Here is a 109,130-nt window from a genome sequence, read left to right on the forward strand (position 1 = left end):
ACCTCACGCAGACCCTCCGGCGCGGCCTGCGACACATCCAGCTCCGGCCCGGCCTCATCAACGGCTGCCTTGCCGGAACCAGCCTGACCATCACCACACCGACCCCGACCTGAAAACCTCAGTAACTAGATTCGTTTCTGTCGAACTTCAGGGGTCGGCCGCCGTGGGAGCCGCGCTGTGGCGGTTGGCGATCCGGTCAGCCGGCGACCGCACCGAGCGTCGCGCCGGTGACGGCAAGGGCGGCGATCCTTCGAGTACGGCAGGACATGCGGGCCGAACGGGCCGTATACGAGCGGTGACGGGTTCACGGCGGTTCATGCCCCGCAATCAACGAAGGGCGGTGTTGCAGGTACGTATGCGGGGCCTGAGGCATGCGCCCTGGGGCGCGGGTACGACTGCGGTTTTCGATATGCCCACGATATGCGGCGGCTCGTAGCCTCGAACCATGCGAGTGCTGATCGCCGAGGACGAGCCGTATATGGCGGAGGCCATCCGTGATGGGCTGCGCCTCGAAGCGATCGCGGCGGACATCGCGGGCGACGGCGACACCGCTATGGAGCTGCTGAGCGTCAACGCGTACGACATCGCCGTCCTGGATCGGGACATCCCCGGACCCAGCGGGGACGAGGTTGCCAAGAGCATCGTGGCCTCCGGCAGCGGGATGCCGATCCTGATGCTCACCGCCGCCGATCGGCTCGACGACAAGGCCAGCGGGTTCGGACTCGGCGCCGACGACTATCTGACGAAGCCGTTCGACCTGCGGGAGCTCGTGCTCAGGCTCAGGGCGCTCGACCGGCGGCGGGCGCACCACAGGCCGCCGGTACGGGAGATCGCAGGCCTTCGGCTTGATCCGTTCCGTCGCGAGGTCTACCGCGACGGCCTGCATGTCGCGCTGACCAGGAAACAGTTCGCGGTGCTCGAAGTCCTCGCCGCCGCCGAGGGTGGGATCGTCAGCGCCGAGGAGCTGTTGGAACGGGCGTGGGATGAGAACGCCGACCCATTCACCAATGCCGTACGCATCACGGTCTCGGCGCTGCGCAAGCGGCTCGGCGAGCCCTGGTTGATCACCACGGTGCCCGGTGCCGGGTACCGCATCGACACCCAGCCAGGAGGAGGCGACTGTGGATAGGCAGCCCGGGTTCAGCGTCCGGATCAAGCTCACACTCAGCTATGCGGGCTTCCTCATGGTGGCGGGCACTCTGCTGCTCGCGGCGGTCTGGATGTTCCTCCTGGCGTACGTCCCCGATCGTGCGATGCTCACGAACCAGGACCCCGACTCCCTCAACGGTGTCTTCCCGATCCGATCCCGGCTCCTGCACGAATTCGCCCCCAAGGCGGCATCGGTCATGGCGTTCCTGCTGATCTTCGGCCTCGTCGGAGGTTGGCTGCTCGCCGGCCGGATGCTCGCCCCCCTGACCCGCATCACGGACGCCACCCGCCTGGCCACGAAGGGCTCGCTGTCCCACCGGATCAGGCTGCCGGGACGCAAGGACGAGTTCCGTGAACTTGCCGACGCCTTCGACACGATGCTCGGCCAGCTCGAGGCGCACCTCGACGAGCAGCGGAGATTCGCGGCCAACGCCTCCCACGAGCTGCGTACGCCGCTGGCCATCTCCCAGGCGCTCCTCGACGTGGCACGCAACGATCCGACGCAGGATCTCAGCGAGCTACTCGACCGGCTGCACACCGTCAACGCCCGGGCCATCGACCTCACAGAGGCGCTCCTCGTGCTCAGCCGGGCCGAACAGCGGTCCTTCACTCGGAAGCCGGTCGATCTGTCGCTGCTCGTGGACGAGGCAGCCGAGACACTGCTCCCGCTCGCCGAGAAGCGCGGTGTCGCCCTGGAGACCTCCGGTGACATCGCCACGGGCTTCGGCTCGCCGGCGCTGCTGCTGCAGCTGACGACGAACCTCGTACACAACGCGATCGTCCACAACCTGCCCGAGAAGGGCTCCGTGGAGGTCGCGACCAGCGTGGGCCCCGAGAGCGTGCTGCTCACGGTCGAGAACACCGGCGAGAAGCTCTCCCCGCAGGTGGTCGCGACGCTCACCGAACCGTTCCAGCGCGCCACCGAGCGCACGCACAGCGATCACTCGGGGGTCGGCCTCGGGCTCGCCATCGTCAAGCGGATCACCGAGGTGCACGACGGCACCCTCACCATCACCCCGCGCCAGGACGGCGGGCTCCGCATCGCCGTCGAACTGCCCGCAGCATCGGCACATTTCAGCGACAGGACGTCTGATCAGTGAGTCAAGCAGTGCGAGAAGTCACCGACGCATCCCAGCAGCGCGGCGCGGGCCATGAGGACAACGGTCCGCATCCGCGGATCCGCAGGGCTGTCCGCACTCTCGCCGGTCCGGGCCCATGGAAGCGCGGCATCCTGCTCGCGACGCTTGCGGTCTTCTTTGGCCTCCTCATGGCGCTGCACTCCAAGATCACGGACTTCGGTGGCCTCGGCTCACTGGTGGAGACCTTCCTGCCATGGTGCGGCGTGTTCGTCCCGGTGCTGCTCGCCGCCGCGCTGTGGCGACGGTCCGCCACGGCCGTGGTGGCGCTGCTCCTTCCGGTCGTGGTGTGGGTGAGCCTCTTCGGCGGGGTGCTCACCGACAAGTCCCAGGCGGGCGCCGACCTCACCGTGGTCAGTCACAACGTCGGCGCCGATAACCCCGACCCGGCCGGGACCGCACGCGCCCTCGCCGCGTCCGGTGCGGAACTGCTGGCGCTCGAGGAACTGACCGACCAGGCCCGCGACACGTACGAGAAGGAGCTCGCGAAGACGTACCCGCACCACGCGGTCGAGGGCACGGTCGGACTGTGGAGCAAGCTGCCACTGTCGGACATCCGGGCGGTCGACGTGCTGCGCGGCAATGTCGGACCGCTGGCGCGACAGCGACGGCCCGAGGACGTGCCCGTCGACCCGCCCCGTGCGCTGCGCGCCACGGTGGCCACGGACCAAGGGCCGCTCGCGGTGTACGTGGTGCACCTTGGGTCGGTGCGTGTGACCCCCAGGGGCGGCTTCTGGACGGACTCACGGGACGACGGCGTGGCGAAGCTCACCAAGGCCGTCGCCGCTGAGCGCAGCGAGCGGATGGTGGTGCTCGGCGACATGAACGGCACCTCGGACGACCGCACGTTCGCCGGCCTTACCTCGCAGCTGCGCTCGGCCCAGGAGGAGGCCGGTGACGGCTTCGGCTTCAGCTGGCCGGCGTCGTTCCCCATGGCGCGGATCGACCAGATCCTGGTCAGGGGTGTGGAGCCGAAGAGCTCCTGGGTGCTTCCGGAGACCGGCAGCGATCATCTTCCGGTGGCGGCCGGGATCAGCTGGTGAACTCACCCGCGGGCGCCGCCTGGCTACCACCTGCATCGTTTGTGGCCGCCGGGGGAGGGGAAGCTGCTGCTGTTCCCCGTCTGTGGTGTCACGCCTCGGGGAGGCCCTCGCCCCGGTCGGCTGACCTGTGGGCCGGCGGGCTGACCGGAGCGTTGGTCAGTTTGCGGGCGGGATGTACTGGCCCAACCTGCGGCATGTCGTGACCGGGGCCCACGGGGGCGGCAACCCTGCGCACACTGTGTATATGGGTGTTGTGACCGTCAGTGCGGAGCGTGAGGATCTGCTGGCAGCGGCCGTCGTCAAGGCCGTCCAGGGGACGAACGCGTACGCGGGGAGCGTCTTCCTCCGTTCTGGGGATCGCCGCTCGCTCGTGCTCGCCGCGACCTGCGGGGTGCCTCCGTCCCTGCTGGGCGGCTGGCGTCTGATCCCGGTGAACAGCCCCATCCCGGTTGCCGCGGCCTACCGCTGCGGGCGCACGATCCACCTGGCTGATGCCGACGAGACGGCGCGTAGGTATCCCCAGCTCGCGGTGGCCTTGCCGCACGCCTTCGGCTCCTGCTCGGTGCCGGTCAGGGCAGGCGGGGAGACCTTCGGGGCATTGGCGGTCGTCTGGGCCGCGCTGCCTGGCTGTGAAGGGCTGCCCAAGACGCAGCGTCGCCATCTGCGGACCGTCGCCAACCGGCTCGGTGCTGCCCTGGGCGCCCTCCACTGCCGTACCGGCGATCCCGTCGACTGCGGCCCACAGACGGTTCCTGCCCAGATCCCGGCTCCCTGCGCACCGGCTGTGCGGGTGGGGTTGTTCGACTGGGATCTCCTGACCGGCGCCTTTACCGGGGACGACGAGCTCTGTGCGATCGTCGGTGTGGACCCCTGCACCTTCGACGGACGGGCGGACACCTTCGCTGGCCGGCTCCATCCCGGCGACCTTGCCGCCTTCCGCGCCGCGGCCCGCGCGGCCGCCAGCGAGGGCAGGATCACGGCACGGCGTCTGCGCGTGCGAGAGGCCCAGGGCGGCGCGCACAGCGGCGAGAGGTATCGCACGGTCGAGCTATGGGGCCGCATGCCGGAAACCGGCGACGAGCAGGCGGGCACCCACCTGGTTGGCGCGGTTCTCGACGCACAGATCGGCGGTGCGGCTGTCGCTGCGGTCGAGCGACTGCGGGACGGGCTGTTCTCCCTTGGCCCGGACGGCCGGGTCACCTACGCGAACACCAGCCTGGAGCGACTGCTGGGCGTACGGCGCGAGGCGCTGCTCGGGCGGTGCCTGTGGGACGTGCTGCCGTGGCTGTCCGATCCCGATGTCGAGTACCGGCACCGGTCCGTGGTGATCTCGCAGATGCCGGCCTCTTTCATAGCCTGCCGGCCCCCGGACCAGTGGCTGTCCATCTCCCTCCACCCGGATGCCGGCGGCGTGACCGGCACAGCCGCGCCGGTGGCACGGCCCGCCTCACCCGAGCCGGCGCCCGCCACGCCGACCACCAAGGGACCTGGCGGCGGCGCACCGGCGCGTCTGGGCGTGATGTACCACGTCCTGCAGCTCGGCAGCGCGCTGACCGAAGCGGTCACCGCGCGTGAGGTGTGCGACGTCGTCGCCGACCAGCTCCTACCGGCCTTCGGGGGCCAGCAGCTGGCGATCTACGTGGTCAGTGAGGGAACCATGCACCTGCTCTTCCACACCGGCCACCACGAGGACTTCCTGGACTGGCTGGAAGGCACGCCGCTGCACGCCCACCTACCCGCCACGGAGGTCCTCACCTCCGGCGTTCCTCTGTTCATCAGTTCGCAGCAGGACCTGTCGAAGGACTACCCGGGCATCCCCGTGGGAGAGGTGAGTTCCTGGGGATATCTGCCGCTGATCGCCTCCAACCACCCCGTCGGCACCTGCGTGCTGGGCTTCGACGAGACCCACCCGTTCACCACCAAGGACCGCAGCGTCCTGACCGCGCTCGCCGGCCTGATCGCCCAGGCCCTGGAACGGGCACGGCTGTACGACGCGGAGTTCGCCCTGGCCCGCGGCCTGCAGCAGGCGCTACTGCCGCACCGACTACCGGAACTCCCCGACCTGCACACCACCGTCCGCTACCTGCCCGGCACCAGCGGCATGGACATCGGCGGCGACTGGTACGACGTCATCCCTACCAGCAACGGAGTATCCCTGGTGATCGGGGACGTCGAAGGACACAGCATCGCCGCGGCGGCCACCATGGCCCAACTGCGCAGCGCTGTCCGGGCCTTCACAACGGTAGGTCACACACCCGGCGACATCTTGGCGGGCACCAACCGCACACTCATCGACCTCGACCCGGGGCAGCTCGCCAGCTGCTGCTACATCCGCCTCGAGCACGGCCACCGCCTGCAGGCCGCCCGCGCCGGCCACCCCCCGCCCCTGCTGCGCCGCCCCGACGGAACGACCGACGTGCTGGACCTGGAGGGCGGTCCCCTCCTCGGGGTGGACCACACCAGCGCCTACCCGCAAACCGTCATCGACTTCCCACCGGGCTCCATCCTCGCCCTCTACACCGACGGCCTGGTCGAGGAACGCGGCACTGATATCGATGTGGGGATCGACCGGCTGCGGACATGCCTGGCCCACACCCCTGCGACCTCCCTGGACGAACTTGCCGACCGGCTGCTCCACCACGCCACGCGTTCCCCCTATCGCGCCGACGACATCGCCCTACTCCTCACCGAATACAGCCCCAAGCTTGCTTGACAGTCGAATCAAGGTCATCTGTGTTGGTGAGGCCACCGCGAGTAGCTTGCGATGGCGACGTCTGGGCGATGCCGGTGGCGCTGGCCATCGACGTCACGCCATGCTGCTTTCCACATTGTGCTTGTACCGGCGGTGGAGTCGCCGGCATCTACCGAGTCAGGCCATGGCCGGTTCGATCATGACGTGAGTGTGCCGAAGAGGTTTGGGATCAACGCCGCGTTGGGGTGGCTCAAAGGTACGGTCAGCACCGGCTTGTCGACGCCCTTCTGGTAGATGCAGATCATGCCGTTCCTCAGCTGCGGAGCGTTGATCGACTCCCAGGGCAGGGAGAGTCGCGGCTTGGCACACGCGATGCCGTTCGGGCTGACCTTCACGCTGCCGCCGACGGTGATGGTCTGACCACGGCGAACCTGGGCGACCAGTTCGGTGAGCAACCGGGGCTCCAGGTACTGTCTGGCCAGGTTCATCAGGAACGTCCACTCCTCGGGCTGGTCGGCTCGGCGGCCCGCCCTGGAGAAGTGCACGGCGACCTTCGGCCCGCCGTGGTACGGGTACCGCCCCACCTGGAAGTCCCACTTGTTCTCGTAGAACGTGGGGAACATGAAGCGTTTCTCGGCGATCTGGGTCGCCGAATAGCTGATCCACTCCACCTGGTCGAGCGCGATCGATTTCTTGCCGTAGGTGATCACCTGGGGGTCGGCGTGGAGGCTTGTCCAGCCGATTTTGGTGTCGAGGACCGGTGTCCGGCCGGGCTGCGCCACCCGTGCGGAGGGCGTCGGGCCCTGCGGCGGTGTCGGCGCGTCGTACGGGTTCCGCGGGCCAGGGGCCACCGCGTCGGGTTGTGGGGCCGGCGCCCGTCGCGGTGGTGGCGCGGGCCTGTCTTGCCGCGGGTCGGGCGGCCGGGTGGTCGCACCGGCGGCCTGCGGTGCCGGGCGAGTCGGGGTGCCGGGCGCGTCGGCGCTGCTGACGTATGCGGTCAGCCATGTCGGTGTGTGGGCGCGCGGGTAGGCGGCCAGGTCGTCGCGGTAGTTCTCGGGGGCCAGTAGATCGTCGTCGGGGATGGGCTGGTCGCCGTAGTCGTAGTCCGTGGCGACCTGGGCGTTCGTTCCGGCGCTGTGGCTGACGGTGAGCAGCAGGCGCCACCACGGCCCGGCCGGCATTCGCGCGGCGAGGTGCCGCTGCCGGCGGACCAGCAGGGCTATCTGCTCGGGTACCCGCGCTTCGGTGCTGCGTTTCCCGGACCAAAATCGCAGCTGGGCGACCTCGCTGGAGACCGTGAAGGAGAAGACCGCCGCAAGGCGGTCCCACCCTGGTGGGCCGAGCTGGGCCAACTGCTGTGCTATCGGCCCGATCAGCCCGGATGCCCTGGACGCGACGGCCTCCTCGGCGGGGGCGTCTATGGTGAAGGAGCTGATGCCCGCGGAGCCTTCCGAGGCGGAGTCCAGCCGCAGGGCTTCGTCCCTGAGGTCGGTCATGAACCGTTCCTCGGCGGTCCTGCGGCGAACGTACGCCTCTTCGGCGGTGAACATCTCCTCCGCCTGCTGTGGGGGGATCGAGCTCGATATCTCCTTGACCCGTCCGACGTCGCTCACCAGGAACACCGAGCGGCCCACCGGCATGTTCAGGAAGGCCATCGGGTCGCTCTCGTCGACGTCGACCGGCGCGTACACGCTCCAGCCCGCTTCGAAGCGATCCGCTGCCAGTCCCTGAGTGGGGTAGTCCAGGTGGCGTGCCCGGATCCGCTCAACGGCCAGCGAGATCGCCTGCGCTGCGGGCATCCGCCCGCCCTCGGGTGCCGAGACGTGGTCGAGAGGGTGCCCGGCCTGGCCGCTGGGGTGTGTGCCGGCCGAGGTCCGGCCCCGGTAATGCTGCGTGAGGTCGAACCACAGGCACACCTCCTCGGCGGTCTCGGCATCGACGTCGGCCGTGATCACCGACCAAGAGCCGCCGGCGTCCCGCCCGTAGAGCGTGACCGCATCGCCGTCGCCCCGGCCCGCTATCACGTAGTCCGTTTCATGAAGATCGCCGAGCTCGGCGGCCTCGGCGAGCGTCGGCGCCGAGCTGCTGACCCGCTCGCCGTACGGTTCGCCGCTCACGTCGATGGCGGTCGACACGTAACCCTCCTCGAGGGGAGGGGCGTAGGCGAAGGGGTCGCCGACGTGAGGGTCGCGGTCCCAGGCCGGCTCCGGCCGGCACAGGGCATCGTGCTGGCGGCGTATCTCCACGACGACGGCGGCGGGGGCATCGGCGACGAGGACCGACCAGGTGCCGGTGGCGTCTTTCCCATAGAGGGTGATGTCGTCCTGGCCATGGCGAACCGACACGTAGTTCGTCCGATATTCGTCGCCGAATTCTGCGGCTTCACCGAGAGCGGGCGCCTTGGAGACGGTACGTTCCGCGAGCCGCTCGCCACCGGCGTCGGTGGCTGCCATCACGTGGCCGGTCATCAGTCCTGCTCCTGTCGCTACCGAGGATGGGGGTGCAGGTCACCGCCACACTAATGGCTGACGATGTCACCGTGCCGTAGTGGGGGAGCGCCAGTTGCGTCGGTGTAAAACCGTTCCCACGGGACGAGTTGGCCGTAACGCCGTACCAGGACGCAGCCAGCGAATGCAGGCGCCTGGTCACCGCGAGAGACTAAAAATGTGGGAATATTTGGGTGTACGTCGCGTTCCGCGACACGGGCATCTCTGCGGGGCAAGCTGAAACTGATGTAAGCGAGGCGGCACGGGACCTGCTGGCTGCAGTGGACCGCCTACACCGCTTCTATGATTCGGTCACTTGCTGGCAGGTCATGAAAGAGTCGGCAAGCGCGCTCGCCGAACTCGCTGAGGCCCCGGCCGCCATGCAGCGTGAGCAAACGTGGACGGCCAGCGTTGGCGACATTGAGGTATGGCTCTATCCCAGGGTGGACCGATCGGCCAAGCACGCACCGCGTCCCCGTATGGCGTTCAGTAGGACCGCGCCGCAACCGTCGATGGGACGACGCGGATCCGAGCGGGTGCCGTCACCCGTTCTTCCATGCCGCCGCGTCCCGGCTCGCGGGACGGGCACCTGACTAGACTTGCAGTAGCAAGCGCTTCGAGGTGATGCGCCTGCGCTGCGGGCGCCCTGTCGACTGGGCGGCATCATCGAGGCCGCGCCAGCGGGGACGCGCTTCTCTGGCGTGGGGGTGTGGTTGCTGGTGGGTGGCCAAGCCGGTGCGAGGTGGTGACACGTTCCCCCTCTGGCGCGGCAGCCGCGGGGGAAGAGAAGGAAGAGGCTGGTGCGCTGGCGTGACTGCCTCAAGGGGTCAGCTCGTTCACTCCGGGGCGGGTTCTGCGATGGCCTGGTCCTCGTCCGTGGGCGGAGGTGGTGGGGCCCGGAATGTGCGGTCCTCGAGCACGTCGAGGACGAGCACGAGCACCATCATCAGGACCGGGATCAGCAGGGCTGTCAAGACCACGGTTGCCTCCCGAGGGAGAAGCGAACTGTGCGGCCAGAACGCCACAAAGTGCCCATGCGGTGACAGTGGCCACCGCGCCGGTCAGTTACAGGAAATGCCGGTCCCAGTCGATGCCCGGCTCGTCCCCGATGCCGAACCATTCGGCCGCCGTGTTGCCGGCGAGAACACCCAGCGTTCCGAGAACGGTGGACAGCCTCAGCGGGATCCGCCGTTTCCACGGTGGGCCCGATCTCACCATCAGGCCCAGGGCGGGGGCCAGGAGCAGGGCCCACAGCCAGTCCATGACCAGCCAGAACGCCGAAGGCCAGTGAACAACCGCCATAGCTGTCTCCTTGCGTCGACAACCTGACCGGCCCAGTGTTACGCCCAACGGGAGTACGACGCATACCCAAGCGGCGAGCAGCCGCGGCAGCCGGGGCCGTCCCGCTGCATGGAATCAACGCAGCGGCCGCTCATCCCGGCCGGCTGGGGGAGGGCGGCCCGGGGTGGGGCCGGGTTCGAGTCAGGCGCCGCGGCGGCGGGCGGCCTCGGGGCGGGGCGCTGTGGGCCGTGTGCGGGCTTGAGGGGGAGACGTCGTCTCGGCGGGCCCCTGGCGGGGCGCGCTCGGCCTGAGGCCGACTGCCTTATGGCGCTGAAACGGCTGGCCGGGTGCCCATCGCGAGTCCCGGCCGGGACTGAGCCGCTTTACAGGTAACCGCCATTCATAGGGCAGATCCCATGAAAGGCCGGATATGTCATGTGTGGCGATGGGAGGCCAAAGGGGGTGCTCTGCGGCCCTTTTCGTCCAGGTGGCCGTGTCCGCGCCGCTCCCGCCGGGAGTCATGCTGCAGGTGGGGACCGGGATTCACCGCCTGGATGGCGGCAGGGTGCGGTGGCCGGGGGTCGTGGACCCGGCCGCCGGGGCCGGCGTCTCGCACCCTGTCCACGTCGCTGTCGCCGCCGATTACCTCACCGTGCGGCGCCCAAAAATCTGTGTTGGCTGGAGTAGACATTGGGCTGTGGTGTGGTTATTGTTTCTCTCGTAGCCCAGAGGGACCAGAGGGCCTGGCAGAGACGAACTGCCGGTCAGCAGTATCCGCAGTACAGCTAGTTGCAGTGTGCAGGACGGTGCGGTGGTGGAGTTCCGAAGCCAGAGCGGTTGCAGGACGGCGACGGGACTGACGCCGGACCGGGTGGCCCGCGGTGATCAGGGGCCACCACAAGCGGTACCTGTAAGTGCAGTTCGCAGTACCCAGCAGTGAAGTCAGTGAGCAGTACCCCGGTGAAGGCGTCGGCTGCGGGCGCGCGCGCCGGGAGGTTCGGCAGAGGGGTTCCAAGCCGGAGCAGATGCAGGACGGGCGACGGGGCCGGCTGCCGGACAGTGGCGCTGTGGTAGGTCACTGAGCAGTTCGCATCACCAGCAGTACGCCGGAGAGCAGTACCCGCAGTAGGTAAGTGATTGATTCCCGAGGGAAGAACGGAGGAGCCGAGCGCCATCAGGATCGCCCGGGCGGACATCGTGAGCCCGGGTACCGCAGGACATCGATAGTGAGGTGGTCTCCGGTCACGCATCCGCGATCCCCGCACCCCCGGCAGCATTCCGGTCGGGTGGGCGGAAACAGAAGGCCGGCTCAGTACCAGGGCCGGCAGATGGTGTAGCAGTTCCTTCGGGGCCCTGGTGCCATACGGCACCAGGGCCCCCCGAGCGCTTTCGCAGAGAGGTGCAATGACAGCAGACGACTCGTTCAGTCGGCTCGACGACGACGACTACCCCGCCTACACGATGGGCCGGGCCGCCGAGATACTCGGCACCACCCAGGGCTTCCTCCGCGCCATCGGCGAAGCCCGCCTGATCACCCCGCTGCGTTCCGAGGGCGGCCATCGCCGCTACTCCCGCTACCAGCTGCGCATCGCCGCCCGCGCCCGGGAACTTGTCGACCAGGGGATGCCCATCGAGGCCGCCTGCCGCATCGTCATCCTCGAAGACCAGCTCGCAGAGGCGCAGCGCATCAACGCCGAGTACCGCCGCGCCGCATCCCGGCAGGCGTCCGACAGCTGACGCGCAAATAGATTCGTTCCAGGTCATCAAGGCCTTGATGTCTTCGATGTGCCCGCCCCAGGGTGCCTGGCGAAGCCGCCCTGGGCGGCCGACCCCGCAGTCCGGGGCGACGTGCCGGGCCGCGCATTCTTCCGCCGACTTCAGAATGTGAGTGCATGATCGCCGAAGAGACGCAGCCGCCGGCACACGGGCGGGAGTCCCAGCTTCGCCCCGGCACCACGCCAGAAGCCCTCCACCCCCCGGCGGTTGATGCGCCTGTTGGCGCAACCGGCCGGCTGACTGCAGGGCAGAGCGCCGCGGGTCTGGAAGCCGGGGTGGAGCGCGCGGCGGCTGCGCTGAAGCCGAGGATGCGCGGCTGGCTGCACGCCGGCGTGTTCCCCCTGGCGCTGGTCGGCGGCATCGTCCTGGTCGCCGTTTCGCGTTCGGCTGCGGCGGTGGCGGCTTGCTCGGTGTACGCGCTGTCGGCCTGCCTGCTGTTCGGTACCAGCGCGGTCTACCACCGCGGAACCTGGGGTCCGCGTGGGGAGGCGGTCCTGCGCCGGCTGGACCACGCGAACATCTTCCTGATCATCGCCGGCACGTACACCCCGTTGGCGGTACTGCTGCTGCCCGCAGCCCAGCAGCTGGTGCTGCTGGCCGTGGTGTGGGCAGGCGCCTTGGCCGGTATCGCCTTCCGCATGCTGTGGATCGGGGCTCCCCGGTGGCTCTACACCCCGTGCTACCTCGTGCTGGGCTGGGTGGCCGTCTTCTACCTGCCCGACTTCGCGCGCACCGGCGGCACCGCGGTGGTCGTGCTCGTCATCGCCGGGGGCCTGCTCTACACCGCGGGCGCCGTCGTGTACGGACTCAAGCGCCCTGACCCTTCACCGGCCTGGTTCGGCTTCCACGAGGTCTTCCACGCCCTTACCATCGCCGCCTTCGCCGCGCACTACACGGCCATCGTCCTGGCAGTCACATGACTGCCTCGGCGAGGCCCAGCCTCAATCCGAGTGGCGAACGGCAACCATCTTCCTTAACTTCGCGCTCCCGGCAGGCCAGTATCTATGACCGCGAGGCGAGGATTTAACGCGTGGCGCGGGGAGAGTTTTACCCGCAATGAACAGAGTGAAGTTATTCAGCGTACGCGGGCCGATACGGCATGCTACTGTCGAGCTCAGTTGCAGTCGCGGTTCCCAAAACTTCAAGCACCTCCGTGAGTATTTTCAGCCACTGGAGGCGTTTTTATATACCGGTCATTTTCCGGGCGGGGCGTCATCGCGGCGACACGGTGTCCGTACAGTGCGGATGCTGGTGTACTGCCCCAAAGGAGATTTGGCATGGCGTCTGGCACCGTGAAGTGGTTCAACGCGGCAAAGGGTTTCGGCTTCATCGAGCAGGACAGTGGCGGCGCTGACGTGTTCGCCCACTTCTCGAACATCGCCGCCCAGGGCATTGGCGAGCTGCGCGAAGGCCAGAAGGTCACCTACGACATCGCGCAGAGCCCAAAGGGCCCGACGGCCGAGAACATCGTTCCCGCCTGACGCTGGCGCCCGTTTTGTAGCTGATGCCCGAATCCCTCGGGGTGCGGGCACCAGTTGCGGGCATGTCCCACGGTGGTGTCACCTGTGGGACAACCCCTGCCCGCCGATGCGGACCTCTTCGGAGCTGCACCCGTCGACGTACTGGATTCACGCCCACGTGAAGTCACCATTTCATCGCCTGCACCCCGCACTGGGGCTACCGCAGGCCAGATGCGCTTTCGCATTCCATTGAGGCCCGTTCTTGTGATTCCCCGCGCTGCTCTCCCGCTGCGGGAATTCCTTGATACGTGCCGTATCAAGGAAGGTTCTGAATGAACCCCACGCGTACGAACGACCGCTCCTCCCGCACCCGCCGCCGCACCGGCGGCCCCGCTTTCGGTTCCGCCGCTGGTTCGGTTCGGGGCAGCCGCTTCGGTCCGTCCGCCCCGAGCCGTTCCGGGGGTCCGAGCCGCTCGGGCGGCTACGGCCGCCGGCCCGCAGCCGTCCAGGGCGAGTTCGCCCTGCCGAAAACGATCACTCCCGCACTGCTCGCCGTCGAGGCGTTCGCCGACCTCGACATGCCCCGGGAGCTGCTGGCCGCGCTCACCGCGCAGGGTGTGGCGGTGCCGTTCCCGATCCAGGGCGCGACCCTGCCGAACACCCTCGCGGGCCGCGACGTCCTGGGCCGCGGCCGGACCGGCTCGGGCAAGACCCTCGCCTTCGGCCTGGCCCTACTGGCCCGAACCGCCGGACAGCGCGCCGACCCCCGCCAGCCGCTGGCCCTGATTCTGGTCCCCACCCGGGAACTCGCTCAGCAGGTGACCGATGCCCTCACCCCCTACGCCAGAGCGGTGAAGCTGCGCCTGGCCACCGTCGTCGGCGGGATGCCGATCGGCAAGCAGGCGGGCGCGCTGCGGGGTGGCACCGAAGTCGTCGTGGCCACCCCCGGACGGCTCAAGGACCTCATCGACCGCGGCGACTGCCGGCTGAACCAGGTCGCGATCACCGTCCTCGACGAGGCCGACCAGATGGCCGACATGGGCTTCATGCCGCAGGTCACCGCACTCCTGGACCAGGTACGCCCCGAGGGCCAGCGCATGCTGTTCTCCGCGACCTTGGACCGCAACGTCGACCTCCTGGTCCGCCGCTACCTCACCGACCCCGTCGTCCACTCCGTCGACCCGTCCGCCGGCGCGGTCACCACGATGGAACACCACGTCTTGCACGTGCACGGCACCGACAAGCACCGGATGACGACGGAGATCGCGGCGCGCGAGGGCCGGGTGATCATGTTCCTGGACACCAAGCACGCCGTGGACCGGCTCACCCAGGACCTCCTCAACAGCGGAGTACGGGCGGCCGCCCTGCACGGCGGGAAGTCACAGCCGCAGCGCACCCGCACCCTCGCCCAGTTCAAGACCGGGCACGTCACCGTGCTGGTCGCCACGAACGTCGCGGCCCGCGGCATCCACGTCGACAACCTCGACCTCGTCGTCAACGTGGACCCGCCCACCGACCACAAGGACTACCTCCACCGCGGCGGCCGTACGGCCCGCGCGGGCGAGTCCGGCAGCGTCGTCACCATGGTCACCCCCAACCAGCGCCGCGACATGACCCGCCTCATGGCCGCCGCCGGCATCGTGCCCCAGACCACCCAGGTCCGCTCCGGCGATGAAGCCCTCAACCGTATCACCGGCGCCCAGACCCCCTCCGGCATCCCCGTCATCATCACCGCGCCGGGGGCGGCGCCCGAGCGACGCAAGCGCAGTGCGGCCTCCCGCGGTCGACGCAGTCCCGCTTCGGGTGCCCGCCGCGTGAGCGTGCGGCAGTCCGCCTTTGACGCGGCGGCCTGAGCACCACGTGATCAGGAAACTGACCCATCTCTGCAGGAGGCACCTTTTGACGCTGGTCCAGATGCAGCCCTGCTCGGCGAGTGCCACCCTCGTGCACAAGACGGTGGCCGACGCCATGGACACCGCCGGACCGCAGGTCTGTGACGACATGACCGTCGAGGTGGCCCTGTCCGTCATGGCCAGTGCCCGCGTCGGGCACCTGCTCATCTGCGACGGCGACGGCCTGGGCACCGGACTGGTCACCCAGGCCCAGCTCACCGCCGTTCGTGACAGCTCCGCCTACACCGACCGGGTCCATCTGCGCGACATCCTCGGCGACCGCGGGCCGTTCACCTCGCCCGTGACCACGATGGCCGAAGCCGAGCACGCCACACGCTTCCGCCGACTCGATGCCCTGCCCGTCGTCGACGAACAAGGCAGCGCTCTCGGCGTCCTCGCCCTTGCCCGCTGAACCGCCTCCCCCGCGGCAGAACCGTCCCCTCTTCTCCCTGTGAGGCATCATGCGCTGTGTCATCGCCCTGCGCCGACGGCTGGGCCCGGTGCCGCAGCAGGGTGAAGCAGGGCCAGCCGTGCGGGATCGTCCCACGACATGAGGCCATCAGCAAGGATCGAGCGGGCGTGGCCAGGCCGGGGCTCTTGTTGTGACCCGTCCTGGATCGAAGCCCTCAGCTAGGCGAGGGCTTGCGGAGCCGGTCTGTCGGCAGGTGCCGGGTGGACGGGAAACTGGCGAGCGCGATGCCGGCGGTGGCGAGGACGGCGGCTTTGAGGCTGCCGAGCTGTGCCTCGGCGTACTCGGCCACGAGGGCGTCGGTCTCGGGCTTGGCCAGGCCCGTGCGCTCTGCCGCGGCTCGTACCTGGTTGGTGCCGACGAAGCTGACGCCCGCCTCGATGGTGATGCCGACCTGTTGACGTGCTGCGCTGGAGATCTGCGGGTTGTCTTCGATCCGGGTTGTGAACACGTGCACGAGTGCTCCGATGAGAAGCGAGCCGATGAGGGCGGTTCCCAGGGAGGATCCCAGGTTTTGAGCGGTGTACTGGAGACCGCCGACCTCGCTGCGTTCCGACTCGCCGACGCTGGATTGGACGACGTTGCCGAGCTGGGAGGCGAGCAGGCCCATACCCGTGCCTAGCAAGGCCATCGCCCAGGCGAACGAAAGATCGTTGAGGGACGGAGTGATGACGGCCAGCAGCCAGAGAATCGCCGCGATGAGAATCAGCAGGGCCGTACGGACCACTGTGCGGGGCGAAGCGAACCGGCCGAGCAGGGGGCCGCTCACGGAGACCACGAGCATGCTGATCGACACAGGTAGTAGCCGCAGCCCGGTCTCGAAGGCACTGAGGCCCTGCACGATCTGGAGGTACAAAGGGATGACGAAGAACAGGCCCAGCAGGATGAGGTTCTGACTGAGCAACGCGGCAAGGCCGGCCCGCAGAGTGGGCACGCCGAACAGCGAGAAGCGTACGAGGGGCTCATGCTCTTGAGCCTCCTGCCGTCGCTCCCACAACCGGAAGAACCACAGCACGACGGCGCCTGCAGCGATGACAAAGAAGGTGAGGGAGAAGCCGAAGACGGTCACGGGGGAGTTGCGGGGCCGCAGCCAGCCCCAGTTGCTGCTTTGCAGGACACCCAGTACCACCAGGGCCAGGCCGACGGCGGACAGCACGGCCCCGACCTTGTCGAGATGCGGTCTGGAGCCGCGGTGGGGTTGATCCTCGATCCATCGCATGCCCAAGAGGATGGCCCCCACCAGCACGACCTCGGCAGCGAAGACCAGACGCCAGGTCAGGTAGGTGGTGACCCAACCACCGACCAAAGGCCCGACTGCGATGCCGGCTCCGGCCAGGCCCCCGACGACCCCGTAGGCGACGGCCCGGTCCCGGCCCTGGTAGGTTCCGGCCACGAGGGCGGCAAGCGCGGGGAGGACCAGCGCCGCGCCGAGTCCTTCGATCACGGACCAGCCGACGGTGAGCACCCACAGGACCGGGGCCACAGCGGTGAGGGCGGAGCCCGTGGCGTACACGATCAGTCCGATGCCGAACACCTTGCGGCGTCCGAGCATGTCCCCGACCTTCCCACCTGTGATCATGAGGGCTGCCATGACCAGGGTGTAGAGGGTGATGACGGCCTGAATCGAGGTGACTTCGGTGTTGAAGTCCTCTACCAACTGGCTGATCGAGACGTTCATGACCGAGGTGTCGAGCACCATCAGGAACTGGGCGGTACCGAGGATGATCAGAGCCCGCCATCGCCTCACCGCTTGCACCTCCAGAGCTTCCGGTGTGCGTCACGGCTCGTGTGCGCGACCCCTCAGGTCACCATAAGGCAGGCATACCCTTACTTTCGGTACATCCGTTGCCGAAAACGGGCTGCATCGATGGGACCGCGACCGCCCTTCAACGGTGGAGTCTGTACCTGCGCGACCTGTGTCGCTCAGTGCACGATCTTCTCCTTGGCGCGTTGGAACTCTTCGTCTGTGAGGTCGCCCTTATCCCCTGGCCCGGCCTGAACGGCGTCGAGCTACCCGACCCTTGTGCGGCCGGGGCTTGATACTGGTGCCCTCGTACTTCGGAGGTCCGGCGCTGATGTACCGGCCCGAGTGATCGCCGGCCATGTGACTGCGCCGTGAGCGAGACGAACCGGCGTCCTGGGCAACGGCCCGGACCGTTGGCGGCACCGCAGGCAAGGCCTACAGTCAGGCCGTCACCGACTACAACACCGCCTACCCGCCGCTTGGCACCACACCGACCATCCCCGCAGCCGACGGATGCGCCGCCGCTGGCCAGTCCACCGAGCCAGCGGCACCATCACCTACACCGCCACCTCGCGCTACACCGACACCGTCGGACTGCTGTCCACCGTTCACTGCCAGGCCGACGGCAACCTGCCCGCCGAGGACATTGACTACGGCTACACCGGGCAAGGCAACCTCGACGACATCGGCGGCTTCACCACCACGCCAACACCCTCGCCTACCTCGACACTGCCGTCCACGACCCCTTCGGTCGTGTCCAGCAGGCTAACTACGGGCCCTTGGCTGCACCACCGCAGCAGTCCAGACCACCACGACGACGCCCATCAAGACCACCACCGTCGGTGGTCCTGCTCCCTATTGGCAGACCTACACCTACGACGTCCTCGGCGACCGCACCGGTGCCGTCAATCACGACACCACCGGCAACGCCCTCGCCGACACCACCCAGACCACGGCACACCCCGGTAAGGACGGAACCGTCGCCGCGACGCTGCCCAAGCATGCTGGCGTCACCACGACCAGCAATCCCGCCACCGGTACCGCCACCCAGACCCCCAGCTACCTCGACACCGGGTACACACCCAACAAGAACGCCGGCAACACCATCAGCCGGAAGGCCAGCGTCACCGGCCCCCTCGTCACCGGCTTCACCCTCACCGGCGGCGGCACCAAATGCATCGACGACACCGGCGGCGCCACCACCCCCGGAACCAAAGTCCAGATCGACACCTGCAGCAGCACCTCCACGGCCCAGAAATGGACCATCGGAACCGACAGCACCGTCAAGATCCTCGGCCTGCGTCTGGACACCAACGCCAACTCCACCGCCGCCGGCGCGCTGATCGTTATCGACACCTGCAACACCGATGCGACCCAGAAGTGAAGGTCACCACCAACGGCACCCTGGTCGGCAACGCCGAGAACACCATGTGCCTGACCGACCCGTCGGCCAGCGCCACCAACGGCACCCAGCTCGCCCTCGCCACCTGCGGCAGCACCGGCCAGACCTGGCATGCTCACCCAGCAGGACCTGAACTTTGCAGATGTGGCCGCCCAACGCCAGATCGCAGTCGTCGCCCACAACCAGCTCGGGACCCCGCTGTACGCAGCCGGCATGGAGCGCACAGCGCTGGACTCACCTTCATCCGGGTGAACCGTGCGGGACCCCGATGAGTCCTTGACACGTGCGAGACTGCATTGTGGGCCCCCCTTCGAACTGGTCCGCGCGGTCACGTTGACCTGGCTGTTCTCCGGTCAAAAAGCGACTGCGCCGTAGGGGCACCCGCCCGCGTCCCGGGCCGGCTGCGCAAGGGAGTCAAGTTGCGGAGGCCCCCGTGCTTAGGTGCCGGACGGTGCGGAGGTACTGCCGCGTTCGATGAGCTGGGGGAGCGGCAGAGTCACATCGCGGGCCACGCCGCCGTCGAGGAGGGCGGTCAGTTCCTCGGCCGCGGTCCGGCCGAAGGCCACCGCGTCGCGGGACAGCGCGGTCAGCCATGGCTGGACCAGGCGGCACACAGCCGAGTCCTCCCAGGAGACGATGGAGACGTCGTCGGGCACGTCGCGGCCCAGGCCGACAGCCGCCCCCCAGCCCGCTGCCGCCATCACGTCGTTGTCATAGATGATCGCCGTAGGCGGATCGGGCTCCTGCAGCATCCGGCGTGTGGCGGCGGCGCCCTCGGCGTCGGAGTAATCCGTCACCACGGACCGTGCCGCATCCAGCCCTTGGCGTGCCGCCTCCTTCGTGAGCGAGTCGATGCGGCGAGCGGTGTGAGCCAGGGTCGGAAGCCCCGCGACATGGGCGATGCGCCGGTGGCCAAGGGCGTGCAGACGGCCGACCACGGCGGCCATGGCCTGCGCGTCCTCGACCCGCACCTGTGACAGACGGCGGTGCGCACCGGGGTCGGACTCGGGAAGGGCGCCGATCACCACGCCGGGGAGGCCGAGTTCATCGAGCAGGGCTGGGCGCGGATCGTCAGTGCGCGGGTCGACGACCAGTACCCCGTCGACGCGGTGCTCGGCCCACCAGCGACGGTAGACACCGCACTCGGCTTCGGTGTCCTCCACGACCTGGAGCAGCAGGCCCAGATGACGCGGGGCCAGCACCTCCTGGATGCCCGAGACCAGTTGCAGGAAGAACGAGTCGACGCCCAGGGTCTCGGCGGGCCGGGCCAGTACGAGGCCCACCGTCGCCGCCCCTTCGCCGGACAGGGCCCGTGCCGCGGCGCTGGGCCGCCAGCCGAGCTGCTCGGCGACGCGGCGCACACGGTCGCGCGTCACCTCGGAGACGCCGGGACGGCCGTTGAGCGCGAACGAAGCAGCGCTCTCGGACACCCCCGCCCGCTGGGCGATGTTCTTGATCGTGGGACGGCGGCGCCCGGCCGGACGGCCGTGCCCCGGCGCATCGGCCCCGCCTCTGGCCTGCTGCTCGTCTGCCACCGCGAGTGGTCCCCTTCCGTGCATGTGAGCACACATCGTACGGCCCCGCGCATGTTTCTCCGACCAGGGTGGACGGACGGAACTAAAGCGCTTCAGTGAGCTTGCCCTAAAGCGCATTAGTTGCGAGCGCGAGACGCCTCCCACACTCGGTCTGACCTGCTCGTATGCATCGAGCAGGCAGAAACCTTCGGGGAATTCGTTGACTTTCCCCGCGACGGCTGGAATGGTCTCCTCCACGTGCGCACCCGGCCGGCCCAGCCCCGGGGCGTCATCCACGCGCAAGGTCCGAGCAAAGGAGCCGTCCACCGTGCGTTCCTCCTACAAGGCGGTAGCCACCGCCGTCGTCGCCGCCGCGACGTTCTCCCTCGCCGCCTGCGGGAGCGGCGGGGGAGATGCGTCCACCGACTCGTCAGGCAAGGTGACGGGCACGATCACCTTCCAGACCTGGAACCTGAAGGCCAACTTCGCGGGCTACTTCAACGGCGTCATCGCCGACTTCGAGAAGAAGTACCCGGGCACTCACGTCAAGTGGGTCGACCAGCCGGCCGACGGCTATGCGGAGAAGCTCAGTGCCGACGCGTCCGGCGGGACCCTCCCCGACGTCGTCAACGTCACCCCCGACCTTCTGGCGCCGCTCGCCAAGGCCGGGCTGGCCCTGGACCTCGACAAGGACGGGGCGGAGTACAAGTCCGAGTACCTGGCCGGCGCCTGGTCCGCCGACGTAGTCCCGGGCCTGGAGGGCACCTACGCCTTCCCGTGGTATCTCAACACCGGCCCGCTGTTCTACAACAAGGCGCTGTTCAAGGAGGCCGGGCTGGATCCGGAGAAGCCGCCGAAGACCTACGACGACCTGTTCGCCGACGCCCTTGCCATCTCCGAGAACAGCAAGGGCAAGGTGGCCACCCTGTCCAACGTGCCCACCATCGAGGACTTCGGCCGCTACGGGGCCCAGCTGGTCAACAAGGACGGCACCGCGTTCACCTTCAACGACGCCAAGGGCGTTGAACTGCTCACGCACTACAAGAAGCTGTACGACGCGCACGCACTGGACCCGCAGGCCCTGACCGCCACCCCCGAGTCGGCCGGCCACAAGTTCCTCACCGGCGCGGTCGCCATGAACCCCGGTAGCGCGCTGGACCTCAAGAACTTCAAGACACAGGCGCCGACGCTCTACAAGAACATCGGGATCACCGACCAGATCACCAACACCGGCAAGGTCAACGTCTACGTGCAGAGCATGATGGTGAACTCCAAGGCCAAGCAGAAGGCTGCCGCCATCGCCTTCGCCCACTTCGTCACCGACAACACACGGCAGATGGCCTTCGCCAAGCAGGTCGCGATCTTCCCGAGCACGGCCGGGGCCTTGAAGGACCCGTACTTCACGAAGGAGGACGGCACGGACGAGACCCGGGTGCGGATCGCGGCGGCCGGCTCCCTCGCCAACGCCGTGAACTACACCCCGGTGCAGTTCAGCGACCAGATGAAGACCGCCCTCGGCAACCAGGTTGCCAAGGCGCTGCAGGGCAAGGAGAGCCCCAAGGAAGCGCTTGACAACGCTGTCAAGGAAGCCAACCAGCTCCTCGCCCAGAGCTGACCGGGATACGCCATGACGTCCTCGACCGCCCCTGGCACGATCGCCGGCGGTCCGCGGGCAACGGCCGTCCGGAGCTCCGGCTCCGGCCGGCCGCGCTCCCGCGGGATCCGCCGCCACCGCTGGTGGAGCCCGTGGCTGTTCGCCGCGCCGGGCCTGATCGTGGTGTGCGCGTTCAGCCTCTGGCCGTTCTGCAGCACCCTGTACAACTCGCTGACCGACCGCCGGACGCTCGTCGGCGGCAGCTTCGTCGGGTTCGAGAACTACCGGGCCCTGCTCCACGACGACGCGTTCTGGATCGGGCTGCGCAACAGCTCCCTGTACGTGGCGGGCGTGGTCCCGGCGCTGGTGATCCTGCCACTGCTGCTGGCCCTGCTCGTACAGCGCCGCATCCCCGGTATCGCCTTCTTCCGCGCCGCCTTCTACACGCCCGTCGTCGCCTCGGTGGTCGTGGTCGGCCTGATCTGGGTGTGGCTGCTCGACGACCGCGGCCTGCTCAACTCCATCGTCACGGCGGTGGGCGGGAGCCCGGTCAACTTCCTGGGCGAGCAATGGACCCTGCTGCTGAGCGCCATGGCCCTGACGATCTGGAAGGGCCTGGGCTACTACATGATCATCTACTTGGCGGCGCTCGCCGACGTCCCGCGCGAGCTGCACGAGGCGGCCGCGGTCGACGGCGCGGGAGCCCTGCGCCGCTTCTTCACCGTCACCGTCCCGGCCGTCCGCTCCACGATGGTGCTGGTCGCGGCACTCTCCGCGGTCTCCGCCTTCAAGGTCTTCACCGAGGTGTACGTCCTCGCCGGGCCGAACGGCGGCCCCGCAGGCGAGGACACCACGCTGGTGATGCTCGTCCAGCGCACCGGCACCGGACTGACGGGGCGGGTCGGGTACTCCTCGGCCATCTCCGTCGTCATCTTCGTGGTGGTGGTCGCGCTGATGCTGCTGACCCTGCGCGCCGACCGGAAGGAGGACGCGTGACCAGCGCCACCGACACCCCCAACGCTCCCGCCACCACGCCGGCCGCCGGTCGCCGGCCGCGACGCGGAGTGCTGGACGCCGACGGCCGCCGCGTGCGGGTCCCCGAGCTCGTACTGCGCTACCTGCTGCTGCTCGCCGTCCTCGCCATCAGCGTGGGACCGTTCCTGTGGCAGCTGTCGACGTCGCTGAAGGGCCCGCACGAGGACATCTTCAGTACGCCCCCTTCGTTCCTGCCGCAGCAGCCCACCCTGCACAACTTCGGGCGCGTCTCCGAGACCATCCCGGTGTGGGACTACGCGCTCAACTCACTGACCGTGGCGGTGTCCAGCGTCGTCACCAACTGCGTCGGCGCGGCGCTCGCGGGTTACGCCCTGGCCCGGCTTCAGCACCGCGGACGGCGCGCGGTCCTCCTGGCGTTCGTCCTGGCGATGCTGGTGCCCGTGGAAGGCCTGATCATCGCCCAGTTCACCTTCGTACGCGACCTCGGCCTGAACAACACCTTGATCGGCGTACTGCTCCCCGGCTCCGTCGGCGCGCTGAACGTCCTGTTGATGCGCAACGCCTTCCGCAACCTGCCCAACGAGGTGGAGGAAGCCGCATACATGGACGGCGCCAACGTCTGGCAACGCTTCTGGAGCATCGCCCTGCCGTCCGCGCGGGGCACCCTGGCCGTCGTGGCGATCTTCGCCTTCATGGGAGCCTGGGACGACTTCCTGTGGCCCCTCGTCGTGCTGAGCGACCCCTCGAAGTACACCCTGACGGTCGGCCTGAACTACCTGCACGGCACCTTCGCCAACGACGAACGCCTGGTGGCCGCCGGGACCATCATCGCGGTGGCCCCCCTGATCGTGCTCTTCGGCGCCCTGCAGCGGTACTTCTTCCGCGGTGTCGGGGAGGGAGCCGTCAAGGGCTGACCATATGGCCCCGCACAGCCCACCGGCACCGCCCCACCCTACTGCTCCGCCCCCGGCGGAACAGGGCCCCACGAGAGTCAGGACACCCGATGCCCGCCCAAGGACCGCGCTTCGGCGCCAACTACACGCCCAGCCAGGGCTGGTTCCACCACTGGCTCGACTTCGACCTCGATGCGGTGCGCAGGGACCTCGACGCGATCGCGGACCTCGGCCTGGACCACGTCCGGGTCTTCCCGCTGTGGCCGGTCTTCCAGCCCAACCGCTCCCTGATCCGGCCCCGGGCCGTCGAGCAGCTCGTCGCGCTCGCCGAGGCCGCCGGCGAACGCGGCCTCGACGTCAACGTGGACGGACTGCAGGGGCACCTGTCCAGCTTCGACTTCCTGCCCTCCTGGACCCAGACCTGGCACCGGCGCAACATCTTCACCGACCCCGACGTCGTCGCCGGCCAGACCGCCTACCTGGGCACGCTGGCCGCCGCCCTGGACAGCCTGCCCAACTTCATCGGCATGACCATCGGCAACGAGATCAACCAATTCTCCGGGGCGCCCCATCCGGACCCCGACCCGATCACCCCGGCCCAGGCCGCCGCCTGGCTGCGGACCGTGCTCGCCGCATGCGAGGACGCCGCCCCCGGCAGGCAGCACCTGCACGCCGCCTACGACGCCGCCTGGTACCTGGACGGGCACCCCTTTACCCCCACGCACGCGGCGAACCTGGGGGCGATGACCGCCGTGCACTCGTGGGTCTTCAACGGTACGGCCCAGCGGCACGGCCGCACCGGAACGGCCACGGAACACCACGCTGCCTACCTCATCGAGCTGTCCAAGGCATGGGCCGGCGACCCGCACCGCCCGGTCTGGCTCCAGGAGGTCGGCGCGCCCGCACCCCTGATACCCGCCGAACACGCCGCGGACTTCACCGAGGCCACCGTCGCGAACGCCCTGGACTGCGAAGACGTATGGGGCATCACCTGGTGGTGCTCGCACGATGTCTCCCGCGACCTCGCCGACTTCCCCGAACTCGAGTACTCCCTCGGCCTGCTGACCAACGAGGGCAAGGTCAAGCCGGCCGGCGAGGCCATCCGGAGGATCGTGGGGGAGCGCCGTGCCGAACCGCGCCGGCCGGCGCCCCGGACCACCGCGCTCGCCGTCGACGTCGGCGACGACGATGCGGCCCCTGACCGCTCCGTGTGCGCGCCCGGAGGCGCGTTCTACGAGGCGTTCGTCCGACTCACGGCCGACGGTGTTCGCCCGGCCGCCGTGCTCGCCTCCCGCGCAGACGACGCCGCCCACCTTGCCGCACGCGGCATCACCGAAGTCGTCCGGCCCGACCAGGTGCACTGACCCGCGGCACTCCTAGCTGACGTCACTTCTTCCGCCCCACCCGCACAGGAGCCATCCCAATGCACGACGACCGCAAGCTGGTCGAAGCCCGCCTCAAGCGCGTCCTCGACGAACGCATCCGTCCCGCCATCTACCCGGACTCGACACCGCTCGAGGTCGCCGTGTGGACCGCCCCGGGAGAGCCGGTACCCGTTGCCGAGGGCCTGACCGCCCCCGCAGAGCCGATCGCCGTCGGCGATCGCTGGGGCGCCCCCTGGGGCACCAGCTGGTTCCGTGTCTCAGGCACCGTGCCAGAGGCGTGGGCCGGGCGGACCGTCGAGGCGGTCCTGGACCTCGGCTTCGACGAGAACATGCCCGGGTTCCAGTGCGAGGGCCTGGTCTACCGGCCCGACGGCACCCCGGTGAAGGGCCTCAACCCCCGCAACCAGTGGGTCCGGATCGCCTCCCCCGCCACCGGCGGTGAGCAGGTGCTGCTCCACATCGAGGCTGCCTCCAACCCGGTCCTGCTCGACTACCACCCCTTCCTGCCGACCCAGCTCGGCGACAAGGACACCGCGGGCAACGACCCCCAGTACACCCTGACCCGCATGGACCTGGCCGTTCTCGACGAGACCGTCTGGGAGCTGGTGCAGGACCTGGAGGTGCTCGGCGAGCTCATGGCCGAGCTCCCGGAGGACTCCGACCGCCGCCACGACATCCTGCGCGCGGTCAGCCGGGCCCTGGACGCCATCGACCTGCAGGACGTCAACAGCACCGCGGCCGCCGCCCGCGAGCGGCTGGCCGGCGTCCTCGCCGTACCCGCGCGGCCCACCGCGCACCGCATCAGCGCGGTCGGGCACGCGCACATCGACTCCGCCTGGCTGTGGCCGCTGCGCGAGACCGTGCGGAAGGTCGCCCGTACCACGTCCAACATGACGGCCCTGCTGGAGGACGAGGGCGACTTCGTCTACACCATGTCCCAGGCCCAGCAGTACGCGTGGATCAAGGAGCACCGCCCCGAGGTGTACGCGAAGGTCAAGAAGGCTGTCGCGGAGGGGCGTTTCATCCCGGCGGGTGGCATGTGGGTGGAGTCCGACACCAACATGCCCGGCTCCGAAGCGATGGCCCGCCAGTTCGTGCACGGCAAGCGCTTCTTCCTCGAGGAATTCGGCATCGAGAACGAGGAGGCGTGGCTGCCCGACACCTTCGGCTTCGCCGCCGGCCTGCCTCAGATCATCAAGGCCGCCGGGTCGAAGTGGCTGCTCACCCAGAAGATCTCCTGGAGCACCATCAACAAGTTCCCGCACCACACCTTCACCTGGGAAGGCATCGACGGCACGCGGATCTTCACGCACTTCCCGCCCGTCGACACCTACAACTGCTCGATGAAGGGCAGCGAGATCGCGCACGCCGCGCGGAACTTCAAGGAGAAGGGCAGGGCCCGGCACTCCCTCGCGCCGACGGGCTGGGGAGACGGGGGCGGCGGCACCACCCGCGAGATGATCGCCAAGGCCGCCCGGATGCGCGACCTCGACGGTTCGGCGACGGTCCACTGGGAGACCCCCCGCGAGTTCTTCACCAAGGCCGAGGCCGAGTACCCCGACCCGCCGGTGTGGGTGGGCGAGCTCTACCTCGAACTGCACCGTGCCACGCTGACCAGCCAGGCCCAGACCAAGCAGGGCAACCGGCGCAGCGAACACCTGCTGCGCGAGGCCGAACTGTGGGCGGCCACCGCCACCGTGCGGACCGGCTTCAGCTACCCCTACGAGCAGTTGGACCGGCTCTGGAAGACGGTGCTGCTGCACCAGTTCCACGACATCCTGCCCGGCTCGTCGATCGCCTGGGTGCACCGCGAGGCCCGCGCCACGTACGCCGCCGTCGCCGAGGAACTGCTCGGCATCATCGACGCCGCGCAGCGTGCCCTCGCGGGCACGGCCACGGGCGGCGAACTGGTCTTCAACGCCGCGCCGCACACACGTGCCGGCGTGCCCGCCGGCGCCGCCGCCCCCGTGACCCCGGCCGCGGCCACGGCACCGCTGCCCCGGGACGGCGGCGGATTCGTCCTCGACAACGGCCTGCTGCGGGTGGAGATCGACGGGCGCGGCCTGGTCGTCTCCGCGTTCGACCTCAGCGCACGCCGCGAGGCCGTGGCCCCCGGAACGGCGGCCAACCTGCTGCAGCTCCACCCCGACTTCCCCAACCAGTGGGATGCCTGGGACGTCGACGCGTTCTACCGGAACACCGTCACCGACCTGACCGACCTGGAGGAGCTGGTCCCGGCCGGCGACGGCACCGCGTCGGTACGAGTGGTGCGCCGCTTCGGCTCCTCCTCGGTCACCCAGCTGCTGTCCTTGGCTCCGGGCGCCAAGCGCCTCGACATCGACACGGAGGTGGACTGGCAGGAGACGGAGAAGTTCCTCAAGGCCGCCTTCCCTCTGGACGTGCACGCCGAGCGATACGCCTCCGAGACCCAGTTCGGACACGTCTTCCGGTCCACCCACACCAACACCAGCTGGGACGCGGCCAAATTCGAGGCGTGCAACCACCGCTTCGTCCACGTCGAGGAGCCGGGCTGGGGGGTCGCCCTGGTCAACGACTCCACCTACGGGCACGACGTGACGCGCACCGTGCGCAAGGAGGACGGCGGGACCACCACCACCGTGCGGGTCTCGCTGCTGCGCGCGCCGCGCTTCCCCGACCCGGAGACCGACCAGGGGGTGCACCGCTTCCGGCACGCCCTGGTGCCCGGGGCCTCGATCGGCGACGCGGTCGCCGAGGGCTACGGCATCAACCTCCCCGAGCGCCGCGTGCCGGGCACAGCAGCGGTCGAGCCTCTGGTCACCGTGGACAACGACGCGGTGGTCGTGAGCGCGGTCAAGCTCGCGGACGACGAGAGCGGCGATGTGATCGTCCGGGTGTACGAGTCCCGGGGCGGGAGGGCGACCGCACTGCTGCGGCCGGACTTCACGGCGGCCGACGTCACCGCGACCGATCTGCTGGAGCGGCCGTTGGCCGGGACGGCCGGTCCGGAGCTGGTCGACGGCGCCGTAGAACTCCTGCTGCGACCCTTCCAGATGGTGACTCTCAGGCTGACCCGTAGCAACTGATGAGGCACGAACGCGATGCCCGGAAGCCGTGTTCGGCTTCCGGGCAACGCCGACAGGGACTGTCAGTCTCGTGTCAACGCATTGTCGATAGGCCCTAGCTTATTGTGTTCAGGTGGGGGGGCTCGACGCTCGCAGCAACGTCGGCCCAGTGAAGGGCGGTGCTCCACCTTCACGTGCCGCTACGCACTCGACGGCCCGCTCGTCCATCTTTCGATCGTCGACGCTATGGGACACGACACCGCTGCCGGCCTGACCGCGAGCCTCGCCATGGGCGCCAACCGCAACGCCCGCCGCTGCAACGCGGGCCTGGTCGAGGTCGCCGAGGAGATCGAGAAGGTCCTGATCGAGCAGTTCGACGGGACGCGCTATGCCACCGGCGTCCTCGCCCGGCTCGACACCAGCACAGGCCTCTTCGAATGGATTAACCGCGGTCACCACCCGCCGATCCTCATCCGGGGCGGGCGCTGGGTCACCGCACTTGCCTGCTCGCCCGGCGCCCCCATGGGGCTCGGACTCGGCGTGGCGCCGAAGGTGTGCCGGGAGCAGTTGGAGCCGGGCGACCGCGTGGTGCTGTACACCGATGGCATCCCGGAGGCCCGTACCGCCACCGGGGGAGTTCGGGCTCTCCGGGTTCGTCGACTTCCTCGTCCGCCACCATGCGGACCGGCTGCCGCTCGGCGAGACCCTGTGCCGTCTCATGGGCAGGTTGTCCGACCGCCAGGTGGGAGAGTTCCAGGACGACGCGCTGCTCGAGCACGGCCTGAACAAGGGCCGTTGGGGTGGCTCGGCGGGGTGGGGCGCCGGGCCGGCGGGGGTCTGATTCCCGTGGATTTCGCTTGGGTCGAGGGTAGCAGCACGCGTTCGCCAGAACACTGAACGTGATGAATCGGTCGGCTGGCAGTGCCCGGGGTTAGGCGGCGCGGCATGGCCACTCCTACCGCTCCGAGGATCGCGAACAGCAGTTGCCGGAAGTGCTTCGAGCCCTGCGTCCGTTACGGCGGGTGGCGTCGGCCGAGGGCCCCGGCAGTAGGGCGGCCCCGCCGAGGTTTGGGAAGGACGCGCCGGCGGGGGCCGCGTGGGGCGCCCGCCCGGCACTCACCACGTAACCGGGCGGGCTGCTTGGGGGTCTACGGGCTACGCTCCGCGCGGGCGGGGATCATGAGGTTCCAGCCGTGCGGTTACCCGAGTATCACTATGACGCCGTTGCCGTAGCCGGGTCCGTAGCCATAGCCGTAGCCGGGTCCGTACCCGAATCCGGGTCCGTATCCATAGCCGCCGTATCCGTATCCGTATCCGCCGTAGCCGCAGCCGTAACCCCAGCAGCCGCCGTGGTCGACGACGGACTGGTGGGTGGCAGTGGCGGTGGCGGTCTGCTGTGGCGCGGCAGCGGCCGTGCCGACCCCGACGAGCGCCAGGATAGGTGCCGCGAGGGCGGCGGCTGCGACCCGGCGGGCGGTGATGCTGTTGATGCGCATGGTCGTTCCTAAGGGTGGCGGTCCTGCCGCGGCAGGCGGGTCAGCGTTTGACGGGACCGCTTCTGAGGCCCGCCTTGACCGCTTGTCTTGATCCCGCACGGCCAGGCGGGCGCATCGGCTGTCTTATGGGCTGCGCTCCGCGCGGGCGGGTATCAATAGGTTCCAGCCGACTCCGGAGCAGTTTTCCGGTACCGGCGGGAAGGTGTGGCCCTGCACGTTTGTGCTGGTGATGGTGAAGCGGTGGCCCTGCCCGCAGGTGCATTCGTAGATGCCGCTGGCGGGGACTTTCTCGCCGGGGCGGTGCATGCGGGTCGTCTCGTCCATGTGACCTCCTCGCCGGCCGGGGCCTGAGTGGAGCAGGCCCCGGCCTGCAAGGCGTGACCGCCGAGAGGGGGAGCCTCTCGGGGAACCGCCCGAACGGGGGGCGAAACGGGCGGCTCCGACTGGTCGCCTTACCTCGCAGACGTCTCCGAAACCCTCGGGGCGGGAAACTCCTCGTGCTCCGGGACCGGGATACCTCTCTGATCGCCCCCGCTTGACACAGAGAGGTGCCGTTCGTTGGACAGGCCCTTTCCAGGAAACCAAATATCCGGAATTCTAATGAGGCGCTGACCCTGCGAATTTGTCGGCGATCTGAGCAGGCGTTCAGGGACACGTGGCACCGACGAAATGCTGTCCACCCGTTCGGCAGCACGCCGCGCCTATGGGCCGGGGGACCCCTAGCATGCTGACTGTGCGACTCATTCTCCCGAAGATCGAGGGCGGCGGCCGGGTACAGAGCCTCCTGCAGCTCATCGAGGACGGCAAAAACGCTCCTGCCGGGACTTCCGGTCGGCCCGGGAATGCCGGGCGGCGGCCCCGACCCCTCGCTCGCCCCCGACGACGGCCGCACCGGCTGGCACTTCAGCTTCTTCAGCCTGCCGCACATCCCCGAACTGCTGCTGACCGGACGGGAACGGCCCTTCTGGACGTACTACGCCCGCCGCCAGATGTGGGACCCCGGCGCGCTGGCCGAGGAAGACGTCAACGAGATCGTGCACTCGGCCGAGCAGCCGGGCGGCACCAGGGCCATCCTGGAGATGTACCGCGCCCGGCAGACCGACGCCGAACAGAACCGCCCGCATTACGCCGACCCGCTGAGCTGCCCGGTCCTGGCCGTCGGAGCCGAGGAATACCTCGGGGACGCGGTAGCACAACAGATGGCGCAAGTGGCCGACGACGTCCACGGCGTCGTCATCCCCGCGGCCGGTCACAACGTCGCGCTGGAGAACCCGACCGCTCTGGCCCAGGCCTACCTCGACTTCTTCGCAGTCGGCTGAGGTCCGGCACCGTCCCGTGCGGCGACGTCCGGACAGAGCAGGCCGAAGGTGGCGTAACGAGAGGGCCGGGCGCGGCGCTGCAGGGACGTTCCCCGGCGTCACCGCGGCCTGCAGTGCCGCCGCACCCGGTGAGGCGGCCCGGCGTCACGGGGATTCGTGACTGGAGACCGTGCTCCGCGGAACGTTAGACATGAGGCGTCCACTCCGTCAGCCATCCCAACTTGCTTGCTCTGTGCTGGAGTTGGCCTGAGACATGGTCGCTTCGCAGGCTTGATCGGGTTCCAACTTGACTGCCTGTAAGGAAAGTTGGCGTGTGGCGCCGGTTCCCCGCGGACCGGCAGGCCCTGCCGGTCCTGGCCCATCTGCGGTGCGGGCACACCTACGCCCAGTTCGCGGCCGGGTTCGGTGTCGGGGTCGCCACCGTCTACCGCTACGTCACCGAGGCGGTGGAGGTCCTTGCCGCCGTGGCCCCCGACCTTGCCACGGCCGCCCGCACCGCCGCACGCAAGGCGTACTGCCGATCGTGCAGGAACTGACGGCGGTACGACCTGACCGGACTGCTGTATGCCGAGCAACTGCGCTGGTACAAGCAGCGCTGCTCCACGCCCCCGGCGCGCAGGTGCTCCGCCACACCGTCCCAGCACCATCCGCCTTGCCACCCACCGTGCACCAACACGAAATCCATAGGAACTCCTATATAGGGAATGAAGCTCGAAAGGCGGCCGACTTGGCCGATGAGAAGTGCGGAGCCCCGTGGCTCCTGGGGGCTTGCCGTCCAGGAGCCGGTTGGTGTTGCTCACCCGAGTGGCGTGTCGCGGTCGCGCCCCGGCGGCGGCCGGGAAGGGCGACCTGGACGGCGTTTCGGGGCAGGTGTTGAGGACAGCCCCGGTGGGGTCAGTTGTGGAGGAAGTCCAGGGCCTGCTGCACGAACACCTCGTGGTACTGGAAGATGCCGCCGTGGCCGGAGTCGGGGTAGACGGCGAGCTTGGCGTCGGAGAGCAACTGGGCGAGGCGGAGGGTGCCGGCCGCCGTGGGCCACATCGTGTCGTTGTCGCCGTTGACGACGAGTGCGGGGTGCTTCACGGCTGCAAGGCCGGCCGGTGAGGTGTTCTGCTCCCACGTGGTGAGTGCGGTGAGCTGGGCGCCGATGGCCTCGTTGGAGATCGGGGTGTCGCGGTCGTCGGGGGTGCGCTGGTCCAGGCGGGCGAGGAAGGCGTCCGCGGCTGCCTGGCCGGCCGGCGATGGCTCGAAGAACAGGAATTGCTTGGGGTGCTTGCCCTGCTCGGTGGCCTTCTGGATGGCTGCCTGGAGGGTGGCGCCGGTGGCAGCCGGGCCTTGGGCGCCGGCGGGCGCGGTGGCGGCCAGGATGATCCGGCGGACGCGGTCGGGGTACTGCTGGGCGACGACCTGGGCGACAATGCCGCCCAGAGAGTAGCCGAGCAGGTCGACCGCCTCCAGGCCGAGGGCGTCCAGGAAGGCGACGGTGTCGTCGGCCATCGCCTCGAAGGTGTCGGGGGTGGTCCCGCCGGAGCGGCCGATCCCGCGCAGGTCGACCAGGATGACGCGCCGCTCGGCTGCCAGGCCGTCGACGACGGCGGGGTCCCAGTCGTCCAGCACCGCGGTCACGTGGTGCAGGAGGACCAGCGGAACGCCCTCGTGCGTGCCCACCTCGCGGTAGGCGAACGGGGTCCCTGCGACGTCAACGGTCTTGGTCGGAGCAGAAGTTGCGGTTACTGCGGACATGGTGGGGTCCTTCCCTCGTCATCGGTGCCGGCGAGGCTGCATCGACGCCGGCGGTTCCGGTGCTCACGCTCGTTGTGGCGGAGCGGACGTGTAATCCAGGTGCGGGACCGACCGGTCGAGCCGGGCCTGCAAGGGTGGTGCGGGTGTCAGCCGCGGGTCATGGCGTAGATGTGCAACACCGGGACGCCCCGTGCCACGACTGCGGCCACGTTCGGCAGGTCGACCCGGAAGGGGTCTTGCCCGCTTGAAGGGCGACGCCTACGTCATCGAGGTTGCCGATGTGGGCGTTCTTCTGGTTGTTCAGCATGTTCTGGTAGGCGGAGCTGATGGCTGTGTCGCCGTTGCCGCCGTACCAGTCGGTGCCGGTCAGGGTGAACTGCTCGGTGGTTCCGTCGGAGTAGCGGATGGTGGCTGTACCGCCGGGGCTGCCGTTGGCGAATGTCAGAAGGAAGCCGAGGGCCGATCCGGTGGTTCCGTTGACTGCCACGGTCTGCCCGGCGGACAGGACGTTGTCGGGCTGGCCGACGCTGCCCTGGATGGTGTCCGTGTCCTTCAGGACGCCCGCGGTGGAGGGCCAGGTGAAGGCGAGTCCCCTGGGGGTCACCTGCGATCCTGGGGTCACCCCTGCGGCGGCGAGCGCCTGTACAGACAGGCTCCGGCACCCTCCGCCGACGTTGCCCGCAGGCGGTGTTGGTGTCCGGGGTGACGCTCGTGTTGTTGACCTGTGTGGTCAGGTCCTGGGCACCTGTACCGCGTGCCATGGGCGCAGCCCGTTGGTGACGGCGGTCACTGTGGTGTCGCGGCTGTCCAAGTGCACGCCCAGTCGGGCGTTGTACACCGGCACGCCGTGGATCGACTGGTCGTCCCAGACATGGTGCGCGCCGGTCGAGTCGGGCAGTTGGAGCAGCGCCGAGACCAACCCCGCTATGCCGGCGACGAGCGCGGCACCTGCTAGGTGCCAGCATCTTCACAGAATTTCATGTCGCAAATTACATCCCTAATGATGGCTCCGATGAATTCGGAGCACGCCGAGTAGGACAGCGGCCCTGATGGGTCTGACCTGCCATAAGGTGCGGCCCCCACCTATCAATGGCGGCGGCCTGAGACATGCGAAGTTAGTGCGGAGCAATCGGGATTCTACTCACGCACATGAGAGCCGCAGGTGTGTCGTCGATCACAGAGTCGCAGCGGGAGTCAAAGCTTTCATTCAGTGAAAGTTTTTTGCTGCCGCCTGGTCCGGAGGTAGCATAGGGGCGCCGGCATTCCATTTGCGAGCAGAAGGCTTCCGCGCCTGTGCCCCGGTGCGCATTTTGGTTGTCAACGTCAGGGGAGTGGGGTCCCATGGTCTCGTTGAAGCTCGTGCACCACCCGAAATGATGTAGTGCAGCGGTGATCTCTGGCCTCGTTTTTCATGGATCCCGTCGGTTTGCCGGCGGGGACCCATAAACCAGCTCATGGGAAATTCGGGCTGGGTTCCCCTCTCTCACCCGACCGATTGGTGTGTGCTCGTCAATGACTGACAGTTCAGAGAACTCATCTCCCGAGTCCGCGAACGGTGCCGCGGCCGGGGCGCTGCTGCAGATGCTCAGCGGTTACTGGGTCACCCAGATCGTCCGGACTGCTGTTGATCTTTCCATCCCGGACCACCTGGCTGATGGTGCCCTGAGTGCGGAGGAAGTCGCCGCACGCGAGTCCAGCGACCCCGCGACCACCTACCGGCTCCTGCGGGCCTGTGCCTCGCTCGGCCTGGTGGCCTACGAGGGGGAGCGGCGATTTTCCGGTACGCCGATGAGCGAGCTGCTCCGTTCCGGGGTGCCGAACACCCTGCGGGAGCTGACCCTCACCTGGGCAGGGCCCTCCCACTGGCGGGCCTGGGAACGGATGCCAGAGGCAGTCCGCAAGGGTGGTACGCAGATCGAGAGCGCCCTGGGCACGGACTTCTTCACCTATCTGGGCAGGAATCCCGCGGAGGCGGAACTCTTCTCGGTCGCCATGTCCGGCATGTCGGCCCAGCTGAACCACGACCTGGTCAACGCGGTCGACGCCTCGGACAGCACGGTCGCCGTCGACGTCGGCGGCGGCACCGGAGCATTGGTACTGGGTCTCCTCCTGGCCAATCCGGGCCTGCGAGGCCAGAGCCTGGATCTGCCGCACGCCACGCCGGGAGCGCAGACGGAAGCCGAAAGGCAGGGGCTCACCGACCGCTTCACCGCGGTTCCCGGAAACTTCTTCACCTCCGTTCCGCCGGCTGACCTGTACCTGCTCAAAATGGTCCTGCACGACTGGAACGACACCGACTGTGTAAAGATTCTGCGCAATTGCCGCACCGCCGCTCTGCCCGGCGCGCGTGCTGTGGTGGTGGAGAACGTGATCGGGGAGATCGGGACACCGGGCTTCGAACCGCTCGCCGACATGCACATGCTCGCGATGCTGCCCGGGCAGGAACGCGATCTCCCCGAGTTCGACGCGCTCTTCGCCGCAGCCGGCTGGCGCCGGACATCGGTCACCCAGACCGGCTTCCAGTTCAAGATTCTGGAACTGGAAGCGGTTTAGCCGGTCAGGCATGGGTGGGCGGCCAGGGCGGAGATCCAGCCGCTCTGGCCCACGGCACGGCCAACGGATGACCTGGTCCGCTGAGCGCCGCATACCGCACGCTCTGTGGATGGCGATGGAACCTCGTCGAGGCGGCGGTCCGTACCGACAACCCCGGTTCGCCTTTCTCGCGGGCAGCCCGGCCGCACTGTGTGCCGAGAGCGACGAGGACGCGATACGACCGAACCTTCGGTGCGCACCTTTACCAAATTCTTCCGAAGCTCGGTATTTCTTCGCGAGCAGCGCTCCGTGATGCACTTGCCGACTTGTGCGAGTGATACGTGGAGAGCGGCAGGTCCGCGACAGACGAAAGAATCATCCCTGATGAAAGAAAACAAGCGGATATTCGGGTATGTCGGGTGCGGCCACGTCGGTGAGCGCACTCTGCTGGAAATGGTGATAACTGCCGGAATCGATGTGGCCTACAGCGTGGTGGGCGATCATGAACCGTTCACAGATCTGGAGCAGATTTTTCCGGGTCGCGTCCGGATAGTCACTCCCGAGGAGGCCGCGGAGGAGGGGGAGTGGCTGACCCTGCTGATGCCTTTCGAGGAACACCGGTCGCTTCCGGGGGACCTGGGATCCGGAAAGCCCATCATCGACATGACGAACCGCTATACGGGGCAACTGAGAGCCGTCACGGAGATCGCCGGCGCCTCCACGACGAGCAGTGAAATGATTCAGCGGTATTTCAAAGAGGCGAAGGTCGTCAAGGCGATCAACAACATCGACTACAAGCACTTCAGGGCCCTTGCCCGGCCGCAGGCAGCGGACAACAGAACTGCCCTCCCCATCGCCGGGGATGACGAGTCGGCCAAGGCGGACGTCACGTGGCTGCTCGGGCGTCTGGGCTTCGACGTAGTCGACGTGGGTCCGCTCCGCGAAGGATGGCGCTTCCAGCCAGGAATGTCGGCCTGCCACATCCCCTACGGCGCGGGTGGTGCGGAGGATGTCCGCCAACAGCCGGCCGCTCCGGTGTCCGCGGCGGTGCTGAGGCAGATCCTGTGGGCCTCCACCTCCTGCGCCCCCTGACAACGCCCGGCCAGTGCGTCCTCGTCACGGTGCCACTTGGTCGGCGATTCGAAGTGCACTCACCGATTACCCGCTGATATGGGCATCGGCCGCCCTGTGATCGGCTCGGCCCGCCTGATCCCTCTGCCTACCCGAAAGCTCTCTCATGTCACTTCCGGCTCTGATCCTCGTCCATGGCGCCTGGCACGACTCCCACGCTTGGCAGCTCCTTGCCTCGTGTCTCCCCGATGTGGACGTGAGGACCGTTCGCCTGCCCAGTACCGGTGAGGACCCCGAACTCCTCGGGGACCTGTATGCGGATTCGGCTCGCATCGAAGCCGTCCTGGGGGAAATCGGAGGACCGGCGGTGGTCCTCGGCCATTCCTACGGGGGAGCGCCCGTGTCGCAGACGCCGGCGGGGCCCGGCATCCTGCGGGTGATCTACCTGGCAGCGATGATGCAGGACGTCGGTGACACCGTGCTGACACCGACCGGAGGCGTCCATCCCCCGTACTGGGACGTCCATGAGGAGGAAGGCGACCGTCCGGGCTACTTCGGCGTGTCCGATCCGGTGGAAGTGCTGTACAACGGCGTCGACCCACCACTGGCGGAGTCCGTCGCGGCAACTCTGCGCAAGCAGTCCCTCGCTTCGGTCACCCAGCCTCTCACCCGGGCCGTCTGGCACGACGTACCGAGCTCCTACATCGTCTGCGAGCAGGACCGCGCGATCCCTGCCGCGTTCCAGTACTCCATGGCCCGGCAAGCCGACCGCGTGCGTCTGATGGACAGCGGGCACTCGCCGTTCCTCTCGCACCCGGCGGAATTGGCCCGACTGATCCGCGAGGAGATGGCCATCTGAAAAAGCGGTCAGATGGGCGCTGGACAGACCGGTGCCACCCCGGCAGCCCCCTCCGCTCTGCGCCGCTGCCTGCCGGCACTCCGGATCCGCGCCGTCCGGCACCCACCTCGAACGCGAAGCACGGTGTGTCTCTCTATGTTTCGTGTTGCGGGATCTGTTCGGCCCAGATGGTTTTGCCCTGTGGATGGTGGCGGGTGCCCCAGCGGCAGGTGAGTTGGGCGACGATGAACAGTCCCCGGCCGCTTTCGTCGAGGGTGCGGGCGCGGCGTAGGTGAGGGGTGGTGGTGCTGCCGTCGGTGACTTCGCAGGTGAGGCTGGTGTCGCAGCGGATCAGGCGGAGATATAGCGGTGGCTGGGCGTGGCGGATGGCGTTGGTGACCAGTTCGCTGACGATCAGGACGGTGGTGGGGGTGGCCTCGTCCAGGTTCCATGCCGTCAGCTGGGCGGTGACATGTTTGCGCGCGGCGGAGACGGCCGCCGGATCGGCGGTGAGGTCCCACGTGGCCACGGTGGTGGTGTCGAGTGTGCGGGTTCGTGCGGCGAGCACACGCAGTTGACGGGGGCTACCCTCTGTCGCAAGGGCCTGCAGGGCGGTATGGCAGGTGGCTGCGAGCGAGGACTGCGGCTCGATGCGTCGTTCGGGCACGGTGGATCCATCGGTCCTGGTCCCGGAACCGATTGGCTTCGCGGAGTGCGTGTGCAGCAGGAGCACGCTGCCTTTGCTGAGCCGGATCTCCGCGGTCGCGACATGTGCTCGTGCGCGTCCGAGCGGTTTTCCGGAGGGAAGGTCGACGGCGATGGTCACACCTTCGGGGCTGAAGACGATGGGGGCGGGGTGCCCGGCGCAGGCGAGAGTGCAGTCTGCTGTGACGGGGTCGTAGACGGCGTACAGGCAGCTTGCCGCGACGTCGTGGGCGGAGTCGTCCGGTTGCAGCCGGTGGAGGACGTCCTGCAGATGGGTGAGCGTCTCGTCCGGTTGCATGTCGATGTCCGCCAGCGTGCGCACCGCGGCGCGCAGTTCGGGCATCAGAGTAGGGGCCGGTTCTCCGTCCTCCGTCACGCTGCCGGCGACCAGCGCCACCCGGGCTCCAGGCAGCGGGATGACATCCAGCCAATGGGCCTGTGGCCTTCCGCTATCGGCCCGGCCGTATGCGAGATCCACGGCCGCCGGTTGCGGCAGGCGCGCGGGCCGTGGCCCCCTGGTCAGCAGAGAGGCACACAGATCTCCGGTGGCCTGACGTGGTGCAGAGGCGATCCGGCCCGTCCGCTCACCGCTCGAGGCAGGTACGGCGAAGGCGCACCTCGCTTTCTGGCGGCCCTGGACTTGGCAGATGACCAGGCTCATACCCAGAGACAGGAAGGCTGCGCTGATGACAACCGCCCGGCCGCCCTCCGACACGCCCGGAATCGCGAAACCGTAGATGCCCACGCTGGTCGCCAGAGTGGAAGCTCCGACGATCAGGGTGTGCCTGAGGGGCAGTAGGGCTGCCGCCATCACGGGTGCCAGCACCGAGTAGTCCGACCAGCGGACCAAACCCCCGGCAGAGGCCTTCAGCTGCAGCGCGCAGGCCGCAGCGAGATAGACGGCGAGCAGTGCACTCGGATGCCGGAGCAGGAGGAGTCTGGACGTGGCCATTCTCGTCACCGTCCTTTCTGGTGTGGTGCTTCATGCGCGTGTGGTTGGTGGCGCAGGGGGGATGGGCGATGCGCGGGCGTGCGGGTCTTCGGGCTGAGGATGTTCACGGTGGCGGTTGTCCGGCGTGGACGCGGTACGGGGGGTGATGGACCGCGACAAGTGCCAGGTCGTCCTGAAGGTTCTTGCCCACATGCCGGTCCACATCGAGGCTGACGTGCTGGACCAGACGGCTGGGGCAGTCCCAGGTCCACGTATCGGCACGGTCGAGGAGCGGGAAGAAGTCGCCGGCGGAGTCGCGGGCCTCGGCCAGGCCGTCGGTGTAGAGGAGCAGCGTGTCTCCGGGGCCGAAGGCAGCAGTGTCGAGGCGAAAGGCGTTGGGAGTATCCGCTGCAAGACCCAGCGGCGGGGCGGGCCGGGCGACAGGCAGCAGGGTGACCTGACTGCCCCGGCGCAGCAGAGGCGGCGGGTGCCCGCAGCTGACCACCCTGATGATCTCTTCGTCGTCGGGGAGTTCGATGAACAGGGTGGTGATGAACCGCTCGCTGCTGTCGGGGGCGATGGGGGTCAGCTCGCTCAGGTGCCTGCGGACGCTGCGTTCCAGGGAGGCCGCAAGTTCCGGGAGTGTGCGGTACTGCTGGGCTGCCTCACGGAAAGCGCCCAGGACAGCGGAGGCATCGTCGATGGCCGGAAGACCCTTTCCGCGGACGTCTCCGATGAGGAGGCGTGTGGCCCGGCCGGTGCGGGCGGCTGCGTACAAGTCACCGCCCACCAGTGCGTGCGCCGCCGCGGCGCGGTACATCGAGGCGATACGGAAAGGGCCCAGCTCCGGGGGAACTGGCCGCAGCAGCACTCGTTGGGCTGCTTCGGAGACAGCCCGTACCTGGGCCAGCTCTCGCAAGTCGCGGTCATGCAGCGCCCGGGAGGCGATGACGAACGCGGAGACTATGAGCACCGCCCCGATGTGAATGGGCAGCAGCGGTGAGTGCAACAGGCCGTCGTGGCGGTCCACGAGAAGCACTGCCCCGGCCGCCATGACCGCGACCACGGCCGTGAAGTGTGTCCGTGCGAACGTTCCCGTGCACGTGGGAGCCGCCACGAGCAGCGGGGACAGGTGAACCGCAAGGGGAGCGAAAGACGCACCCATGGTGATGGCCACGATCAGCAGGAGTGGAGGCACAACCTGGCCGCGCATGCCCAAGGGCCCGGTGCTGCGGCCATGAATTTTCGGCCGCTTGGGGACTCCGGGGCCGGACGCTCGAAGCAAGCAAGCTCCGGCATCGGCCGCAGGCGCGGATACGGAAGTGCGCGGGAAGGGCGGCATCACAAGTCCGAGGAATGGCCGGACTTTCCTGGAAGGAAGGTGTCGTATCAACATGGCGCGGCTTTCGTGCCATCGCGGCAGGGAAGGGTGAGTTGAGGCCCCAAGAGCCCGTCAGCGGTCAAACCGGTGATTGTCCGGTCAGTGGGAATGACGTGGGGGATCTGCGTCCCAGTGCATCGCCGCCCACTACGCCTCGCAGTGCCGCAAGGGGGTCAATTGGTGTGCGTCCCAGAGAGGCAGGAGCCCGCTCGGGAGTCCACCTCAGTACTGCGACGTCTTCGGTGCATGCGCGGCTCTGTTCGGATCACAGGTCCGCCATCCTTAATTTTTCCGTCTAGTGAAAGTGTGTCATCGCTATGCGATTCCACTGTGCGACGTGCCGTTCGGCACGTCAAGCGAGCCGTTGTCCCCTGCATCCGGACCGGCACGGCAGGCGCGACGCAGGATATACAACCATCCTTCCTCGCACGGAGCTTGAAGGGCAACCGCATGTCGATGGCTATTGATTCGGCCATCCGGTTGTGGTCGAGAGCTCGGACGAATTTTCGTGACCGGACAACCCGTCAACCAAATCGGCAGGGAGAGTCGGGGCAGCCGGCGACAACGCGGCCATGGAGTCCTTCTTCAGCCTGCTGCAGAAGAACGTCCTCGACCGCCGGAGCTGGGCCACCCGCGAAGAACTGCGCATCGCGATCGTGACCTGGATCGAGCGGACCTACCACCGCCGCCGCAGACAAGCCGCACTCGGCCGCCTGACCCCCGTCGAATTCGAGACCGTCATGACCCCACCGGCCCTCCAGGCCGCGTGACCCAACCTGTCACCCAAACCTGCAGCAGACCCTTGCGACCTTACTGCCGGTCTGGCCGGATTCATACTGCGACCCCATGTGTGTGACGGTCGGGCGTCCCACGAGCGCAGGCCGTTGCCATCTCGCCCCACTGAGATCCGCGCCCGCGTGGTCTCCGCGACTCGGAATGCCGAGCCAGACTTTCATTCAATGAAAGTTTTTTGCTGCCCGCTCTTCCGGAGGTAGCATCCGGACGTTCGTATTCCAATGGAGAGCGGAGCCGGGCTTCAGTATGGAAAACATCGTCGTGCAAACGATCCAGGGCGCCGTGCGAGGCGTAACGGACAAGGGTGTCAGCGTGTTCAGGGGCATTCCGTACGCCGCGCCTCTCGAGGGCCCCCGGCGTTTCAAGGCGCCGCAGCAGCCCCAGCCATGGGACGGCGTCCGCGACGCCACTGGCTTCAGTGCCTCGCCCCCGCAGGCACAGATGCCCCCTTTGCCGGCGCTGTGGCACCCGGGTGACGATGCCGACTGCCTCACCGTGAATGTCTGGACGCCCGATCCCGGGGCAGCCGGTCTCCCGGTCATGGTCTGGCTTTACGGGGGAGCGTTCATTTTCGGTTCCGCGAGCCAGCCCGAGTTCGACGGCGCGAACCTGGCCGCTTCGGGCGTCGTGCTGGCGACCTTGAACTATCGCACCGGCTTCGAGGGTTTGGGCTGGCTGCCGGACGCGCCGGGGAACCGGGCGCTGCTCGACCAGCTCGCGGCCCTGCGCTGGGTGCAGGAGAACATCGCGCGTTTCGGCGGGGACCCGGACAACGTCACGATCTTCGGACAGTCAGCGGGAGGCAGCGCGGTGGCGGCGCTGACGGCCGCCGAGGCCGGCCGCGGGCTGTTCGGCCGGGCCATTGGACAGAGCGTCACAGCGGCCTTTCTGCCTGATGAACAGGCGCGCGGCACGGCAGAGCGGATCGCGGCGGCGCTCGGTGTGCCGCTCACTTCCGAGGCCTTCGCGGGCGTGGCGTCCGAGGCGATCCACGCCGTGCAGTCCAGGGAGGGCGAGGTGACTCCCTACGGACTGGTGGTGGACGGGGATGTCGTACGTGACCAGCCCTGGCGCGGCCTGCGTGCGGAGGTCGACCTCATGACCGGGTTCGCCCGCGACGAGTACCGATTCTTCGCCATGGCCATGAACGAGAACCTGTCCGCCGTTGACGTCGCCGGTGTCGCGGCGGCGCACGGCGTTCCTCTCGATGCCTACCGAGCCGCGTACCCTGGCGCCTCCGATGCCGATCTGTACATCCTCATCCAGTCCGACGCGTTCTTCCGCATGCCGTCGACGTGGTGCGCCCAGGAGCACTCCGGCCGTAGCTGGTCCTATGAGGTGGCCTGGCCGACCCCGGTGTTCGGCGGGGCGCTCGGCGCCTGCCACCTGCTCGACGTACCGCTGACATTCGGCAACTTCCACGGCCCGATGGCGGCCATGCTCTTCGGCGACTCACTGCCGCCGGAGGCTGTGAGCCTGGCAGAGGAGTTCCGCAGGTCGTTGACGGCCTTTGCCGCCACCGGCGACCCCGGCTGGCCGCAGTACCGGAAGGGTGAGGCGCTCACGCAGATCTGGGACGTGCCCGTCTCGGTGGTGGGCGACCCCGTGTCGGCGTCCCGACAGATCTGGGCGGACAAGCTGTAGAGCCCCCGGGAGCCTGCCTGCTTCGGCGAGGTGAGGGTTCACTCGCGCGGCGCTTGCCCACAGCAGAAACCGACACACGAAGGACTTCGTCATGGTTGACGCCAGTACATCATCTCGCATATCCGATTCCTTCGACTACGGCGTCTTGGTGCCCCTGGATGTCTACTTCGACGACCTTGACCCCTATGGGATGCTGCACAATTCCCGCTACACCGTGATGGTCGAACGTGCGTGGAACACGTACGCGTTGAGCCTGGGCTTCGGGGCAGCCGACGAGGCCGTGCCGACCCTCTACGTCGTGAAGGCGGTTTCCATCGTGTTCGACCGTCCTTTGACCGGCGGCGGGGCAATCGCCGTCCGCCTCTGGACGGTGCGGGTGGGAAGCACTTCGGCCACGACCGGCTTCCGTGTGTGCAGCCGCGATGGCAGCAGTACGTATGCACACGGGGCGCGGACCATCGTGCATGTCAGCGGGGAGACGATGCGGCCCACCGAGTGGTCCGAGGGCCATCGAGCGGGGCTCGAGCGAATCCAGGGCCCTGAAGCCTGACGGAGCCTCAAGCCAGTTCTCGTATCCGCAGGAGTCGAGCACTCGCCCCTGAGAGGAGCATGATGTCGATTGAGAAACAATCCCCGCACGATTCGGCGCCATCCGCCAGTGCGGGCATCGAAACCAAGTTGGTCACCTCAGTGCGGCCGGCTATCGAGGCCGATGTTGAGGAGATCGACCTCTCCGGCGAGATCCCGGAGAGACTGTACGAAACGCTGCGGGCGGCCGGCGCCTTCAGCTTTCTCACACCACGCGAGCTTGGTGGCCTTGAGGTCACACTTCCAGAATCCATGAAAATATACGAAGAGCTCGGCCGTATCGATGCCTCGGTGGCATGGGTGGTCTGGAACGCCAACTTCGGTTTCTTGGGGGCTCTATTGAACGAATCGGGCGTCACCCAGAGCTGGGGAAGCGGAAGAACACCGAGCTTCGCGAACTCATGAATACCCGTAACCGCTGAGCCAGTCGATGACGGTATCTCATCACTGGCAAGTGGAAGTGGGTCGGAGGTATCGTGCGGACGGCCGACACTAATGACGAAACTGGTCGATGGCATGCCGACGACCCAGTTCCGACAGGTCTCGGACGATCTGTCGCATAAAGAAAATTCAGCGGCACAGAACGACCCTCGACGGGCAAAGGTGCCGCTTGGCCTGCGACGATATGAGTGACGAGTTCGCATTACAGCAGAAACCAGGGGCGCCTTTGCCCTCGTGGGCAACAGTTCGCGCCCCATGAAGGAAGGCTTTCAGTCATGCTACATATAACCGTGACTCGGGTAGATCCAGGCAAAGTGGAAGGGCTTCGCGATTGGTTGCAGGTGGTGCAGGGCCCGCGACGGGATGAGGTCACCGCGACCTTGGTTGATGAAGGTGTGCGGCACGAACGCGCGGTGCTCGTTGAGTCCTCGGACGCACCGCTGCTGATCTATGTTGTCGAGTGTGACGACTATGAAGCCGCGCGGGCCGTTTTCGCGAAGTCCGAGCACCCGATAGATGCGGAACACAAACAGGTGATGGCCGAGGTAGGGGGCACTCCTGTGCCATTCGAGGAGCTGCTGGACGTAAAACCCCCGGCGTAGTTCCCCTTGATCTTGAGGGTGTCGTTCTGGCGCCGTCGCAGTCAAGCCTCAAAGGCCTGTCATCAGCGCTGACACACCCTCCAGTGCCATTCATGAAATTTTCCGACCTTTGACCTCATGAATGCGCCGTCCGTCACGGACGGTCCGGCGCGACACCCCCGCCGCTCGCGGGGGCTCTCCCGGGGACGCGACCGTCGCGTGCCCCACCCGCGCGGGCCTGGGCGCCCGCCGCAACAACACCATCACATCAGGAGAAAGTCCATGCTTCGCCGTCGTACGTTCCGTATAGCCGGTCTCGGCGCGGCCGGTGTCGCCCTCGCCGGCGGCGTGACCGCGTTCGCGTCGGCCGGGCCCGCCCACAACACCCCGGCCGGCCCCAAGCCGACCATCGTCCTGGCCAACGGCGCCTGCGTGTCTCTCGGCTCACTGAAGGGGCAAGGGGCCGATTGGATGGTGTTGCTCATCGATCGCAATCACGTCGACGGTCAGCTCGATCGGGCCGGGCCCCGCAGAGCCTTCTTGGACAGTTCGGTGCTTTGGGTGTGGCGGTACCGCCAGCTGCCTGCGCGACGGACTTCTGGAGGGCGTGCGCGCGTACGAACAGGCTGCCGCCCGCAAGGTCGAGGACTTGCGCGTCCAGTTGTCTCGCGCCGAAGTCTTCGCCGTCACCTGCCGCACCCGTCTGGAACGCGCCGGTGGGACTATCCCGGCGGCTGGTGTCTGGTGACACGGAACCTGGACCGATTGCCAGTGAAGTTGGATACCGCCCCGATCTACTTGCTTCCGCTTCTCGCGAGCGTGCTAGTCCTGGCCTTCCGCAGGCCGTAGACAGCAGCCCCGAGGGCGAGGACTGCGGCGCCAGGGATGACCGTGCTCAGGGGCAGGGCGAAGGCGAGGGTCGCGCAGTCGGCCAGGCCGATGACAGGGACGAGGCGGTTGGGGCGGCCCTCTCCTGGGGTGAGGGTGCCAGGTGGCATGCCCGAGGCTGCCGCAGTCGGCAGCCTGTCCGGACCGGCGTGCGCAGAGGCCGGGAACGGCTTTGGCGTTCACCGCGCCGACCTGCCCGGCTTCCCCTCCCCCGAGGTGAAGGGGTCTGTTGGGGGCCCCTCGGCCCTATGGGAGTCGTTCGTCGAGCAGCCGGGCCCCTGAGCGGTCGTGCAACGTGGCGGCGATCGGTGCTGCGCAACGCAGGGTCCCCGGCCCCCCGCCTGCCGGTGCTCTGCTCCGGGGTCTGACGTCGGTCAATGGTCAGCGGCAAAATGCGTCCACAAGTTCAGCGAAAAGCAAGAAGGGTGGCCCATACTGCGTTGCCCCCGGTGCGTGTGGAGCGGGCTACTCCCCATTTGTCTGCGATCTGCCGTACGAGCAGCAGGCCGCGGCCGTTCTCGTCCTCGAGGCCAGGGGGGCGCGGGGGCAGGTTGATCTGCCTGCGGTCGTGGTCGTGTACCTCGATACGCAGGCGCTGGTCCATGTCGAGCACGACGCCGCACAGGATCCGCGTGCTGAGTGCGTGAACGACGGCGTTGGTGGCCAGCTCGGAGAGGATCAGTACGGCGTCGGCGCGCGGCTCGCCAGGCACCCCCCACAGGGTGAGGATTTCGGACATCGTGTGACGGGCGGTCTTGACGCTGGTGCGCTCCGCCGGGAGATCCAGCCAGTGGCCCCTGTGTGGGGGTGAGGTGTCCAGGGACCAGGGGGAGGGGGTCGTGTGGGGGGCCACGATGGTCGCCTTCCATGGGAGACGTGCACGGTGAAGGTGATGTGGCGGACTCGCGACCCCCGATCGCCAGGGCACGCCAACTCGGCGAATCATGGCTCCCGTTGGGCGACGCCCGCTGCTCGGCCTGGAACGCTCGAGAAGTAACTATGCTCGTAGGCGTGTTCATGCCGCAACCGGCTTCCTGATAATTTCAGGATGCCTCCATCCGTCTGGCGTATGCAGCAAGTCGCTGTCATCATCATGCTGTTGATTGCTCATCAGGAGGTAGGCCGTGAGCGAGGCACGCCCGGGCGCCGGTACGAGCGCACCCACCGTTCTCCGCATGATCTTGGGCAAGCGGCTCCAGGAACTGCGGCGCGGCGCGGGGGTGTCGTTGGAGGATGCCGCCAAGGCCCTGCGTGTGAAGCCCTTGACCATCCGCCGGCTGGAAAAGGCAGAGGTCGGCCTGAAGATCCTCTACGTTGAGAAGCTGCTGGAGACCTACGGGGCCCAACAGGGCGAGATCGACGAGTTCATTGCCATGGCCGAGCGGGCCAACGAACCCGGCTGGTGGCACGCGTACCGCGACGTGCTGCCGTCCTGGTTCACCGCCTATGTGAGCCTGGAGACCGGCGCCAAGACCCTGCGCACCTACGAGCCCCACTACGTCACCGGGCTGCTGCAGACGCACGAATACGCGCGTGCGCTCCTGCGTGCCGGCTTCCCTCACGACAGTGAGGAAGACCTGGAACGGCGTGTCCATTTGCGACTGCGACGGCAGAGCCTGCTGGAACGACCTGACGCACCCACGCTGTGGGTGGTGATGGAGGAGGCCGTCCTGCACCGCGCCGTCGGTGGACCGGAAGTGATGCGCGAGCAGATCGACCGGCTCCTCGAGGCGTCCGACCTGCCCCACGTCAGCCTCGACATCGTGCCGTTCGCCACCGGCGCCCATGTCGGGGCGTGTGCGCCGTTCACCTATTTCCGCTTCGAGGAGCCGGAGCTTCCCGACATCGTCTACAGCGAGATCCTCTCCGCCTCCATGTACCTCGATCAACGCTCCGATGTCGCAGCTCATCTCGAGGCGCACAACCGGATGTCCCTGCTGACCTCCTCCGCGGACAGCAAGGCCCTCCTGAACCGCATGCGCAAGGAGTACGGATGACCACCATCGACGACCGCGTCTACAACGGGATGCCCGCGACAGACCTCGGCGACCAGGGCTGGGAATGCCCCTGGAGTGGCCCCAACGGCGGCCAGTGCGTGGAGACCAAGCAACTCCCCGACGGCCGCGTGGCAGTACGGCAGTCGACGGATCCGGCCGGTCCCGCGCTGATCTACACGCCGGAAGAGATCACCGCGTTCATCGCGGGTGTCAAGAAGGGCCTCGCCGATCACCTGACGGCCGGCTGAACCACGTCACGAGCGGGAAGGGCCCGGGGCGGACCCGGCTGCGACCTGCCCGGCACCACAACGCACACCACGACAAGGGGACAGGATGAGCAACTCCCACGCCGCGCGGGACATCGACACCAGCAGGCCGCATTCCGCCCGCATGTACGACTACTACCTGGGCGGCAAGGACCATTTCGACGTCGACAAGCAGGCGGCCGAGACGGTGGCGTCCGTCTACCCAGGCATCTTCACCTGTGCACGGGAGAACCGGGCGTTCATGCACCGGGCGACCCGGGTCCTCGCGCAGGAGTACGGCATCCGCCAGTGGCTCGACATCGGCACCGGCATCCCCACCGAACCGAACCTGCACCAGGTGGCCCAAGCCGTCGTTCCCGAGGCCAGGGTGGTCTACGCCGACAACGACCCCCTCGTCCTGAAGTACGCCGAACGCCTGATGCGCAGCATGCCGCAAGGCCGCACCACGTACATAGAGGCGGACATCAACGAGCCCGCGGCGCTCCTGGAGGCCCCCGAACTGTCCGCGGTCCTGGACCTGAGCCTGCCCGTGGCCCTGTCCATGAACGCGCTCATGCACTTCGTCACCGACGCCCAGGATCCCTACGGAATCGTGGCGCGCCTGCTGGACGCCCTGCCCTCGGGAAGCGCCCTGGCGCTGAGCCACTGCACACCCGACTTCGACCCGCCCACCTGGGAGAAGGTCACCGCCATCTACACCAATGCAGGAACTCCGGTGCAGTTCCGTTCCCGCAAAGACGTCGCCCGCTTCTTCACCGGACTCGATCTCCTCGACCCCGGCATCACCGTCGGCCACCGCTGGCGACCCGAAGCTGACAACGTTGGCACCGCAGCCAGGGACATCACGGACGCGGAGGTCAGCCTCTGGACGGGAGTCGGCATCAAACCGTAGCCCGAACCCCTCCTGGTGGGCGCGTAAGCCACCCCGAGCCGGCCCATCGCGCCCACCGCCTCCGGACGCATCCGCCGCGAACAAATTCGTCACCGATAGGCCGCTACATCGACGGCAAGAACCGGCGGTCTATGGCTGTCTTGATTCCGTGCCAGGATCCAGGTCTGGCTCGGCCAACCGTCCGCGATCGGTCGTGGTGGGCCAGTTCCGCCTCCAGCACCGCGAACAGGGACCGGTGTGGACAGGCCCCGGTCTCAGGCGGGGTGTTTCTCGCGGTCACTGGATAGGGGATTGCGGGGGAGGTAGTTCGGTGGCGTGCTCCTGGTCGAGGGATTCGACGCCGTCGATTGCTTCCAGGGCCGGTATCCGGTTCTCTGCGATGGTGCCGGTGAGCGTGCCGAGGATCCGCTGCTCGCTGGTGACCGTCAGTCCGGCCTGCCTCAAGCCTATGAGCACGTCTGCGAACCGGTCGGGGTCGACCGCGAGGATGACCCCGACCGGCGCGGACTGCGACGACTTGCTCACGGGGCCTGGAGGAGGCCGGCGCCGATGTCCCTGATGGGTTGTGTCAGCGGGAACGTACCGGACTTCAGGCTGGCCACGAGGTCGGTCGCGGAAGCGTTGGGGTTGGCCTGGGCGAGGAGTGCAAGGACACCCACGACGTGCGGGGTGGCCATGCTGGTGCCGCCCGTGGTCTGGTATTCGCCTCCGGGGCAGCCCAGCGCACCTGCCAGCCGGGCGCGGCGATGTTGATCTCGCCGCCCTGGCCGTTGATAGCGCCGTTGGAGAAGAACGCCGGCGTGAGGCCCCGGTCGGTCGCGGCTACCGCGAGGATGGAGGGGCAGTCGGCGGGCCGGCCGACGGGCTCGATGGTCGGGGGCCGCCGGCTGTCGTTGCCTGCGGCGGCGACGATGACCGTCCCGCGTTCGAGTGCGCGCTGGGCCACTTCTCGTATGTCTGCGGGAAGAGCTCACTGGGTTGGACCGGTGCGCCGAGCGACATGGAGGTCACCCGCGCGCCGCGGGCGACGGCCCAGGCCATGCCGGCAAGGATCTGGCCGTCGGTGCCGCTGCCTGCGTTGCTGAGGACCTTCGCTGCGAGGATCCGGGCTTCGCAGGCCACGCCGTAGCGGGGTCCTTGCTGGGGGTTGGCCGGGCCGGCGGCGGTGCCGATGCAGTGTGTTCCGTGGCCGTGGCCGTCCTCGACGATTTCGCCGGGCACGAACGAGGCTGTCGCCTCGATGCGTCCGGCCAGGTCCGGGTGGTCGGTGTCCACGCCGGTGTCCAGGACAGCCATCTTCACATCCCGTCCGGTCAGGCTGGACAGGTTGGACGTGGGGCCTGCAAGCCCCACGTCCACTGCTGCTCGTCCCAGGCCGGACCCTGGACAGCGGCGACTTCGGCCCTGGTGTGGCGGGCGACCACGTCCTCGTCGCTGCGGTAGGCCGGGAAGAATTCGGTCGGTGCCTGCTGCGGGGCGGTGATCGGGGCTCGGCGATGCCCGCCAGCAGCATGCGGCCCTGGTGGAGCACGCACCGGCGCTGTTCCTCCGTCGGCACGGCGGCGTATTCGGGGATCTCGGCCCGGATGCGCCGGACGATCTCGTGGCTGGTGACCGGAAGGTCCGCGCGGGAGCGGCTGGCGATCCTGGGCGAGGCCAGTACGAGGATCGGCACCACCTTGGATGTCATGCGGACCGGGCAGGAACTGGCGGACCTGGCCGTGCCGCTACTGGCGGACTTCGCCACCGTCGACCTGGCGGAGTCGGTCCCCCTGGGGGATGAGCCCCTGGCCCGCCTCGGCGCGCAGGATGGTGACATCCCGGCCTTCCGCCGGGCGGGCCTGGCCTCGGTCCATCAGGAAGTCCCGGAGTCCCTGTTCGATCGGGGAGAGCCGGTCTTCGTCTCGCCGACCTCGCCCTTCAACAGCGTCCTGCGTTCGGGAAAGTCGCACTTCGAGGCGGTGCTGGACACTTCCCCCGGTACCTGGGTGAGCCGGCAGCATCCGGCCCGGAAGCGGAAAATCCACGAGCATCGGATGCACTCTTTGCCGGTCGTCCCCGTCCACGCAGGCGGCGCCGTGCTGGGGGTGGCGATGTTCGTAAGGGCAGGGGATTCGCCACCCTTCGAGGAGGACGACCTGCTCCTGGCCGAGGAACTGGTCAGCTGGGCCGCCTTGTGCCTGGACAATGCCAGCCAGTACTCCCGCGAGCGTGCCGCGGCCCTGACCCTGCAGCGGCACCTGCTGCCCCACCGCGTTACAGGCGGTTCCGCGGTTGAGGTGGCCTGGCGCTACCTGCCGGCCGACAGCCACCACGGTGTCGGGGGCGACTGGTTCGACGTGATCCCGCTGCCCGGCGCCCGGACCGCCCTGGTGGTCGGCGACGAGAGCGGTGGCGACGAGGAGGGGCACGGCGGCGCATGTCCGCCCGCAGGTCGCCGGGGACTTCAGACGAAGGCGCTCTGCCCGGTGATGGACTTGCCGACGATCAGGGTCTGCATCTCGCGGGTGCCCTCGTAGGAGTAGAGGGCTTCGGAGTCGGCGAAGAACCGTGCGATGTCGTAGCCGAGCAGGATGCCGTTGCCGCCGAAGATCTCGCGGCTCCAGGCGACGACCTCGCGCATCCGTGAGGAGACGAAGCCCTTGGCGAGCGCGGACTGTTCGTCGCGGAAGATGCCGGCGTCCTGCAGGCGGGCGAGCTGCACCAGCATGCCCCAGGAGGCGGTGATGTTGCCCAGGCTCTTGACGAGCAGGTCCTGCACCATCTGGAACTTTGCGATCGGGCGGCCGAACGCGATGCGCTCCTTGGCGTAGTCCAGGGCCAGTTCGTAGGCGCCGATCATGAGACCCAGCGACTGCCAGGCAACCCCGCTGCGGGTCATGCGCAGGATCTCCGCGACGTCCCGGAACGAGCCGATGTTCTGCAGCCGGTTCTCCTCCGGCACGCGCACCTCGGTGAGGCTGATCTCGGCGTTCTGCACGATCCGCAGCGCGATCTTGCCCTCGATCTTCTCCGGGACGAACCCAGGCGTGCCCTTCTCGACGACGAAGCCCTTGACGTGGTCGTCGTCGACGTCCCGTGCCCACACCACGACGTAGTCGGCGAAGGTGGCGTTGCCGATCCACTTCTTGGCGCCGTTCAGGACCCAGGTGTCGCCCTCGCGCCGGGCGGTGGTGCGCATCCCGCCGGCGACATCGGAGCCGCCCAGCGGCTCGGTGAGGGCGAACGCGCCGATCTTGTCCATGGTGGCCATCTGCGGCAGCCACCGGTCGCGCTGTTCCTGGCTGCCGCCATGGTGAATGGAGTAGAAGGCGAGTCCGTTGTGGACGCCGAAGAAGGTGGCGACCGAGGAGTCCGTACGGCTGAGTTCCATGGCCATCATGCCGCCGAGCAGGTGGCTGACGGCCGGCTGGTGCTCGCCGTAGCCTTCGTAGGACAGTGCGGCCAGGCCGCTGCCGCGGAACTTGTCGATCAGTTCGACGGGGAACTCGCCCTTGGCCCAGTTGTCGTTCACCAGGGGCTTGATCTCGTCCCGCATGAGGCCGCGGGCCTTGAGGAGGATCTTGCGTTCCTCGTCCGAGAGCAGCGCCTCGTAGCGGTAGAAGTCGGCGGCCAGAGTGTCTTCCAGCTCGGTGAGCTCGTGGTCCATGTCAGTTCTCCTTCGTGCGGTTGGTCTGGGCGGTGGCGTTCAGCGCGGACAGGACGGCGAGTTGCCTGCGGTCGCGTTCCTCGGCGAGAGCGGCGTACGTGTGGGAGCCGTAAGCCTGCTCCACGGCTTTCACGACGCGTTCCTGGTCCGCGGGGTCGTTCGACGGCTGTCCGAGGGCCAGGTGGCCCATGGATGCGCCGATGTGCTCGATCAGGTGGCGGTAGCCGCCCGGGCCGCCGCCGAGGTGCTGGCCGAGGAAGAGTCCGACGGTGGCCCAGCGGATGCCGAGCGAGGTCGTCAGCACCGTGTCGAGGTCGTCCGGGGTGATGACGCCCTGCTGGACGAGGTAGGTGGCCTCGCGGCTGACCGCGCGCTGGAGGCGGTTGCCGACGAACCCGGGGATCTCCTTGCGTTCGACGACGGGGGTGCGGTCGAGGAAGGTGTAGAAGTCGACGGCGTCCTGGACGGCGTCCTCGCTGGTGCACTCGCCCGGCACGACCTCGACGAGCGGGATCAGGTGGGGCGGGTTGAACGGGTGCCCGATCAGGATCCGGCTCGCGTCCTGGAGGTGCCCGGTGAAGGCCGTCGCGGGGATCGCGGAGGACGAGCTCAGCAGCAGCGCCTGCCAGGGGGCCTCCTCCACCAGCCGGGCGAACAGCCGCTTCTTGAAGTCGAGGTCCTCGGGGCCGTTCTCCTGGACGACGTCGGCGTCGTGGACGGCTTCGGTGACGTCGCCGGCGAGGTGTACCCGGTCGGCCAGGGCGCCGACGTCAAGGCCCAGAGCGGCCAGGTGCGGGGTGAACTGTGCCAGCGCGGTGTCGACGGCGTCAGCGAGGTCGGGGCGCGGGTCGCTGACCCGGACAGTCAGGCCGTGGGCGGCGAACAGCGCCGTCCAGGACAGTCCGATGGTGCCGGCGCCGATCACGGCGGCGGTGCGGAAGGGGTGAGTCATGGTGTGCCTGCCTGGAGGTAGTCGAAGACCGGCTCGGCCGGCGCGAGGGTCAGGTCGGTGAGGACGTGGCTCGCCGAGACGATCTCCAGGACGGGCAGGTCGGCCAGCGGCGCGAGGACGTGCTGGAACAACTGCAGCCGCGCCGGGCCGGTGTAGGCGGCTTTGACGACGACGTCGGTGATCTGGGTGCGAACCAGTTCCTGGATGCGCGGGGTGCCGTCGTATCCCGGGACGGTCTTGAGCATGAAGGTCGGCACCGTGATCTGCGCCCGGGCCTCGCGGGTGTCGAGCCGGTGGTGCTTGTAGCCCATGGTCGCGGTGGCCACCCGCAGCGTGCCGTAGTCGAGGGTGCCGACCAGCACGTCGTGGTCGACGTACAGCTTCGGCGCCCCGATCACCTTGGGGTAGGCGCTGACCTCGCGTCCGGCCGCTGTCGCGGGGAAGCTGTCGAGGTACATCGCGTGCAGGTACTCGCCGTGCTCGCCGTCGAAGCCGACCTGGATCGCCTGGCCGCCCTCGGTGTAGGGGCCGTACCCGGTGACGTCGTTCATCTTCATGATCTCGAACCGGACCAGCGGCTCCTCGATCCGCAGGGGCTCGGGGACGACGGCGCGCAGCACGTCGGGGTCGGTGCGGTAGACGACACTGAGGTACTCGCGGTCGGTGAACCGCGCGGTTACGGGCGCGAATGCCGGGCGGCCCAGCGGGGTGGTGCCATGGCGTCGTACGTCGTCGATCCTCATGTCACTTCCCCGTCCACTGCGGGGCGCGGTGTTCGGCGAAGGCGGTCATGCCCTCGTGTGCGTCGGCCGAGGCCATCAGGGTGTCCATCGCCTTGCTCTGCAGGCGGAAGGCTTCCGGCTCCGGCATGCCGTCGGCGGCCCGCACGAGGTACTTCACCGCGGCCAGCGCGAGCGGGGCGTTGCTCGCGAGCTGCTCGGCGAGCGCTAGGGCGGCGGTGGCCGCCTGGCCGGGCGCGGTGACTTGGTTGACCAGGCCGAGCTCGCCCGCGCGGAGGCCGCTGACCGGCCTCCCGCTGAGCAGCAGCTCCATCGCCAGGTGGTAGGGGATGCGCTTGGGCAGGCGGACCACGCCACCTCCGGCGGCGATGAGTCCGCGCTTGACCTCGGGCAGGCCGAACGTGGTGTCCTCGGCGGCGACGATGAGGTCGCAGCCCAGGGCGAGTTCGAACCCTCCGCCCAGGGCGAAGCCCTCGACGGCGGCAATGAGCGGTTTCGTCCGTTCGGCTTCGGTCAGGCCGCCGAAGCCGCGTCCCGGGATCGTCGGGGTCTCGCCTTGCAGCGCGGCCTTGAGGTCCATGCCGGCGCTGAAGGTGCCGCCGGCTCCGGTCAGGACACCGGCGCGGAGCTCGGCGTCGGCCTCCAGTTCGTCCAGCGCTGCGGCCAGCCCGGCGGCGACAGCGGCGTTGACCGCATTGCGGGCGTGGGGCCGGTCGATCGTGATCAGCAAGGTCGAACAGACCCGCTGCACGCGTACGTCATTGGTGCTCACGGCTTCTCCTGTGGCTGTTGGCTGCTCAGCGGATGGCGGCCAGTTCGGCGAGGACCTCGGCGGTGTCCTGGCCGGGTACGGGGGCCAGGCGGCGGATCGAGCCGGGCGTGGCGGAGAACTTGACCGGGATCCCGATCGTGCGGACCGGCCCCTCGGTGGGGTGCACGACGGTGTCGAGGAGGTGGCCCTCGCGGACGTAGGGGTCGTCGTGCGAGTGGTCCAGTTCCAGCACCGGCCCCATCGGGATGCTGTGCTTGGTGCACACCTCGGTCCACTCGGCCGTGGTCAGCGCGGGCGCGCACTGGTCGACCAGGTCGGACAGGTCGTCGGCGTCGGCGACGCTGAGGACGGGGCCGTTGACCCTGGGGTCGGCGGCCAGGTCGGGACGGCCGGCGGCATGGAAGAAGTCGCGGTAGTTCTGCGGCGTGTACGGGATCACGGCGGCCAGGCCGTCCTTGGTCCGCCGCGCCTTGTGGTGCTGCGACAGCGACCGCGGGTAGCCAGTGGGACCCGTCGCCGGGTCAAAGGTGTGCCCGGCGAGATGCTCGATCAGGTTGAACGTGATCAGCGTGTCGGCCATCGGGATCTCGATCTGCTGGCCGCGTCCGGTCTCGTTCCGATGTACCAGGGCGGCGAGCACGCTGTAGGCGATGGTCAGGCCGGAGACCTTGTCGGCGAGGATGGTCGGCAGGTAGAGCGGCGTGCCCAGTGCCCGGTTGGCGATGTCGACCAGTCCGGAGGCGGCCTGCACGGTCTCGTCGTAGGCGGCGGCGTCCGCCCGGTCGGAGTTGCCACGGAAGCCGGCGGCGTGCGCGTAGACCAGGCCCGGGTTGGCGGCGGTGAGGTCGTCGTAGGTCAGGCCCAGCCGGGCGAGCGCGCGGGGGCGCATGTTGGTGATCAGCACATCGGCGGTGTGGATGAGCTTTAGGGCCTGGGCGTGCTCCGCCTCGTCCTTCAGGTCGAGGGCCACGCTGCGCTTGTTGCGGTTGACGTTGAGGTGCAGCGGTGTCATGCCCGGCGTGTTGCGGAACTCGCCTATGTGGAGGGGGTCCGCGGGGGACTCGATCTTGATGACGTCGGCGCCCAGATCTCCCAGGATCTGGGCCGAGTACGGGCCCATGACCACCGTCGAGAGGTCGATGACCCGCACACCGTCGAGCGGGCCGGGAGTGTGAGTGTCCGCCATTGTCTGCGTCCTTTCGTGCCCTTGGCTGGCTACAGAAATGAACGCTAAGCGGACATTGCGGACAGTGGAATCACCGTGTTGCTGACATCGGTGTGACCGCAGCGGTCACACCGGCAGGCAAGCCCCCGGGGTTGTTTTCCGTCGATGGCGAAGAGGGCCGACTGCGCTTGATATCAAGGAAATGCAGATGCGCCTGGGGGTGTTCATCCCGCTTCCGGTCCGCGGGTGCCGGCCGACTCAGACGACAAGCGGCTCGGCGAAGACCAGGCGGGCCGCGTCGATGAGTTCGTCCAGGTCGCCGCCGGAGGCCCGGTCTCGGCGCCAGACCAGGACGGTCTCCAGGTACCGCTCGAAATCCGTGAACGGCAACACCTTGGTGTTCTCCATCGCGTACCCGTGCAGGGGGCTCTCCGGGTCGATCAGGGAGAAATAGAAAGCCATCCCGCCGGAAACCACCTCGGCGATTCCGGAATAGTCGGTGTCGGTCAGCTCGATGCGTTTCCTGACCCCCCGCTCGAACATTTCCCGGTCGAGCTGATCGAAATAGGCGGGTCTGCCTTCCTTCGGGGCGACGATGAAGCAGAGGTCGGCCAGCTCGGCCAGGGTCACGCAGTCCCGCCCGGTGAACTGGTCGGCCGGCACCACCGCGCCCAACCGTTCCGACATCACCGGCAGTCGCTCCAGCGCGGGGTCGTCGACCGGCAGCCGGGCCAGCGTGAGCGCGAGCTTGCCCTCGCTCACTGCGGCGACCAGAGCCCTGGAGGAGCCTGGCCAGCGCAGGAGTTCGCACCGCTCGCCCACGCGCTCGGCGAGCGCGTCGACCAGGTGCCTCAGCCGGGGGTGCACTCCCGAAGGAATCCCCACGAACAGGGTGCTGCGCCCTGGCGAGGTCGCCTCGTGCAGCCGCCATGGTATGGAGGTGACCTGCTCCAGTACCTCTCGGGCGATCGGCAGCAACGCCTCACCGGCCGGCGTGAGCGCGACACGGTGTGTGTCGCGCTCGAACAGCCGGTGGTCGAGCTCCCGCTCCAGGTCCTTGATCCGCTGACTCAGCGGAGACGTGGCCATGTGCAGCCGGCGGGCCGCCGCAGAGAAATTCAGCTCCTCCGCGACTGCGACGAAGTACCGCAAATGAAACAATTCCACTCCGTCACGTTAACCCCGATGTGCCGACCGGACTTCTCCGAGGGCGATTCCGCGAGGCCGTGCACGACAGATCCGCCACCGCCGGGGCGGTCGGATCATGGTGCCGGGTACACGGGGTGCGAAGCGCTGGCGACGCTGATCGCCGACCGCCCGCTCGTGCGGTTGGACACCGATGCAGGCTCGTAGCCGGCGTCGTCGCCGGCGCGGGCGCCTAGGCCCCCAAGTGGTGCACGGCCAGGGTCGTTCCGCGCGACGCGTTGCGGGGGCGAGGCGGTAGTGAGCCTGCCTCGTATCCTGCCGAACCGGACCTGCCTCATGTGCCGGCCAGGCGGGTCGCCGGTGCGGCCGCGCCGCCGAGGGCCCCTGAGGCGCTGTGCGTGCGATGGATGGCGTGTGTCCCGGCACGGCAGTCTTTCGCCAATGGAACGATCCTCGCAAAGGGTAAATTGTTACCTGCCAGGACAACGTCAGACGGGGACGTCGCAGGGTCCCGCTCCCGGCATGGGGAGGTGTAGGGCGTGCATCCCGTTCCACTGAGCAAAAGCTTCGTCTTCCTGCTGCTCAGCGTTGTGCTGATCTCGGGCCTGCGATTGGCGCTGGCTGCCGCCGAGGTGCACGTCATGGGTATCGCGGAGTACGCCGTCCTGATCCCGGTCGTGGCCAGTGCCCTGCTGCCGGTACGGCAGACCATGATCGTCGGACTGTTCAACCTGGTCGCCGCCATCGCGCTGTACGGGGTTCTCCTGCGGGACATGGGGCCCGCCAACCAGATCACGATCATCACGGCGCTGGCGGTGGGTCTGGTCATCAGCGTGGCCGTCTGCCGAATCCGTGTCGCGGGGGAGAGACGCTTGAGACGGCTCATGATCGCTCGCGAGCGGCTCGCGCTGCTCAGCGAGGCCAGCAGCCGGGTCGGAAGCACTCTCGACGCAGTGCGCACCGCCGAGGAACTGACGGAGGTCGCGGTGCACCGCTTCGCGGACCACGCCACGGTGGACCTCTTCGCCAGTGTCCTCCAAGGCGAGGAACCCGTCCTGCGGCCCGGCACGGGCGACCTCACCCTGTGCCGCACCGCGGCGTCGGGATCGCCCTCGCCCCCGGGAGACCTGGGGCCGGGCGAGACCGTCACCTACCGGGAGCGGGCGGGAGCGACCCTCGGGCTGTTCACGGGCGAGCCCATGATGCTGGAGATCACCGATACCGCCGGTGCCGCCTCCGCGCCTGCCGATCCCGGCGACGCGGGCACGAACGGGCCGCACTCCGCGCTGGCGATCCCCCTGCGCGCGCGGGGAGCGACCCTCGGCGCGGCGCTGTTCACACGCTCCCCGGGCCGGGCCCCCTTCGACGCCGACGACCTGCTCCTGGCACAGGAGATCGGGGCACGGGCCGCGGTATGCGTGGACAACGCCCGCCGCTACACCGGGGAGCACAACACCTCCCTGGCACTGCAGCGGAGCCTCCTGCCCCTGGTGGTATCGAGGCAGCCGGCAGTGGAGGCGGCCACGCGCTATCTGCCCGCGGGTCTGTTCGCGGGAGTGGGGGGCGACTGGTATGACGTCATCCCGCTCTCGGGGGCCCGGGTCGCCTTGGTGGTGGGCGATGTGGTCGGCCACGGCGTTCACGCCTCGGCGAGTATGGGGCGGCTGCGTGCCGCCGTACGAACCCTTGCCGACATCGACCTGCCGCCCGACGAACTGCTCACCCACCTCGACGACGTCGTCACCCGGCACCGAGAAGTCGGCGGCGCGGGAGCGGTCGCCGGTGAGATCGTGGCGACCTGCCTCTACATGATCTACGACCCGGTCTCGCGCCGCTGCACGGCGGCCCGGGCCGGCCATCCACCGCCCGCCGTCTTGCGTCCCGGATCAGACGTCGAGTACCTCGACATCCCCGCCGGTCCTCCGCTGGGTGTGGGCGGACTTCCCTTCGAGACGGCCGAACTGGAGCTGCCCGCAGGCACCCGGCTCGCCCTGTACACCGACGGCCTCATCGAATCCCCGGAACACAGCCTCGACCAGGGACTCGAACATCTCCAGAAAGCCTTGTCCGAGCCGATTGCCTCGTTGGAGGGCCTGTGCGACCACGTTCTGCACACGGTGGCCGCGGAACAGTCCCGAGACGACGTCGCCCTGGTCATCGCCCGTACCCGCGAGCTCGACGGCGCCCATGCCGCCGCATGGGACCTCACGGATGATCTCGCCGAGGTGGCCCACGCCCGGGACCTCGCCTCGTCCCGACTGGAGGGCTGGGAGCTGGGAGAGCTGGCATTCACCACGGAACTGGTCATCAGCGAGCTGGTGACCAACGCCATCCGCTACGGCTCGGCTCCGGTCCAACTGCGGCTCATCCGCGAGGACACCTTGATCTGCGAGGTGTCCGACGCCAGCAACACCGCCCCCCACCTGCGCCGCGCCCGGATGTTCGACGAGGGCGGGCGGGGGCTGTTCATCGTGGCGCAGCTCGCCGAGCGCTGGGGAACCAGGCAACGGCACGACGGCAAGACCATCTGGGCCGAAATCGCACTCCCGGACGGGCTCCACCGGACCCACGGTTGCGTTTAGTGCTGTGACCGCATTGGTTCGCTCGCACAGGCTCGGCCAGCCACACCTTCCGGCAGTCGGGAAGGACGTTGTCGCCCCTCCGGCTGACCCGACCGCCACCGCGGCGAACTGGCTCTGCAGCTCCCCTCAGGCGGCGACGGCTTCACCCAGGTCCACCTGGGCCGTCTCCTCTTCGGTGTCCCGCTGCCGGTTCGCCGGCGAGGCCAGGGCCGGGGCGGCGCGGTGCTCGGTGACCATGGCGGCAGTCATCAGCAGCGCTCCCGCGGCCAGCCAGAGCACCAGGGACAGGATGCGGCCGCCGAAGCCCGTCGAGTCGAAGTACAGCAGGCTGCGTGCGCCCTCCACGAGGCCGGCGCCGTTCCAGAAGGCGTGCAGCGCGCCGAAGAAGCCGTTCTGCAGCGCGGGCTGGAGGATGCCGCCGGAGCTGGTGAAGTTCAGCATCACGAACAGCACCATCTGGACCGCCGTCGTCCATCGCCCGAGGAAGGTGTGAAGGGCGATGCCGATGGTGAGGATGCCGGCCGAGTAGAGCCAGGCCATGCCCCACACCCCGGGCAGGTCGTGGTCGACGATGTGGAAGACCGGCCCGGCCAGCACCGCCGCTATGACGCTCATCGCCAGCGCGGTAACCACGCCGATGACCGCTCGGGTCCCCATACGCAGTGCGGCACCGGCGGCGCCGATGGCGGCGACGCCGGCGTTGGAGCCGATGGTCAGTGCGACCAGCAGGAAGAACAGGCCCTGGCCGGTGAGGTCGCCGCTGGAGAGCCGGGACAGGTCGGTGACGTGCAGGGGCGCGTCGTGCTTGCCGGCCACGGTCGTGAACACGATCTCCGCGGCGGTGGCGGAGGTGTCGGAGTTGGCCTTGGCGACCAGCAGCTCGGGGTGCTTGACGCTGGGCACGTAGGCGCCGACCAGGTCCCGGTCCATGATCCGGCGCTGAGCCGCGGCCCGGTCGGGCTCGGTGGTGACGTCCAGCGCGTCACCGGCCTTGTCTTTGATCGTCTGGGCCAGCAGCTGCACTCGCGGCGAGGTGCCGATGACGGCCACCTTCAGGCCCTGTGCATGCGGTGCGTGGAAGGCGCCGAGGTAGGCCAGCCCCATGCCCAGGCACATCAGCAGCGGGGTGATCAGGAGGACCACCACATGGCGGACGGTACGGGATGTGCTGGTCGCTGTCGGCCGCCTTCCGGCCAGACGGTGGGTGCTCATTGCGTGCTCTCCTTCACTGGGTAGTTGTAACGTACATATGAATTGGGTTGCGTGTTGCAACCAGTGAAGAAGGGAGTGCCCCGCCATGCCCGACCGTCAGGCGTCGACGGACGTCATTCAGCGTGAACTGACCGCATTCGCCCGCCGCGCCCGGCAGAAGACCGTTCAGCTCCACCGGGAGTTGACACTGGTGGCCCACAGCATGCTCGACCACATGCACCGGAACGGCAGCTGCCACGCCGCCGACCTCGCGGCGCATTTCATGCTCGACAAGTCCACCGTCAGCCGGCAGATCTCCATGCTCGAGGCGGAGGGCATGATCGTGCGCGAGACCGACCCGGCCGACCACAGGAGGCAGATCCTGAAGGCGTCAGAGAAGGGCCTGGAACAGCTGAAGGAGGCCGACCGACAGCGCCGCTCCTCCTTCCGGGAGCGGTTCACCGACTGGGACGACGCCGACTTGGCCCAGCTGGCCGTCTACCTGCGGCGCTACAACGCCGCCGACGTCCACTGACGCGAATTTCCGCCACCCGTGCCCGTGCTCGCCGACCGGGCAGCCTCTTTCGCATGGACAGTCCCAGCAGCCGAGCCTGTGGCGAGTTCTCGCTCCAGGCGCAGGGGCCGCCCGGGCCTGCGCGCTCGCGGGCGCCAAGCGCTTGCCGCACCGGTCGATGGCCGTCCGGCGGTGTGATCAGGCAGCCTCGCCTTGCGCTATGCCGGCAGCCAGACATCGACGGCCTGCCCGTCCTTGGGGCATCGGCACAGTCCAGGCCTCGTCGACCATCTCACGCGGAAGTTGATCAACAGCAAGGTTGTGACCGCTGCGGTCACACCGGTGGGAGCGACTCGATAATTCCGTTCCCTGCCGGAAGCACACAGGGTTGATGCATCAAGGCTCCGACCCAGACATGAGGTTGGCACGACCCCCAGGAGGGCACATGCCTACCCTCGACCGCCAGGACAACGTCTTCGTACGGGACCTCGGGGACGGCGAGTACCGCTTCCACCCATACCGGCTCGCATCCGTTGACGCCGCCCCGGACGAGGTGGAGAAGGCCCGAGGGCCGCGCGCCGAGGTGACCGCCGCAACGGGCAGGTGCTACTCCGACAGCCGTGACCTGGAGTGGCTGGACGCCCACGCCGACCAGCACGAGAACTACCGCACCCGCGTCCATGGCCTCTTCGGCCGCATGCTGTCCCTGCCGGGGATCACCGTGGCCACGCTGCAGGGGCACCCCTTTGCTGCCGGTGCGATGTTCTCCCTCGCGCACGACTTCCGCGTCATGCGTGCCGACCGTGGCTGGGGCCTGCCCGAGGCCGACCTCGGCATCCCGTTCACGCCCGGCATGGCCGCCCGCATCCAGTCGCGGCTGACGCCGCGTATCGCGCACGAGGCAGCGCTCGTCGCTACAGCGGTTCGCATGCCGCTGATCCGGCACCGCAAGGCGGAGCTCGGCGAACATGCCATCACCTTCTGATTGGCTATCGGTGAGTGACAGCGCGCCAGGGAGACTGAGTATCCCATGACATACGCCAAAGGAGCCATGATGCAGGTAGCAGTCGTCACGTTCGACGGGTTCAACGAGCTCGACAGTTTCATCGCCGCCTCGTTGATCAACAGGTGCCGCAAGGACGGCCTGGAGGCCTTCATCACGACGCCGACGCCGGTGGTCGCGTCGATGAACGGCGTCGAGGTGACCGGGCAGCGCCCGATGGAGTTCGTGCGCGAGGCCGACGTCGTGCTGATCGGCAGCGGGGTCAAGGCACGCGACGTGGTCGCCGATGACCGGCTGATCTCCATGGTGCAACTCGACCCTTCGCGGCAGCTGATCGGTTCCCAGTGCTCCGGTGCGCTGGTCATGGCCCGCCTCGGGCTGCTCGGCAGCATGCCGGCGTGCACGGACATCAAGAGCAGGCCTTTCGTCGAAGCCGCGGGCGTCACCGTGCTGGACGCGCCGTTCCACGCCGAGGGGAACATCGCCACCGCGGGAGGCTGCCTGGCATCCCAGTACCTCGCCGCATGGGTGATCAGCCGAACGCTCGGGGACGATGCCGTCCGCGATGTCCTCGGGTACGTGGCTCCGGTGGGGGAGAGCCAGGAGACCGTCGAGCGCGCACTGCGCGCCGTCCACGCGGGCGAGGCCGCCCTGCGCTGACCAACGCTGATCAACCGATGGGCATCCGGCACACGATGGGAGCAGACCCATGACCGCAATCGCAGGTTCGACCGTCCTCGTCACCGGAGGCAGCCGGGGCATCGGCAGGGCCCTGGTCGAGTCCTTGTACGACCGAGGGGCGAAGAAGGTGTACGCCTCCGCCCGTGATCCCCGGACCATCACCCATCGCAGGCCCGGCGCACCCTTTGGCGCGCCGGGCCTGTTGCTACGGTGCTCGGTTCAGGCCTCCGTCAAGCCGACCAGCCTCATGCGCAGGTCGTCGAGTTCCGCTTCGGGGGATGTCCGCACCAGGCGGAGGATCTCCTTGGCCTCCTCGCCAACCGGGACCCGGGCCGGCACGGGCACTGCATCGATCAGCTCCGCCATCTCGGCCACTGCCTGCTCGGTGGTCATCCCACCGGCTTCAAGTTTCTTCAAGCCGTCGACGAACCTGCCGAACGTCGTCCCGTAGAGCGCGCGTTGCTCGTCTGGGAGAGAGGTGGCGAGACCCATCAGGTCCGCGACGACCTGGACCGCTGAGATCGCCGCGAGCCCTGGTCAGCCCGGCTCCTGATGCCACGGTCCGCTGTGGTCCGGCTCAGCGAAGGTCTCGGGGTGGGTGTGCGATCGGACGTCCGGCGTCAATCCGCAGGCACGAGCGCAGTCATCCTTCGGGGCTCAGCGGCGCGTGAGCGGCTGTGCCTGGCATCAACGTGCGAACTTCTCGATGGCCGCTGAGGTGACGGGGGTGAAGAAGTTGACGAGGTTGCCGTCGGGGTCGCGGAACAGCAGCGACCGGTTGCCCCAGGGCATCGTGGTGGGCCCGCTGACGAAGTCGGTGACGAAGTCGGTCAGGTTCTGGTGAACGCGGTCCACGTCGTCGACGAGGAACTCGGTGATCACGCTGTGGTTGTCCGCCGGTCGGGCAGAGCCGGGGGCGAACAGCGGGACGGTGCGGGTGCCGGCGATCGCGAGAGTGGCGCCCGCGGTCTCGAGCTCGGCGAAGTCCGCGGTGGCCCACGTCGCCCGCGCCCCTGTGGCTCGCTCGTAGAACTCGACGAGGCGGGCCACATCGCTGGTGATGATGCGGATGGAGACGAAATCCATGGGTTCTCCTTGGCTGTGCTGAAGGGCGTGCACTCGGCAGGCTAGGAGAAATAGTGGACAGAATCGGTCCTGTATAGCCTTAAACTGTGAGTATGTCTCGCCCCACCGGCCGCGTGCTGACACTCCTGGAGCTGCTGCAGTCGGGCGGCACCCGGACGGTGGCCGAACTCGCCGACCGGCTCGGCGTCGAAGGGCGCACTGTGCGGCGATACGTGGACCAGCTGATCGACCTGGACGTGCCCGTGGAATCGGTGCGCGGCCGCTACGGCGGGTACCGGCTCGCCCCGGGGTACCGCTTGCCTCCGCTCATGCTCAGCGAAGACGAGGCGCTGGCCGTACTGCTCGGCCTGGTCGCCGGGCGCCGCGCAGGGCTGACCACGACGGAGCGCACGGCGAACGAGACGGCATCGGCGAAGATCCGGCGGGTGCTGCCCAAGCACGTCGCCCGTCGGCTCGACGCCCTCCTGGAGGCTCTCGCCTTCACGGATCAGCCCGGAGAGTTCGCCACTCCGGACGCTGCGGTGCTGCTCGCCATCGCCGACGCGGTGCGCCACCGCCGACCGCTGTCGGTTCGCTACGCCGACCGCGACGGACGGCGCAGCGAACGCACGCTGCACGCGTACGGGATCGTCGCCCATTCGGGCCGGTGGTACGTCACGGGCGTGGATGCCCGGATCGGCGAGGACCGGACCTTCCGGCTCGACCGCATCGCAGACGTGCGGACCCTGCCCGGCTCTTTCGAAGCGCCCGTGGGTCCCGATCCGGCGCAGCGCGTGTTGGCAGGCTTCGCGACGGCCGAGTACCAGCATGAGGTGACCTTGCGGATCCACGGGACAGTTGATCAGATCCGTGCTCACCTTCCCGCCGGCATCGCGAGCCTGGAGGAGCACCCCGAGCCCGCGGCGGCCCAGGACATGGAGACCGAGCGCTGGCTGCGCGTCGAACTACGGGCGGAGCGGCTCGACTGGTTGCCTCGGGTGCTCGCAACCCTCGACCGGCCGTTCGTCGTCGAGCGCCCCCATGAACTGCGCGACCTCGTCATCGCGTTCGCCGATCGCCTCGCTTCCCACGCCCGACGAGTTTGACGGAGGGCGAGGAACCCACATCATGGGATGGCGCAGCCACACGTCGCGCTGGCCGGTGCAGATGACGGTGACGGGGGGGGATGGGTCAGCTGGGTGGGGGAGCGGTGTTCGCTGTCGTGCCGCTGGTCGTCGCAGCCATGTTCACCTTTCTGCCCGCCGATCAAGCCGGACGGGTCGGTGTCGGTGGTGATGGTCTCGCTGGCCCCGTGGCCGAGACCAGCCTCGCCCGCGCACCGCCCGCCGTGACTGGCGCCCGCGCCGGGAAATCCCACCCATCGGCGGATCCGCGCCTATGCATCGAGCTGGTGCTCTCGAAGCCGCGCTTTCCGGCACGCCCGCTCCTTCTGCCGTCACGGCCGATGCCTCACCTACAGCCGCTTGGCCTGGGCCGCCGTTGCTGGGGCTGCTGGAACGGTGGCGGGCCCATGGCGGGGTGTGGGATCGGGAACCGACGGCTCGTGAGGTGCGTCCGCCAAGTGACGGGTCGGCGGGGCCCTCTGTTTGCGGAGATGGAGAACATGTTCGTTGTGGTGCTGCTCGGCGTGCTGGCGCTCGTCGTCGGTGGATGCGTGTGCGTGGTGTGGGCGGAGCGCGGCGGGCCCCGCGGGGTCCGCGTCGTTGCGACCGTGACGCTTGCTGCGGGCGAGTTGCTTCGCCAATCGGACAGGAGCCGGCGCCGGAGCATGAGCCGGACGGGCGGCGACGGCGACTAGGAACCCGGGCGCGATGGCACCCGGTGCTGCGAACGCCGCTCGCTGCCGGCCGAGGCGGCGTTGTGACGGCAGGTGCGCCCGGAGCGCTCCTTGATATCACGCAGCCAGACGGCGAGTTGTGCTGCGCGGGTCGCTGCGCGGCGTGGAGTCCATCACCTGGTGCTCCCATTGCCTGGCCTCCGCCTGGTCCACTTAGGGACGGTCCAAGGCCGGCGAACCGTTCCGCGCCGGGGGCGGCCGCTTACGCCGGTGGACTCAGCGTGTCATCCCGCGACGAGGTTGACACGGTCGCTGCCGCCGCGCTCGCCGCAGGTGGATCTGAGGCGGATGGCGCCGAGGACCACGGCTTCCTGTACTCGCGTAGCTTCGTCGACCTCGACGGCCACCCCTGGCAAGCCATGTGGATGGACCCGGCGGCGGCACAGCGGGGCCCCGAGGAGTTCGCGGCTCCCACGCAGAACGCCAACGCCCCCAACTGACCCGTCACCAACGCGTTCCGCGGTTCTGTGGTCGTCGGCCAGCCGTGGGCCCACAGTCGGCGACGGTCGCAGCGAAACGCCGACGCGGCACCGGCTCGCACATATGCGTGTTCGAGATGGACCCAGGCCCATGTGAGCTTCGATGCAGACTGGAGCGCCACTTCAGCCCGTACGTGCCAGCATGTCCCGCATGATCAGGGCGGCGGATGCCGGAGCGGCCTTGACGAAACCGAAGAACGGCCCGAAATCCTGCGCCGCGGAGAAGCCGGTGAGATACAGCCCAGGAACGGTGCTTTGGAGGGCTTCGTCCAGCACTGGAGAGCCATTTCGCATCTTGATGCGTTCCACCAGGTCCGCCAGGAACGGGACGCGGGCCAGTTCGGCCGCGTATCCAGTGGCGAAGATCACCTGATCCACGGTCAAGGACTGGGTGTTCGACATCGTGATCCGCACCGGCCCGCCGTCCGCTGTCGGCTCCGCCAGGACCACTGCGGTCTCCGGCCAGATCCGGACGTCGGCCGCCTCGAGCCGCGCCGGCAGCCACGGCTCCAGCGTGCCGCGGCCGGCCTCCCAACATCGCGCCAGGATTGCTTCCCGCACGGGAACCGGCAAGCGGCGCCACCATCCGGAACCCCGCATCGTGGCCTCGAGGTAGTCGTCAAAGAACGTCCAACTCACCGACGCGAAACGGGGCATGGGATGGCGGTGCACCACATCGACGCGAGCCGCCCCGTGTTCACGGATCAGAGCCGCCCACTCATACGCACTCTGTCGGCCCCCGACGATGAGCACACGCTGCCCGGACAGGGCATCGAAGCGGACCAGGTCACAGCTGTGGGACGCGCGGCCGGACGGGATCGAGCCGCCCCAATCGGGTAGTCGGGTGAAGCAGCTGATACCCGGCGCGGCGACCACGACTTCGGCGCGTATCCGCCCGCCGCTGTCGAGCTCTGCGTGAAACGCGCCGTCCCGGTGGGTGAGGCGCGTGACCAGGTCCTGCCTCAGGGTGATGCCTTTGGCGCGGCGGAACCAGTCGGCATACTCACGAAAGAGCTCCACGGGAATCGGATCAACCTCCTTGGGCGAGAGGGCCCGTTCCCGCAGATACGCCTCCAGGGTGTAGACGCCGGTGGCGTCCAGATGCCAGTCGATGCCCGAACGCAGCAGCATTCCCTGCGGCATGTGCTCGGACCAGAACCCCATCGGCCGTCCGACCACGACCGCATCCACGCCTCGGTCCCCGGCGAGCGCGGCCGCCGACAGCGCAAACGGCCCCCCGCCGATGATGAGCATCGGCACCGACGTGGAATCCTGCATCGTCGTCTCAGGGCTCCGTTCATTCGTCACTCGGGCCACACCGGCGGCCTCTTCTCCAGGAAGGATGCAATGCCTTCGCGAGCTGCCGGGGTCTGAGAGGCATCAGCCATGACCTCGCAAGCGATCTCGTAAGCGTCGGATTCGGGACGGTCCAGCTGTGCGTAGAGGGTTCGCTTCCCCAGCGCCTTGCTGGCCGCGCTGCCACGACTGGCCCGGGCGAGGAGTTCCTCGACCGCCTCGTCCAGTTCGCCGTCGGGGACCACTCGATTGACCAGTCCCCACTCCAGGGCGGTACGGGAACCGATCACCTCGCCGGTGAGGGCCATCTCCATGAGTCGCTTGCGTCCGATGGAGCGGGCCACCGGCACGGCAGGCGTGTGGCAGAACCAACCCCCTTTGCCGCCGGGAAGTGCAAATCCGGCAGACTCACCCGCCACCGCCAGGTCACACGATGCCACGAGCTGACAACCTGCGGCCGTGGCCAACCCATGCACTCTGGCCACCACCACTTGCGGTGCGGACTGAAGAAGCCGCATGACGTCCGTACACAGATGCAGCAGCTCCCGAATGCCCTTGGCGTCCTGTGCGAGTACGTCGGAGAAGTCATGCCCGGCACTGAAAACCGGTCCATTCGCCGCCAGGACAACCCCTACCGCCGGCGAGCCCGACACCTCGGTCAGTGCCTTCTGCAACTCGCGAAGCAGCTCGGTCCTTGGCCTGCACGTGCCCGTTGAACGCTACCGAGGCGACGAGCGCGGGCGGGGTCACGGCGAGGACCTCGTCCACGGCACGGAGCGCGAGGCGGGCGACGACCCTGTCCAGGTTGATCCGCGCCGACGCGTGGACGGGATAGGTTTCTGTGCCAGCAGTGAGCTCGGCTGGACTATGCACCTCGATCCCGTTCGAACCGATGTGCAGCCGCACCGTGCCACCGACGGTCACCTCGCTGACGCCCACACCGCGGATTGCACGGACGTCCCAACCGTCCACGAGACGATCGATCCCGTTCTCCATAGGGCAAGGCTACGGAGCCGGCCGGCCCGAGCGGCGCAGTGGGGGCTCCCGAATCTTCCGAGGACAGGCTGGGACCCCAACCGAGCGGCCCTCAACGCTTCAGCAAGATCGCGTTACAAGCTCATAGCCGACAAGGATCGCTCGCAGACACACACGCGTTCGGTCTGTTTCAGCGCTTTGCCGGCCTGTTCACCACCACCCGTGCCCGGCAGTGCCGTCCTGCCTGCGCTCAGTCCCCTCGGAGAAGCCCTCCTGCGCAGCGACAGCGCCACGTACTGAGCGCCTCTCGGCACACCTCTGCCACACGCTGCGGACACCGCCTCGCGCAGCGCCACCTTGATCCGCTCCGCGGCCGTCGTGCTAGTCGCCGCCGCGGGCCTCGCCTTGGCCGGCAATGCTGGTGCGCTGGTGAGTGCGGGATCGGGTCTGTCCATTGAACGGCTCTGTCTCACATTCGGTGGTGACAGAGTGTGCTGCTATCCGAGGAGGGTGCGCTGGCGAAGGAGTGTGAAGCCTGCTCGTCCGTGCATCTGGCGCGCGATCCGCTTGGTTTTGGTGTTGACGCCCTCGGTGGGGCCGTTGCTGTATGAAAGTTTGAGCGCGGCGATCACTGCGTCCCGGTCTCGGACCAGGCCCCGGGCGAAGGAGTGCAGATGGGGCAGATCGGTTGCGCTGACCTGGACGATCCAGCGTGAGAGGCCGTCGGCGTTTCCTTCGCGAGGCGTCAGGAGTTGGGCGAAGTCCGCGATGTGGGCGGCCAGTTGGGTCATCTCAGGGCAGGCTCCAGTGAGCCGTGCCAGGAGGTCCTGATGGTCGGTCTTGAGGTTGTCGGGCCTGGTGAGGAGCATCCGGGAGAGCCGGCGCGGGGAGATGTGGCTGCGGTCGACGTCCGCGCGCCTTGGTTGATGTACTTGTAGAGCAGGTTGAGGCAGCCGGTGTAGCCGAGGGCCTTGATCTCTTCGAAGAGGTGCCTGACGGGGGCGGCGGGTCCTCGGCCCGGCGTTTTCGCAGGTGCTCGCGGTAGGGGTCGACGAGGCCGGCGCGGTATTTGGGGACGCGAAGCATCCGCTCGGGCCGGTCGGCTCGTGCGTAGCGTTTGATGGTGTTCAGGGACAGCTGCAGCCGGCGGGCGCATTCGAGCAGGCCCACGCCCTGGTCGAGCAGGTCGTGGATCTGGTGCCAGCGTTGAAGGGTGGTTTGGGCGCGTGGCCCGTCGTAGATGGGTGCGTCCAGTACGGTGGCCCAGCAGCTGCTGTGCGCCTTCACCTCGCTGAGGGCGGCCTCGCACAGGTTGTGCAGAACGCGGCGAAGTGGACTTGTCGCTGGTCAGCGTGGACTCTGCTATCTCCCGCGCTCACCACCACGCCGCCGGGATGGTTCTGGACGAGGAGCAGTTGAAAGCTCTGGTGGAGGCCGCCGAGTCCGAAAAGGGGGCGGGAAGAAGGGACAAGAGCCGCAAGACGAACAGGACGGAGACCCGGAACGAGCCGAGCGGCGGCGGCTGCGGCGACGCCGCCGGGCGCGTTTGAAGGCTGCTGACCTGGGTCGTTCTCGGGGTGGGGTGACCAGCAAAGTGCACTTGTCAGCCGACCGGCGCTGTCGTCCGCTGTCGTTCGTCCTCACTCCCGGCCAGGCCGGTGACAGTCCGCAGTTCGCGCGGGTCGTGGACAAGATCAAGGTCCGTGGCAGGAGGGGCCGGCCCCGCACCCGCCCGGACGCGGTCGCCGGCGACAAGGCGTATTCCTCCCGCAGCAATCGCACCTACCTGCGCAAACGCAAAATCCGGGCGGTGATCCCGGAGAAGGCGGACCAAGCGGCCAACCGTAAAAAGAAGGGCTCGCGCGGAGGCCGCCCCGTCAGCCACGACGCCGAGCTGTACAAGGACCGCAACACCGTCGAGCGGTGCATCAACCGGCTGCGCAACTGGCGCGGGATTGCCACCCGCTACGACAAGACTCCCGAGAGCTACCTGGCCGGACTCCACTTGTGCGGCACGATGCTGTGGCTACGCAGCATCACCGGACCTGCATGACTAGTGACCTCGTTCCCGGCCGAGGAAGCACGACAGGAGTCGCCTGAAGTCGTGCGGGTGCTCGAGCGCCGGCACGTGCCCGCATCGGCCGAGCACGTGCAGACGGACATCGGCCAGGTGTTCGAGCAGGGGCAGGGCTGCCGTCCCGAGCGGGGTGACTCGGTCCTCGGCGCCGTGGACGAGCAGCACGGGCGCGCGGACCCCTGCCAGCGTTCGCGCCGAGAGGGTGAGCTCGTCGGCCCAACGTGCCCTAGGTGGAGGGAACAACGACGCGAATGCGGCCGCCCCCGCTCGCATCGCAGCTGCACGGGCAGCGACGGCCGACTCGGTCACGAGCGCTTGGTCGAGGACGAGGCGACTCAACATGTCTCGTGCCCCGAGCGGGCCGGCGGGGGCGGCCCAGACCGCGTCGAGCTCGGCGGACAGCGGCGCCCCGGGGGCGCCCATCGTCGAGACCGCCACGACACGGGTGACCTGCTGGGGACGCGCGGCCGCCAACGCCAGCGCCACGGCACCGCCCATGGAGTGGCCCACCACGGCGTAGTGCTCGACACCGAGAGCATCCATCAGGCCCGCGGCCTGCTCCGTCCACAGCCGGAGCCCACCCCTAGAGCCCGCCGGGATTGGTGTACGGCCGAACCCCGCCTGGTCAGGAGCCACCAGGTGCCAGGACGTGCCCAGCGCCTGTGCCGTCGTTGCCCAGGCGCCGGATCCGGTCGTACCGGGTCCGGAGCCGTGCAGCATCAGCACCGCGGGCCCGGTGCCGCTCTCCATGACGTGGACGGGGGAGCCGTCGACTGTGATGGTCCGAAGTGCCGTCACCGGGGCAGGTCAGGTGTGGTCATGCCGATGCGGAGTTGATGGACTTCGAGAAGAGCTCCATCATCGCCGTGCCGAACTGCGGCATGTCGGGCCATCCGCGGCAGGAGACGAGGTTGCCGTCCACGACGTCGGGAGCGTCGATCACCGTCGCGCCCGCGTTCTCCATGTCACCGGTGATGGGCGGGAAGCACGCCGTCTTCCGGCCCTTGAGCAGTCCGTACACAGCCGGCACCTGCGCGCCGTGGCAGATCAGCGCGATCGGGAGGTTGCGTGCGAAGAAGTGCTCGGTGATGCGCCTGACGTCGGCGTCGACCCGGATCCACTCGGGGGCACGTCCCCCAGGGATGATGAGGGCGTCATAGCTCTCGACGTCGACCTCGGCCCAGGGCACGTCGACCGGCAGCTTTCGGCCGTTCTTCTCCACGTAGGCGTCGGAGTTGGGGTCGAACTCGTGGATGACCAGCTGAACGTCACGCATCGTCCGTGACGAGACGTCGACGTCCCAGCCGCCCTCCTGCACGCGATAGTAGGGATACATGGTGTCGAGCTCCTCGGCGGCGTCGCCGGTCAGGAGCAGCGCTCTGGGCACCTGCTTCTCCTCGCATCTGAGGCGGATGAGGCCGATCCGATCCGATCTGATCCAATTGTGTTAGCATTCCTCGGCCCAGCCCGCCCGTCAAGCCTTTACGCCATACCGTCCGAACCCTTGATTTCGTCGAACAATCGCCGGAACCGCACGCCGGACAGCAGGATGTGCCGACGCATGGCGTAGGCGGCGGCGTCCGGGTCACGCGCGGCGATCGCGGCCAGAACCTCTTCGTGCTCGGCCATCGCCAAGTGAGTGACCTGGGTGTCGTGGAGAAGCCGGAACAGGTGCACGTGCGCGTGCAGGCGAGCGAGCGCTTCGCGGATGAGCTGGTTCTCCGCGCTCAGGGCGACGAGATCGTGAAAAGCAGCGTCGCGGAGCCCGAAGGCGCCATAGGCGCGAGGTCACTTCTAGCGTCTTCGGGAACCTGTTGACATCGGTCGCATGCTGCGGGGTGGTGATGCCCCGCTTGGATCGTATAGGAAAGGTGACGGATGCCAGCCATCCTTCACCCACCGCGGAACCGCCCGCCAGCGCCCTGCTTCGATCACCTAAAGCTCCCCTGATCATGCTCGGCGTCCTGCTCGGTTCCAGCGTCAGCGCGGCGGGGGCGGCGATTCGCCGCCCCCGCCGCGTGAACGGGTCAGCGGTTGAGGTTCTGCATCCACTCCCGCAGCTCGCGCGCCTGCCGCGCGAGCTCGGAACGCGCCGCAGCGTCGCCGGAGGCCTCGTCGTTCGCCAGGTCGACGATCGAGTTCAGCGCCGGGATGGCGGTGGTGTAGTTGGTTGCCAGGTAGCTGTCCCGCGCGATGTCCAAGGCGGCACCGACGGCGTCCGCGGCGTCCGCGGTCAGCAGCCCGGCCGCTCGGTCAGCCTCGATCAGCAGGCTGGTCTCCCGGTAGGACGAGCAGTTGGCGTCCGTGCGGTCGGCGGTCGTCTCGATCCCGCCGAGGATGATCTGCATGAACGCGTCGTCGTAGTACTGCGTCCGGAAGTGGCCGAGGATGTTCGAGAACGCCTTGCCACCGCCCCAGTTCTGGCACCACGCGATCGGGTGGTCGCCGTTCATCAGCCGCAGCGGGTTGGTGGCCGCGTTGCCGCTGTTGAGGCTGCGCTGGTAGCTGTCCTCGTTGAGGCTCAGCAGCGTGTGCACGTCGGCCCGCATGTTGCGGTCGAAGTTGTAGAGTTCGTCCACCGTCATCCACCGGGCGGGGAGATGCGCGGTCGCCGGGTGCGTCTTGTCCTCGGTCACCACCTCGGTGTGGATGCAGCTGCCGCACTGGCCGAACCCGTTCTGGCCGTTCGGATGGTTGGTGAAGAACCCACCGGCGAGGTCGCCGTACCACGGCCAGGTGCCGATCTCGAACGAGTCGGCGGCGCCGTGGATGCCGACATAGCCGCCGCCCTGCTTCATGTAGGCCTCGAAGTTCGGCTGCTCGGTGGTCGGATTGAGCGGGCCCGGGTGCCCGACGTTGGACTCGAAGACGATCGTGTCGTACTGCTTGAGCGTGTCGAGGCTCAGGAACGGGCTCGTGGGCAGCGTGACCGTCGCGAGTTGCGGGTCGTAGACGTCGACGTTGAAGTTGTGCGCGATGCCGAGCTTCTGGATCGCGGCCACGGTGTGCGGGATGTGGTCGTGCCGGAAGCCCGTCGTCTTGGAAAAGATCAGGACGTTGTAGTCGGCGTCCGGGTTGTGCGGGAGCGGGGCGAGCACCGGGTCCGGAATGAACTTCGGGCCCTCCGCGGGCTCAGACTTGAGGCCCGTCGCGGGCTCCGGCGCGAGCCGGCCTTCGAGCTGGTCGATCAGGTAACGAGCATCGCCCACGAGTGTGCTGCGGGCCGAGCCGGGCGGGATCCGGCCGGCGATCGAGACGAACCCGTTCAGGACCTGGCTCGCGCGCTTGGCCGAACCGGCGTCGGCGAGCGCCTTGGCCTGGTCGACCTTGGCTTGGAGCGCCTCGCCGACCTCCGCCGGGACGCTGCCGGCGGTCACGAACCGGGTGATCAGCGTGCCGACGTCCGCGAACGAGGTCGTCACGATGAACGTCTGCGTGTACTTCGCGCTGCTGGAAGCAGCGTCAGAGAGATGCACCGCGAGCGTGTGCACGCCGATCGACAGGTCGGAGGTCTGCACCGGCAACGGCGGGACCAGCTTGCCGTCGAGGTACATGTTCAGCACAGCCACTCCGCCCGAGCCGGGGGCGGGGTCCGTGCGCGTCGGGATAAGCGTGGCGACGTGACCGACGTGACCGTCTGTGATCGCCGGGTACGATGCAGCTGGCGCCCGCGTGTCGATCCGGACCGAGATCGAGCGGAACGCCGCGACGTTTCCGGCCGTGTCGACCGCGCGGTACCGGACGCTGGTGTTGCCCTCCTGCGTGATCACCGCCGACGCCGTGGCCGACGTCGGCGCCCCCTCGACGGGCACGTCGATGTAGGCGGCGCCGCCGTTGAGCGAATACTGGAACTTGGCGATGCCGACGTCGTCGGTCGCCGACACGTTCAGCGTCACCGGGCCGGTGTACCAGTTGTTCTGGCCGGTCGGCGCAGAGGGCGACAGCGTCGCCACGTTGATCGTCGGCGGTGTCGTTTCCTGTGCCCACGACGGTGTCGCGGGGATGAGTGTTGCGGCCGCCGTCAAGAAGGCGGCCACTGCCGATGTGCGAAATCTTCTCCGCATGAGTGTCTTCTCTCTTGCCGCTGTACCGGCGGGTTCGCTGGGTGCGGATGCCCGTGCCGACGAACTCGGGTTCGTCGGCACGGGCGGGTTCGCTAGGTGCCGATGCCCGCGCCGACGAACTCGGCCCAGTTGAGGTTGAACAGGTTGCCGCCCGTGGCGCCACCCGTGACCGAGCGGAACACCAGGAACAGCTCATGCGTCCCGGACATCGAGACCGGGAACGTCTGGCTCGTCCAGGTTCCCGTCCCGCCGGTGGACACGAGGTTGGCCGTGGTCAGGATCGGCCCGGTGATCGAGTCCTGACGGACCTCGATTGCCGCCAGCGGCGACCCGGGCGTGCGGCCGTTCGCCGCGTCCGCCGCGCGGAACGTGATCGAATCGATGTTGGTCAGGTTGAATGGGCCGTTGAGCTGGAGCCAGTCGCCCGAGCCCAGGCTGCCGCGGTGCACGCCGGCGCCGCCGTCGGTGTTGGTCGCCGTGTTGGTGCCGGACTGGTTGACGACGAACTCCACCTCCTGGTGCTTCTGGCGGATCTGGTGCTGGCCGGTCGTGGTCAGCTGTGGGACGCCGCCCGGACCGCCGTGGTCGGTGTAGCGCGCCTGGACCACGCCGGAGACGTTGCCGCCGTGTGAGACGTCGTCGGCGTCCGTGTGGAGCACGCCCGAGCAGCCGTTGACGGACTCCTCGGCGTGGCCGTGCGCGTCGTGGCCGAGCACGAACGTCACCTGCACCTCGGAGCAATTCACCGTCGCGTCCTCGGGGTCCGTGACCGTGACCGAGAACGGGATGTCGTCGCCGAACGCGAACGTCCCGCCCTCCACCGGCGTATTGACGACCACCGTCGGGCTCGTGTTGCCCACGGTGATCACGGTGCTGGTCGAGGTTTGCTTGCCGGACGAGTCGAGCACGGTCAGCACGGCCGTGTAGCGGCCGGACTGCGTGTAGGTGTGTGCCGGGTTCGGGTCGGTCTCGATCGCCGAGCCGTCGCCGAAGTTCCACTCGTAGCGGATCGAGTCGCCGGGATCCTCATCCAGCGAGCCGGCGCTGGAGAAGTTCACGGTCAGCGGCGTTGAGCCGTCGGTGCGGTCCGTGGTGAGCACGGCCTTCGGCGCGCGCTTGCCCTTGACGTACTCCCACTTGTACATGCCCGCGTCGGGGCTGATGACGTTGAACCCGTTGCCGTAGGTCAGCAGGTAGAACGCGCCGTCAGAACCGAACTGCAGGTCCATCGGGTTGTCGCACTCGAACCGGAACGTGCCTGCCCCGGCGTTCGCACGGCTGCCGCAATCCAGGAAGTTGTTGATCTTCTGGACGTGGTTGGTCTGCTTGTCGAGCTTGACCTCGCGCAGCGTGTCCTGCGTCCACTCGCTGATGATCACCGAGTCGTCGTAGTACGGCGGGAACTTGTGAGGGTTCGGGTTCTTCGGGTCGTAGTGGTACTTCGTGACCCCGTGCGGACCGACGCCGCCGGTGTAGAGCTCGGGGAACAGCCGCGGGCATTCGGTCGTCGAGCCGGGCGCGATCGGGCCCGGGGTCGGCGCGTAGTAGGCCTCGCACGGGGTGCCGAGCGGCGCGGTCGGGTTGTTGTCGCGGTAGGAGTACCAGATGTCCGGGTCGGTGACCGGCGGGACGTCCCTCAGGCCCGGCTCGACCGTCGGACCGCCCTCGATATTCCACAGCGAGTCGTTGCGCTGCGTCGGCCCGTCGCAGTCGAACTTCTGAGGCGGGTTGTTCAGCGGCGTGCCCGCGGTGGTGGTGCCGGGCGCGAACTCGTGGAAGTTCCACTGGTAGTGCGCGAGGTCGCGCTTGTAGCACGTCGGCCAGCCGTAGTTGGACGGCTTGCGCACGATCTCGTAGCGGCCGGTGCCCGCCGGGCCGTGCGAGCGCTGCGGTGTCTGGGCGTCGGGCGAGTAGTCGCCGATGTAGGCCACGTCGTTCTCGTCGACCTGGATCCGGAACGGGTTGCGGAACCCCATCGCGTAGACCTCCGGCCGCGTCTTGTCCTGCGGCGCGCCCGCGACCAGCGGGAACAGGTTGCCCGACGGGATCGAGTAGGCGCCCGTGCCGGAGCCGAAGTCGACCTTGTTGGCGTCGGCGTCGGAGATGTTGCCGTCCTTGACCTTGATCCGCAGCACCTTGCCGCGCAGGTCGTTGGTGTTCAGTGCGGTGCGGCGCGAGTCACCGGTGAGCCGCTGATACCAGCCGCCCGCCTGCGCCGTGTTGGTGGCGATCGCCGGCGTGGCGGTGCCGGTCAGGCCGGCGCCGCCGGCGGTGATCTGCGGCTGATCGGACTGCTGCTTGCCGCGGCGGAAGAACACGTTGACGTTCGACGTGTTGACCGGGCCGCCGCTGGTCTGGATCTCGTCCGCCTCGATGTTCGAGAGCGCCTCGAGCGCCGCGTCGATCGCATTGCGATCCGCGTTCCACGCGATCGGCTCCGTCGTCTGGCCCTCGAAGGTCAGCGTGAACGTGCCGCCCGTCGCGTTGGTGACGCGCACGGTCTGCTGCTCGTCGGTCTTCTGCGAGTTGTACGGCCCGTAGCCGCCGGCGTTGATGCCGCCCGCGGGCGTGTCATCGCCGGTGACCATCCAGAGGTTGCCGTGCTTGTCGAAGTCGATGTCGCCCCCGACGTGGCAGCACTCCTGGCGGTTGACCGGCACGCGCATGATCTGCTGCTCGGAGCCCATGTCGAGGTGCGCCGGCGTGCTGTCCTTGGCGTCGACGAACTTGAACCGGCTGAGCTGGAAATAGCCCACGTACGGATCCCACGCGGTCTTGGACGCGGCCACGTTCGGTGGGGTGGTGTTCGGCGTGATCTGGGTGACGACCGATCCGTCGCTCAGCTTGACGTCGGTGACCTCCTTCGCCGAGTAGTAGAGGTAGACCCACTTGTTGGTCGCGAAGTCGGCGTCGACCGCCGGCCCATAGAGCCCGTCCTCGCCCGCGGAGTAGATCTGCTGCGTCATCGGCAGGCTCGGATCGGCGAAGTTGGCGACGACCGTGGTGACGCCCGTGGTCGAGTCGTGCATGCGCAGCGAGCCGAGGCGGTCCGTCTGCAGAACGCGGCCGTCCGGCAGCTGGTCGAAGCCGATCGGCTCCTGCAGGTTCGGCGGCGAGCCGATCTTCGTCTGCTGGTAGTTGGCCAGCACGGTGGCGCCGCAATCGCTGTAGTCCGGGTCGGCCTGGCCCGCGGCCCAGCCGATCGCGCCCTTGAGGTGCTTGGTGAGGCCGGCGTCGAAGCTCGCGGCCGTGTTGCCCAGACCGGTGTAGAACGAGCGGCCGCCCTGGAAGTCCTTGCACCACGAGACCGGGTGATCGGCGCCCATCGTGCCCCCGGCGATCCCGTCGAGGTCGGCTCCCTGCGGCTGCGGCCCGAACGGGTCTTCGACGACGGTGTCGAGGACGTGTGACACACCGCGCACGTTCTTCGTGAAGTTGTACCACTTGTCGGTCCGCGACCAGATCTGCGGCAGATCCTTGGTCGCGTCGTGGACGCGGTCGGCGACCTTCACGTCACCCGATTGCACGTCGGTCCTGCCGGACGCACGCGTCCCCAGGATGTCGGTCAGGAACGACCAGGACTCGTCGGTCTCGACCGCCGAGCCGACGCCGACGAAGCCGCCGCCGTCGCGGAAGTAGTGCTCGAAGTTCGTGCGTTGCGCGTCCGTGAGGGGGCTCGCGAGACCCGTGTCCAGGAACACGACCGCGCGGTACTGCTTCAGCTTCTTCTCCGTGAAATGGTCGCCCACGTCAGCGGGTCCGGGCGCCACGACCGTGAAATGACCGGGTCTGGCCGCATCCCGGATCGCGGCCAGGCCGGCCGACGACACCGCGTCCTGGGTGCTGCGCACCACGAGCACCTTGAAGCGGGCGTCTGGTGGTGCGGCCTCGGCGGCAGGCGCGGACGGCTGCAGCAGCTCCGGTGCAGCGACGGGAGCGGGCTCAGCCGCCGTGGGGGCCGCAGCGCTCACCGGCGTCGCGAGGAGTGTGAGGAAAGGGGCGATGAGGGCTAAGGCCATCGTGGTCGCGGTGCGACGTCTCGGGCGTCGTCCTTTTGCTGGCAGGGCTGCGTCGAGCAGCCTGGCCCACGTTCGATGACGTGGTGACATGAAAAACCCTTCCTGCCTGGGGGATGTCAGGCACGGCGCGAACCGCCGCGCTTATTGCCACTTGGTGGTAGCGGATAGTGCGGTTGCTGGAGGGTGCCGTCTCCAGGTCTGTGGGGCCGTCAGCAAGGGGCCGGCCTGCGTGAGTCCGTGATCGCGGTCGGGTCGTCGATGATGTGGTTGATCACCGTGCTCGCCGCGCCACGGGAGGCGGCGCCGAAGCCGAGCGTGCAGGCGACGAATCGGCACTGGGCGGCTGGAGCTGCCACCGCGAGCCGTTGCAGCTGATCTTGTGCGTGTGGCAGCAGTCGGTGGGCCGGCGAGGCGAAATGGCCTCAGATGACGATCACTCGCGGGTTGAAGAGGTTGGCCAGGATCGAGCCACCGGGTGGCCGACATCGCCAGAGGCCTGACCTCTGGCGACCGGCGCATGACGATGGCGGTGGCACAGGTCGGCGAGTGGCTCGGGCTTCACCGGGGCAGGTCAGGTGTGGTCATGCCGATGCGGAGTTGCTGGATTTCGAGAAGAGCTCCATCATCGCCCTGCCGAACTGCGGCATGTCGGGCCATCCCCGGCAGGAGACGAGGTTGCCGTCCACGACGTCGGGAGCGTCGATCACCGTCGCGCCCGCGTTCTCCATGTCACCGGTGATGGGCGGGAAGCACGCCGTCTTCCGGCCCTTGAGCAGTCCGTACACAGCCGGCACCTGCGCGCCGTGGCAGATCAGCGCGATCGGGAGGTTGCGCGCGAAGAAGTGCTCGGTGATGCGCCTGACGTCGGCGTCGACCCGGATCCACTCGGGGGCACGTCCCCCAGGGATGATGAGGGCGTCATAGCGCTCGACGTCGACCTCGGCCCAGGGCACGTCGACCGGCAGCTTTCGGCCGTTCTTCTCCACGTAGGCGTCGGAGTTGGGGTCGAACTCGTGGATGACCAGCTGAACGTCACGCATCGTCCGTGACGAGACGTCGACGTCCCAGCCGCCCTCCTGCACGCGATAGTAGGGATACATGGTGTCGAGCTCCTCGGCGGCGTCGCCGGTCAGGAGCAGCCCTCTGGGCACCTGCTTCTCCTCGCATCTGAGGCGGGTGACGTCGATCCAATCCAATCCGATCTGATCCAATTGCGTTAGCATTCCTCGGCCCAGCCCGCCCGTCAAGCCTTTACGCCATACCGTCCAAACCCTTGATTTCGTCGAACAATCGCCGGAACCGCTCGCCGGACAGCAGGATGTGCCGACGCATGGCGTAGGCGGCGGCGTCCGGGTCACGCGCGGCGATCGCGGCCACAACGTCTTCGTGCTCGGCCATCGCCAAGTGAGTGACCTGGGTGTCGTGGAGAAGCCGGAACAGGTGCACGTGCGCGTGCAGGCGAGCGAGCGCTTCGCGGATGAGCTGGTTCTCCGCGCTCAGGGCGATGAGATCGTGAAAAGCAGCGTCGCGGAGCCCGAAGGCGCCATAGGCCATGAGCCCGGTGCCCCCCTCCAGCTCCGCCATCTCCTCCAGCAGTCGCCGCAGGCCGGCCACCTGCTGCAATGATGCGCGTTCGGCGGATCTGCGCGCCGCCGCCGGCTCGAGGAGCAGGCGGAGCTCGAGCATGTCCTCGAATCGCTGACGGGTGATCTGGGGGGGAATGTGATAGCCGGCATGGGGCACACGCACGACCAGGCCCTCGGCCTCCATGCGGTTCAGAGCGTCTCGGATCGGCGTCTGTGAGACCCCCAGCTCTCGCGCCAGGACGTCGATCGTGACGCGGGAACCAGGCTCGATCCGTAGCGACATCAGCTGTCCGAGCAGCGTGTCGTACACCTCGTCGGCAAGCCGGCCACGAGATCTTCCCGGCGGCGTTCCGCCCGTCATGGCCCCACGGCCCCGCGCGATCATCGCTTCGTCGTCCATCGTGACGTGAGGTCCTTTCTTACGTCTTCGCGAACCTGTTGACATCGGTCGCAATGCTGCGGGATGTTGATGCTCCCATTCAGATCGTATAGGAAAGGTGACGGACGCCAGCCCTCCTTCACCCGTCCACCCGTCGCGGAACCGCCCGCCATCGCTCCGCTTCGATCAGTTGGAGCTCCCATGAGCATGCTCGATGTCCTACTCGGTTCGCCGCCGGGCCGCACAAAGGCCGAAGGACCTGTCGACTGCTTGAAGCCCCATTACCTCGCGGCGTACTCGTGACGCCGGTCAGCGGGTCAGCCCGTGCGGCAGCCGTCGACCCGCCTGAACATCCCCAGCAACTGCTCGGCGAAGCACGCAGCAAGGCTCCAGAGCTCCCCACCCAGAAGGCAGGCAGGAAGATGCGGCATCCAGAGCGAATAAGACGACTGTCCGTTTCCGGTCGAACGGCGCAGCTGGCGACGGCGGCCATATTAGTGGCCGCGACCATGGCGGCCTGCGGGCAGGATGACGGCGCGGATTCGAGCGCGCCCAAGGCGCCGGCGACCATCCCGGAGCTCACCAAGGACCCGCTGACCCTCAGCTTCATCTGGTTCGACTGGCCCCCCGCTCACGCTCTGGAATCCTTCGCGAACGCGGAGTACACCAAGGAGCGGCCGAACGTGACCATCAAGGTCAACACCGTGCCGAACGCGAACTGGCACGACGCGATGTTCACCCAGTTCGCAGCGCACAAGACCGACTTCGACATCCCGATCCTGGACTCGCAGCACATCGGTGAGGCCGTGACGAACGGCAACATCCTCGACATCACCGACTTCGTCAAGAAGAACATCGACGTCAAGGCCTACAACCCGTACCTCCTGGCGGCCTACGGCCAGTTCCCGCAGGCGGAGACCGGGAAGCGCGACGAGAACGCCAGCCTGTACGGACTGCCGCTGCTCGGCGACACCTGGACGATGATCTATCGCAAGGATCTGATCGGCGACAAGCCACCGCAGACCTGGGACGAGATGATCTCAGTCGCCGAGAAGTGCCAGGCGGACAACCCTGGTGTCAGCGGGCTGGCTTTCCACCAGGCCAACGGCTCCGACGCCGCGGCCGTGACCTACAACACGGTCAACGGCGTCTACGGCGGCAACCTCTGGGACGCCAAAACGCAAAAGATCGAGGGCGTCCTCAACGACGCGGCGGGCCAGGAGGCGATGGACGTCCTGGTCAACAAGATGAAGCCGCTGACCGCCAAGGGCTCCGGCAACTGGTTCATCGACGAGGTGAACGCGGCGGTCGCCCAGGGCAAGGCATGCATCGCGTTCAACTGGATCGCCGCGAGCGGCGGCCTGCTCGACCCGAAGCAGTCGACGCTCGGCACCACGCGGGAGCAGATCCTCGACAAGCTGGGTTTTGCCACCCTGCCGAGCCAGAAGACGAACCTGGTGCCTCTCGGCGGCATGGGGATGCACGTGTCGGCCTACTCCTCCAAGGCGAACCAGGCGGAGGCCCTGAACTTCATGAAGTGGTTCGAGCGGGCTGACATCCAGAAGAAGTGGGCCGCGGCCGGTGGCGTGCCATCGCGTACGGACGCCCTTCAGTCGCCCGAGTTCCTCAATGCCGGGCCGTTCAACCAGGTGTACGCCGACTCGGTTCCGCGGATGCGGGACATGTGGAACGTGCCCGAGTACGCGCGCCTCGTCGACATCGAGAACACCAATGTGAACGCGGCTCTCAACGGCACGAAAAAGCCGAAGGATGCGCTCGACGACATCGCCAAGGAGCAGCAGGGCGTGCTCGACTCCGGCAGCGGCAAGGGCGGCGGCGGACTGTGAGTGACACCGCCCCGCTGACGACCGACCACCCCGAGCAGGTGGCGTCCGCGACGCCGCCTGCACCGGGTCGGTCCCGCCGCTTGAGCGACCGCGGGCTCGCCGTGGCCTTCATCTCCCCCGCGCTGCTGCTGCTGCTCGCGATGTCGGTGTTCCCGTTGCTGTGGGCGTTGTACCTGTCTTTCACCGACTACTCGGCCACCCGCGGGGGGCCGGCGCATTTCGTCTGGTTCGAGAACTACACCGCCATCCTGACTTCGGCGCAGGTTCACACGAGGGCCTTGACGACGTTGATCTACGTGGTCGGCGCGGTCACCCTGCAGACCGTGCTCGGCTTCTCCATCGCCTACCTGATCTCACGGCGCACGCACGGGCGAGGACTGCTGACCACTCTGTTCCTGGTCCCGATGATGCTGTCGCCGGTCGTGGTCGGGCTGTTCTGGCGATTTATGCTCGACGCGCAGTTCGGCGTGATCAACAGCATGCTCGACTCGCTCGGCCTGGGGCAGGTGGAGTGGCTCACCCAGCAGCGAACGGCACTGATCTCCCTGATCGTGGTCGACACCTGGCAATGGACGCCGTTCATCATGCTCATCGCACTCGCGGGCCTTACCGCGGTCCCCAAGTACTTGTACGAGGCCGCCTCGATCGACCGGGCGTCCGAGTGGTTCCGGTTCCGCACCATCACTCTTCCGCTGGTGTGGCCGCTGCTCCTCATCGCTGTTCTGTTCAGGGCCATCGAGGCCTTCCGGCTGTTCGACCTCGTCTACATCCTCACCAGCGGCGGTCCGGGGGTCTCCACCGAGACGTTGTCGTTCCACGTCTACAAAGTCGCGTTCCTGGGCTTCAACACCGGAACCGCCTCGGCGTACGGGATCCTCATGGTCCTCGTCGTCATCGTCCTTACGCAGCTCTACTTGCGCTACTTGAACAAGCTCAAGGAGGACTGATGGCCGTCTCCGTCGACGAGGCCGTGTCCACAGGCCCTGTCCAGGATCACACGCCCCCCGCGCGTCGCTTCGGCGGCCGGGGTCGCTCCGTGCTCGAGGTCGCGCTGCTGACCGTGCTGGCCGTCGTGATGCTCTTTCCGGTGCTGTGGATGATCGAGACGTCCATCAAGGAGAACCGGGACGTCTACGCCATCCCGGCCAAGTTCTTCCACTTCACGGTCACCATGGACCATTTCAAGGACGTGTTCGTCGCCCCCGGCGGCGGTCGCTCGGAGTTGTCCGTCGCGTTCCTCAACTCCCTCCTTGTCGCCGGGGCCTCCACGGTGCTGGCCACCGTGCTGGGGGTCCCGGCGGCCTGGGCCTACTCGCGCTTCGCCGTGAAGGCCAAGAAGGACCAACTGTTCTTCATCCTGTCCACCCGCTTCATGCCGCCTGTGGTGGTCGTGATCCCGATCTTCCTCATGTACCGCGAAGTCGGGCTCATCGACAGCAAGCTCGGCCTGATCCTCATCTACGCCGCCTTCAATGTCCCGTTCACGATCTGGATGATGAAGGGGTTCGTCGACGAGGTGCCCGCAGAATACGAGGATGCCGCCATGCTCGACGGCTACACCCGCTTGCAGGCGTTCCGGCGGTTCACCCTTCCCCTGCTCCTGCCCGGCATCGCCGCGACGGCGGTCTTCGCACTCATCTTCTCGTGGAACGAGTTCGTGTTCGCCATCTTCCTCACCTCCGGCGACGACGTACGGACGGCCCCACCCGCCATCGCCGGCCTCATCGGCGGAACCACCGTGGACTGGGGTCTCGTGGCCGCCGCCTCCCTGGTGTTCGCCCTACCGGTGCTCGTCTTCGCCTACCTGGTGCGCAAGCACCTCGTCGCCGGTGTGACGCTCGGGGCGGTGCGACGCTGATGGCGGGCATCGAGGTGACCACCCTGCACAAGCGCTACCCGGACGGGACGGTCGCAGTCGAGCACGTGGACCTGTCCATCGACGACGGCGAGCTGTTCGTGATGCTCGGCCCTTCGGGCTGCGGCAAGACGACCACGCTGCGGGCCATCGCCGGCCTGGAGCGGCAGACGACGGGCGACATCCGCATCGGCGACACCTTGGTCAACGACCTGCCGCCGGCAGAGCGCGACATCGCCATGGTGTTCCAGTTCTACGCTCTCTACCCGCATCTGAGAACCCGCGACAACCTGGCGTTCCCGCTGCGGGCCGAGGGATTGCCCAAGGCGGAGGTGCGCGAGCGGGTCGACGAGACCGCCCGGCTGATGCGGCTCGGTCCGCTCCTGGACCGGCGACCGCACCGGCTGTCCGGCGGGGAGCAGCAGCGCGTCGCGCTTGCTCGCGCCCTGGTGCGACGACCTCGCGCCTTCCTCATGGACGAACCCCTCACCAATCTGGACGCGGAGCTGAGGGCGGACATGCGCACGGAGATCAAGCACCTGCAGGGGGGACTGGGGACGACGATGGTCTACGTCACCCACGACCAAGTCGAGGCGATGTCGCTCGGCCACAGAATCGCCATCCTCAACAAGGGCCGCGTCGAGCAGATCGGCACGCCGCTGGAGGTCTACGACCGTCCGGCGAGTCTCTTCTGTGCCGCATTCATCGGCTCCCCGCCGATGAACCTGATCGAGGTGGAGCTGGCCGACGGGAAGCTGCGCAGTCAGGGCGGACTGGTCCTCACGCCACCGCCAGGCCTGCCGCGCGACCGTCGCCTGGTCGCAGGCGTCCGGCCGGAGGCGCTGGAGGTCACGGAACCAGGGGCGGAGCGTTCGGCCCCGGCCCGCGTGGTCTCGGCGGAGTGGCTGGGAGACGAAATCATCTACGTGGTTGACCACGGTGGCCGGCGCGACGTACGGGTTCGGATGCCACCGACTGTCCGTTTCGCCGCTGACGCGCCGGTCGGGCTGCGGCACACCGGCGGGCCCCCGCCGGTCTACGACGTGCGCACGGAAGAACTGGTGGCCTGATGGGAACCGTGGCAGTGCACGGGCTGCGCAAGTCCTTCGGCAAGGTCCAGGCCCTGGACGGGGTGACGCTGGACGTGCCGGACGGCTCGTTCTTCGTCGTGCTCGGGCCCTCCGGGGCAGGCAAGACGACGACCCTGCGAGCGATCGCCGGCCTTGAGAGGCTTGACGCCGGGTCGGTGCATCTGGACGGGAGGGACGCGACCGGTGACTCCCCGGCCGCACGCGACCTGGCCATGGTCTTCCAGAGCTACGCCCTCTACCCGCGACTCACGGCGTACGAGAACATCGCTTCGCCGCTGCGGGCACGCCGCTGTTCTTCGAGCGAGATCGCCGCTGCCGTCGAGCAGATGTCGAGCCTGCTGCACATCGGACGTCTGCTGCAGCGTCGTCCCGCGCAGCTGTCGGGCGGTGAGATGCAGCGTGTCGCGCTGGCGCGGGCGCTGGTCCGTCGCCCGCGCGCGTTTCTCATGGACGAGCCGCTGACGAACCTCGACCTCAAGCTCCGCGTCGAGATGCGCACCGAGCTCACCCGCATCCACCGGAGTCTCGGGGGAACCTTCGTCTACGTGACCAACGACCAGGTCGAGGCCCTGTCCATGGCCGACCAGGTGGCGGTCCTCAAGGAGGGGAAGGTGCAACAGGTCGGAACGCCGACCGAGGTGTACGAGCGACCAGCCAACCAGTGGGTCGCAGGCTTCGTCGGGAGCCCGTCGATCAGCCTCCTCCCCTGCCGCGCCGAGGGGGATCGTCTGGTCGGGGCGGAAGGCTGGACGCTGCCGCGGCCCCGCTGGACCACGGCTGAGGACGGTCGTCCGCTGCTGCTGGGCCTGCGGGCAGAGGACCTGTCCATCGAGCAGCGTGGGGACGCGTCGTTGCCGGGTGAGCTCTACGGCCTTGAGCCGCTCGGTGACCGAACGGTGGTCGACGTCCGAGTGGGGACGGAGATCCTCAAGGTCAAGGCACGACCCACCGTCGCGGGTACGCCGGGCGAGCGGCTGCTTGTCACGGTCGACCTGGACCGTGCGCACCTGTTCGATGCGGCCACCGGGCTGGCGCTGTCCGAGGCCGGGGGGTAACCGCGCAGGGCGGCGACGTCAACATGCGCCCGACGTGGCAATCGAGCCTCGGCGGACCGTCACCGGTGAGCACGGCCTGATGACGCTGAAGCAGCCATGGCCCGAGAAGGCGATCGGTGGCGCGAGGCGTCGCCCTGCAGCCAGGGCCAAGGCCACGTTCGACCCGCTCGGCAACCTCGACCCCGACGAGGTCGTGTGACCCGTTCGTCAACGCGCGTGGCGCGATCGCTGAGGTCACGCTGGACATCACCAAGAACATCACAGGAGGCGACGCAATGAGTGACCCGATGAACGTCCTGCCCCCCGAGCACCGGCGGCTCCGGATTGGCGACGCCTGGCGCGACGCCGCCGGCGGAGCCACCTTTGTCGTCGAGGATCCGGCCACTGGCAAGACCATCGCCGAGGTGTCGGACGCCGACGTCGTTGACGGGCTCGCCGCTCTGGACGCGGCGAGCAAGGCAATGGCGGAGTGGGCGGCGACACCGCCGCGAAAACGGTCGGAGTTGTTGACCGCGACGCACCGGGCACTGACCGAGCGATCCGAGGAGATCGCCCGGCTGATAACGCTCGAGATGGGCAAGCCGCTCGCCGAGGCTCGGGGAGAGGTGGCCTACGGCGCCGAGTTCTTCCGTTGGTTCGCCGAGGAGGCGGTGCGCGTCGAGGGGCGCTACAACACCGCTCCCGCTGGTGGATATCGCATCCTCACCGTGCCGAAGCCGGTCGGACCGTGCGTCTTCGTGACGCCCTGGAACTTTCCGTTGGCCATGGGTGCCCGGAAGATCGCTCCTGCGCTGGCGGCGGGCTGCACGACGATCACCAAGCCGGCAGCCCGGACGCCACTCACCATGTTGTTCCTGGCCCGCATCATGGAGGAGGTCGGCGTTCCCCCGGGCGTCGTCAACGTCGTGACAACCGAGCGTTCCGGCGAGGTGGTCTCAGCACTGCTGGCCGACCGCCGGACCCGCAAGCTTTCGTTCACCGGGTCGACCGAGGTCGGGCGCGTGCTGTTACGACAGGCGGCGGACAACGTGCTGCGCACCTCCATGGAACTGGGTGGCAACGCGGCCTTGATCGTGTGTGCCGACGCGGACCTGGACGTCGCGCTCGACGGTGCCATGGTGGCCAAGATGCGCAACATCGGGGAGTCCTGCATCGCGGCGAACCGAATCTACGTCGAGGAGCCGGTGCGCGAGGAGTTCACGGCGCGCTTCGCCCAGCGGATGGGCGCGCTCTCGGTGGGCCATGGTCTCGACGACGGCGTGGACGTCGGGGCGTTGATCGACGATGCCTCGGTCACCGAGATCGACGAACTCGTCGCCGACGCGGTCAATCGCGGCGCCCGCGTCCTGGTGGGCGGCGAGCGTCCGGATGGGCCAGGCCATTTCTACCCGCCTACGGTCATCGTCGACGTGCCCGAAGACGCGCGGATACTGCAGGCGGAAATCTTCGGCCCGGTGGCGCCGATTATTTCGTTCACGTCCGACGACGAGGTCATGGCGAAGGCCAACGACACCGAGCACGGCCTGGCCGGATACGTCTTCACCCGTGACCTCCAACGGGCGCTCCGGTTCACCGAGGGGTTAGAGACGGGGATGGTCGGCATCAACCGCGGTCTGATCTCGGACCCGTCAGCTCCGTTCGGAGGCGTGAAGCAGTCCGGGATCGGCAAGGAGGGGTCGCACGAGGGCATCCTTGAGTACCTCGACGTCACCTACGCGGCGATCGACCTACCGTGACCGGTTTGCTGCTCCGGGTGCCCGCCGAGGATCACCGCGCCCCGTGCACACATGACCTGACCGGCCTCCACCCGTGGGGCGGGACCCGGGCCATGGCCGGCACGAATCCGCTGGCACCCGGGGACGCCGTCGACTCCGCCGGTGTGCGCGCCACAGACGCGGCCGCGGCGGTGGATGGGGCGATCAGCCCTTTCGGTGGTCCCAAAGGCTACGCCCTCGGGCTCATGATCGAGGTGCTGGTCGCGACCTTGACTCGTACCGCCCTTGGCGACGATGTCCGCGGGACCCTCGACCCGACTGACCCGCCCACCAGGGGCGACGTCTTCATCGCGATGGACCCGAGGGCGCCCGGGCACGACCGAGTCTGGGAGCCCGGCGCGCGCCTGCGCCACCCGGCAGCCGACGCCGTCCCGGTCTCGCAGGTGAACTGGACGTCCGCCCAGCACATCACCGCCGACGTTCCAGAGAGGCACTGACATGCTTGAGACCGTCCGCGGACCACGCCAGCTGATAGTGGGCGAAGGGGTCGCGCAGAACATCCCACGAGTGGTGGCCGAGTGTGGCTCGCGAGTCCTCATCGTGACCGACCGGGTTCTTCTGGGGCAGCCGGGCGTGGCCGAGATCGTGGCCGCCGTGCGGGAGAAGGTCGAAGTCGTCGGGGTGTTTGCCGACGCGACTCCGGACGTGCCACTCGCCGATGTCGCCCTGGCCGTCTCGGTCGCCGCAGAGGTGGACGCCGACGTAATCCTCGCCATCGGGGGTGGCACGGTGATCGACCTCGCCAAAATCGTCGGCGTCATCCGGCGCCACGGTGGGATGCCGCCCGACTTCTACGGCGAGTCGAAGGTGCCGGGGCCGACGATTCCTCTCGTCGCGGTCCCGACGACGTCAGGCACCGGCTCCGAGCTCACGCCCGTCTCGGTGTTGACCGACCCGGACCGCGAGCTGAAGGTAGGGGTCTCCAGCGTCCACATCGTGCCCGACTTCGCCATCGTCGACCCCGAGCTCACCTACACCTGCCCTGCGACCGTCACTGCCCACTCCGGCATCGACGCGTTTTGTCACGCGGTGGAGAGCTACACCGCGCGACCCCGGGCCCACGGACCGCGCGACCCGGTGGAGCAGGTCTTCCTCGGCCGCAACCCGATCACCGATCACTACGCGCTCCTGGCTGCGAAGCGGATCGCCCGCAGCTTGCCCCATGTCGTCAGGGACGGAGGCGACAAGGACGCGCGCGCGGACATGTCCTATGGGTCCATGCTAGCCGGGCTCGCATTTTCCCACGCAGGCAACGCGGCTCCGCACGCCCTCCAGTACCCCATCGGCGCAGCCACCCACACACCGCACGGCCTGGGCGTCGGGCTGCTGCTGCCCTACGCGCTGGACGCGGCCAGAGATGCCATCGGCGACCGGTTGGCCATCCTCGCCGGGGTGTGCGGGCTCGACGTGACCGACGCCTCGGATGCCGAGGCCGCAGATACGTTCCTCACCTGGCTCGACGGGCTCCTTGCCGACATCGGCATCCCTGCCACCTTGGCGGACATCGGCGTGGCGCGCGCCGACCTCCCGCGCTTCGCGGAGATGGCCAGTGGCGTCACCCGCTTGATCCAGAACCATCCAGGCCCGACCGACACGGCCAGTCTGACCGCGATCCTCGAAGCGGCCTGGATCGGGGACCGGACCCGACACGTCCTGACTCCGGAGCAGAGATAGTGACGGGCCTTTCACATGACGACGAGTTCCCTGCCCCACCCTGGGTATCGGAATTGTCGGCTACGACTTAGTACTACAGCAGTACCTCGTGGCTTGACCTGGGGAAACGTCGAGTGGTGGGAGTGTAGCGGGCAGGATGCCGTCACGGACGGCTTCTGCCCGCTCGCCCCTCGAAGGAGTGCCCACGACGGCAAAGTCGTCCCGGCCGGGGAAGCCTCGCGTCGTGATCACCGAACAGGCAGCCGAGACCTGGGACCGCGACCTGGACCACCTCTTCACCACCATCGGGCACCACTTCAGCCGCGTCGAACCACGCCGCCGCATGCGGGACTACGTACGCGGACTGTTCGCCCCGGTGGCCCGCAAGAACAGCTGGCAGCTCGCCGAACACGTCGGCCACGCCACCCCCGACGGACTGCAGCACCTGCTCTCCCGAGCCCACTGGAACCCCGACAACATCGGCGACGACCTGCAGACCTACATCGCCGAACACCTCGGCCGCCCCCACGGGGTACTGATCATCGACGACACCGGCTTCCTGAAGAAAGGCCGCGAATCCGCAGGAGTGCAGCGGCAGTACTCCGGAACCGCCGGGGCTTGTTTCTGAATAACTGTCAGGATTGATCTTGGCGGTGCTCGTCAGGCAGCCGGACTCGAAGCTGTTCGAGGGTCCGGGCGGGTGGTCCGGGCATGGGTGTGACGGCGATGCGGTGCAGGTCCAGGAGCCGGTGGCCGTCCTGGAATTGGTTGGAGAGGTTGGTGCGGGTGACGCCCAGCAGCCGGGCCAGGAGTGTGCTGGTGATCGCCCTGCGTCGGCGCAAGAGCGCGGCCAGGAGGCGGTGGTAGTGGTCGAGGCTGCTGGTCTGCGGGTGGAGGTAGCTGCGGGGACGGTGGAAGCGGCGCTGGAAGGCCGCCTCGGCCAGCGCGTCCCAGTACGGCTCGGAGACTGCCACCAGGCGTTCGAAGTCGGACCGCGGCATGCCGGTCAAAGTCGGATCGCTGAGTATCTCGGTCAGGGCCGGGTCGATCCGCCGGGCGGTCGCCGGCTCCGGCCCGCGGCATCGCGCGGACCAGGCCGGACGGTGGGGAATCGCGGCTGTCCCACTTGGCGGTGCCGCCACCGTGCCCGATCCCGGGCCGTCCGCTGCCCGCACGCCATCCAGGCATGAAGATCACGCACTGCGGCTGGAGCGCTGGAAGGCCAGTGCCAAGCACATGAACTTCCGTGCCACGCTCGCCGGGAGGCCACCCAAGCGTGGATGCCGCCCCGAGCGTCGACCGCGCATTTGATCGCGACCTGCGACTGAAGGGCCTCACCCTTTCTGCGAATGCGCCGTCCAGCGACGTCAGGCGTGATGTGCCGATTCCAAAACTGGGCCAGAACTTCGTCGGGGGGAGGGTGAGTCATGGCCGAGTGAAGGAATGTGCTGCTGTGGCGGAATTTGGCGTAGCGAGCGCTGTCCTGCCGGGCTACCTCCTGAGTCGGGCAGATAATCCGCAACACCCTCTTGGGGGTGCCGATGAGTGAAAGACCTCGTCGGCGGCATCGTTCGGACCCCTAGGGTGGCGCCACTCGCACGCCGGACAGTTCCCAGTCGGGGGCGATCGTGCTGGTCGCGATGCTTCTACCCGGCGGCGGAGTGTCCCCGGGACTCAGAAAATGATCAGGCGGCCCTCGGAAATGACCTCGCTGGACTCGCTTCCGCGTTTTCCGTTCGGGGCAATCCTCATGAGGCCCCGGTCCACAGCTCCGGGACATCCCAAGCCTCACGGAAGCTGCGCAGGAATCCTCGCCCCACGCCTGCGAACCATTATCGAGAGCCCCCAAAAACGGAGCCGCGCTGATCTCAGTTCCCATCCGCCGAGGCCGCACGTCGCACGCCAAAGGCGGCCCGCCGCCCTGGCAGGGCGTCCCTATGCTCTCGATCGCAAGATCAGCAAGCATCGGGAGGTGCTCCTTCATGTCCATACCCCGCATACCCGCCCGCGCAAGGCGAAGGCGGATACGTGCCGGCGTGGTTGGGCTGGCCATAGCCGGACTCATGGCGTCCCTGCCCGCCAACGCCGTGGCGGCGACGGCCGCACCGTCCGCGACCGTCGCGGCCCCGGTCGCGTCGACGGCATCCGCGTCCGACTGGCCGTACGCGGGTGGCGACCTCGGCGACACGCACAACGCGGCCGCCGAGCGCACCATCGGCACGGACAACGTGGCCAACCTGAAGACGAAGTGGACCTTCACCACAGGAGACAGCGTTTCGGCCACGCCGACCGTGGTGGACGGCTACGTGTACGCGCCGGACTGGGCAGGCAACCTGTACAAGGTGCAGGCGACGACCGGTCAGAAGATCTGGAGCCACCAGATCAGCGAGTACACCGGGACCGCCGGCGACATCTCGCGGCTCAGCCCCGCGTACTGGAACGGCGAGATCGTCACCGGGTCGGGCGAGCAGCGCAGCGACAGCACGGACGGCGCGTTCCTCTTCGGGATCGACGCCCTGACCGGCACCAGGCTCTGGAAGACCCAGATCGACGCCGACCCAGCCGCCATCGCGACCTCGTCGCCCGTCATCGCCGACGGTGTCGTGTACGTCGGCGTGTCGTCCAAGGCCGAGAAGTTCCCCCCGCCGTACACCTTCCGCGGCAGCGTTGTCGCCCTGGACGCCGTCACCGGCAAGAAGCTGTGGAAGACCTACGTCGTTCCCGAGGGCTACACCGGCGGCGCCGTGTGGGGCAGCAACCCGGTGGTCGACGAGAAGACCGGGCTGGTGTACGTCGGAACGGGGAACAACTACACCGTGCCGCCCGGCGTATGCACCTCCTCCGACGAGACCGACTGCGATCCCGGGGCGGCCGACAACTACCAGGACTCCATCGTCGCCTTCGATATGCACACCGGCGAGATCGTCTGGGGCACCAAGACCCTGACCGCCGACACCTGGACCGTCGGCCAGCGGTTCGGTGACGACTTCGACTTCGGCGCTGGTCCCAACCTCTTCACCACCACCGTCGACGGCAAGACCACCGACCTGCTCGGTATCGGCCAGAAGAGCGGCGTCTACTGGACGCTCGACCCGGCCACCGGAAAGATCGTCTGGGCCACGGCGGTCGGCCCCGGCGGCAACCTCGGTGGCCTGCAGTGGGGCTCGGCGGCCGACGGCAAGCGCATCTACGTCGCCAACACCAACACCAACCACCTGCCCGTGACGCTCACGTCCGCGACCGGGCAGAAGTCGACCACCACGGGCGGATTCTGGGCGGCCCTCGACCCGGCCACCGGGAAAATCCTGTGGGAGACCGCGACGCCCGGCTCGGCGTCCCCCATGTCCTTCGTGTCCAGCGCGAACGGCATCGTCTACGGCGGATCCACGAACCCCACCGGCAACAACATGTACGCCCTGGACGCCGCGACCGGCGCCGTCAAGTGGGGCTTCCCCAGCGGGGGCGCGGTCCTCGGCGGCGCGTCGATCGTGGACGGCTCGGTGTACTGGGGCTCCGGGTACCACACCCAGAACCTGGGCCCGTTCTTCCCGACCAAGGGTGACAACAACAAGCTCTACGCGTTCTCCCTTCCGCAGACCCTTCCGCAGACCGTCTACGTCTCGCCGACCGCCGTTCCCTCCGCGGCCGACACCAGTTGCAGCACTCCCGCCTTCAGCTCGATCAACGCGGCTGTCAAGGCAGTGGCCGGCGGTGGTCGAGTCGTCGTCTGCAACGGCACGTTCCACGAGGACATCGCGGTGTCCAAGCCGCTGGCTCTCGAAGCCCGTTCGAACGTCACCATCGACGCTACCGACCTCATCAACGGCATCGAGATCAGCGCGCCCGACGTCACGGTGACCGGGTTCACGGTGAAGAACGCCGTCGGCGAGGGCATCCTGGTCAACAGCGTAAAGAACGCGACCATCGCGAACACCATCGTCACGGGCAACAACACCGGTACGGGCCCGAACGCCGTCGCCAATTCCTACGCTCCGTGCCGGCCGACGCAGGACAAGCCTGGTGACTGCGGCGGAGGCATCCACTTGCTCGGCAGTTCCAACGCCACCGTGCTGGCCAGCACCGTCAGCGGCAACAGCTCCGGGATCGTCATCAGCGACGAGACAGGTCCCGCCTCGGGCAGCACCTTCAGCGGGAACTCCGTACACGGCAACGCCCTGGGCTCCGGCTTCACCCTGGTCTCCCGCAACGGGTCGGCGGCTCCTGGAGGCGTGCGCGCCCCCAGTGCCGGTGGCGTCTTCGGCAACAGCGTCACCAGCAACAACGTGTTCGACAACGGACTTGAGGCGGGCGGCGGCGGGATCACCCTCGCGTCGGCCGTGGCCGGCGGCGCGGTCTACGGCAACACCGTGCAGAGCAACGTCGTGACCGGCAACGGCTGGGCGGCTGTGGCTGTGCACGGTGGCGCGTCAGGCCTGGACCTGGGCGGCAACGTCGTCAGCAACAACCAGATCGGCACCAACAACGTCGTGGGGGACTCCTACACGGGCACCACGCACGATCTGCAGTCGACGGGTCTGCTTGTGAGCACCGTGGAGCCGATGTCCATCCAGATCACCGGAAATACGATCTCCAGCAACGTCTTCGGCATTTGGACGCACGGCCCGGTCACGGCGGCCAACGCCGCCGGAGCCAACAACTTCAGCAACGTCACCACCCCGGTGTCGGCTCACTAGAGCCCGTCCACCGCCCCGGCGTGCCGTGGAAGGCACGCCGAGCCGCGTCCTGCCGAAGGCCCATTCGGCAGGACGCGGCGGCGCGCCGCTGAGAGCCGTCGACTGCATCGAGGCGAGCAGCGACGGCGGGCGAAGTGAGGTCCGCCCGTGGACGAAAGCCCGGTTGTGGACCGGGAATCGTCCGCTCGCGGCCCGGAGCGGGAAGCTCCCGCTCCTTCGCGGCATCAGTGAACGAGCGAGCTCGGTGTCTCGCCGAACTGCCGCTTGAAGGCCCGGCTGAAGTGGCTCACATCGGCGAAGTGCCATCGAGCCGCTACGGCGGATACGGTGTACCTCCCGCCCAGTGCGACGAGTTCTTCGCGCGCTCGCTCCAAACGGCGCCGCCGGACGTATGCCATCAGGGACTCATCGACTTCGGCGAAAGCTCGGTGCAATGTGCGAACCGAGACCGACAGAGTCCTTGCCACCTCGGCCGGAGACAGGTGAGGCTCCAGGAGCCGGGCTTCCACGCAGTTGCGGGCAGCCGTGCGCAGCGAAGGGCGGAAGGCAGGGTCGGCGGACACCCCTCGGGACATGAGCGCGCCTGCCAGCAACTGCACGACGGATTGCTGAGCGGCGTGGACGCCTGCCGGACTCAATTCACCCCGCATCCTGCGGATCAGATGAAGCTGTCCCAGCAGCAGCCGCGCCTCGGGAGCTTTCTGGGAGATGACCGTGAGCGTCGGCAGCTGGTCGAGTCCGGTGCCGGTCAGTGTTTCGGAGGGCAGCAGCAGTACCCGCGCCCGTGTGCCGGGGCGGTAGGAGAACTCCCGCGGCACCTGTGCATCCCGTACGCACATCGTGCCCGGTGGGACCTGAACGGTACGACCTGCTTCGGTGAGGCTCAGCCCGCCACTGTGCATGATGTGAACCACCGTGCGTCGCTCCGTGGCCCGCTTCATGCCTATGACGCCTTCCACCGCGTCGCCGTATTGTTCGCTCACGGCAATGTCCCCGATCTCGGAGGAGTCCACCCAGCACCGGTAATGGCCTGTCGTGTACTGCCGCGGAACGCGCAACGAGTGCACGTGCCAAGGACGAGCGTCGTTCAGTTTCCGCCACCGCTGTCTCAGCAACTCGTCGCGCTGCGCGTGAGCCAGTGCAACCTGGATGTGCATGCGAGGTGAACTGGAGTTGGACGGCGAGTCGACGCCCGAGATGCCTGGCATGATCACATCCGAAGTGTATATGGTCACCTGACCGCGATCGTGCGCCGGGAAATCACCGGAACCACACCCACGCGCCAAGTCCGTCGGCATGTAGGTCGGTGGCCGGATCAAGCAGTCCGATCGTTCCGGAAGAGCTGGTACGGAAGCGGGCGGAGATGCGGTGCGCGTGCCGGTCCGTGCCGGTGACTCTGCTGATATGTGCGCCGACCTTCGAGGTAGGACAGGCCGTGCGAGCCCGTCAAGCTTGATTCACAAGTACCGCTGGCCATGCCAAGCTGCGTAGCAGCCGTCAGTCGGCCGTGGCAGGGCCGGCCCCGCTCGCCCTGGGTGCGCGGCGATTCCGGCGGCCCTCAGCTGAGCTGCTCACCGCGTCCGACGGCGATGCCCTCGGGGCCACGGACGTAGCAGAGCCGGTTGACGTTCTCGTACTGGTGCGCCAGACGTGCCTTTTGCAGCAGCAAAGGGCGGTGGCGATACCGCGGAAGGCCAGTCATCGAGGGGATCGCGGTCGTATCGGTGGTTGAGCCGGCGGTAGTCGGCCCGCCAGGACACGGTGCGCCCGGGCTCACCTTCGGCGCTGGAGGAGGAGCCGACCGACGCGGCGTGGCCCGGCAGCACGGACGCCTGTGGCATCACCCCGGCCGGGCATCACCTCTCAGCCCGCTCCAAGGCGCAAGGCACCACCGCAGCCGTCCGCTGCTCGGGACGGCCGACACCACCCCCGGCACCTTCAGGCCCAGCACCTCCCGCTCCTTCCGCGGCACAGGCCTGAACCGGTCAGTCGGGCTCTGCACATCGACCGCCTGATGCGGACGTACTCAGTTGTACGTCGCGGTCGCGATGACTGGCTGAGAGCTGGGGACTCCCCAATGCCGGGATGACCTGCGCACCCCCGATGACCACGACCACCAGGCCTACAAGGCGGATGTCGGCGTTCAAAACCGTCCACGCCCACCAGTGAGAAGACCCCAAGCCGGTCATGGCTGACCTGGTGCTGATCGTGGGCGCCGTCGACGAGCCGACCCTGAGCGCGGGACCGGCGCCGTGGGAACGGGCGCCCGCCCGCCGCCGGGGCAGAGTCCCCGTGAGCCGACGCCACGTGTCCGCACCACGGACGTCCGCACAGCCCCCTTCGGCTGGTCATGCCCATTCCACTGTTTCGGCGGGGCGGCGGGGGGACGGCAGCCGATGCACCGAAGAAGGATGACGGGGGCTGCCGCACGGGAAAACAAGTCATCACACTCATGCTCGGCCACGCGTCGATGCGTACGCTCACCTTCGCGGCCATCACCGGACTGGGCTTCGAACGGGATCTGGTTCCGATATGCCGTATCCGCACATGACGACAGGTTCATGGCGATTCGGAAGGTGAGAGGTCTTGCATGCCCGCCCATGAGCTGTGGGAACCCGCCATGACGGATCGTGGTGGGGTGTGCGCGGACCGGCGTGAATCAGACCGCCGGAAAGCCTGCCGGCATGCCGTGTCTGCCGTCCGGATTCCATGGCGTGCATGCGTTCAGTGCGGTCCCAGGACGACCGCGTGGGATCGGCGGGCGCACCGCGGGAAGTAGCGGCGCAGCCTCTGTGGTCAGTGCCTGTATTCGGCGGAAGCCGGCGATGTGGTGACCCGTACCGGGTGCCCTGCATGACGACGGGCTCGCTCACCGGTGGATCCGGACACGGGCGGGCGTACAAGCCGTCGGAGAAACGAACATCAAGGAGTGGACAGCACGTGGCAGCGCATAAGAGGCGGACCTTCTTCGGGATCGCGGGAGGCGCCGTGGCCGGCGTGGCCGGCTACGGGGGGATGAATCTGCTGGCCGGTGGGGGCGCCGAGGCCAAGGCTGCGGTGGACACGTCGGCGCGGCTGAGCGGTGGCAAGGCCCTGGACCTCGAGGGCCCCTCCTCGCCGCGGGTGACCGAGCTGACGCCGTTCAAGGACGAGCTGCCGATCCCGCCCACTCTGAGGCCCTCGAGCCGGGACACCACTGAGGTGCGCCTGGTCGAGAAGAAGATACGTCTGCACTCGCAGCTCCCCGCGACCCGCATGTGGACGTACGAGGGTTACTTTCCCGGCCCGACCATCGAGGCCCGGCGTGGTCAGCGGTTCCGGCTGGCCTGGCGGAACGAGCTCACCGGCACCAGCCCCGTCAAGGGCGTCTTCGTGGAGCCCGAGGGGCCGCCGCCGGGCTTCCTGTCCCTGAACACCCCCGGCTCGCGGGGCGCGAAGGAGCGGCCGGAGGTGGCCGCGCTGACCGCTTGGACCTCGGTCCACCTGCACGGCGGCCGGCAGCACGCGATCTCCGACGGCGCCCCGGACTCGGGCGTGACCCGCGGCAGCGCGCAGCTCGCCGAGTACACCAATGACACGGCCGCGGCGCACCTCTTCTACCATGATCACGCCATGCCGGTGACCGCGCTCAACGTGATGGCGGGCCTGCTCGGCAACTACATCATCCGTGACGAGAACGAGGACCGCCTCGATCTGCCGCGCGGCCGGTACGAGATCCCGCTGACCATCGCCGATGTCAACTTCGACACCGACGGCAAGGGGCGGATCAACGGGCAGCTCCTCGCGAAGCGGATCCAGGTCGGCCCGTCCATCCCCGGGGTGATGGCGGCCGCCGTGCAGTTCCAGGGCCCCTACACCATGGTCAACGGCCGGGTGTGGCCCTACCTCGACGTGGAGGCCACCGCCTACCGCTTCCGCGTGGTGAACGCCTCCAACGCCCGGGCCTACATCCTCGCTCTGGTGGACGAGGAGACCGGGCAGCCCGTCAAGGGCGCGATCAAGGTCGTCGGCACCGACATGGGCCTGCTCGACAAGCCGCAGGGCGTCGAGGGGAGCCTGACCCTGACCCCTGCCGAGCGCGTTGACATCGTGATCGACTTCGCGGCTTTCCGCGGCCGGCGGCTCAGGCTCGTCAACGTCGCGCCCGGCGCCCCCGGTGCGCCTCCCGCCCCAGCGGGCACGCCCGTGCCCGCGGCCGGCGTGCCGTACCCGCAGGTCATGCAGTTCCGCGTGGGCAGGGGGCGGAAGCAGTCCTACGTCGCGCCGAAGAAGCTGGACCCGCGATTCAAGCACCTGACCGCGTCCGACATCCCGCAGGACGCGGTCGAGCGCTTCGTCATGCTCTCCTTCGACCCGATGGGCATGCCGACGATCATGGAGCTGCAGGAGGCTCCGGCGGGCACGGGCACCGGCAAGGGCGTCGTGCAGCTCGCCCTGCCCGGCGGAACCCGTACCTTCCGCGTCGTGGGCAAGCACTTCGAGGACGCCACCAACTTCTTCGCCGCGGCGGGGAGCTGGGAGAAGTGGACGTTCATCAGCGTGGGCCCGGTGCAGCAGCAGATCCAGCACCCGATGCACATCCACCTGATGAACTTCCAGCTCCTCGAGCGCCGCATGGTCGACGGCACAGCCTTCGACACCGCGCTGGGCGGCACCACCAGGCCGATCACCATCAAGGACGCGATGCCGATCGCCGTCAGTGAGTCAGGATGGAAGGACACCGTCAACATGCCGGCGAACTCCATGGTGACCGTCGCCGGCCAGTTCGGACGCGAGACCGGCCGGTTTATGTATCACTGCCACATCCTCGACCACGAGGACGAGGGCATGATGCGTCCCTTCGTCGTCATGCCGCCGGAGGTGCTCACCCTGCAGAACATGATGCTGAAGATGATGAACACCCCGGGCAAGCCCGCCGCCGGCGGTGGCGCCGTGCCGCCGATGGACCACGGGGCGATGGACCACGGGGCCATGGGCTGACGGGCTGGGTGCGGCGGGCCTCCCTGTCCAAGGCCCGCCGCACGGTGGCCGCGACCGGAGGAGCACGGGAGGAGTCCGGCAGCGGTCAGGAGAGGATGGAGAGGGCAGGGCCGGGCCCGGCTGTTTCCCCTCGGATCCTTCCGTGATCGTGCCGCCGCTCAGGAACGGTGACCCCCAGCACACACCCGCCGGGTCTCCGTCGGACCACCTGGGCGGCCGACCCAGAGATACGCGACGAACCCGTCTCGGCGAACCGGCTCGAGATCCCTCCCAGGGCCCCGCGTTCTCGCGACCGGCGCTGAGATGTCACGTGAGTCCGAGGTGGCCGGGGGACGCAGCGTGGCCACACGCCGGCCGGCGCACGCGTGCGACGCCTCCCCGCCTGGGCGGTCCTGCCGACACCGACCGATTCGGGGCCGCATCACGCCAGGAGACGGGCGAGACGATCAGGATGGGCGCCGATCTCCTCCTTCACGACTCCCGAAGTCGTGGCGCGTTGCGAACACGACGGCGATCCCCCAGCCGCCAAGGCCACGGGGGGCCGTGAGGGGCCCGGCACAGCTGCCGCGCCTGGAACGAAACGGCGGCAGTGGGCGTTCAAGGAAGACGGTGGGCGCCTTACGGCCGGCTCGGACAGCGGTCCGGTCCGGGGCCCCGTCCCCGGCAGCCGCCCACCACGGTCTGGACCCGCTGCCGCTCCCCCGGCAGCGGCCGAACAACTGCACCACCGGGGCGCACAGACGCTGTGCGCCCTGTGTGATCCAAGTAATTGGGAGACGTTCGTGAGCCGCGATCACCGTTCGCACGACTGCGAACCGGGCGAACTGGTCGGGCGTCAAAAGGACCTGGAGCTGATCGACGACCTTTTCGACCGTCCGGCGGGCGCCCTCGGGGCGCTGCTGCTGTCGGGCGAGCCCGGGGTGGGCAAGACCGCCCTGCTGGACGCGGTCGCCCGGCGCGCTTCGGCGGCCGGTGTCCGCGTCCTGCGGGCGGCGGGCGCGGAATTCGAGACGGGTATGACGTACTCCGCGCTCAACCAGCTGCTTCTCCCTCTCCATGAGGAGATCGAGGCGCTCGACGACCTCTACCGTGAGGCACTGCGGGTGGCGCTGGGGTTCGGTACAGGTGCAACACCGCAAAGCCTCGTCGTCGCCAACGCCGCACTGGCGTTGCTGCGTCGTGCGGCCGCGGAGCAGCCGTTGTTGCTGGTCGTGGACGACCTTCCCTGGGTCGACCGGGCCAGTGCCGTGGTCCTCGGGCTTGTGGCCCGCCGCCTCAGCGGCACCGGTATCACCTTCCTGGCTGCGGCCCGCGGGGGAAGCAGGGGCTTCTTCGACGGCACGGGCCTGCCCACACACGAGGTCCTGCCCCTGGACCACCGATCCGCGTGCCGACTCGTCGGCCTCCGTCATCCGGGCCTGGTGTGGAGCGTGGTGGACCGGGTCCTCACCGCCGCCCACGGCAATCCGCTCGCACTGCTGGAGCTGCCCACCGCCTTGACCGGACCCCAGCGTTCCGCGCTGGAGCGCCTCCCCGAGGTCCTTCCCTTGGGCCGGCGCCTGGAAGCCCTCTTCGCCGGGCGCGTAGCCGGGATGCCGCCCGCCTCGCGCCGTCTGCTCCTGATCGCCGCGCTGGACGGGACCGGTGACCTGGCCGTCCTGCAACGCGCGGGACAGCACCCCTCTGTCCAGGCCACGCTGGTTGACCTGGGCCCCGCTGAACAGGACGACCTGGTCCGGATCGACGACAGCGGCCACCGCCTGGGTTTCCGGCACCCGTTGATCCGCTCGGCGGTCGTCGGAGCCTCCACCACCGCGGAGCGCCGTGCGGCACACTGCACCATCGCCGACGTGCTGCATGACCAGCTCGAACGCCGGGCGTGGCATCTGGGCGAAGCGTCCGTGGAGCCCGACGAGGAGGTCGCGGCCCTCCTCGAACGCAGCGCCCACATGGCTGGCACACGCGGTGACTCCTTCGCCGCGATCCGGGCCCTCACGCGGGCCGGGCACCTGAGCCCCGCGGCGCCCGACCGCGCCCGCCGGCTCGCCCAGGCAGCCTTCATCAGCGCCGACGCGACCGGCGAACTGGCCAGCGCCTCCCACCTCCTCCAAGACGCCCGGCAAGCCGGCACCGACGACCACGCCTCCCTCTACTCGGCGGCCACCACGGTCCACCTCATGCTCAACGGCACCGGGGACATCGACCCGGCCCACCAAGTGATGGTCAACGCCATCGAGAAGACGCTCCACCGGCGTGGCTCCTACGATCCCGCGCTCGACGAAGCCCTCTACGTGCTGATCCTGCTGTGCCACTTCAGCGGCCGGCAGGAACTGTGGCAGGCCTTCCACAGGATCGTGGCACGCCTTCCCGACGTGCCCGCGGTGATCACGGTGTCCGCGGCGGCGCTCGGCGATCCCGCACGGGTCGGCGTCGCCGCGCTGCGCGAATTGGACGAACTGCTCGCCGGGCTTGCCCATGAGAGCGATCCGACGAAGATCGTCCGCATCGGCACCGCGGGCGTCTACGTGGACAGGCTGTCCCGTGCGCGCGACGCTGCCCGCCGTATCCATGGCCAGGAACAGGGCGCGGGCCTGGCCGTCAAGAAGCTCGGGGTTCTTCCGCTCCTGTGCCAGGACGCGTTCAACACCGGCCGTTGGGACGAGACGATCCGCCTGGCCGACGAAGGACTGCTGCTCAGCGGGCAGGTCGACTACCCGTCCTACACCTGGTACTTCCGGTACGAGAAGGCACTGGTCGCGGCGGCACGCGGTGATGTCGGTTCCGTTGTGGAGACGGCCGACGCGATGACGTCCCAGGCCGCGTCCCGGGGCGTGGGCCACATGATGAGTACTGCAGCGCACCTGCGGGTGCTGGCGGCGCTGGCGGAAGGGGACTTCGAGAGCGCGTTCCGGCACGCGGAGGCCATCAGCCCGGCCGGCTCGCTGGCGCGCTACGTCCCGCACGCGGTCTGGGTGGTGATGGACCTGGTGGAAGCCGCCCTGCGCACCGACCGCCGGGCGGCGGCGACCGCCCATGTGCGGGCCGTTCAGGAAGCCGGGATCGCACACATCTCGCCACGCCTCGCGCTCCTTGTCGGCGGCGCCACGGCCTTGGCGGCCACGGACACCGACGAGGCGACGGCACTGTTCGAGCGGACGCTGTCGCTTCCCGGCATCGACGACTGGCCCTTTGAGCGGGCCCGGGTGACCCTCGCCTACGGCGAACGGTTGTGGCAAGCGAGGAAGACCAAAGCCGCCAGAAAGACGTTGGTGACCGCGCTGCACATCTTCGAAGAGCTCGGCGCGCGTCCATGGGCCGACCGGGCCGTACGCCACCTCAAGGCAGCCGGGTGGGCGACCCGGCACAAGTCGGACCCCGCCGGGCTCACGCCACAGGAATCCGAGGTCGCCCGGCTCGCTGCCTCCGGACTCACCAACAAGCAGATCGCCGAGAAGCTCCACCTCTCCCACCGCACCGTGAGCGGCCACCTCTACCAGGTCTTTCCCAAACTTGGGATCACCACCCGCGCCGCGCTGCGCGACGCCCTGGCCGACCTGGACCGGCCCTGACCACGTCGCGGCGGTTCCGTCCGGCCTGACCCGGCAGCCGCGCCCTGACCCCCCGCCCCAAGCGACCCCGCCGTCTCGACGACACCGGCCGTAGGGCGCCGGCCCCTCGGGCGGAACGAGAGAACGACAAAGCCCTCGAGGTGGATCCTCGGCACCCGGTTCAGTTGAGATCGCTCCGTCATCCCTTACCTGGGCCGCGTGGTCAAGTCATCTGGCCGATGCACGGGGATGCGTCCTCTTGGCATGCTCCTCTGGCGGCTGTGGCCCGTTCTCCGTTTCCGGCAAAGCAAGCGCCTTGATTCGTAGCGCTTGGCCTGCCGGAAAGCCCCGCTCGGCAGCCTTCTTCGACGGCGACGGTATCGCAGCCCACCGGGCGGTCCGGTCTTACACGACGTCGTGCCCGGTCGACGAATACCGGCCGCATCCCGTGGCGGGATGTGCTGCCGCGATACAAGGGAAGAGAACATGGCTCCACTCGTCAATGAACCTATGGCCGACACGCGCGACATGTACATGGCCCACGCGGGGCTGCGCCGGGAGTTCCGGCTGCTGCCCGGCCTCATCCGGTCCGTCGCGCCGGGAGACATCCGGCGCGCGGAGGTTGTCGGTGCCCACGCCGCTCTGGTGTGCGCCGTCCTGCACCAGCACCACGAAGGCGAGGACCTGCTGCTGTGGCCCAAGCTCGTGGAGCGCGGGGGCGCGGAGGCGGCGGCCATCGTGCCGACCATGGAGCAGCAGCACCAGGCCATCGAGGACGGACACACGGAGGTCACCGGGCTGCTCGGCGGCTGGCGCTCAACCGGGCAGGGCGGCGAAGCGCTCGCTGACGCGTTCGAGAGGCTGACGGCCGCTCTCGTGGAACACATGGCGCTGGAAGAGGAGCAGATCCTGCCGCTGGTCGAGAAGCATCTCACCGCGAAGGAGTGGCACCAGCTCGCCGAGCACGGCAAGGCGGTCACTCCGAAGAAGGTCATGGCGCTCGTCTTCGGAATGGCGATGTACGAGGGCGACCCCGAGGTCGTCAAGGCCGTCCTCGCGCTGGCCCCCCTGCCCGTTCGGCTGCTCGTCCCGGCCATGGCACGCCGCCAGTATGCGGCCCACGCCAAGCGGGTCCACGGCACTGCCACACCGCCCCGCATCGGCGCCTGAATTCCCCTCTCGGAGGCTGTGGTCTGGGATGCCGGGCGGGGGCCAACTCCGCCCGGCGTGATCAATTCATCTGCGAATGAGGCCGCAGCCGGCGGCTCGCGCACACGCAACAGGGCCGGGCGCCCACGATGACGCACGGCCCTGCTGACGCTTCCCGACTACTTCTGCGGGAGCAGCACGTCATAGACCTGGTCGATCTCGCCGGAGCTCGTCCATCCGGCCTTGGCGAACGCCACAGCGCCGGTGCCGTAGCCCAGGGCGTCGCCCAGGACCTCCACCACGTCTTCGATCAGCCCTGCGGGCACGCCGACCCCATGACATGGCGCGCTCCACACAGCCGTTGAGACGGACGCGTGCGGTCATTTCTCCTCGACATCCGCGATCCGGCTGACATCCCACTGCCTCCGCAACCCATCGACAAACGCGGTTCCTAGAAATGAACGAAGCCAGGACGTGGACCGCTGGTGGCGTCCTTCCTCCGCCGCTTCGACCTGGAGCACACCTTTTGGCTGATGAAGCAGACCCCGGGCTGGACCGCCCGGGGCGGGGGCCGCGCCCGTGGCGGCTCCCGCCTTTGGCGTTGCGGCGGGGGTTGCGCCGGGCGTTGCGTGGGCCGTTGCGGCAGGGGTTGCGAAGGGCGTTGCGCCCAGGCCGATGACCGGGCTGTATTCGCCCTGGTCACAGGTGGTTTTGCGGGCGCCTGCGGGTCTGACTTCGCCTGTGTGGGGGTTGGTGGTGTGGTGCGGCTTGTCACTGTGCGGGGGTGCGCCTGCCTCTTTGGCCGTTGCGGGGGCGGGCTTGGGAGCCGCTGCGCTGGGTTGGCGTTGGGGCGGAGGCCCGCGCGGGGGACGGGCCGCGGGGTGTCCGGGCCTGACGCGGCGGGCGGCACTGTACCGCGGTCACCTGGCAGGCGTTGGTTCTTGCCACGAGGACTTGCGTGTCTGTCCTGCGAGGGTTGGCCTGCCTGTCAGGGCGGAGGAAAGGACGGCTGGGATGAGGGCGGCGGACTGGGGCGGGCAGGCGGCGTGCCGTATCAGCGATGCGGATGCGCTGTTCGTTGAAGGTGCCGAGCAGCACCGGGCCAAGGCCGTCTGCACGGGCTGCATGGTACGTACCGAGTGCCTGGCCTACGCGCTGGATCACCGGATTGAGGACGGCATCTGGGGCGGCATGACCGAGCGGGAACGGGACCCCCCTGAGTGGTGGGCACCCTGACGCCGACCCCGGTGGGGGTCGGGAGAGGGTGACCGATTACGGTGATGAAGGTCTATTCGCCCGAGTTCAAGGCCGATGTCGTGGCCCTGTTCCACTCGGACCCCGATCTCACGATCGCGCAGACCGCGCGTGACCTGGGGATCAATGCGGAGACCCTGCGGAACTGGATCCGCGCCGACCGCGCCCGCGGCGGCAGCACCACCGGCATGACCAGGAAGAACGTGACCAGCACCACCCCGGCCTCCGAGGCCACCAGCGAGGAGCTCGAAGCCCGCGTCCAGGCCCTGGAGGCCGAGCTGAAGGCCGCCCGCAAGGAGAACGCCACCCTCGCCACCGAGCGGGACATCCTGCGCGAGGCGACAAAGTTTTCCGCCTCGGAGATGACCTGGTAGGCCGCTGCCGGTTCATCGAGGATCATCGCGAGACCTACCCGGTCCAGCGGATGTGCCAGGTCCTCGACGTCCACCGCTCCAGCTACTACAAGTGGCGCCACGGCCGTGAGGCCCGCGCCGCGCGGGAGTGCGAGGACGAGGCCCTGGCCGAGAAGATCACCACCATCCACGCTGAGTCCGACCAGGCGTATGGGGCTCCACGTATCACCGCCGAGCTCCGCGACACGCACGGCATGGAGATCAACGAGAAGAAGGTCGCCCGCGTGATGCGCTGCGAGGGTGGTTCAGGTCGCGCCAGTCCCGGGGCGACATTCCGTATGTCTGCCTGAACACCTTGCTGAAGTGGGACGCGTCCACGAAACCCCAGCGCCGTCCGGTCGCCGCGATGGTGCGCAAGGGCCCGTGCGGGCCGGCCAATTCCCGCCTGCACTCGGCCAGTCGGCGTGTACGGATCCAGTCGCCGAGGGTGATACCCGAGCGGGCCAGTACGGCGTAGAGATGTCGCACGGAGACGCCGTGGACGGCGGCGATCCGTGCGGCCGACAGATCGGGGTCAGCCAGATGCGCCTGAACGTACTGAGTTACCCGCTGGGTGAGCGTCGCCTCCAACGGCGCCTTGGCCAGGCCAGAGTTGCCGTGCTGGGTTGCCAGGACGGCGCGGAGCAGTTCGATGCTGGGGGTGACGACGGAATCGGCGTCCCGAGCACCCTGATGGATCTCGTCGCTGACGGCCAACTGTGAGAAGTAGGTGAAGGCGAGCCGCGCGACGGGATTGCCGGGCCCCAGGGCGACCGCCGCCACATCTCTCAACAGCCGCTCGGGCAGCGCCAGTGCGGCACGGGGGAAACGCAGGAAGTGGTGGTCGACTCCCTCGTCGAAGAGAAGCGTGTACGGGGCGACGGACTCGTAGACGGCGCACTCGCCCGGCCTCAGCACGCACTCGCGGCCGTTCTGCACCACCAGACTGGTCCCCGTCATCTGCACGCCGAGGAAGACGGCCGGCTCCTCGTCCTCCCGGGCCAGCCGTTCCGTCCGGTGGATAGTGACGGAGGTCGCGCGCGCCGAACAGATCCGAAGGGGGCCGACAGTGCCGAGACCCAGGCGTACGGAGATGCCGTCGGTCGGGGGACCGTGATCGATGTCGACCGCCACGATGGAATCTCGCACCGCGTTCCGGACCACTTCCTCCCGGTCCTGCGGTGGCGTGAATGCGGTGTCCAGAACCGGGCTCATGCGCCGGGCCTTTGCCCGCGTCCGCCACCCGGTCGGCCTGACGCCGGCCTGCCCCGTTTCCCCACGCGTCACCCTTCGAACGACTCACCCGGACCTCAGTTTGCCGGTCTCGTCATCCAACGTGCAGCTAATTCGACAGGCGTACACAAAGGCATCACCGCCCTCTTCCGGCACCCTCACCGGAGACGGTGCACGACGGACAAAGAAGCCTGCACGTATGACAAAGGCCGGGTTCCACGCCGCCGCTAGTGTCCATGGCCGAGCCCCGGGACAGCACCGCGAGCCGTCGTCGGGCCGCCACGGAAACGACAGTGCTTCTCGCACGGAGAGGAACGACAGGCATGCGCAGGACAGGCAGGAGCAGGGCACTTCTGGCGACCGGGACCTTGCTGGGGGCCCTGACAGCAGTGGCGTCCGCCGCCGTCCCGGCCCACGCGGCGGACGGGGTGTGCACGGGAGCGGCCTCGGTGCAGAACGGATCGACGGGCCGGCACTTTGTGTACCCGATCAACGTCGCCAACAACACCATCTACTGCTACCTGCAGGCCGGGCACACCGGTCCGGGAGTCAGGGCCCTGCAGAAGAACATGAACAGCTGTTACGGCAAGAAGCTTGAACTCGATGGCATCTTCGGGTCGGACACCAGGAATGCTCTGCGTGACGTCCAGGGCAGGATCGGTGCGGTGATCGACTGTGTCTACGGCCGGGAGACCTTGGCCAAGATGAAGTGGGCCCGCTACAGCAACGAAACCGGCGCCAAGTACGACTGCGCCTGAGCTTGACGTTGCCTCGCAGGTCACCCGACCTGCGGATCCCACAGCGTGATCAAGATTCTCATGCCTGCCCGATACTTCCCATGAGGAGCATGATGTCTTTCCGTACGTCCCACAACAAGCCGCGCGTCCTTGCTGCCCTGGGTGCCCTGGGTGCCGTACTCGCCTGCGGTGTTGCCGTCTCCCCCTCCGCGAGCGCGGCCGGTATATACCCGACCTGCAACACCACCAAGGCTGTCTCCATCACCTCGGGTCACTCCGTCACGGTTCCCGCCTACGGCAGCTCCAAGACCCTGACCTGCAAACTGGTACTCGACCAGGACACGGAGAACCCGGCCGTGAAGGCGCTGCAGCGGAGCCTGAAGAATTGCGAGGGTTACTCCTACCTTGGCGTCGATGGTTTCTACGGCCCGCAGACGTTCCTCGCTGTTGATGCCCTCCAGGAGAAGTATGGGCTCTTCCAGGACGGCATCTACGGCCCGGACACCCGTGACAGCATGAAGCACTACAGTTCTACGCTGGGCTGCGCCCGCCTCTGACACCGCGGTTCAGCGCCTGAGGGCACTGGCCGTCCCTCGCCGCTTCGGCCGGATCCCCGGCCGGAGCGGCGATGCCGCTTGTCGGCGCCGCACCATGGCCGCGCGACTTCCTTGCCGGGCAGCGGCGCGACCCCGCTGTCGTAGTCCGAGGCGAGCCGGCCGCGCCTCCATACCGGCCAGCTCCTTTTGCAACAGCTCCGCACGTTCCTTCAGCCCTTCCCCTGCCGTGCAGGCGGTTACCAGCGCATGCCGAGCGCGTCGAGGTCCGCCCGCCGTTGTCCGGTCAGCTTCGCCACCGACGGACGGCGATCCGCCTGCACCTCGCGGGGCCTGGAACTCGGGTAGGTCACCAGGGTGAAATCGCCTGTCAGCCTTCATACAGAGGAGTGATGTGCAGGCCGCGGTTGTGGTTGCACGGCTCGGATAGCTATCAAGATCAGGGTGCGGCTCCGGCGCCAAGGTCATCGACCGGATCACCCCGGCAGGTGGTGGACCCGAGGTCCAACTACGCAACTCCACTCGGTGCAGCGCCGCCTGGGCACGCATCCAGAAGGCGAACAGCAGCTGGCGGTTCAAGATCCAGATCCGGGGCGGAGCGACCTACTCAGCGAATGCCTCGCCCTCCTACGCCGCCTACACCCAGATGGTCGGATCGAGCAACGCCTACCGCGCCTGCGTCGAGATCTACGACGGCCAGGGAGGCAGCTGGTCTTGTACCGGCTGGCACTGAAGCAAGCCACTCACCGGGCAACTGCCCAGCATCGCTGTCGGATCAGCCGTCTGCCTGCCTCCCCAGCAAGCAGCCTCTGCGCACACCGGCATCATCAGTGATGTGACCGAACTCCGCGGCTACCAGGATGAAGACCGGCTAGCGGATCCCGGACTTCATCCCCAGGTGCAAACGACAACCGCTAACGGGCCAGGTATCGACGGCTCTATGGCGATGAGGTCATGCGGGACTGGTCCGAAAATGAAGCTTGAGACCAGGTCAGCGTGATGAACTCGGGTGTTTAAGCGGCCTCGATGGGGTCGAAGCGGACGGTGAGGCCGAGG

Annotated in this window: 89 protein-coding genes and 13 pseudogenes; 60 read left to right on the top strand and 42 right to left on the bottom strand. The window is 68.3% G+C overall.

Features of this window, described 5'->3' with window-relative positions; all coding sequences use genetic code 11:
- The first annotated feature begins 445 nt into the window (after positions 1-445).
- The 4 genes from ACFYYN_RS35925 (at position 446) to ACFYYN_RS35940 (ending at position 6,041) form a co-directional block, all read left to right on the top strand.
- Complete coding sequence (locus tag ACFYYN_RS35925; protein ID WP_500549063.1) at positions 446-1,129, top strand: response regulator transcription factor; 684 nt, start codon at positions 446-448, stop codon at positions 1,127-1,129.
- Positions 1,122-2,249, top strand: coding sequence for a sensor histidine kinase (locus tag ACFYYN_RS35930; RefSeq protein WP_499516475.1), 1,128 nt, complete (start codon positions 1,122-1,124; stop codon positions 2,247-2,249). Before ACFYYN_RS35925 ends, ACFYYN_RS35930 begins: the two co-directional genes overlap by 8 nt.
- Before the next feature lie 167 nt (positions 2,250-2,416).
- Positions 2,417-3,328: an endonuclease/exonuclease/phosphatase family protein gene (locus ACFYYN_RS35935; RefSeq protein ID WP_500549064.1), complete on the top strand. Its 912-nt coding sequence runs from the start codon at positions 2,417-2,419 to the stop codon at positions 3,326-3,328.
- Between the two features lie 244 nt (positions 3,329-3,572).
- On the top strand, positions 3,573-6,041 hold the full coding sequence (locus ACFYYN_RS35940; RefSeq protein WP_500549065.1) for a SpoIIE family protein phosphatase: 2,469 nt from the start codon (positions 3,573-3,575) through the stop codon (positions 6,039-6,041).
- Positions 6,042-6,217: 176 nt separating this feature from the next.
- On the opposite strand, the gene ACFYYN_RS35945 is transcribed toward ACFYYN_RS35940, so the two are convergent.
- From ACFYYN_RS35945 to ACFYYN_RS35955, 3 genes are all read right to left on the bottom strand, one after another.
- Positions 6,218-8,488 carry a hypothetical protein gene (locus tag ACFYYN_RS35945; protein ID WP_500549066.1) on the bottom strand — a complete coding sequence of 757 codons (2,271 nt, stop codon included), beginning with the start codon at positions 8,486-8,488 and terminating at the stop codon, positions 6,218-6,220.
- Positions 8,489-9,342: 854 nt separating this feature from the next.
- Entirely contained in the window at positions 9,343-9,486 is a 144-nt protein-coding gene (locus tag ACFYYN_RS35950) for a hypothetical protein (protein ID WP_500549067.1), read from the bottom strand.
- 85 nt (positions 9,487-9,571) lie between these two features.
- Positions 9,572-9,808 carry a GlsB/YeaQ/YmgE family stress response membrane protein gene (locus ACFYYN_RS35955; protein ID WP_500549068.1) on the bottom strand — a complete coding sequence of 79 codons (237 nt, stop codon included), beginning with the start codon at positions 9,806-9,808 and terminating at the stop codon, positions 9,572-9,574.
- A gap of 1,383 nt (positions 9,809-11,191) precedes the next feature.
- Between ACFYYN_RS35955 and ACFYYN_RS35960 the strand changes: the two genes are divergently transcribed.
- The 5 genes from ACFYYN_RS35960 (at position 11,192) to ACFYYN_RS35980 (ending at position 15,327) form a co-directional block, all read left to right on the top strand.
- Positions 11,192-11,524, top strand: a complete 333-nt coding sequence (locus tag ACFYYN_RS35960; protein WP_500549069.1) for a helix-turn-helix domain-containing protein — start codon at positions 11,192-11,194, stop codon at positions 11,522-11,524.
- Between the two features lie 155 nt (positions 11,525-11,679).
- A complete protein-coding gene (trhA, locus tag ACFYYN_RS35965; RefSeq protein ID WP_500549070.1) occupies positions 11,680-12,483 on the top strand; it encodes a PAQR family membrane homeostasis protein TrhA in 804 nt (267 codons plus the stop codon).
- A 357-nt stretch (positions 12,484-12,840) separates the two neighbouring features.
- Positions 12,841-13,044, top strand: coding sequence for a cold-shock protein (locus ACFYYN_RS35970; RefSeq protein WP_326569993.1), 204 nt, complete (start codon positions 12,841-12,843; stop codon positions 13,042-13,044).
- A 311-nt stretch (positions 13,045-13,355) separates the two neighbouring features.
- Entirely contained in the window at positions 13,356-14,876 is a 1,521-nt protein-coding gene (locus ACFYYN_RS35975) for a DEAD/DEAH box helicase (RefSeq protein ID WP_500549071.1), read from the top strand.
- 46 nt (positions 14,877-14,922) lie between these two features.
- On the top strand, positions 14,923-15,327 hold the full coding sequence (locus tag ACFYYN_RS35980; RefSeq protein ID WP_500549072.1) for a CBS domain-containing protein: 405 nt from the start codon (positions 14,923-14,925) through the stop codon (positions 15,325-15,327).
- A 214-nt stretch (positions 15,328-15,541) separates the two neighbouring features.
- On the opposite strand, the gene ACFYYN_RS35985 is transcribed toward ACFYYN_RS35980, so the two are convergent.
- On the bottom strand, positions 15,542-17,131 hold the full coding sequence (locus tag ACFYYN_RS35985) for an MFS transporter (protein WP_500549073.1): 1,590 nt from the start codon (positions 17,129-17,131) through the stop codon (positions 15,542-15,544).
- Between the two features lie 1,219 nt (positions 17,132-18,350).
- On the opposite strand from ACFYYN_RS35985, the gene ACFYYN_RS35990 reads away from it, so the two are divergent.
- Positions 18,351-18,512: a ricin-type beta-trefoil lectin domain protein gene (locus tag ACFYYN_RS35990; protein WP_500549138.1), complete on the top strand. Its 162-nt coding sequence runs from the start codon at positions 18,351-18,353 to the stop codon at positions 18,510-18,512.
- Positions 18,513-18,967: 455 nt separating this feature from the next.
- On the opposite strand, the gene ACFYYN_RS35995 is transcribed toward ACFYYN_RS35990, so the two are convergent.
- Positions 18,968-19,987: a LacI family DNA-binding transcriptional regulator gene (locus ACFYYN_RS35995; protein ID WP_500549139.1), complete on the bottom strand. Its 1,020-nt coding sequence runs from the start codon at positions 19,985-19,987 to the stop codon at positions 18,968-18,970.
- A gap of 385 nt (positions 19,988-20,372) precedes the next feature.
- Here ACFYYN_RS35995 and ACFYYN_RS36000 point away from each other — a divergent pair, with 385 nt between their 5' ends.
- The 7 genes and pseudogenes from ACFYYN_RS36000 (at position 20,373) to ACFYYN_RS36030 (ending at position 28,797) form a co-directional block, all read left to right on the top strand.
- Positions 20,373-21,659: an ABC transporter substrate-binding protein gene (locus ACFYYN_RS36000; RefSeq protein ID WP_500549074.1), complete on the top strand. Its 1,287-nt coding sequence runs from the start codon at positions 20,373-20,375 to the stop codon at positions 21,657-21,659.
- A 12-nt stretch (positions 21,660-21,671) separates the two neighbouring features.
- The gene (locus ACFYYN_RS36005) at positions 21,672-22,634 is read left to right on the top strand and encodes a carbohydrate ABC transporter permease (protein WP_500549075.1); all 963 of its coding nucleotides are present in this window, start codon (positions 21,672-21,674) and stop codon (positions 22,632-22,634) included.
- A complete protein-coding gene (locus ACFYYN_RS36010; protein ID WP_500331079.1) occupies positions 22,631-23,548 on the top strand; it encodes a carbohydrate ABC transporter permease in 918 nt (305 codons plus the stop codon). The genes ACFYYN_RS36005 and ACFYYN_RS36010 overlap by 4 nt, the downstream gene beginning before the upstream one ends.
- Before the next feature lie 89 nt (positions 23,549-23,637).
- Positions 23,638-24,891, top strand: a complete 1,254-nt coding sequence (locus ACFYYN_RS36015; protein ID WP_500549076.1) for a glycoside hydrolase 5 family protein — start codon at positions 23,638-23,640, stop codon at positions 24,889-24,891.
- A 59-nt stretch (positions 24,892-24,950) separates the two neighbouring features.
- The gene (locus ACFYYN_RS36020) at positions 24,951-27,977 is read left to right on the top strand and encodes an alpha-mannosidase (RefSeq protein ID WP_500549077.1); all 3,027 of its coding nucleotides are present in this window, start codon (positions 24,951-24,953) and stop codon (positions 27,975-27,977) included.
- Between the two features lie 225 nt (positions 27,978-28,202).
- A pseudogene (locus ACFYYN_RS36025) lies at positions 28,203-28,544 on the top strand (PP2C family protein-serine/threonine phosphatase); the annotation flags it as partial.
- Between the two features lie 13 nt (positions 28,545-28,557).
- Positions 28,558-28,797: a hypothetical protein gene (locus ACFYYN_RS36030; protein WP_500549144.1), complete on the top strand. Its 240-nt coding sequence runs from the start codon at positions 28,558-28,560 to the stop codon at positions 28,795-28,797.
- Positions 28,798-29,155: 358 nt separating this feature from the next.
- Here ACFYYN_RS36030 and ACFYYN_RS36035 read toward each other — a convergent pair whose 3' ends face one another.
- Positions 29,156-29,452 (bottom strand): hypothetical protein, encoded by a 297-nt coding sequence (locus tag ACFYYN_RS36035; RefSeq protein WP_500549078.1) that lies wholly within the window; start codon positions 29,450-29,452, stop codon positions 29,156-29,158.
- 123 nt (positions 29,453-29,575) lie between these two features.
- Positions 29,576-29,776 (bottom strand): hypothetical protein, encoded by a 201-nt coding sequence (locus ACFYYN_RS36040; protein ID WP_500549079.1) that lies wholly within the window; start codon positions 29,774-29,776, stop codon positions 29,576-29,578.
- Positions 29,777-30,294: 518 nt separating this feature from the next.
- On the opposite strand from ACFYYN_RS36040, the gene ACFYYN_RS36045 reads away from it, so the two are divergent.
- Positions 30,295-30,771 carry an alpha/beta fold hydrolase gene (locus ACFYYN_RS36045; RefSeq protein ID WP_500549080.1) on the top strand — a complete coding sequence of 159 codons (477 nt, stop codon included), beginning with the start codon at positions 30,295-30,297 and terminating at the stop codon, positions 30,769-30,771.
- A gap of 314 nt (positions 30,772-31,085) precedes the next feature.
- Positions 31,086-31,286 (top strand): annotated as a pseudogene (locus ACFYYN_RS36050) (helix-turn-helix domain-containing protein); the annotation flags it as partial.
- 379 nt (positions 31,287-31,665) lie between these two features.
- Here the strand turns inward: ACFYYN_RS36050 and ACFYYN_RS36055 are convergent.
- From ACFYYN_RS36055 to ACFYYN_RS36065, 3 genes are all read right to left on the bottom strand, one after another.
- On the bottom strand, positions 31,666-32,514 hold the full coding sequence (locus tag ACFYYN_RS36055; protein WP_500549081.1) for an alpha/beta fold hydrolase: 849 nt from the start codon (positions 32,512-32,514) through the stop codon (positions 31,666-31,668).
- A gap of 157 nt (positions 32,515-32,671) precedes the next feature.
- Positions 32,672-33,118 carry a hypothetical protein gene (locus ACFYYN_RS36060; RefSeq protein WP_500549082.1) on the bottom strand — a complete coding sequence of 149 codons (447 nt, stop codon included), beginning with the start codon at positions 33,116-33,118 and terminating at the stop codon, positions 32,672-32,674.
- A gap of 126 nt (positions 33,119-33,244) precedes the next feature.
- Entirely contained in the window at positions 33,245-33,433 is a 189-nt protein-coding gene (locus ACFYYN_RS36065) for a hypothetical protein (RefSeq protein ID WP_500549083.1), read from the bottom strand.
- A gap of 593 nt (positions 33,434-34,026) precedes the next feature.
- Here ACFYYN_RS36065 and ACFYYN_RS36070 point away from each other — a divergent pair.
- The 3 genes from ACFYYN_RS36070 to ACFYYN_RS36080 all read left to right on the top strand — a co-directional run bounded on the left by ACFYYN_RS36070 (position 34,027) and on the right by ACFYYN_RS36080 (position 36,976).
- The gene (locus tag ACFYYN_RS36070) at positions 34,027-35,067 is read left to right on the top strand and encodes a methyltransferase (RefSeq protein WP_500549084.1); all 1,041 of its coding nucleotides are present in this window, start codon (positions 34,027-34,029) and stop codon (positions 35,065-35,067) included.
- Positions 35,068-35,430: 363 nt separating this feature from the next.
- Positions 35,431-36,138 (top strand): NADPH-dependent F420 reductase, encoded by a 708-nt coding sequence (locus tag ACFYYN_RS36075; protein ID WP_500549085.1) that lies wholly within the window; start codon positions 35,431-35,433, stop codon positions 36,136-36,138.
- A gap of 145 nt (positions 36,139-36,283) precedes the next feature.
- On the top strand, positions 36,284-36,976 hold the full coding sequence (locus tag ACFYYN_RS36080) for an alpha/beta hydrolase (RefSeq protein ID WP_500549086.1): 693 nt from the start codon (positions 36,284-36,286) through the stop codon (positions 36,974-36,976).
- A gap of 133 nt (positions 36,977-37,109) precedes the next feature.
- Here ACFYYN_RS36080 and ACFYYN_RS36085 read toward each other — a convergent pair whose 3' ends face one another.
- Both ACFYYN_RS36085 and ACFYYN_RS36090 read right to left on the bottom strand, forming a co-directional pair.
- The gene (locus ACFYYN_RS36085; RefSeq protein ID WP_500549087.1) at positions 37,110-38,612 is read right to left on the bottom strand and encodes a SpoIIE family protein phosphatase; all 1,503 of its coding nucleotides are present in this window, start codon (positions 38,610-38,612) and stop codon (positions 37,110-37,112) included.
- Between the two features lie 103 nt (positions 38,613-38,715).
- Positions 38,716-39,657 carry a PP2C family protein-serine/threonine phosphatase gene (locus ACFYYN_RS36090; protein ID WP_500549088.1) on the bottom strand — a complete coding sequence of 314 codons (942 nt, stop codon included), beginning with the start codon at positions 39,655-39,657 and terminating at the stop codon, positions 38,716-38,718.
- Between the two features lie 848 nt (positions 39,658-40,505).
- On the opposite strand from ACFYYN_RS36090, the pseudogene ACFYYN_RS36095 reads away from it, so the two are divergent.
- From ACFYYN_RS36095 to ACFYYN_RS36115, 5 genes and pseudogenes are all read left to right on the top strand, one after another.
- A pseudogene (locus ACFYYN_RS36095) lies at positions 40,506-40,742 on the top strand (integrase core domain-containing protein); the annotation flags it as partial.
- A gap of 271 nt (positions 40,743-41,013) precedes the next feature.
- The gene (locus ACFYYN_RS36100) at positions 41,014-42,411 is read left to right on the top strand and encodes a carboxylesterase/lipase family protein (protein ID WP_500549089.1); all 1,398 of its coding nucleotides are present in this window, start codon (positions 41,014-41,016) and stop codon (positions 42,409-42,411) included.
- A 91-nt stretch (positions 42,412-42,502) separates the two neighbouring features.
- Positions 42,503-42,961, top strand: coding sequence for an acyl-CoA thioesterase (locus ACFYYN_RS36105; RefSeq protein ID WP_500549090.1), 459 nt, complete (start codon positions 42,503-42,505; stop codon positions 42,959-42,961).
- A 59-nt stretch (positions 42,962-43,020) separates the two neighbouring features.
- Positions 43,021-43,404, top strand: coding sequence for an acyl-CoA dehydrogenase family protein (locus ACFYYN_RS36110; protein WP_500549091.1), 384 nt, complete (start codon positions 43,021-43,023; stop codon positions 43,402-43,404).
- A 311-nt stretch (positions 43,405-43,715) separates the two neighbouring features.
- Positions 43,716-44,042 (top strand): DUF6176 family protein, encoded by a 327-nt coding sequence (locus ACFYYN_RS36115; protein ID WP_500549092.1) that lies wholly within the window; start codon positions 43,716-43,718, stop codon positions 44,040-44,042.
- A 1,273-nt stretch (positions 44,043-45,315) separates the two neighbouring features.
- Here ACFYYN_RS36115 and ACFYYN_RS36120 read toward each other — a convergent pair.
- Positions 45,316-45,762: an ATP-binding protein gene (locus tag ACFYYN_RS36120; protein WP_500549093.1), complete on the bottom strand. Its 447-nt coding sequence runs from the start codon at positions 45,760-45,762 to the stop codon at positions 45,316-45,318.
- Positions 45,763-46,033: 271 nt separating this feature from the next.
- Between ACFYYN_RS36120 and ACFYYN_RS36125 the strand changes: the two genes are divergently transcribed.
- The 3 genes from ACFYYN_RS36125 (at position 46,034) to ACFYYN_RS36135 (ending at position 48,064) form a co-directional block, all read left to right on the top strand.
- Entirely contained in the window at positions 46,034-46,906 is an 873-nt protein-coding gene (locus tag ACFYYN_RS36125) for a Sco1979 family transcriptional regulator (RefSeq protein ID WP_500549094.1), read from the top strand.
- The gene (locus ACFYYN_RS36130; protein WP_500549095.1) at positions 46,903-47,154 is read left to right on the top strand and encodes a DUF397 domain-containing protein; all 252 of its coding nucleotides are present in this window, start codon (positions 46,903-46,905) and stop codon (positions 47,152-47,154) included. The genes ACFYYN_RS36125 and ACFYYN_RS36130 overlap by 4 nt, the downstream gene beginning before the upstream one ends.
- An 85-nt stretch (positions 47,155-47,239) precedes the next feature.
- Positions 47,240-48,064 (top strand): SAM-dependent methyltransferase, encoded by an 825-nt coding sequence (locus ACFYYN_RS36135; RefSeq protein ID WP_500549096.1) that lies wholly within the window; start codon positions 47,240-47,242, stop codon positions 48,062-48,064.
- A gap of 276 nt (positions 48,065-48,340) precedes the next feature.
- Here ACFYYN_RS36135 and ACFYYN_RS36140 read toward each other — a convergent pair whose 3' ends face one another.
- The 4 genes and pseudogenes from ACFYYN_RS36140 to ACFYYN_RS36155 form a co-directional block, all read right to left on the bottom strand.
- Complete coding sequence (locus ACFYYN_RS36140; protein ID WP_500549097.1) at positions 48,341-48,589, bottom strand: hypothetical protein; 249 nt, start codon at positions 48,587-48,589, stop codon at positions 48,341-48,343.
- Complete coding sequence (locus ACFYYN_RS36145; protein WP_500549140.1) at positions 48,586-48,909, bottom strand: S8 family serine peptidase; 324 nt, start codon at positions 48,907-48,909, stop codon at positions 48,586-48,588. The genes ACFYYN_RS36140 and ACFYYN_RS36145 overlap by 4 nt, the downstream gene beginning before the upstream one ends.
- Positions 48,855-49,010: pseudogene (locus ACFYYN_RS36150) on the bottom strand (S8 family serine peptidase); the annotation flags it as partial. The gene ACFYYN_RS36145 and the pseudogene ACFYYN_RS36150, both read right to left, overlap by 55 nt.
- Before the next feature lie 71 nt (positions 49,011-49,081).
- Positions 49,082-49,360: pseudogene (locus ACFYYN_RS36155) on the bottom strand (S8 family serine peptidase); the annotation flags it as partial.
- Positions 49,361-49,650: 290 nt separating this feature from the next.
- On the opposite strand from ACFYYN_RS36155, the gene ACFYYN_RS36160 reads away from it, so the two are divergent.
- The gene (locus ACFYYN_RS36160; protein ID WP_500549098.1) at positions 49,651-50,583 is read left to right on the top strand and encodes a PP2C family protein-serine/threonine phosphatase; all 933 of its coding nucleotides are present in this window, start codon (positions 49,651-49,653) and stop codon (positions 50,581-50,583) included.
- On the opposite strand, the gene ACFYYN_RS36165 is transcribed toward ACFYYN_RS36160, so the two are convergent.
- The 6 genes from ACFYYN_RS36165 to ACFYYN_RS36190 form a co-directional block, all read right to left on the bottom strand.
- A complete protein-coding gene (locus ACFYYN_RS36165; RefSeq protein ID WP_500549099.1) occupies positions 50,511-51,713 on the bottom strand; it encodes an acyl-CoA dehydrogenase family protein in 1,203 nt (400 codons plus the stop codon). The two genes, ACFYYN_RS36160 and ACFYYN_RS36165, sit on opposite strands and share 73 nt — an antisense overlap.
- Before the next feature lies 1 nt (position 51,714).
- Complete coding sequence (locus ACFYYN_RS36170; protein ID WP_500549100.1) at positions 51,715-52,665, bottom strand: 3-hydroxyacyl-CoA dehydrogenase NAD-binding domain-containing protein; 951 nt, start codon at positions 52,663-52,665, stop codon at positions 51,715-51,717.
- Positions 52,662-53,408 (bottom strand): acetoacetate decarboxylase, encoded by a 747-nt coding sequence (locus tag ACFYYN_RS36175; protein WP_500549101.1) that lies wholly within the window; start codon positions 53,406-53,408, stop codon positions 52,662-52,664. The genes ACFYYN_RS36170 and ACFYYN_RS36175 overlap by 4 nt, the downstream gene beginning before the upstream one ends.
- A 1-nt stretch (position 53,409) precedes the next feature.
- Complete coding sequence (locus tag ACFYYN_RS36180) at positions 53,410-54,177, bottom strand: crotonase/enoyl-CoA hydratase family protein (RefSeq protein ID WP_500549102.1); 768 nt, start codon at positions 54,175-54,177, stop codon at positions 53,410-53,412.
- Positions 54,178-54,202: 25 nt separating this feature from the next.
- The gene (locus ACFYYN_RS36185) at positions 54,203-55,363 is read right to left on the bottom strand and encodes a CaiB/BaiF CoA transferase family protein (protein ID WP_500549103.1); all 1,161 of its coding nucleotides are present in this window, start codon (positions 55,361-55,363) and stop codon (positions 54,203-54,205) included.
- 237 nt (positions 55,364-55,600) lie between these two features.
- The gene (locus tag ACFYYN_RS36190) at positions 55,601-56,509 is read right to left on the bottom strand and encodes a LysR family transcriptional regulator (RefSeq protein WP_500549104.1); all 909 of its coding nucleotides are present in this window, start codon (positions 56,507-56,509) and stop codon (positions 55,601-55,603) included.
- A 518-nt stretch (positions 56,510-57,027) separates the two neighbouring features.
- Here ACFYYN_RS36190 and ACFYYN_RS36195 point away from each other — a divergent pair.
- Positions 57,028-59,070: an ATP-binding SpoIIE family protein phosphatase gene (locus ACFYYN_RS36195; RefSeq protein ID WP_500549105.1), complete on the top strand. Its 2,043-nt coding sequence runs from the start codon at positions 57,028-57,030 to the stop codon at positions 59,068-59,070.
- Between the two features lie 126 nt (positions 59,071-59,196).
- On the opposite strand, the gene ACFYYN_RS36200 is transcribed toward ACFYYN_RS36195, so the two are convergent.
- Positions 59,197-60,282 (bottom strand): ABC-2 transporter permease, encoded by a 1,086-nt coding sequence (locus ACFYYN_RS36200; protein ID WP_500549106.1) that lies wholly within the window; start codon positions 60,280-60,282, stop codon positions 59,197-59,199.
- 85 nt (positions 60,283-60,367) lie between these two features.
- Between ACFYYN_RS36200 and ACFYYN_RS36205 the strand changes: the two genes are divergently transcribed.
- From ACFYYN_RS36205 to ACFYYN_RS36220, 4 genes and pseudogenes are all read left to right on the top strand, one after another.
- The gene (locus ACFYYN_RS36205) at positions 60,368-60,796 is read left to right on the top strand and encodes a MarR family winged helix-turn-helix transcriptional regulator (RefSeq protein WP_500549107.1); all 429 of its coding nucleotides are present in this window, start codon (positions 60,368-60,370) and stop codon (positions 60,794-60,796) included.
- 424 nt (positions 60,797-61,220) lie between these two features.
- Positions 61,221-61,691 (top strand): annotated as a pseudogene (locus ACFYYN_RS36210) (enoyl-CoA hydratase-related protein); the annotation flags it as partial.
- Between the two features lie 138 nt (positions 61,692-61,829).
- Positions 61,830-62,438, top strand: a complete 609-nt coding sequence (locus ACFYYN_RS36215) for a DJ-1/PfpI family protein (RefSeq protein WP_500549141.1) — start codon at positions 61,830-61,832, stop codon at positions 62,436-62,438.
- Positions 62,439-62,487: 49 nt separating this feature from the next.
- Positions 62,488-62,625: pseudogene (locus ACFYYN_RS36220) on the top strand (SDR family NAD(P)-dependent oxidoreductase); the annotation flags it as partial.
- A 53-nt stretch (positions 62,626-62,678) separates the two neighbouring features.
- Here the strand turns inward: ACFYYN_RS36220 and ACFYYN_RS36225 are convergent.
- Together ACFYYN_RS36225 and ACFYYN_RS36230 are read right to left on the bottom strand one after the other, a co-directional pair.
- Complete coding sequence (locus ACFYYN_RS36225) at positions 62,679-62,951, bottom strand: hypothetical protein (protein ID WP_500549145.1); 273 nt, start codon at positions 62,949-62,951, stop codon at positions 62,679-62,681.
- Positions 62,952-63,146: 195 nt separating this feature from the next.
- Positions 63,147-63,545, bottom strand: coding sequence for a VOC family protein (locus ACFYYN_RS36230; protein WP_500549108.1), 399 nt, complete (start codon positions 63,543-63,545; stop codon positions 63,147-63,149).
- Between the two features lie 92 nt (positions 63,546-63,637).
- On the opposite strand from ACFYYN_RS36230, the gene ACFYYN_RS36235 reads away from it, so the two are divergent.
- From ACFYYN_RS36235 to ACFYYN_RS36245, 3 genes are all read left to right on the top strand, one after another.
- The gene (locus ACFYYN_RS36235; RefSeq protein ID WP_500549109.1) at positions 63,638-64,630 is read left to right on the top strand and encodes a helix-turn-helix transcriptional regulator; all 993 of its coding nucleotides are present in this window, start codon (positions 63,638-63,640) and stop codon (positions 64,628-64,630) included.
- Between the two features lie 509 nt (positions 64,631-65,139).
- Positions 65,140-65,343, top strand: a complete 204-nt coding sequence (locus ACFYYN_RS36240; protein WP_500362247.1) for a hypothetical protein — start codon at positions 65,140-65,142, stop codon at positions 65,341-65,343.
- A 260-nt stretch (positions 65,344-65,603) separates the two neighbouring features.
- A complete protein-coding gene (locus ACFYYN_RS36245) occupies positions 65,604-65,822 on the top strand; it encodes a hypothetical protein (protein ID WP_500549110.1) in 219 nt (72 codons plus the stop codon).
- A 162-nt stretch (positions 65,823-65,984) separates the two neighbouring features.
- Here ACFYYN_RS36245 and ACFYYN_RS36250 read toward each other — a convergent pair whose 3' ends face one another.
- The 4 genes and pseudogenes from ACFYYN_RS36250 to ACFYYN_RS36265 all read right to left on the bottom strand — a co-directional run.
- Positions 65,985-67,139, bottom strand: a complete 1,155-nt coding sequence (locus tag ACFYYN_RS36250) for an NAD(P)-binding domain-containing protein (RefSeq protein ID WP_500549111.1) — start codon at positions 67,137-67,139, stop codon at positions 65,985-65,987.
- A 26-nt stretch (positions 67,140-67,165) separates the two neighbouring features.
- Positions 67,166-67,831 carry an enoyl-CoA hydratase-related protein gene (locus tag ACFYYN_RS36255; RefSeq protein ID WP_500549112.1) on the bottom strand — a complete coding sequence of 222 codons (666 nt, stop codon included), beginning with the start codon at positions 67,829-67,831 and terminating at the stop codon, positions 67,166-67,168.
- Positions 67,743-68,153, bottom strand: a complete 411-nt coding sequence (locus ACFYYN_RS36260) for a hypothetical protein (RefSeq protein WP_500549113.1) — start codon at positions 68,151-68,153, stop codon at positions 67,743-67,745. The genes ACFYYN_RS36255 and ACFYYN_RS36260 overlap by 89 nt, the downstream gene beginning before the upstream one ends.
- A gap of 476 nt (positions 68,154-68,629) precedes the next feature.
- Positions 68,630-69,449, bottom strand: a pseudogene (locus ACFYYN_RS36265) (transposase); the annotation flags it as partial.
- Between ACFYYN_RS36265 and ACFYYN_RS36270 the strand changes: the two are divergent.
- A pseudogene (locus ACFYYN_RS36270) lies at positions 69,449-70,185 on the top strand (IS5 family transposase); the annotation flags it as partial. The pseudogenes ACFYYN_RS36265 and ACFYYN_RS36270 overlap by 1 nt on opposite strands.
- Here ACFYYN_RS36270 and ACFYYN_RS36275 read toward each other — a convergent pair.
- From ACFYYN_RS36275 to ACFYYN_RS36310, 8 genes and pseudogenes are all read right to left on the bottom strand, one after another.
- Positions 70,186-71,007 (bottom strand): alpha/beta fold hydrolase, encoded by an 822-nt coding sequence (locus ACFYYN_RS36275; RefSeq protein WP_500549114.1) that lies wholly within the window; start codon positions 71,005-71,007, stop codon positions 70,186-70,188.
- 19 nt (positions 71,008-71,026) lie between these two features.
- Positions 71,027-71,596, bottom strand: coding sequence for a DJ-1/PfpI family protein (locus ACFYYN_RS36280; protein ID WP_500549115.1), 570 nt, complete (start codon positions 71,594-71,596; stop codon positions 71,027-71,029).
- A gap of 95 nt (positions 71,597-71,691) precedes the next feature.
- Positions 71,692-71,970, bottom strand: a pseudogene (locus ACFYYN_RS36285) (FCD domain-containing protein); the annotation flags it as partial.
- Between the two features lie 266 nt (positions 71,971-72,236).
- Positions 72,237-74,234 carry a ThuA domain-containing protein gene (locus ACFYYN_RS36290; RefSeq protein WP_500549116.1) on the bottom strand — a complete coding sequence of 666 codons (1,998 nt, stop codon included), beginning with the start codon at positions 74,232-74,234 and terminating at the stop codon, positions 72,237-72,239.
- A 131-nt stretch (positions 74,235-74,365) separates the two neighbouring features.
- Positions 74,366-78,244: a ThuA domain-containing protein gene (locus ACFYYN_RS36295; protein ID WP_500549117.1), complete on the bottom strand. Its 3,879-nt coding sequence runs from the start codon at positions 78,242-78,244 to the stop codon at positions 74,366-74,368.
- A 257-nt stretch (positions 78,245-78,501) separates the two neighbouring features.
- Positions 78,502-78,648, bottom strand: coding sequence for a hypothetical protein (locus tag ACFYYN_RS36300; RefSeq protein WP_500549118.1), 147 nt, complete (start codon positions 78,646-78,648; stop codon positions 78,502-78,504).
- Between the two features lie 225 nt (positions 78,649-78,873).
- Positions 78,874-79,443, bottom strand: coding sequence for a DJ-1/PfpI family protein (locus ACFYYN_RS36305; protein WP_500549119.1), 570 nt, complete (start codon positions 79,441-79,443; stop codon positions 78,874-78,876).
- A gap of 100 nt (positions 79,444-79,543) precedes the next feature.
- Positions 79,544-80,278: a GntR family transcriptional regulator gene (locus ACFYYN_RS36310; RefSeq protein ID WP_500549120.1), complete on the bottom strand. Its 735-nt coding sequence runs from the start codon at positions 80,276-80,278 to the stop codon at positions 79,544-79,546.
- A gap of 278 nt (positions 80,279-80,556) precedes the next feature.
- Between ACFYYN_RS36310 and ACFYYN_RS36315 the strand changes: the two genes are divergently transcribed.
- The 10 genes and pseudogenes from ACFYYN_RS36315 to ACFYYN_RS36360 form a co-directional block, all read left to right on the top strand.
- Entirely contained in the window at positions 80,557-82,104 is a 1,548-nt protein-coding gene (locus tag ACFYYN_RS36315; protein ID WP_500549121.1) for an extracellular solute-binding protein, read from the top strand.
- 80 nt (positions 82,105-82,184) lie between these two features.
- On the top strand, positions 82,185-83,051 hold the full coding sequence (locus tag ACFYYN_RS36320) for a carbohydrate ABC transporter permease (protein ID WP_277324670.1): 867 nt from the start codon (positions 82,185-82,187) through the stop codon (positions 83,049-83,051).
- Positions 83,051-83,962 carry a carbohydrate ABC transporter permease gene (locus tag ACFYYN_RS36325; RefSeq protein WP_500549122.1) on the top strand — a complete coding sequence of 304 codons (912 nt, stop codon included), beginning with the start codon at positions 83,051-83,053 and terminating at the stop codon, positions 83,960-83,962. The genes ACFYYN_RS36320 and ACFYYN_RS36325 overlap by 1 nt, the downstream gene beginning before the upstream one ends.
- Positions 83,962-85,029 (top strand): ABC transporter ATP-binding protein, encoded by a 1,068-nt coding sequence (locus ACFYYN_RS36330; RefSeq protein WP_500549123.1) that lies wholly within the window; start codon positions 83,962-83,964, stop codon positions 85,027-85,029. Before ACFYYN_RS36325 ends, ACFYYN_RS36330 begins: the two co-directional genes overlap by 1 nt.
- Positions 85,029-86,105 carry an ABC transporter ATP-binding protein gene (locus tag ACFYYN_RS36335; RefSeq protein WP_500549124.1) on the top strand — a complete coding sequence of 359 codons (1,077 nt, stop codon included), beginning with the start codon at positions 85,029-85,031 and terminating at the stop codon, positions 86,103-86,105. Before ACFYYN_RS36330 ends, ACFYYN_RS36335 begins: the two co-directional genes overlap by 1 nt.
- 34 nt (positions 86,106-86,139) lie before the next feature.
- The gene (locus tag ACFYYN_RS36340) at positions 86,140-86,304 is read left to right on the top strand and encodes an FAD-linked oxidase C-terminal domain-containing protein (RefSeq protein ID WP_500549125.1); all 165 of its coding nucleotides are present in this window, start codon (positions 86,140-86,142) and stop codon (positions 86,302-86,304) included.
- 76 nt (positions 86,305-86,380) lie between these two features.
- On the top strand, positions 86,381-87,841 hold the full coding sequence (locus ACFYYN_RS36345) for an NAD-dependent succinate-semialdehyde dehydrogenase (RefSeq protein ID WP_500549126.1): 1,461 nt from the start codon (positions 86,381-86,383) through the stop codon (positions 87,839-87,841).
- 92 nt (positions 87,842-87,933) lie between these two features.
- Complete coding sequence (locus ACFYYN_RS36350) at positions 87,934-88,317, top strand: Ldh family oxidoreductase (protein ID WP_500549127.1); 384 nt, start codon at positions 87,934-87,936, stop codon at positions 88,315-88,317.
- A 1-nt stretch (position 88,318) separates the two neighbouring features.
- Positions 88,319-89,554 carry an iron-containing alcohol dehydrogenase gene (locus ACFYYN_RS36355; protein ID WP_500549128.1) on the top strand — a complete coding sequence of 412 codons (1,236 nt, stop codon included), beginning with the start codon at positions 88,319-88,321 and terminating at the stop codon, positions 89,552-89,554.
- Between the two features lie 262 nt (positions 89,555-89,816).
- Positions 89,817-90,149 (top strand): annotated as a pseudogene (locus ACFYYN_RS36360) (transposase); the annotation flags it as partial.
- Between the two features lie 19 nt (positions 90,150-90,168).
- Here the strand turns inward: ACFYYN_RS36360 and ACFYYN_RS36365 are convergent.
- A complete protein-coding gene (locus ACFYYN_RS36365) occupies positions 90,169-90,534 on the bottom strand; it encodes a hypothetical protein (RefSeq protein WP_500549129.1) in 366 nt (121 codons plus the stop codon).
- Positions 90,535-91,596: 1,062 nt separating this feature from the next.
- Between ACFYYN_RS36365 and ACFYYN_RS36370 the strand changes: the two genes are divergently transcribed.
- The gene (locus ACFYYN_RS36370) at positions 91,597-94,227 is read left to right on the top strand and encodes an outer membrane protein assembly factor BamB family protein (RefSeq protein WP_500549130.1); all 2,631 of its coding nucleotides are present in this window, start codon (positions 91,597-91,599) and stop codon (positions 94,225-94,227) included.
- Between the two features lie 224 nt (positions 94,228-94,451).
- Here ACFYYN_RS36370 and ACFYYN_RS36375 read toward each other — a convergent pair whose 3' ends face one another.
- Entirely contained in the window at positions 94,452-95,435 is a 984-nt protein-coding gene (locus ACFYYN_RS36375) for a helix-turn-helix domain-containing protein (RefSeq protein ID WP_500549142.1), read from the bottom strand.
- Positions 95,436-97,167: 1,732 nt separating this feature from the next.
- Here ACFYYN_RS36375 and ACFYYN_RS36380 point away from each other — a divergent pair.
- The 3 genes from ACFYYN_RS36380 (at position 97,168) to ACFYYN_RS36390 (ending at position 103,925) form a co-directional block, all read left to right on the top strand.
- A complete protein-coding gene (locus ACFYYN_RS36380; RefSeq protein WP_500549131.1) occupies positions 97,168-99,207 on the top strand; it encodes a multicopper oxidase family protein in 2,040 nt (679 codons plus the stop codon).
- A gap of 782 nt (positions 99,208-99,989) precedes the next feature.
- Positions 99,990-102,776, top strand: a complete 2,787-nt coding sequence (locus tag ACFYYN_RS36385; protein WP_500549132.1) for an ATP-binding protein — start codon at positions 99,990-99,992, stop codon at positions 102,774-102,776.
- A gap of 489 nt (positions 102,777-103,265) precedes the next feature.
- A complete protein-coding gene (locus ACFYYN_RS36390) occupies positions 103,266-103,925 on the top strand; it encodes a hemerythrin domain-containing protein (protein ID WP_326570056.1) in 660 nt (219 codons plus the stop codon).
- Between the two features lie 158 nt (positions 103,926-104,083).
- Here ACFYYN_RS36390 and ACFYYN_RS36395 read toward each other — a convergent pair whose 3' ends face one another.
- Complete coding sequence (locus tag ACFYYN_RS36395; protein ID WP_500549133.1) at positions 104,084-104,230, bottom strand: hypothetical protein; 147 nt, start codon at positions 104,228-104,230, stop codon at positions 104,084-104,086.
- Between the two features lie 688 nt (positions 104,231-104,918).
- On the opposite strand from ACFYYN_RS36395, the pseudogene ACFYYN_RS36400 reads away from it, so the two are divergent.
- The 3 genes and pseudogenes from ACFYYN_RS36400 to ACFYYN_RS36410 all read left to right on the top strand — a co-directional run.
- A pseudogene (locus tag ACFYYN_RS36400) lies at positions 104,919-105,113 on the top strand (WhiB family transcriptional regulator); the annotation flags it as partial.
- 71 nt (positions 105,114-105,184) lie between these two features.
- The gene (locus tag ACFYYN_RS36405; protein WP_500549143.1) at positions 105,185-105,532 is read left to right on the top strand and encodes a transposase; all 348 of its coding nucleotides are present in this window, start codon (positions 105,185-105,187) and stop codon (positions 105,530-105,532) included.
- Between the two features lie 50 nt (positions 105,533-105,582).
- On the top strand, positions 105,583-105,861 hold the full coding sequence (locus tag ACFYYN_RS36410; protein ID WP_500549134.1) for an IS3 family transposase: 279 nt from the start codon (positions 105,583-105,585) through the stop codon (positions 105,859-105,861).
- On the opposite strand, the gene ACFYYN_RS36415 is transcribed toward ACFYYN_RS36410, so the two are convergent.
- Positions 105,773-106,765 (bottom strand): AraC-like ligand-binding domain-containing protein, encoded by a 993-nt coding sequence (locus ACFYYN_RS36415; protein WP_500549135.1) that lies wholly within the window; start codon positions 106,763-106,765, stop codon positions 105,773-105,775. The genes ACFYYN_RS36410 and ACFYYN_RS36415 overlap by 89 nt on opposite strands.
- Positions 106,766-107,106: 341 nt before the next feature.
- Here ACFYYN_RS36415 and ACFYYN_RS36420 point away from each other — a divergent pair, with 341 nt between their 5' ends.
- The 3 genes and pseudogenes from ACFYYN_RS36420 to ACFYYN_RS36430 all read left to right on the top strand — a co-directional run.
- The gene (locus tag ACFYYN_RS36420) at positions 107,107-107,541 is read left to right on the top strand and encodes a peptidoglycan-binding domain-containing protein (RefSeq protein WP_500549136.1); all 435 of its coding nucleotides are present in this window, start codon (positions 107,107-107,109) and stop codon (positions 107,539-107,541) included.
- 89 nt (positions 107,542-107,630) lie between these two features.
- Positions 107,631-108,077: a peptidoglycan-binding domain-containing protein gene (locus ACFYYN_RS36425; protein ID WP_500549137.1), complete on the top strand. Its 447-nt coding sequence runs from the start codon at positions 107,631-107,633 to the stop codon at positions 108,075-108,077.
- 451 nt (positions 108,078-108,528) lie between these two features.
- Positions 108,529-108,807, top strand: a pseudogene (locus ACFYYN_RS36430) (DUF2690 domain-containing protein); the annotation flags it as partial.
- Between the last annotated feature and the right edge of the window lie 323 nt (positions 108,808-109,130).

The organism is Streptomyces sp. NPDC001902 (assembly GCF_042891295.1).
Lineage (GTDB): Bacteria > Actinomycetota > Actinomycetes > Streptomycetales > Streptomycetaceae > Actinacidiphila.

Bases quoted from the DNA above. Each gene is read 5' to 3' on its own strand.
- ACFYYN_RS36205 (WP_500549107.1), top strand. From the start codon at position 60,368: ATGCCCGACCGTCAGGCGTCGACGGACGTCATTCAGCGTGAACTGACC.
- ACFYYN_RS36165 (WP_500549099.1), bottom strand. From the start codon at position 51,713: ATGGACCACGAGCTCACCGAGCTGGAAGACACTCTGGCCGCCGACTTC.
- ACFYYN_RS36405 (WP_500549143.1), top strand. From the start codon at position 105,185: ATGAAGGTCTATTCGCCCGAGTTCAAGGCCGATGTCGTGGCCCTGTTC.
- ACFYYN_RS35940 (WP_500549065.1), top strand. From the start codon at position 3,573: ATGGGTGTTGTGACCGTCAGTGCGGAGCGTGAGGATCTGCTGGCAGCG.
- ACFYYN_RS36415 (WP_500549135.1), bottom strand. From the start codon at position 106,765: ATGAGCCCGGTTCTGGACACCGCATTCACGCCACCGCAGGACCGGGAG.
- ACFYYN_RS36390 (WP_326570056.1), top strand. From the start codon at position 103,266: ATGGCCGACACGCGCGACATGTACATGGCCCACGCGGGGCTGCGCCGG.
- ACFYYN_RS36325 (WP_500549122.1), top strand. From the start codon at position 83,051: ATGGCCGTCTCCGTCGACGAGGCCGTGTCCACAGGCCCTGTCCAGGAT.
- ACFYYN_RS36375 (WP_500549142.1), bottom strand. From the start codon at position 95,435: ATGCCAGGCATCTCGGGCGTCGACTCGCCGTCCAACTCCAGTTCACCT.
- ACFYYN_RS36160 (WP_500549098.1), top strand. From the start codon at position 49,651: ATGCGCCGGACGATCTCGTGGCTGGTGACCGGAAGGTCCGCGCGGGAG.
- ACFYYN_RS36235 (WP_500549109.1), top strand. From the start codon at position 63,638: ATGTCTCGCCCCACCGGCCGCGTGCTGACACTCCTGGAGCTGCTGCAG.
- ACFYYN_RS35975 (WP_500549071.1), top strand. From the start codon at position 13,356: ATGAACCCCACGCGTACGAACGACCGCTCCTCCCGCACCCGCCGCCGC.
- ACFYYN_RS36420 (WP_500549136.1), top strand. From the start codon at position 107,107: ATGCGCAGGACAGGCAGGAGCAGGGCACTTCTGGCGACCGGGACCTTG.
- ACFYYN_RS36130 (WP_500549095.1), top strand. From the start codon at position 46,903: ATGACCACCATCGACGACCGCGTCTACAACGGGATGCCCGCGACAGAC.
- ACFYYN_RS36105 (WP_500549090.1), top strand. From the start codon at position 42,503: ATGGTTGACGCCAGTACATCATCTCGCATATCCGATTCCTTCGACTAC.
- ACFYYN_RS36410 (WP_500549134.1), top strand. From the start codon at position 105,583: ATGTGCCAGGTCCTCGACGTCCACCGCTCCAGCTACTACAAGTGGCGC.
- ACFYYN_RS36030 (WP_500549144.1), top strand. From the start codon at position 28,558: ATGGCATCCCGGAGGCCCGTACCGCCACCGGGGGAGTTCGGGCTCTCC.
- ACFYYN_RS36365 (WP_500549129.1), bottom strand. From the start codon at position 90,534: ATGCCGCGGTCCGACTTCGAACGCCTGGTGGCAGTCTCCGAGCCGTAC.
- ACFYYN_RS35945 (WP_500549066.1), bottom strand. From the start codon at position 8,488: ATGACCGGCCACGTGATGGCAGCCACCGACGCCGGTGGCGAGCGGCTC.
- ACFYYN_RS36345 (WP_500549126.1), top strand. From the start codon at position 86,381: ATGAGTGACCCGATGAACGTCCTGCCCCCCGAGCACCGGCGGCTCCGG.
- ACFYYN_RS36355 (WP_500549128.1), top strand. From the start codon at position 88,319: ATGCTTGAGACCGTCCGCGGACCACGCCAGCTGATAGTGGGCGAAGGG.
- ACFYYN_RS36425 (WP_500549137.1), top strand. From the start codon at position 107,631: ATGATGTCTTTCCGTACGTCCCACAACAAGCCGCGCGTCCTTGCTGCC.
- ACFYYN_RS36085 (WP_500549087.1), bottom strand. From the start codon at position 38,612: ATGGCCACGTCCAGACTCCTCCTGCTCCGGCATCCGAGTGCACTGCTC.
- ACFYYN_RS36135 (WP_500549096.1), top strand. From the start codon at position 47,240: ATGAGCAACTCCCACGCCGCGCGGGACATCGACACCAGCAGGCCGCAT.
- ACFYYN_RS36080 (WP_500549086.1), top strand. From the start codon at position 36,284: ATGTCACTTCCGGCTCTGATCCTCGTCCATGGCGCCTGGCACGACTCC.
- ACFYYN_RS36100 (WP_500549089.1), top strand. From the start codon at position 41,014: ATGGAAAACATCGTCGTGCAAACGATCCAGGGCGCCGTGCGAGGCGTA.
- ACFYYN_RS36350 (WP_500549127.1), top strand. From the start codon at position 87,934: ATGGCCGGCACGAATCCGCTGGCACCCGGGGACGCCGTCGACTCCGCC.
- ACFYYN_RS36250 (WP_500549111.1), bottom strand. From the start codon at position 67,139: ATGCAGGATTCCACGTCGGTGCCGATGCTCATCATCGGCGGGGGGCCG.
- ACFYYN_RS36005 (WP_500549075.1), top strand. From the start codon at position 21,672: ATGACGTCCTCGACCGCCCCTGGCACGATCGCCGGCGGTCCGCGGGCA.
- ACFYYN_RS36225 (WP_500549145.1), bottom strand. From the start codon at position 62,951: ATGGGTCTCGCCACCTCTCTCCCAGACGAGCAACGCGCGCTCTACGGG.
- ACFYYN_RS36055 (WP_500549081.1), bottom strand. From the start codon at position 32,514: ATGTCCGCAGTAACCGCAACTTCTGCTCCGACCAAGACCGTTGACGTC.
- ACFYYN_RS36185 (WP_500549103.1), bottom strand. From the start codon at position 55,363: ATGGCGGACACTCACACTCCCGGCCCGCTCGACGGTGTGCGGGTCATC.
- ACFYYN_RS36110 (WP_500549091.1), top strand. From the start codon at position 43,021: ATGATGTCGATTGAGAAACAATCCCCGCACGATTCGGCGCCATCCGCC.
- ACFYYN_RS36240 (WP_500362247.1), top strand. From the start codon at position 65,140: ATGGAGAACATGTTCGTTGTGGTGCTGCTCGGCGTGCTGGCGCTCGTC.
- ACFYYN_RS36045 (WP_500549080.1), top strand. From the start codon at position 30,295: ATGCCGGGCGGCGGCCCCGACCCCTCGCTCGCCCCCGACGACGGCCGC.
- ACFYYN_RS36215 (WP_500549141.1), top strand. From the start codon at position 61,830: ATGCAGGTAGCAGTCGTCACGTTCGACGGGTTCAACGAGCTCGACAGT.
- ACFYYN_RS36335 (WP_500549124.1), top strand. From the start codon at position 85,029: ATGGGAACCGTGGCAGTGCACGGGCTGCGCAAGTCCTTCGGCAAGGTC.
- ACFYYN_RS36070 (WP_500549084.1), top strand. From the start codon at position 34,027: ATGACTGACAGTTCAGAGAACTCATCTCCCGAGTCCGCGAACGGTGCC.
- ACFYYN_RS36115 (WP_500549092.1), top strand. From the start codon at position 43,716: ATGCTACATATAACCGTGACTCGGGTAGATCCAGGCAAAGTGGAAGGG.
- ACFYYN_RS35970 (WP_326569993.1), top strand. From the start codon at position 12,841: ATGGCGTCTGGCACCGTGAAGTGGTTCAACGCGGCAAAGGGTTTCGGC.
- ACFYYN_RS36330 (WP_500549123.1), top strand. From the start codon at position 83,962: ATGGCGGGCATCGAGGTGACCACCCTGCACAAGCGCTACCCGGACGGG.
- ACFYYN_RS36260 (WP_500549113.1), bottom strand. From the start codon at position 68,153: ATGGAGAACGGGATCGATCGTCTCGTGGACGGTTGGGACGTCCGTGCA.
- ACFYYN_RS35960 (WP_500549069.1), top strand. From the start codon at position 11,192: ATGACAGCAGACGACTCGTTCAGTCGGCTCGACGACGACGACTACCCC.
- ACFYYN_RS36075 (WP_500549085.1), top strand. From the start codon at position 35,431: ATGAAAGAAAACAAGCGGATATTCGGGTATGTCGGGTGCGGCCACGTC.
- ACFYYN_RS36020 (WP_500549077.1), top strand. From the start codon at position 24,951: ATGCACGACGACCGCAAGCTGGTCGAAGCCCGCCTCAAGCGCGTCCTC.
- ACFYYN_RS36200 (WP_500549106.1), bottom strand. From the start codon at position 60,282: ATGAGCACCCACCGTCTGGCCGGAAGGCGGCCGACAGCGACCAGCACA.
- ACFYYN_RS36170 (WP_500549100.1), bottom strand. From the start codon at position 52,665: ATGACTCACCCCTTCCGCACCGCCGCCGTGATCGGCGCCGGCACCATC.
- ACFYYN_RS36015 (WP_500549076.1), top strand. From the start codon at position 23,638: ATGCCCGCCCAAGGACCGCGCTTCGGCGCCAACTACACGCCCAGCCAG.
- ACFYYN_RS36175 (WP_500549101.1), bottom strand. From the start codon at position 53,408: ATGAGGATCGACGACGTACGACGCCATGGCACCACCCCGCTGGGCCGC.
- ACFYYN_RS36370 (WP_500549130.1), top strand. From the start codon at position 91,597: ATGGCGTCCCTGCCCGCCAACGCCGTGGCGGCGACGGCCGCACCGTCC.
- ACFYYN_RS35925 (WP_500549063.1), top strand. From the start codon at position 446: ATGCGAGTGCTGATCGCCGAGGACGAGCCGTATATGGCGGAGGCCATC.
- trhA (WP_500549070.1), top strand. From the start codon at position 11,680: ATGATCGCCGAAGAGACGCAGCCGCCGGCACACGGGCGGGAGTCCCAG.
- ACFYYN_RS35955 (WP_500549068.1), bottom strand. From the start codon at position 9,808: ATGGCGGTTGTTCACTGGCCTTCGGCGTTCTGGCTGGTCATGGACTGG.
- ACFYYN_RS36310 (WP_500549120.1), bottom strand. From the start codon at position 80,278: ATGGACGACGAAGCGATGATCGCGCGGGGCCGTGGGGCCATGACGGGC.
- ACFYYN_RS36230 (WP_500549108.1), bottom strand. From the start codon at position 63,545: ATGGATTTCGTCTCCATCCGCATCATCACCAGCGATGTGGCCCGCCTC.
- ACFYYN_RS36035 (WP_500549078.1), bottom strand. From the start codon at position 29,452: ATGCGCATCAACAGCATCACCGCCCGCCGGGTCGCAGCCGCCGCCCTC.
- ACFYYN_RS35935 (WP_500549064.1), top strand. From the start codon at position 2,417: ATGGCGCTGCACTCCAAGATCACGGACTTCGGTGGCCTCGGCTCACTG.
- ACFYYN_RS36040 (WP_500549079.1), bottom strand. From the start codon at position 29,776: ATGGACGAGACGACCCGCATGCACCGCCCCGGCGAGAAAGTCCCCGCC.